105 protein-coding genes, 5 tRNA genes, 1 other RNA gene and 1 pseudogene (1 of these 112 running past the window's edge) are annotated in these 115,343 nt (G+C 54.8%); 47 read left to right on the forward strand and 65 right to left on the reverse strand.

The features are described from left to right. Positions 1 to 40: 40 nt before the first annotated feature. Complete coding sequence (locus tag F384_RS14550; protein WP_046485538.1) at positions 41 to 1,384, reverse strand: PLP-dependent aminotransferase family protein; 1,344 nt, start codon at positions 1,382 to 1,384, stop codon at positions 41 to 43. A gap of 88 nt (positions 1,385 to 1,472) precedes the next feature. Between F384_RS14550 and F384_RS14555 the strand changes: the two genes are divergently transcribed. The 14 genes from F384_RS14555 (at position 1,473) to emrB (ending at position 15,684) form a co-directional block, all read left to right on the forward strand. Further along, on the forward strand, positions 1,473 to 1,904 hold the full coding sequence (locus F384_RS14555; RefSeq protein WP_046485544.1) for a carboxymuconolactone decarboxylase family protein: 432 nt from the start codon (positions 1,473 to 1,475) through the stop codon (positions 1,902 to 1,904). Between the two features lie 190 nt (positions 1,905 to 2,094). After that, positions 2,095 to 2,340: a glutaredoxin-like protein NrdH gene (nrdH, locus tag F384_RS14560; RefSeq protein WP_046485547.1), complete on the forward strand. Its 246-nt coding sequence runs from the start codon at positions 2,095 to 2,097 to the stop codon at positions 2,338 to 2,340. Next, positions 2,337 to 2,747 carry a class Ib ribonucleoside-diphosphate reductase assembly flavoprotein NrdI gene (nrdI, locus tag F384_RS14565; RefSeq protein ID WP_046485550.1) on the forward strand — a complete coding sequence of 137 codons (411 nt, stop codon included), beginning with the start codon at positions 2,337 to 2,339 and terminating at the stop codon, positions 2,745 to 2,747. Before nrdH ends, nrdI begins: the two co-directional genes overlap by 4 nt. Next, complete coding sequence (nrdE, locus tag F384_RS14570; RefSeq protein WP_046485553.1) at positions 2,720 to 4,864, forward strand: class 1b ribonucleoside-diphosphate reductase subunit alpha; 2,145 nt, start codon at positions 2,720 to 2,722, stop codon at positions 4,862 to 4,864. The genes nrdI and nrdE overlap by 28 nt, the downstream gene beginning before the upstream one ends. 10 nt (positions 4,865 to 4,874) lie before the next feature. Continuing rightward, positions 4,875 to 5,834: a class 1b ribonucleoside-diphosphate reductase subunit beta gene (gene nrdF / locus F384_RS14575; RefSeq protein WP_046485556.1), complete on the forward strand. Its 960-nt coding sequence runs from the start codon at positions 4,875 to 4,877 to the stop codon at positions 5,832 to 5,834. A gap of 354 nt (positions 5,835 to 6,188) precedes the next feature. Next, on the forward strand, positions 6,189 to 7,391 hold the full coding sequence (proV, locus tag F384_RS14580) for a glycine betaine/L-proline ABC transporter ATP-binding protein ProV (protein ID WP_046485559.1): 1,203 nt from the start codon (positions 6,189 to 6,191) through the stop codon (positions 7,389 to 7,391). Beyond that, positions 7,384 to 8,448 carry a glycine betaine/L-proline ABC transporter permease ProW gene (gene proW / locus F384_RS14585; RefSeq protein ID WP_046485562.1) on the forward strand — a complete coding sequence of 355 codons (1,065 nt, stop codon included), beginning with the start codon at positions 7,384 to 7,386 and terminating at the stop codon, positions 8,446 to 8,448. The genes proV and proW overlap by 8 nt, the downstream gene beginning before the upstream one ends. Before the next feature lie 188 nt (positions 8,449 to 8,636). Continuing rightward, entirely contained in the window at positions 8,637 to 9,632 is a 996-nt protein-coding gene (gene proX / locus F384_RS14590; RefSeq protein WP_046485565.1) for a glycine betaine/L-proline ABC transporter substrate-binding protein ProX, read from the forward strand. A gap of 208 nt (positions 9,633 to 9,840) precedes the next feature. Then, positions 9,841 to 11,025 (forward strand): MFS transporter, encoded by a 1,185-nt coding sequence (locus tag F384_RS14595; RefSeq protein ID WP_046485568.1) that lies wholly within the window; start codon positions 9,841 to 9,843, stop codon positions 11,023 to 11,025. A 124-nt stretch (positions 11,026 to 11,149) separates the two neighbouring features. After that, the gene (locus F384_RS14600; RefSeq protein WP_046498200.1) at positions 11,150 to 11,887 is read left to right on the forward strand and encodes an AzlC family ABC transporter permease; all 738 of its coding nucleotides are present in this window, start codon (positions 11,150 to 11,152) and stop codon (positions 11,885 to 11,887) included. After that, positions 11,877 to 12,212 (forward strand): L-valine transporter subunit YgaH, encoded by a 336-nt coding sequence (gene ygaH / locus F384_RS14605; protein ID WP_046485571.1) that lies wholly within the window; start codon positions 11,877 to 11,879, stop codon positions 12,210 to 12,212. The genes F384_RS14600 and ygaH overlap by 11 nt, the downstream gene beginning before the upstream one ends. A 90-nt stretch (positions 12,213 to 12,302) precedes the next feature. Next, positions 12,303 to 12,833: a transcriptional repressor MprA gene (gene mprA, locus F384_RS14610; RefSeq protein WP_046485576.1), complete on the forward strand. Its 531-nt coding sequence runs from the start codon at positions 12,303 to 12,305 to the stop codon at positions 12,831 to 12,833. Positions 12,834 to 12,957: 124 nt separating this feature from the next. Next, positions 12,958 to 14,130, forward strand: a complete 1,173-nt coding sequence (gene emrA / locus F384_RS14615) for a multidrug efflux MFS transporter periplasmic adaptor subunit EmrA (RefSeq protein WP_046485579.1) — start codon at positions 12,958 to 12,960, stop codon at positions 14,128 to 14,130. 15 nt (positions 14,131 to 14,145) lie between these two features. Next, complete coding sequence (gene emrB / locus F384_RS14620) at positions 14,146 to 15,684, forward strand: multidrug efflux MFS transporter permease subunit EmrB (RefSeq protein ID WP_046485582.1); 1,539 nt, start codon at positions 14,146 to 14,148, stop codon at positions 15,682 to 15,684. 64 nt (positions 15,685 to 15,748) lie between these two features. Here emrB and luxS read toward each other — a convergent pair whose 3' ends face one another. The 16 genes from luxS to mltB form a co-directional block, all read right to left on the reverse strand. Continuing rightward, positions 15,749 to 16,264: an S-ribosylhomocysteine lyase gene (gene luxS / locus F384_RS14625; protein ID WP_016154160.1), complete on the reverse strand. Its 516-nt coding sequence runs from the start codon at positions 16,262 to 16,264 to the stop codon at positions 15,749 to 15,751. 148 nt (positions 16,265 to 16,412) lie between these two features. Next, positions 16,413 to 17,969 (reverse strand): glutamate--cysteine ligase, encoded by a 1,557-nt coding sequence (gene gshA, locus F384_RS14630; RefSeq protein WP_046485590.1) that lies wholly within the window; start codon positions 17,967 to 17,969, stop codon positions 16,413 to 16,415. A 78-nt stretch (positions 17,970 to 18,047) separates the two neighbouring features. After that, positions 18,048 to 18,476, reverse strand: a complete 429-nt coding sequence (locus F384_RS14635) for a YqaA family protein (protein ID WP_042999619.1) — start codon at positions 18,474 to 18,476, stop codon at positions 18,048 to 18,050. Further along, on the reverse strand, positions 18,473 to 19,039 hold the full coding sequence (gene yqaB, locus F384_RS14640; RefSeq protein WP_046485594.1) for a fructose-1-phosphate/6-phosphogluconate phosphatase: 567 nt from the start codon (positions 19,037 to 19,039) through the stop codon (positions 18,473 to 18,475). Before yqaB ends, F384_RS14635 begins: the two co-directional genes overlap by 4 nt. Positions 19,040 to 19,311: 272 nt before the next feature. Continuing rightward, positions 19,312 to 19,388, reverse strand: a tRNA-Arg gene (locus F384_RS14645). 29 nt (positions 19,389 to 19,417) lie between these two features. Continuing rightward, positions 19,418 to 19,549: non-coding RNA, RtT sRNA (locus F384_RS28265), on the reverse strand. 2 nt (positions 19,550 to 19,551) lie between these two features. Beyond that, positions 19,552 to 19,628: transfer RNA gene (locus F384_RS14650), tRNA-Arg, on the reverse strand. A 62-nt stretch (positions 19,629 to 19,690) separates the two neighbouring features. Then, positions 19,691 to 19,767: transfer RNA gene (locus tag F384_RS14655), tRNA-Arg, on the reverse strand. A gap of 63 nt (positions 19,768 to 19,830) precedes the next feature. Then, positions 19,831 to 19,907 (reverse strand) — tRNA-Arg (locus F384_RS14660). 3 nt (positions 19,908 to 19,910) lie between these two features. Continuing rightward, positions 19,911 to 20,003: transfer RNA gene (locus tag F384_RS14665), tRNA-Ser, on the reverse strand. A 327-nt stretch (positions 20,004 to 20,330) separates the two neighbouring features. Beyond that, a complete protein-coding gene (gene csrA / locus F384_RS14670; protein WP_000906486.1) occupies positions 20,331 to 20,516 on the reverse strand; it encodes a carbon storage regulator CsrA in 186 nt (61 codons plus the stop codon). Positions 20,517 to 20,878: 362 nt separating this feature from the next. Continuing rightward, a complete protein-coding gene (alaS, locus tag F384_RS14675) occupies positions 20,879 to 23,506 on the reverse strand; it encodes an alanine--tRNA ligase (RefSeq protein WP_046486362.1) in 2,628 nt (875 codons plus the stop codon). 254 nt (positions 23,507 to 23,760) lie between these two features. Continuing rightward, positions 23,761 to 24,261 carry a recombination regulator RecX gene (recX, locus tag F384_RS14680; protein WP_046486364.1) on the reverse strand — a complete coding sequence of 167 codons (501 nt, stop codon included), beginning with the start codon at positions 24,259 to 24,261 and terminating at the stop codon, positions 23,761 to 23,763. A gap of 114 nt (positions 24,262 to 24,375) precedes the next feature. Further along, positions 24,376 to 25,437 (reverse strand): recombinase RecA, encoded by a 1,062-nt coding sequence (gene recA, locus F384_RS14685; RefSeq protein ID WP_046486366.1) that lies wholly within the window; start codon positions 25,435 to 25,437, stop codon positions 24,376 to 24,378. Between the two features lie 81 nt (positions 25,438 to 25,518). Next, positions 25,519 to 26,016, reverse strand: coding sequence for a nicotinamide-nucleotide amidase (gene pncC / locus F384_RS14690; protein WP_046486367.1), 498 nt, complete (start codon positions 26,014 to 26,016; stop codon positions 25,519 to 25,521). 144 nt (positions 26,017 to 26,160) lie between these two features. Then, the gene (mltB, locus tag F384_RS14695; RefSeq protein ID WP_046486369.1) at positions 26,161 to 27,240 is read right to left on the reverse strand and encodes a lytic murein transglycosylase B; all 1,080 of its coding nucleotides are present in this window, start codon (positions 27,238 to 27,240) and stop codon (positions 26,161 to 26,163) included. A gap of 270 nt (positions 27,241 to 27,510) precedes the next feature. Between mltB and srlA the strand changes: the two genes are divergently transcribed. From srlA to gutQ, 7 genes are all read left to right on the forward strand, one after another. Further along, complete coding sequence (gene srlA / locus F384_RS14700) at positions 27,511 to 28,074, forward strand: PTS glucitol/sorbitol transporter subunit IIC (RefSeq protein WP_046486371.1); 564 nt, start codon at positions 27,511 to 27,513, stop codon at positions 28,072 to 28,074. Next, positions 28,071 to 29,060 (forward strand): PTS glucitol/sorbitol transporter subunit IIB, encoded by a 990-nt coding sequence (locus F384_RS14705; protein WP_046486373.1) that lies wholly within the window; start codon positions 28,071 to 28,073, stop codon positions 29,058 to 29,060. Before srlA ends, F384_RS14705 begins: the two co-directional genes overlap by 4 nt. Positions 29,061 to 29,071: 11 nt before the next feature. Continuing rightward, positions 29,072 to 29,434: a PTS glucitol/sorbitol transporter subunit IIA gene (srlB, locus tag F384_RS14710; protein WP_046486374.1), complete on the forward strand. Its 363-nt coding sequence runs from the start codon at positions 29,072 to 29,074 to the stop codon at positions 29,432 to 29,434. A 10-nt stretch (positions 29,435 to 29,444) separates the two neighbouring features. Further along, on the forward strand, positions 29,445 to 30,224 hold the full coding sequence (gene srlD / locus F384_RS14715; protein ID WP_046486376.1) for a sorbitol-6-phosphate dehydrogenase: 780 nt from the start codon (positions 29,445 to 29,447) through the stop codon (positions 30,222 to 30,224). Positions 30,225 to 30,315: 91 nt separating this feature from the next. Continuing rightward, the gene (gutM, locus tag F384_RS14720; RefSeq protein ID WP_046486377.1) at positions 30,316 to 30,675 is read left to right on the forward strand and encodes a transcriptional regulator GutM; all 360 of its coding nucleotides are present in this window, start codon (positions 30,316 to 30,318) and stop codon (positions 30,673 to 30,675) included. 68 nt (positions 30,676 to 30,743) lie between these two features. Next, on the forward strand, positions 30,744 to 31,517 hold the full coding sequence (gene srlR / locus F384_RS14725; RefSeq protein WP_046486378.1) for a glucitol operon DNA-binding transcriptional repressor SrlR: 774 nt from the start codon (positions 30,744 to 30,746) through the stop codon (positions 31,515 to 31,517). Then, entirely contained in the window at positions 31,510 to 32,475 is a 966-nt protein-coding gene (gutQ, locus tag F384_RS14730; RefSeq protein WP_046486380.1) for an arabinose-5-phosphate isomerase GutQ, read from the forward strand. The genes srlR and gutQ overlap by 8 nt, the downstream gene beginning before the upstream one ends. Here gutQ and norR read toward each other — a convergent pair. Further along, positions 32,472 to 33,989 carry a nitric oxide reductase transcriptional regulator NorR gene (norR, locus tag F384_RS14735; RefSeq protein WP_046486381.1) on the reverse strand — a complete coding sequence of 506 codons (1,518 nt, stop codon included), beginning with the start codon at positions 33,987 to 33,989 and terminating at the stop codon, positions 32,472 to 32,474. The genes gutQ and norR overlap by 4 nt on opposite strands. 188 nt (positions 33,990 to 34,177) lie before the next feature. On the opposite strand from norR, the gene norV reads away from it, so the two are divergent. Further along, positions 34,178 to 35,626, forward strand: coding sequence for an anaerobic nitric oxide reductase flavorubredoxin (gene norV, locus F384_RS14740; RefSeq protein ID WP_046486383.1), 1,449 nt, complete (start codon positions 34,178 to 34,180; stop codon positions 35,624 to 35,626). Next, entirely contained in the window at positions 35,623 to 36,756 is a 1,134-nt protein-coding gene (gene norW, locus F384_RS14745; protein ID WP_046486384.1) for an NADH:flavorubredoxin reductase NorW, read from the forward strand. The genes norV and norW overlap by 4 nt, the downstream gene beginning before the upstream one ends. A gap of 74 nt (positions 36,757 to 36,830) precedes the next feature. Here norW and hypF read toward each other — a convergent pair whose 3' ends face one another. From hypF to F384_RS14760, 3 genes are all read right to left on the reverse strand, one after another. Beyond that, a complete protein-coding gene (gene hypF / locus F384_RS14750) occupies positions 36,831 to 39,092 on the reverse strand; it encodes a carbamoyltransferase HypF (protein WP_046486385.1) in 2,262 nt (753 codons plus the stop codon). 128 nt (positions 39,093 to 39,220) lie between these two features. Then, positions 39,221 to 39,766 (reverse strand): electron transport protein HydN, encoded by a 546-nt coding sequence (gene hydN, locus F384_RS14755; protein ID WP_042322661.1) that lies wholly within the window; start codon positions 39,764 to 39,766, stop codon positions 39,221 to 39,223. A 146-nt stretch (positions 39,767 to 39,912) separates the two neighbouring features. Continuing rightward, a complete protein-coding gene (locus tag F384_RS14760; protein ID WP_046486388.1) occupies positions 39,913 to 40,926 on the reverse strand; it encodes a LacI family DNA-binding transcriptional regulator in 1,014 nt (337 codons plus the stop codon). Positions 40,927 to 41,190: 264 nt separating this feature from the next. On the opposite strand from F384_RS14760, the gene ascF reads away from it, so the two are divergent. The 3 genes from ascF (at position 41,191) to F384_RS14775 (ending at position 44,522) form a co-directional block, all read left to right on the forward strand. Continuing rightward, positions 41,191 to 42,645, forward strand: a complete 1,455-nt coding sequence (gene ascF / locus F384_RS14765; RefSeq protein WP_046486390.1) for a PTS cellobiose/arbutin/salicin transporter subunit IIBC — start codon at positions 41,191 to 41,193, stop codon at positions 42,643 to 42,645. A 22-nt stretch (positions 42,646 to 42,667) separates the two neighbouring features. Beyond that, positions 42,668 to 44,092, forward strand: coding sequence for a 6-phospho-beta-glucosidase (locus F384_RS14770; RefSeq protein WP_046486392.1), 1,425 nt, complete (start codon positions 42,668 to 42,670; stop codon positions 44,090 to 44,092). Between the two features lie 178 nt (positions 44,093 to 44,270). Next, on the forward strand, positions 44,271 to 44,522 hold the full coding sequence (locus F384_RS14775) for a SymE family type I addiction module toxin (protein WP_046486394.1): 252 nt from the start codon (positions 44,271 to 44,273) through the stop codon (positions 44,520 to 44,522). Between the two features lie 26 nt (positions 44,523 to 44,548). Here the strand turns inward: F384_RS14775 and hycI are convergent, their stop codons facing one another. The 9 genes from hycI to hycA form a co-directional block, all read right to left on the reverse strand. Next, positions 44,549 to 45,013 carry a hydrogenase maturation peptidase HycI gene (gene hycI / locus F384_RS14780; protein WP_046486396.1) on the reverse strand — a complete coding sequence of 155 codons (465 nt, stop codon included), beginning with the start codon at positions 45,011 to 45,013 and terminating at the stop codon, positions 44,549 to 44,551. Beyond that, the gene (locus F384_RS14785) at positions 45,006 to 45,416 is read right to left on the reverse strand and encodes a formate hydrogenlyase maturation HycH family protein (protein WP_046486398.1); all 411 of its coding nucleotides are present in this window, start codon (positions 45,414 to 45,416) and stop codon (positions 45,006 to 45,008) included. The genes hycI and F384_RS14785 overlap by 8 nt, the downstream gene beginning before the upstream one ends. Continuing rightward, the gene (hycG, locus tag F384_RS14790) at positions 45,413 to 46,180 is read right to left on the reverse strand and encodes a formate hydrogenlyase subunit HycG (protein ID WP_046486400.1); all 768 of its coding nucleotides are present in this window, start codon (positions 46,178 to 46,180) and stop codon (positions 45,413 to 45,415) included. The genes F384_RS14785 and hycG overlap by 4 nt, the downstream gene beginning before the upstream one ends. Then, positions 46,180 to 46,722 carry a formate hydrogenlyase complex iron-sulfur subunit gene (locus F384_RS14795; protein ID WP_046486402.1) on the reverse strand — a complete coding sequence of 181 codons (543 nt, stop codon included), beginning with the start codon at positions 46,720 to 46,722 and terminating at the stop codon, positions 46,180 to 46,182. Before F384_RS14795 ends, hycG begins: the two co-directional genes overlap by 1 nt. Before the next feature lie 9 nt (positions 46,723 to 46,731). Continuing rightward, a complete protein-coding gene (gene hycE / locus F384_RS14800) occupies positions 46,732 to 48,441 on the reverse strand; it encodes a formate hydrogenlyase subunit HycE (RefSeq protein ID WP_046486403.1) in 1,710 nt (569 codons plus the stop codon). A 17-nt stretch (positions 48,442 to 48,458) separates the two neighbouring features. Continuing rightward, positions 48,459 to 49,382, reverse strand: a complete 924-nt coding sequence (locus tag F384_RS14805) for a respiratory chain complex I subunit 1 family protein (protein WP_046486405.1) — start codon at positions 49,380 to 49,382, stop codon at positions 48,459 to 48,461. Between the two features lie 2 nt (positions 49,383 to 49,384). Continuing rightward, on the reverse strand, positions 49,385 to 51,211 hold the full coding sequence (gene hycC / locus F384_RS14810) for a formate hydrogenlyase subunit 3 (protein WP_046486407.1): 1,827 nt from the start codon (positions 51,209 to 51,211) through the stop codon (positions 49,385 to 49,387). Continuing rightward, entirely contained in the window at positions 51,208 to 51,819 is a 612-nt protein-coding gene (gene hycB / locus F384_RS14815) for a formate hydrogenlyase subunit HycB (RefSeq protein ID WP_046486410.1), read from the reverse strand. Before hycB ends, hycC begins: the two co-directional genes overlap by 4 nt. A gap of 136 nt (positions 51,820 to 51,955) precedes the next feature. Then, entirely contained in the window at positions 51,956 to 52,417 is a 462-nt protein-coding gene (gene hycA, locus F384_RS14820; protein WP_046486413.1) for a formate hydrogenlyase regulator HycA, read from the reverse strand. A 210-nt stretch (positions 52,418 to 52,627) separates the two neighbouring features. On the opposite strand from hycA, the gene hypA reads away from it, so the two are divergent. The 7 genes from hypA (at position 52,628) to F384_RS14855 (ending at position 58,966) form a co-directional block, all read left to right on the forward strand. Beyond that, positions 52,628 to 52,978: a hydrogenase maturation nickel metallochaperone HypA gene (gene hypA / locus F384_RS14825; protein WP_042322631.1), complete on the forward strand. Its 351-nt coding sequence runs from the start codon at positions 52,628 to 52,630 to the stop codon at positions 52,976 to 52,978. A gap of 3 nt (positions 52,979 to 52,981) precedes the next feature. Beyond that, a complete protein-coding gene (gene hypB, locus F384_RS14830; RefSeq protein WP_042999585.1) occupies positions 52,982 to 53,854 on the forward strand; it encodes a hydrogenase nickel incorporation protein HypB in 873 nt (290 codons plus the stop codon). Continuing rightward, complete coding sequence (hypC, locus tag F384_RS14835) at positions 53,845 to 54,117, forward strand: hydrogenase 3 maturation protein HypC (RefSeq protein WP_046486415.1); 273 nt, start codon at positions 53,845 to 53,847, stop codon at positions 54,115 to 54,117. The genes hypB and hypC overlap by 10 nt, the downstream gene beginning before the upstream one ends. After that, positions 54,117 to 55,238 carry a hydrogenase formation protein HypD gene (hypD, locus tag F384_RS14840; protein WP_046486418.1) on the forward strand — a complete coding sequence of 374 codons (1,122 nt, stop codon included), beginning with the start codon at positions 54,117 to 54,119 and terminating at the stop codon, positions 55,236 to 55,238. The genes hypC and hypD overlap by 1 nt, the downstream gene beginning before the upstream one ends. Then, positions 55,235 to 56,245, forward strand: coding sequence for a hydrogenase maturation carbamoyl dehydratase HypE (hypE, locus tag F384_RS14845; RefSeq protein ID WP_046486421.1), 1,011 nt, complete (start codon positions 55,235 to 55,237; stop codon positions 56,243 to 56,245). Before hypD ends, hypE begins: the two co-directional genes overlap by 4 nt. A 168-nt stretch (positions 56,246 to 56,413) precedes the next feature. Further along, positions 56,414 to 58,492 carry a formate hydrogenlyase transcriptional activator FlhA gene (flhA, locus tag F384_RS14850; RefSeq protein ID WP_046486424.1) on the forward strand — a complete coding sequence of 693 codons (2,079 nt, stop codon included), beginning with the start codon at positions 56,414 to 56,416 and terminating at the stop codon, positions 58,490 to 58,492. Positions 58,493 to 58,537: 45 nt separating this feature from the next. Next, a complete protein-coding gene (locus F384_RS14855) occupies positions 58,538 to 58,966 on the forward strand; it encodes a TOBE domain-containing protein (protein WP_046486426.1) in 429 nt (142 codons plus the stop codon). A gap of 43 nt (positions 58,967 to 59,009) precedes the next feature. On the opposite strand, the gene F384_RS14860 is transcribed toward F384_RS14855, so the two are convergent. Then, entirely contained in the window at positions 59,010 to 59,354 is a 345-nt protein-coding gene (locus F384_RS14860; protein WP_046486428.1) for a nitrous oxide-stimulated promoter family protein, read from the reverse strand. A gap of 200 nt (positions 59,355 to 59,554) precedes the next feature. Between F384_RS14860 and F384_RS14865 the strand changes: the two genes are divergently transcribed. From F384_RS14865 to sitD, 4 genes are read left to right on the forward strand one after another with little or no spacing between them, the layout of a single operon-like run. After that, positions 59,555 to 60,472, forward strand: a complete 918-nt coding sequence (locus tag F384_RS14865; RefSeq protein ID WP_046486430.1) for a metal ABC transporter substrate-binding protein — start codon at positions 59,555 to 59,557, stop codon at positions 60,470 to 60,472. Then, on the forward strand, positions 60,469 to 61,290 hold the full coding sequence (gene sitB / locus F384_RS14870; protein WP_046486432.1) for an iron/manganese ABC transporter ATP-binding protein SitB: 822 nt from the start codon (positions 60,469 to 60,471) through the stop codon (positions 61,288 to 61,290). Before F384_RS14865 ends, sitB begins: the two co-directional genes overlap by 4 nt. Then, entirely contained in the window at positions 61,287 to 62,144 is an 858-nt protein-coding gene (gene sitC / locus F384_RS14875; RefSeq protein ID WP_046486433.1) for an iron/manganese ABC transporter permease subunit SitC, read from the forward strand. Before sitB ends, sitC begins: the two co-directional genes overlap by 4 nt. Then, positions 62,135 to 62,983 (forward strand): iron/manganese ABC transporter permease subunit SitD, encoded by an 849-nt coding sequence (sitD, locus tag F384_RS14880; protein WP_046486436.1) that lies wholly within the window; start codon positions 62,135 to 62,137, stop codon positions 62,981 to 62,983. Before sitC ends, sitD begins: the two co-directional genes overlap by 10 nt. Positions 62,984 to 63,076: 93 nt before the next feature. Here sitD and F384_RS14885 read toward each other — a convergent pair whose 3' ends face one another. From F384_RS14885 to sinH, 3 genes are all read right to left on the reverse strand, one after another. After that, on the reverse strand, positions 63,077 to 68,620 hold the full coding sequence (locus F384_RS14885; protein WP_080949954.1) for an adhesion domain-containing protein: 5,544 nt from the start codon (positions 68,618 to 68,620) through the stop codon (positions 63,077 to 63,079). Between the two features lie 117 nt (positions 68,621 to 68,737). Beyond that, positions 68,738 to 69,718, reverse strand: coding sequence for a SinI family autotransporter-associated protein (locus F384_RS14890; RefSeq protein ID WP_046486438.1), 981 nt, complete (start codon positions 69,716 to 69,718; stop codon positions 68,738 to 68,740). A gap of 62 nt (positions 69,719 to 69,780) precedes the next feature. Then, entirely contained in the window at positions 69,781 to 71,991 is a 2,211-nt protein-coding gene (sinH, locus tag F384_RS14895) for an intimin-like inverse autotransporter SinH (protein ID WP_046486440.1), read from the reverse strand. A 977-nt stretch (positions 71,992 to 72,968) separates the two neighbouring features. On the opposite strand from sinH, the gene mutS reads away from it, so the two are divergent. Further along, positions 72,969 to 75,536 (forward strand): DNA mismatch repair protein MutS, encoded by a 2,568-nt coding sequence (gene mutS / locus F384_RS14900; RefSeq protein WP_046486442.1) that lies wholly within the window; start codon positions 72,969 to 72,971, stop codon positions 75,534 to 75,536. A 98-nt stretch (positions 75,537 to 75,634) separates the two neighbouring features. Here the strand turns inward: mutS and F384_RS14905 are convergent, their stop codons facing one another. The 3 genes from F384_RS14905 to F384_RS14915 are packed head-to-tail and all read right to left on the reverse strand — an operon-like array spanning position 75,635 to position 77,902. Beyond that, on the reverse strand, positions 75,635 to 75,871 hold the full coding sequence (locus F384_RS14905) for a non-oxidative hydroxyarylic acid decarboxylases subunit D (protein ID WP_046486443.1): 237 nt from the start codon (positions 75,869 to 75,871) through the stop codon (positions 75,635 to 75,637). A gap of 10 nt (positions 75,872 to 75,881) precedes the next feature. Further along, on the reverse strand, positions 75,882 to 77,309 hold the full coding sequence (locus F384_RS14910; RefSeq protein ID WP_046486445.1) for a non-oxidative hydroxyarylic acid decarboxylases subunit C: 1,428 nt from the start codon (positions 77,307 to 77,309) through the stop codon (positions 75,882 to 75,884). Beyond that, positions 77,309 to 77,902: a non-oxidative hydroxyarylic acid decarboxylases subunit B gene (locus F384_RS14915; RefSeq protein WP_046486446.1), complete on the reverse strand. Its 594-nt coding sequence runs from the start codon at positions 77,900 to 77,902 to the stop codon at positions 77,309 to 77,311. The genes F384_RS14910 and F384_RS14915 overlap by 1 nt, the downstream gene beginning before the upstream one ends. A gap of 172 nt (positions 77,903 to 78,074) precedes the next feature. Between F384_RS14915 and F384_RS14920 the strand changes: the two genes are divergently transcribed. Then, positions 78,075 to 78,482, forward strand: a complete 408-nt coding sequence (locus F384_RS14920; protein ID WP_046486448.1) for a MarR family winged helix-turn-helix transcriptional regulator — start codon at positions 78,075 to 78,077, stop codon at positions 78,480 to 78,482. A 117-nt stretch (positions 78,483 to 78,599) separates the two neighbouring features. Here F384_RS14920 and rpoS read toward each other — a convergent pair whose 3' ends face one another. From rpoS to cysD, 12 genes are all read right to left on the reverse strand, one after another. After that, a complete protein-coding gene (rpoS, locus tag F384_RS14925) occupies positions 78,600 to 79,592 on the reverse strand; it encodes an RNA polymerase sigma factor RpoS (RefSeq protein ID WP_000081550.1) in 993 nt (330 codons plus the stop codon). 62 nt (positions 79,593 to 79,654) lie between these two features. Continuing rightward, the gene (gene nlpD / locus F384_RS14930; protein WP_319424433.1) at positions 79,655 to 80,731 is read right to left on the reverse strand and encodes a murein hydrolase activator NlpD; all 1,077 of its coding nucleotides are present in this window, start codon (positions 80,729 to 80,731) and stop codon (positions 79,655 to 79,657) included. 189 nt (positions 80,732 to 80,920) lie between these two features. Then, complete coding sequence (gene pcm / locus F384_RS14935) at positions 80,921 to 81,547, reverse strand: protein-L-isoaspartate O-methyltransferase (protein ID WP_042322593.1); 627 nt, start codon at positions 81,545 to 81,547, stop codon at positions 80,921 to 80,923. Next, positions 81,541 to 82,302 (reverse strand): 5'/3'-nucleotidase SurE, encoded by a 762-nt coding sequence (gene surE / locus F384_RS14940; protein ID WP_046486497.1) that lies wholly within the window; start codon positions 82,300 to 82,302, stop codon positions 81,541 to 81,543. Before surE ends, pcm begins: the two co-directional genes overlap by 7 nt. Then, positions 82,283 to 83,332: a tRNA pseudouridine(13) synthase TruD gene (gene truD / locus F384_RS14945; protein WP_046486498.1), complete on the reverse strand. Its 1,050-nt coding sequence runs from the start codon at positions 83,330 to 83,332 to the stop codon at positions 82,283 to 82,285. Before truD ends, surE begins: the two co-directional genes overlap by 20 nt. After that, the gene (ispF, locus tag F384_RS14950) at positions 83,329 to 83,808 is read right to left on the reverse strand and encodes a 2-C-methyl-D-erythritol 2,4-cyclodiphosphate synthase (RefSeq protein WP_021572927.1); all 480 of its coding nucleotides are present in this window, start codon (positions 83,806 to 83,808) and stop codon (positions 83,329 to 83,331) included. The genes truD and ispF overlap by 4 nt, the downstream gene beginning before the upstream one ends. Continuing rightward, complete coding sequence (ispD, locus tag F384_RS14955; protein ID WP_046486499.1) at positions 83,808 to 84,518, reverse strand: 2-C-methyl-D-erythritol 4-phosphate cytidylyltransferase; 711 nt, start codon at positions 84,516 to 84,518, stop codon at positions 83,808 to 83,810. The genes ispF and ispD overlap by 1 nt, the downstream gene beginning before the upstream one ends. Before the next feature lie 18 nt (positions 84,519 to 84,536). Then, positions 84,537 to 84,848, reverse strand: coding sequence for a cell division protein FtsB (ftsB, locus tag F384_RS14960; RefSeq protein WP_046486500.1), 312 nt, complete (start codon positions 84,846 to 84,848; stop codon positions 84,537 to 84,539). Between the two features lie 183 nt (positions 84,849 to 85,031). Continuing rightward, positions 85,032 to 85,355, reverse strand: coding sequence for a DUF3561 family protein (locus F384_RS14965; protein WP_046486501.1), 324 nt, complete (start codon positions 85,353 to 85,355; stop codon positions 85,032 to 85,034). 46 nt (positions 85,356 to 85,401) lie between these two features. Next, positions 85,402 to 86,007, reverse strand: coding sequence for an adenylyl-sulfate kinase (cysC, locus tag F384_RS14970; protein ID WP_046486502.1), 606 nt, complete (start codon positions 86,005 to 86,007; stop codon positions 85,402 to 85,404). Beyond that, positions 86,007 to 87,434: a sulfate adenylyltransferase subunit CysN gene (gene cysN / locus F384_RS14975; RefSeq protein ID WP_046486503.1), complete on the reverse strand. Its 1,428-nt coding sequence runs from the start codon at positions 87,432 to 87,434 to the stop codon at positions 86,007 to 86,009. Before cysN ends, cysC begins: the two co-directional genes overlap by 1 nt. Before the next feature lie 9 nt (positions 87,435 to 87,443). Continuing rightward, positions 87,444 to 88,352 carry a sulfate adenylyltransferase subunit CysD gene (cysD, locus tag F384_RS14980; protein ID WP_042322572.1) on the reverse strand — a complete coding sequence of 303 codons (909 nt, stop codon included), beginning with the start codon at positions 88,350 to 88,352 and terminating at the stop codon, positions 87,444 to 87,446. Between the two features lie 274 nt (positions 88,353 to 88,626). Here cysD and F384_RS14985 point away from each other — a divergent pair, with 274 nt between their 5' ends. Next, entirely contained in the window at positions 88,627 to 89,664 is a 1,038-nt protein-coding gene (locus F384_RS14985; protein WP_046486504.1) for an aminopeptidase, read from the forward strand. 113 nt (positions 89,665 to 89,777) lie between these two features. Here F384_RS14985 and F384_RS14990 read toward each other — a convergent pair whose 3' ends face one another. The 4 genes from F384_RS14990 to cysJ form a co-directional block, all read right to left on the reverse strand. Continuing rightward, positions 89,778 to 90,059 (reverse strand): DUF5339 domain-containing protein, encoded by a 282-nt coding sequence (locus tag F384_RS14990; RefSeq protein ID WP_052746936.1) that lies wholly within the window; start codon positions 90,057 to 90,059, stop codon positions 89,778 to 89,780. Between the two features lie 113 nt (positions 90,060 to 90,172). Beyond that, the gene (cysH, locus tag F384_RS14995) at positions 90,173 to 90,907 is read right to left on the reverse strand and encodes a phosphoadenosine phosphosulfate reductase (RefSeq protein WP_046486505.1); all 735 of its coding nucleotides are present in this window, start codon (positions 90,905 to 90,907) and stop codon (positions 90,173 to 90,175) included. Between the two features lie 121 nt (positions 90,908 to 91,028). Next, positions 91,029 to 92,741, reverse strand: a complete 1,713-nt coding sequence (gene cysI, locus F384_RS15000; protein ID WP_046486506.1) for an assimilatory sulfite reductase (NADPH) hemoprotein subunit — start codon at positions 92,739 to 92,741, stop codon at positions 91,029 to 91,031. Beyond that, positions 92,741 to 94,540 (reverse strand): NADPH-dependent assimilatory sulfite reductase flavoprotein subunit, encoded by a 1,800-nt coding sequence (gene cysJ, locus F384_RS15005; RefSeq protein ID WP_046486507.1) that lies wholly within the window; start codon positions 94,538 to 94,540, stop codon positions 92,741 to 92,743. The genes cysI and cysJ overlap by 1 nt, the downstream gene beginning before the upstream one ends. Positions 94,541 to 94,845: 305 nt before the next feature. Here cysJ and queD point away from each other — a divergent pair, with 305 nt between their 5' ends. The 4 genes from queD to F384_RS15025 all read left to right on the forward strand — a co-directional run bounded on the left by queD (position 94,846) and on the right by F384_RS15025 (position 97,404). Further along, on the forward strand, positions 94,846 to 95,208 hold the full coding sequence (gene queD / locus F384_RS15010; protein WP_046486508.1) for a 6-carboxytetrahydropterin synthase QueD: 363 nt from the start codon (positions 94,846 to 94,848) through the stop codon (positions 95,206 to 95,208). An 81-nt stretch (positions 95,209 to 95,289) separates the two neighbouring features. Next, entirely contained in the window at positions 95,290 to 96,561 is a 1,272-nt protein-coding gene (locus F384_RS15015) for an FAD-dependent oxidoreductase (protein WP_046486509.1), read from the forward strand. Then, positions 96,552 to 96,812 carry a ferredoxin gene (locus F384_RS15020; RefSeq protein ID WP_046486510.1) on the forward strand — a complete coding sequence of 87 codons (261 nt, stop codon included), beginning with the start codon at positions 96,552 to 96,554 and terminating at the stop codon, positions 96,810 to 96,812. Before F384_RS15015 ends, F384_RS15020 begins: the two co-directional genes overlap by 10 nt. Before the next feature lie 16 nt (positions 96,813 to 96,828). Further along, positions 96,829 to 97,404 carry a glycerol-3-phosphate responsive antiterminator gene (locus F384_RS15025; RefSeq protein WP_046486511.1) on the forward strand — a complete coding sequence of 192 codons (576 nt, stop codon included), beginning with the start codon at positions 96,829 to 96,831 and terminating at the stop codon, positions 97,402 to 97,404. On the opposite strand, the gene F384_RS29940 is transcribed toward F384_RS15025, so the two are convergent. The 6 genes and pseudogenes from F384_RS29940 to F384_RS15050 all read right to left on the reverse strand — a co-directional run bounded on the left by F384_RS29940 (position 97,384) and on the right by F384_RS15050 (position 103,447). After that, on the reverse strand, positions 97,384 to 97,830 hold the full coding sequence (locus F384_RS29940; protein WP_162200246.1) for a hypothetical protein: 447 nt from the start codon (positions 97,828 to 97,830) through the stop codon (positions 97,384 to 97,386). The two genes, F384_RS15025 and F384_RS29940, sit on opposite strands and share 21 nt — an antisense overlap. 304 nt (positions 97,831 to 98,134) lie before the next feature. Then, complete coding sequence (locus F384_RS15030; protein WP_046486512.1) at positions 98,135 to 98,992, reverse strand: electron transfer flavoprotein subunit alpha/FixB family protein; 858 nt, start codon at positions 98,990 to 98,992, stop codon at positions 98,135 to 98,137. Continuing rightward, a complete protein-coding gene (locus tag F384_RS15035; RefSeq protein ID WP_046486513.1) occupies positions 98,989 to 99,771 on the reverse strand; it encodes an electron transfer flavoprotein subunit beta/FixA family protein in 783 nt (260 codons plus the stop codon). Before F384_RS15035 ends, F384_RS15030 begins: the two co-directional genes overlap by 4 nt. Next, positions 99,749 to 101,169 (reverse strand): annotated as a pseudogene (locus F384_RS15040) (MFS transporter). Before F384_RS15040 ends, F384_RS15035 begins: the two are co-directional and overlap by 23 nt. Then, on the reverse strand, positions 101,159 to 102,613 hold the full coding sequence (locus F384_RS15045) for an FAD-binding oxidoreductase (RefSeq protein WP_046486515.1): 1,455 nt from the start codon (positions 102,611 to 102,613) through the stop codon (positions 101,159 to 101,161). Before F384_RS15045 ends, F384_RS15040 begins: the two are co-directional and overlap by 11 nt. Before the next feature lie 48 nt (positions 102,614 to 102,661). Continuing rightward, on the reverse strand, positions 102,662 to 103,447 hold the full coding sequence (locus F384_RS15050) for an SDR family oxidoreductase (protein ID WP_046486516.1): 786 nt from the start codon (positions 103,445 to 103,447) through the stop codon (positions 102,662 to 102,664). Positions 103,448 to 103,767: 320 nt separating this feature from the next. On the opposite strand from F384_RS15050, the gene F384_RS15055 reads away from it, so the two are divergent. Then, positions 103,768 to 105,066 (forward strand): MFS transporter, encoded by a 1,299-nt coding sequence (locus F384_RS15055; protein WP_046486517.1) that lies wholly within the window; start codon positions 103,768 to 103,770, stop codon positions 105,064 to 105,066. 27 nt (positions 105,067 to 105,093) lie between these two features. Continuing rightward, a complete protein-coding gene (locus F384_RS15060) occupies positions 105,094 to 106,572 on the forward strand; it encodes an FGGY-family carbohydrate kinase (protein ID WP_046486518.1) in 1,479 nt (492 codons plus the stop codon). A gap of 39 nt (positions 106,573 to 106,611) precedes the next feature. On the opposite strand, the gene queE is transcribed toward F384_RS15060, so the two are convergent. The 6 genes from queE to rlmD form a co-directional block, all read right to left on the reverse strand. Next, complete coding sequence (gene queE / locus F384_RS15065) at positions 106,612 to 107,283, reverse strand: 7-carboxy-7-deazaguanine synthase QueE (protein WP_046486519.1); 672 nt, start codon at positions 107,281 to 107,283, stop codon at positions 106,612 to 106,614. Positions 107,284 to 107,420: 137 nt separating this feature from the next. Then, entirely contained in the window at positions 107,421 to 108,716 is a 1,296-nt protein-coding gene (gene eno / locus F384_RS15070) for a phosphopyruvate hydratase (protein WP_046486520.1), read from the reverse strand. Between the two features lie 87 nt (positions 108,717 to 108,803). Then, positions 108,804 to 110,441, reverse strand: a complete 1,638-nt coding sequence (gene pyrG, locus F384_RS15075) for a glutamine hydrolyzing CTP synthase (protein ID WP_046486521.1) — start codon at positions 110,439 to 110,441, stop codon at positions 108,804 to 108,806. Positions 110,442 to 110,665: 224 nt separating this feature from the next. Beyond that, the gene (gene mazG, locus F384_RS15080) at positions 110,666 to 111,457 is read right to left on the reverse strand and encodes a nucleoside triphosphate pyrophosphohydrolase (protein ID WP_046486522.1); all 792 of its coding nucleotides are present in this window, start codon (positions 111,455 to 111,457) and stop codon (positions 110,666 to 110,668) included. 97 nt (positions 111,458 to 111,554) lie between these two features. Then, entirely contained in the window at positions 111,555 to 113,789 is a 2,235-nt protein-coding gene (gene relA / locus F384_RS15085) for a GTP diphosphokinase (protein WP_046486523.1), read from the reverse strand. Between the two features lie 51 nt (positions 113,790 to 113,840). Continuing rightward, positions 113,841 to 115,139, reverse strand: a complete 1,299-nt coding sequence (rlmD, locus tag F384_RS15090; protein WP_046486524.1) for a 23S rRNA (uracil(1939)-C(5))-methyltransferase RlmD — start codon at positions 115,137 to 115,139, stop codon at positions 113,841 to 113,843. 57 nt (positions 115,140 to 115,196) lie between these two features. Here rlmD and barA point away from each other — a divergent pair, with 57 nt between their 5' ends. Then, positions 115,197 to 115,343, forward strand: partial view of a two-component sensor histidine kinase BarA gene (gene barA, locus F384_RS15095; RefSeq protein WP_046486525.1) — the start only. Its footprint extends 2,610 nt past the window's final position; 147 of the gene's 2,757 nt are visible here — the first part of the coding sequence; its start codon is at positions 115,197 to 115,199; its stop codon lies off the right edge, out of view.

The raw sequence follows: 115,343 nt of genomic DNA on the forward strand, positions 1-115,343 counted from the left end.
CCGGATGGCGTTCATGCTTATCCGGCACACCGAGCCCCGTTTAAAGCCCTGCCTGAACCGCTCGCCGTAACCGCGTTGCTACCTGACTCGCCATTTCCGGAGACGCGATGTTGGTGAACGACAGTAGCATCCCTCCCTGCCCGGCTGATGTTACCCGCCAGCGGCTTAAAGCCTGAACCGCCAGTCCCGCCTCATTGGCTTTGCGCACTAGCGCGACATCATCACCGTCAACTGCAATCACCAGTTGTATCCCGCCCTGTTGGGGGACAACCTGAAATCCCTGTTCGCCGAGCGCCTTTTCAATCCATTGTCTTCGCTGCGTATAATGCTGACGCATTTTTTTCAGGTGCCGCCAGAAATGACCATCGCGGATAAAATCCGCCAGCGTTTGCTGCCAGAGTAGCGGCACGCTACAGGCCATCCGTGTCGCCTGCTGGCGAAAGCGTCCCACCTGGTTTATCGGCACCACCAGCCACGCACAGCGCAAGGCGGGGAACAGCGACTTACTGAACGTACCGGCGTAAATCACCCGCTGTGGCGCATCAAGACTTTTCAGCGGCGGCAGCGGTTTGCCGTGATAGCGAAACTCGCTGTCGTAATCATCCTCAATGATCCACGCCTGAGACTGTGATGCCCACTCAAGGAGTTGATGACGCCGGGATAACGACAGCGCGACGCCGAGCGGACTTTGATGGGCTGGAGTGAGCAGCGCAAAGCGTGCATCCGGATAATCGCGGATCCCGACCGCCACATTCAGCCCGTCGTCATCGACCGGAACCGGCAGCAGCGCGACGTTTTCCTGTTCAATGACCGGACGGATCAGCGGGAAGCCGGGATCTTCAATCCACATGCCATCGCCCGGCGCGGCCAGCGCACGCAGGATGAGGGTCATCGAAGCCGCATAACCAGAAGTGATGAAAATCTGCTCGGGCAGACATTCAATACTGCGCGACACGCGCAGATAGTCCACGATCGCCTGGCGCAACGCGGCTTCACCGCACACGTCACCAAGTGCCAGATCAAAACGCGTCTGCGTGCGCAGTCGTCGCCCCATTACCCGCGCCCAGATGTCTCGCGGAAAGAGATCCAGCGCGGGAAGCCCCATCTGAAAAGGCTGCGGGATCGTACTTTCCCCGGCAAAAACCACCGGTTCACTGAGCGCCTGTTCCGGCTGCAACTGTGCGCTGACAAACGTTCCCGCCTGCCCTCGCCGCTCCAGCCAGCCCTGCGCCACCAGCTCTGCATAGGCGTTTTCCACCGTCGAGCGCGAAATACCCAGTTCCTGCGACCAGGTACGACTGGATGGCAGTCTGGCGCCGGGCTTGAGTTCCCCGTGTTCAATGGCGATTTTTAACTGACGGGCGATTTGCTGATAGCGCGGCATATGGTCTGCTTTTTTCGTAAAAATATGGCTCTCTTATGCAGTCCATTATAGTGCTACATTGCCGGCCATCAACACGAGGAGATACACAATGACGACGTTACGCCAGCCCTACTATGAACTCAGCCCTGAAGTCTATAACGCCCTGGTACAGGCGAAAACGGCACTGGAAAACAGCGCACTGGATACCACGCTGATGGAATTGATTTACCTGCGGATTTCGCAGATCAACGGCTGCGCGTTTTGTCTGGAGATGCACAGCAAGGCGCTGCGTAAATCGGGCGTCGCGCAAAGTAAACTGGACGCGCTGGCCGGCTGGCGGGTAAGTCATCATTTCAGCGAGCAGGAGCAAGCCGCTCTGGCGTGGGCGGAATCGGTGACCGATATCGCCAGAACCCATGCCGAAGATGACGTTTATTTGCCGCTGCTCGCGCATTTCAGCGCGCGCGAAATCAGCGACCTGACCTTTGCGATCGGCCTGATGAACTGCTTTAACCGCCTGGCCGTGAGCATGCGGATGTAAACCGGCGATTTTTCTTCATAAATCCCCGCTCCCCGCCGTGCGCATCGGTGGGGAGTCATTAATCGAAAATTCCCATATCTTGTATGGTTGAAACTTATTTCAACTACATCTAGTATTCCCTCTATCAGTACACACCCAAACCGACGCGTCTTATCGCGCCGTTCTTTCATTTTAAATGGAAATACGAATCATGCGCATTACTATTTACACTCGAAATGACTGTGTTCAGTGCCACGCCACTAAACGGGCGATGGAAAGCCGTGGATTTGAATTTGAGATGGTGAACGTCGATCTGGTGCCCGACGCGGCAGAAACCCTGCGTGCGCAAGGTTTTCGCCAGTTGCCGGTCGTCATTGCCGGTGAGACCAGTTGGTCCGGGTTCCGTCCGGATATGATCAACCGTCTGCATCCTGAACCTCGGGTAGCCAGCGCGTGAACCCGCTCGTCTACTTCTCCAGCAGCTCTGAAAATACGCACCGCTTTATGCAGCGTCTGGGGCTGCCCGCCATTCGCATTCCGCTGAATGAACGCGAACGGATCCGGGTAGACGCCCCCTACATACTGGTGGTGCCCTCTTATGGAGGCGGCGGCACGGCTGGCGCGGTTCCGCGACAGGTGATCCGCTTTTTAAATGATCCCCATAACCGGGCGTTAATTCGTGGCGTTATTGCCTCTGGCAATCGTAACTTCGGCGAGGCGTACGGTCGCGCAGGAGACGTGATCGCCCAAAAATGCGCCGTGCCCTGGCTCTATCGTTTTGAGCTGATGGGAACACCCGCCGATATCGACAACGTTCGAAAAGGAGTAAGCGAATTTTGGCAACGACAACCGCAGAACGCGTAATACAGGAATCGCTGGATTACCATGCGCTGAACGCCATGCTGAATCTGTACGATAAAGCAGGCCGTATTCAGTTTGATAAAGACAGGCAGGCGGTCGAGGCCTTTTTTACCGCGCACGTTCACCCTCACTCCGTCACGTTTGCCAGCCAGGAAGAACGGCTGCAAACGTTGGTTCGCGAAGGGTATTACGACGAAAGCGTTCTGACTCGCTACGATCGCGCTTTCGTGGTGACGCTGTTTGCCCGCGCCCACGCCAGCGGTTTTCGTTTCCAGACCTTCCTTGGCGCCTGGAAGTTTTACACCAGCTACACGCTGAAAACCTTCGACGGCAAACGCTACCTGGAACACTTTGAAGACCGGGTGGTGATGGTGGCGCTGACGCTCGCGCAGGGCGATGAAGTGCTGGCGTCACAGCTTACCGATGAGATGCTCTCCGGGCGTTTCCAGCCCGCTACGCCCACCTTCTTAAACTGCGGAAAACAGCAGCGCGGCGAACTTGTCTCCTGTTTTCTGCTGCGTATTGAAGACAATATGGAATCGATTGGTCGGGCGGTGAACTCCGCGCTTCAGCTTTCCAAACGCGGCGGCGGCGTGGCGTTTTTACTCTCTAACCTGCGCGAAGCGGGCGCGCCGATCAAGCGCATCGAAAACCAGTCCTCCGGGGTGATCCCGGTGATGAAGGTGCTGGAAGATGCCTTTTCCTATGCTAACCAGCTCGGCGCGCGTCAGGGCGCGGGGGCGGTCTATTTGCACGCGCACCATCCGGATATTCTGCGTTTTCTCGATACCAAACGCGAAAACGCCGACGAAAAGATCCGCATCAAGACGCTCTCCCTGGGCGTGGTGATCCCGGACGTCACGTTCCGTCTGGCCAAAGAGAATGCGCAGATGGCGCTGTTTTCGCCCTATGACGTCGAGCGTCTTTACGGTAAGCCCTTTGGCGATATCGCGATAAGCGAACGGTACGACGAACTGGTTGCCGACGAGCGGGTGCGCAAAAAATACATTAACGCCCGCGACTTTTTCCAGACCCTGGCTGAAATTCAGTTCGAATCCGGCTATCCCTACATCATGTATGAGGACACGGTGAATCGCGCCAATCCGATTGCAGGCCGCATCAATATGAGCAACCTGTGTTCGGAAATTTTGCAGGTCAACAGCGCCTCCACCCTGGATGAGAACCTTGACTACGCGCAGACCGGGCATGACATCTCCTGTAATCTCGGCTCGCTGAATATTGCCCACACCATGGATTCCCCGGACTTTGGCCGGACGGTGGAAACGGCGGTTCGGGGGCTGACGGCGGTGTCGGACATGAGCCATATTCGCAGCGTCCCGTCGATTGCCGCCGGCAATGCCGCCTCCCATGCCATCGGGCTGGGACAGATGAACCTGCACGGTTATCTGGCGCGTGAAGGCATCGCTTATGGTTCGCCAGAAGGGCTGGATTTCACCAATCTCTACTTTTACACCATCACCTGGCATGCGCTGCATACGTCGATGCTGTTGGCGCGCGAGCGTGGGCAAACCTTCGGCGGATTTACGCAGTCGCGTTACGCCAACGGCGAGTTCTTCACGCAGTATCTGGAGCAGCGCTGGGAGCCGAAAACCGAGAAAGTCCGCTCGTTATTTGCCCGTAGCGGCATCACGCTCCCGACGCGCGAAATGTGGCTTTACCTGCGCGACGAGGTGATGCGCTATGGCATCTACAACCAGAATTTACAGGCGGTGCCGCCGACCGGTTCAATCTCTTATATCAACCACGCGACATCGAGCATTCACCCGATTGTCTCGAAAGTGGAGATCCGCAAAGAGGGCAAGACCGGGCGCGTCTATTACCCGGCCCCGTTCATGACCAATGAGAATCTGGACATGTACCAGGACGCTTATGAAATCGGCGCGGAGAAAATCATTGATACCTACGCCGAAGCCACTAAACACGTCGATCAGGGCCTGTCGCTGACGCTGTTTTTCCCCGATACCGCCACCACCCGCGATATCAACAAAGCGCAGATCTACGCCTGGCGAAAAGGTATTAAGTCGCTGTATTACATCCGGTTGCGCCAACTGGCGCTGGAAGGTACTGAAATTGAAGGCTGCGTCTCGTGCGCACTGTAAGGAGAGCGGAATGACATTATCACGCGTGAGCGCCATCAACTGGAATAAGATTCAGGACGATAAGGATCTGGAAGTGTGGAATCGTCTGACCAGCAACTTCTGGCTGCCGGAAAAAGTGCCGTTGTCTAACGATATTCCGGCGTGGCAAAGCCTGAGCGCCGCCGAGCAGCAGCTTACCATCCGCGTCTTTACCGGGCTGACGCTGCTCGACACCATCCAGAACATCGCCGGAGCCCCGTCTCTGATGCCGGATTCCCTGACGCCGCACGAGGAAGCGGTGCTGTCGAATATCAGTTTTATGGAAGCGGTGCACGCCCGCTCCTACAGTTCCATCTTCTCTACGCTGTGCCAGACCAAAGATGTTGACGCCGCCTACGCCTGGAGTGAAGAAAATGTGCCGTTACAGCAGAAGGCGCAAATTATCCTCGCCCATTACGCCAGCGACGATCCCTTAAAGAAGAAGATTGCCAGCGTGTTTCTGGAATCCTTCCTGTTCTATTCCGGCTTCTGGCTGCCAATGTATTTATCCAGCCGTGGCAAGCTCACCAATACCGCCGATCTGATCCGGCTTATCATTCGTGACGAAGCGGTTCATGGCTTTTACATTGGCTATAAGTACCAGAAAGGGCTGGAAACACTGTCTCAATCCAGGCGTGATGAGCTGAAGGATTTCGCCCTCAACCTGCTGATGGAACTGTACGATAACGAAGTCCGTTATACCGAAGAACTGTATGCCGACACCACCTGGGCTGAGGATGTCAACGCGTTCCTCTGTTACAACGCCAACAAGGCGTTAATGAACCTGGGTTATGAGGCGCTGTTCCCGGCGGAAATGGCGGATGTAAACCCGGCGATCCTTGCCGCGCTGTCGCCCAACGCCGACGAAAACCACGACTTTTTCTCCGGTTCAGGGTCATCATATGTAATGGGTAAAGCCGTCGAAACGGAAGATGAAGACTGGAATTTTTAACGCAAATTAATATGAGGAATATCACTAAAATAATGATGTTAATATTTTAAGCAGATCACGTTTTTATCACCCAACTATTTCAGGGTGATCTACACTCAATAGCGGTTGTCATATTCGCCTGAATTTTCGAAATTCAGGCGCCTTTTCAGTGGTCCTTACAAAAATATTTACCGCCCGCAGTTTGCTCTCAGCCCTTATATCATGGGAAGTCACGGCAATTTGCCTTCCACCCTATTTTGCCTCATTTCACATTCAGGGTTGTCTCAGATTCTCAGTATGTTAGGGTAGAAAAAGGTGACTATTTCTATCAGGTAACATATCGATATATATAAATAACAGGAATCTTTCTATTGCATGGCAATTAAATTAGAAGTTAAAAATCTATATAAAGTATTTGGAGAGCATCCACAACGCGCCTTCAAATATATTGAAAAAGGACTTTCAAAAGAACACATTCTGGAAAAAACAGGGCTATCGCTTGGCGTTAAAGACGCCAGTCTGGCCATTGAAGAAGGCGAGATATTTGTCATCATGGGATTATCCGGTTCGGGTAAATCCACAATGGTACGCCTTCTCAATCGCCTGATTGAACCCACCCGCGGACAGGTACTGATTGACGGCGTCGATATCGCCAAAATATCGGATGCCGAACTCCGCGAGGTGCGCAGAAAAAAGATTGCGATGGTCTTCCAGTCATTTGCGCTCATGCCGCACATGACCGTTCTGGACAATACCGCATTCGGCATGGAATTAGCCGGTGTGAGTGCTGAGGAACGTCGCGAAAAAGCGCTGGACGCCCTGCGTCAGGTGGGACTTGAGAATTACGCCCACGGCTATCCGGATGAACTTTCCGGCGGGATGCGTCAGCGTGTCGGTCTTGCCCGGGCATTAGCCATTAACCCTGACATCTTATTAATGGATGAAGCCTTCTCCGCGCTTGATCCCTTAATTCGTACCGAGATGCAGGATGAACTGGTGAAACTGCAGGCGAAACATCAGCGTACCGTGGTCTTTATTTCCCACGATCTCGATGAAGCAATGCGTATTGGTGACCGAATTGCCATTATGCAAAATGGCGAAGTGGTTCAGGTCGGTACCCCGGATGAAATTCTGAATAATCCGGCGAACGATTATGTCCGCACCTTCTTCCGTGGCGTCGATATTAGCCAGGTCTTTAGCGCAAAAGATATTGCCCGCCGTAGTCCGGTCGGACTGATTCGTAAAACGCCAGGCTTTGGCCCCCGTTCTGCCCTGAAATTATTGCAGGATGAAGACCGTGAATATGGTTACGTCATCGAACGCGGCAATAAGTTTGTTGGCGTGGTCTCCATCGACTCATTAAAAGCGGCATTAGGCCAGTCCCAGAACATTGATGGGGCGCTGCTCGACGAGCCATTGGCCGTGGATGCGCAAACCCCGCTTAGCGAGTTGCTCTCTCATGTCGGACAGGCGCCGTGCGCGGTGCCGGTTATTGATGAGGAACAACAGTATGTCGGCATTATTTCAAAACGCATGCTGCTACAGGCTTTAGATCGCGAGGGGACAAACAATGGCTGATCAATCCAATCCGTGGGATACCGCACCAGCGACCGATAGCGCCGCACAATCCGCTGACGCCTGGGGCACGCCGTCAGGAACGCCTGCCGACAGCGGCAGCGCAGACTGGCTGACCAGCGCGCCTGCGCCAGCACCAGAGCATTTCAATATTATGGATCCGTTCCATAAAACGCTGATCCCGCTCGACAGTTGGGTGACCGATGGGATCGACTGGGTAGTCACCCATTTTCGCCCCCTCTTCCAGGGCATTCGTGTTCCGGTGGATTACATCCTTAACGGTTTTCAGCAACTGCTGCTGGGGATGCCCGCACCGGTGGCGATTATTATTTTCGCGCTGATCGCCTGGCAGATTTCCGGCGTCGGGATGGGCGTGGCGACGCTGATTTCCCTGATTGCGATCGGTGCCATCGGTGCCTGGTCGCAGGCGATGATTACGCTGGCGTTGGTGCTGACCGCCCTGTTGTTCTGTGTGGTGATCGGTCTGCCGATGGGGATCTGGCTGGCGCGCAGTCCACGGGCGGCGAAGATCGTTCGTCCGCTGCTCGACGCTATGCAGACAACGCCGGCATTCGTTTATCTGGTGCCAATTGTGATGCTGTTCGGCATCGGTAACGTGCCGGGAGTGGTGGTGACGATCATCTTTGCGCTGCCGCCCATTGTGCGTCTGACGATCCTCGGGATTAACCAGGTTCCAGCCGATCTGATCGAAGCGTCACGCTCGTTCGGGGCCAGCCCGCGTCAGATGCTGTTCAAAGTTCAGCTACCGCTGGCGATGCCCACCATTATGGCGGGGGTCAACCAGACGCTCATGCTCGCCCTTTCGATGGTCGTGATCGCCTCCATGATTGCCGTCGGCGGCCTGGGTCAGATGGTATTGCGCGGTATCGGTCGTCTCGATATGGGACTGGCTACCGTCGGCGGGGTCGGCATTGTGATCCTCGCCATCATTCTGGACCGTCTGACTCAGGCTGTGGGCCGCGACTCCCGGAGTCGGGGTAATCGCCGCTGGTACACCACAGGTCCCGTTGGGCTCATCACGCGCCCTTTCACTAAGTAATTCACCTGTTGCCCGGTGGCGCGATGCTTACCGGGCCTACACTCATAAACTTACACAAAATCATTCAGGTTGCATCGAGGCGGCAAACGAAGGTATCCCCAGGAGCGTACACGCAGTACGTGACTGGGGTGCATGAGTGCAGCCAACAAAGAGGCAACCTGAAGGATGAAGTGTAATAAGGAACAACGATGCGACAGAAGATGATTATTGCCACAGCGTTTGCCACCCTTGTCTCTACCAGCGCTTTCGCTGCCGACCTACCAGGCAAAGGCATTACCGTCCAACCGGTACAGAGCACCATCACCGAAGAAACGTTCCAGACGCTGCTGGTGAGCCGCGCGCTGGAGAAACTGGGTTACACCGTCAACAAAACGAGCGAAGTCGACTATAACGTGGGCTACACCTCTATCGCCTCCGGCGATGCCACCTTTACCGCCGTCAACTGGCAACCGCTGCACGATGATATGTATTCCGCGGCAGGCGGGGACAAAAAGTTCTGGCGTGAAGGCACGTTTGTCACCGGTGCCGCACAGGGTTATCTGATCGATAAGAAAACCGCAGAGCAATACAAAATCACCAATATCGCCCAGTTGAAAGACCCTAAAATCGCCAAAATTTTTGACACCAACGGCGACGGTAAAGCGGACATGATGGGCTGCTCGCCGGGCTGGGGGTGTGAAGCGGTCATTAACCACCAGAACAAAGCGTTTGATCTGGAAAAAACTGTCGACGTCAGCCACGGTAACTACGCGGCGATGATGGCCGATACCATCACTCGCTTTAAAGAAGGGAAACCTGTCTTGTATTACACATGGACGCCTTACTGGGTGAGCGACGTGATGAAGCCGGGCAAAGATGTGGTCTGGTTGCAGGTGCCGTTCTCCTCGCTGCCGGGCGAGCAGAAAGATATCGATACCAAACTGCCGAACGGCGCGAACTATGGCTTCCCGGTCAATACCATGCACATCGTTGCCAACAAAGCCTGGGCAGAGAAAAACCCGGCGGCGGCGAAACTGTTTGCCATCATGAAACTGCCGCTGGCGGACATCAACGCGCAGAACGCCATGATGCATGACGGTAAAGCGTCGGAAGCTGACGTTCAGGGTCACGTTGACGGCTGGATCAAAGCCCACCAGCAGCAGTTCGACGGCTGGATAAACGACGCGCTGGCTGCGCAGAAGTAATCCCACTCGTAGGCCTGATAGGCGTAGCGCCATCAGGCACAGTAACCACACCAAGGCCGGATGGCGCGCGATGCGCTTATCCGGCCTACACGCTTTCTCTTCTCCTCTGACCGCACAATCCGGCACGCAACAAATCCCCTACATTCATAAATGTCCGCTATGATTGATTCCCTAAGAAATCATCACCTGACTCACGATTGCGAACATAATGACAAAAAACTCCCACGGGCTGAGCCCGGCACTGATCGTTCTCATGTCTGTGGCAACCGGTCTGGCTGTCGCCAGCAACTACTATGCACAGCCGCTGCTCGATACCATCGCGCGCAACTTCTCGCTTTCCGCCAGTTCAGCCGGGTTTATTGTCACCGCCGCCCAACTGGGTTACGCCGCCGGTTTGCTGTTTCTGGTTCCGCTTGGCGATATGTTTGAACGCCGGACGCTGATCGTCACCATGACGCTGCTGGCGGCGGGCGGAATGCTCATTACCGCCAGCAGTCAGTCGCTGGCGATGATGATCCTCGGTACGGCGCTGACCGGGCTCTTTTCCGTGGTCGCACAGATTCTGGTGCCGTTGGCGGCGACGCTTGCCACACCGGATAAACGCGGCAAAGTAGTCGGGACCATCATGAGCGGCCTGCTGCTGGGTATTTTACTGGCGCGTACCGTGGCGGGCCTGCTGGCGAATCTCGGCGGCTGGCGTACCGTCTTCTGGGTCGCCTCCGTATTGATGGCGCTGATGGCTATCGCCCTGTGGCGCGGCTTGCCGAAGGTGAAGTCCGACACCCACCTGAACTACCCGCAACTGCTGGGGTCGGTATTCAGTTTGTTTACTCGCGATAAACTGCTGCGCACCCGTGCGCTGCTGGGCTGCCTGACCTTCGCCAACTTCAGCATTCTCTGGACCTCAATGGCCTTTTTACTGGCGGCCCCGCCGTTTAACTATTCCGAAGGGATGATTGGCCTGTTTGGGCTGGCGGGTGCCGCTGGCGCGCTCGGCGCACGTCCGGCAGGCGGTTTTGCGGATAAAGGGCATTCTCATCTCACCACGACCTGGGGCTTGCTGTTACTGCTGCTCTCCTGGCTCGCTATCTGGCTGGGACACGCCTCGGTACTGGCGCTGATTGTGGGGATCCTGGTACTGGACCTCACCGTTCAGGGGGTTCACATTACCAACCAGACGGTGATTTATCGTCTTTATCCGCAGGCGCGAAACCGCCTGACTGCCGGGTATATGACCAGCTATTTTATCGGCGGTGCCGCAGGGTCGTTAATCTCCGCCTCGGCCTGGCAGCATGCCGGATGGCTGGGCGTTTGTCTGGCGGGGACGACCGTTGCCATACTGAACCTGCTGGTCTGGTGGCGAGGATTTCACCGACAAGAAGCCGCTATTTAAGCGCTCAGCAAGCGTTTGCGTTCGTTTGGGCTCCTGAGGGTGTTAAGGAGCCCCCCAGTCTGTTAAGGTGATAGGGATTATTAACCCTGATAATTTTAACATTGGTGATAACGCGCATAATTATATGGAAAGGCCCGTTTCTCTGCCCAATACTCCTCCGGCGACCTGCGCGGAAGGATTCAAAGACAGCTTACCCATCGTCATTAGCTACATTCCTGTTGCCTTTGCATTTGGTCTCAATGCGACCCGCCTCGGGTTTAGCCCTGTTGAGAGCGTGTTCTTCTCCTGCATTATTTATGCTGGCGCCAGCCAGTTCGTTATCACGACCATGCTCGCCGCAGGCAGCACATTGTGGGTTGCCGCCCTGACCGTCATGGCGATGGATGTACGCCATGTTTTATACGGCCCTTCTCTGCGCAGTCGTATCGCTCTGAAACTCAGTAAACCGAAAACCGCCCTGTGGGCTTTTGGCCTCACCGACGAAGTTTTTGCCGCTGCCACCGCGAAGCTGGTGCGGGATAATCGTCGCTGGAGCGAGAACTGGATGATCGGCATTGCATTTTGCTCCTGGGCCTCATGGGTGCTGGGAACGGTAATCGGCGCCTTTTCCGGCAGCGGTTTATTGAAAGGATTCCCGGCGGTCGAAGCGGCGCTCGGGTTTATGCTGCCCGCGCTGTTTATGAGTTTTCTGCTGGCGTCATTCCAGCGCAAACAGTCCCTGTGCGTGACCGCCGCACTCGCTGGCGCACTGGCGGGCGTGACGCTGTTTTCCATCCCCGCCGCAATTCTTGCGGGGATTGTGTGCGGCTGTCTGACCGCGCTGATTCAGGCTTTCTGGCAAGGGGTTCCCGATGCGCTATGAGGTACTGCTACTCGGGTTGCTGGTCGGCTGTGTGAATTATGGGTTTCGCTATTTACCGCTGCGCCTGAAGATGGGAAACACTCGTCCGGGCAAGCGTGGCGCAACCGGCGTACTACTCGACACCATCGGCATAGCATCAATTTGCGCCCTGCTGGTTGTGTCAACGGCCCCTGAGGTGATGCACGACGCCAGTCGCTTCGTGCCGACGCTCGTGGGTTTTGCTGTATTGGGTGCAAGTTTTTATAAAACGCGCAGCATCATTGTTCCCACGCTATTAAGTGCTCTGGCCTATGGACTAGCGTGGAAAATGTTGGCGGTTTTATAGGATACAAGAATCATTTTAATTTAATAATACATTTACTTTATTTGTCACTGTCGTTACTATATCGGCTGAAATTAATGAGGTCATGCCCAAATGGATAGTTCGTTTACGCCCATTGAACAAATGCTAAAATTTCGCGCCAGCCGCCACGAGGATTTTCCTTATCAGGAAATTCTGCTGACTCGTCTTTGCATGCATATGCAAGGAAAGCTGCTGGATAATCGCAATAAAATGCTGAAAGCTCAAGGGATTAACGAGACGTTGTTTATGGCGTTGATTACGCTGGAGTCTCAGGAAAACCACAGCATTCAGCCTTCTGAACTGAGCTGTGCCCTGGGGTCATCGCGTACTAACGCGACACGTATCGCTGATGAGCTGGAAAAGCGCGGTTGGATCGAGCGCCGTGAAAGCGACAACGATCGTCGTTGCCTGCATCTACAGTTAACCGATAAGGGTCATGCTTTTTTGCGCGAGGTATTACCACCGCAACATAACTGCCTGCATCAACTTTGGTCTGCACTGAGTACTGCAGAGAAAGACCAGCTTGAGCACATCACCCGTAAGCTTCTGACGCGTCTCGATCAGATGGACCAGGATGGTGCTATCCTTGAGGCGCTGAGCTAACGCGTCGACTCGCTCAATAATCCAGATTAAGAAAGAAAACTGACTGGCCAGCACCTGAACGTGCTGGCCTTTCTGGTAAACAGCTCGGCCCAGCCGACGAAAAAATAAGATCGTGGAGAACAACATGAGCGCAAATGCGGAGACTCAAACCCCGCAGCAACCGGTTAAGAAGAAAAGCAAACGTAAAAGCATGCTACTCCTCCTGACCTTGCTCTTTATCATTATTGCTGTGGCATATGGGATTTATTGGTTTTTGGTACTGCGTCATGTCGAAGAGACCGATGATGCATACGTGGCAGGGAACCAGGTTCAAATCATGGCACAGGTATCCGGCAGTGTGACGAAAGTCTGGGCGGATAACACTGACTTTGTTAAACAGGGTGACGTTCTCGTCACGCTCGATCAAACGGATGCCAGACAGGCATTTGAAAAAGCGAAGACCGCGCTGGCCTCCAGCGTTCGTCAGACGCATCAGTTAATGATCAACAGCAAGCAGTTGCAGGCGAGCATTGAGGTGCAGAGAACCGCCCTCGCCCAGGCGCAAAGCGATTTTAACCGTCGCGTACCGCTCGGTAACGCCAACCTGATCGGCCGCGAAGAGCTGCAACACGCGCGTGATGCCGTGGCCAGCGCGCAGGCGCAGCTTGATGTTGCCATTCAGCAATACAATGCGAATCAGGCGATGATTCTGGACAGCAAGCTGGAAGATCAGCCCGCCGTCCAGCAGGCCGCCACCGAAGTGCGTAACGCCTGGCTGGCGCTGGAACGAACCAAAATCGTCAGCCCGATGACCGGCTACGTTTCTCGTCGCGCCGTGCAGCCTGGCGCACAAATTAGCCCTACGACGCCGCTGATGGCCGTGGTTCCGGCTACCAATCTGTGGGTTGACGCTAACTTCAAAGAGACGCAGCTTGCCCATATGCGTATCGGTCAACCGGCAACGGTCATCAGCGATATCTACGGCGATGACGTTAAATACACCGGTAAAGTGGTGGGTCTTGATATGGGGACCGGCAGCGCCTTCTCTCTGCTGCCAGCACAGAACGCGACCGGTAACTGGATCAAAGTGGTTCAGCGACTGCCCGTGCGTATCGAACTGGACGCACAGCAGTTGGCGCAGCATCCGTTGCGGATTGGTTTATCGACGCTCGTCACCGTCGATACCGCGAATCGCGACGGTCAGGTGCTGGCCAGCCAGGTTCGCACTACGCCGGTGTCTGAGAGTAACGCCCGTGAAATCAGCCTTGCCCCGGTCAACAAGCTGATCGAAGAGATTGTGCAGGCCAACGCAGGCTAATCTGAGGTGCGTGTGATGCAACAGCAAAAACCGCTGGAGGGCGCGCAGCTCGTCATTATGACGATTGCGCTGTCGCTGGCGACATTCATGCAGGTGCTGGACTCCACCATTGCTAACGTGGCGATCCCCACTATCGCCGGGAACCTGGGCTCATCGCTGAGCCAGGGGACGTGGGTGATCACCTCCTTCGGGGTGGCGAACGCCATCTCGATTCCCATCACCGGCTGGCTGGCAAAGCGCGTCGGGGAAGTGAAGCTGTTCATGTGGTCAACGGTGGCGTTTGCCATTGCCTCATGGGCGTGCGGCGTCTCCAACAGCCTGAACATGCTGATCTTCTTCCGCGTTGTTCAGGGGGTCGTTGCCGGGCCGCTGATCCCGCTTTCGCAAAGTCTGCTGCTTAATAACTATCCTCCCGCGAAGCGCTCTATCGCGCTGGCGCTGTGGTCGATGACGGTGATCGTCGCGCCGATTTGCGGCCCGATTCTGGGCGGCTATATCAGCGATAACTATCACTGGGGCTGGATCTTCTTTATCAACGTGCCAATCGGTATTGTGGTGGTTCTGATGACGCTGCAAACCCTGCGCGGTCGCGAAACGCGTACCGAGCAGCGGCGGATTGATGCCATCGGGCTGGCGCTGCTGGTGGTTGGTATCGGTAGCTTGCAGATTATGCTCGACCGGGGGAAAGAGCTGGACTGGTTCGCCTCGCAGGAAATCGTCATTCTGACCGTGGTGGCGGTGGTCGCCATTAGCTTCCTGATTGTCTGGGAGCTCACCGACGACAACCCCATTGTCGATCTCTCGCTCTTTAAGTCGCGAAACTTTACCATCGGCTGTTTGTGTATCAGTCTGGCCTATATGTTGTACTTCGGGGCGATTGTTCTGCTGCCGCAGCTCTTGCAGGAGGTCTACGGTTATACCGCGACGTGGGCAGGTCTGGCGTCCGCGCCGGTGGGGATCATTCCGGTGATCCTGTCGCCGATTATTGGCCGCTTTGCCCATAAGCTGGATATGCGCAGGCTGGTGACGTTCAGCTTTATTATGTACGCCGTCTGCTTCTACTGGCGTGCGTGGACGTTTGAACCGGGAATGGACTTCGGTGCCTCCGCCTGGCCGCAGTTTATTCAGGGCTTCGCGGTCGCGTGCTTCTTTATGCCGCTGACGACCATCACGCTGTCTGGCCTACCGCCGGAGCGCCTGGCGGCAGCATCGAGTTTGTCTAACTTTACGCGAACGCTGGCGGGGTCAATCGGAACATCGATTACCACCACCATGTGGACCAACCGGGAGTCGATGCACCACGCGCAGCTAACCGAGTCGGTGAATCCGTATAATCCGAACGCGCAGGCAATGTACGATCAGCTACAGGGACTGGGCATGACGCAGCAGCAGGCGTCAGGCTGGATAGCCCAGCAGATCACCAATCAGGGGCTGATTATTTCGGCTAACGAGATCTTCTGGATGTCGGCGGGGATCTTCCTCGTATTGCTCGGCCTGGTCTGGTTCGCTAAACCCCCGTTTGGTGCGGGCGGTGGCGGCGGTGGCGCGCACTAGCTGACCGCGATAAAAAAGCCCGTTCAGTTGAACGGGCTTTTTTTGGTCGGTAATCACACAACGACTAAATGTGCAGTTCCTGCAACTTCTCTTTCGGCAGCGCCAGCTCTTCGTTGCTGTTGACGCGAACGTCGTGTTCCAGGATATGACGCGCGATGTCCTGTGCTTCGCTCAGTGAGTGCATCTGATACGTGCCGCACTGGTAGACGTTCAGTTCCGGGATCTGATTCTGATCCTGAACTTTTAGCACATCAGCCATTGCCGCTTTCCAGGCATCGGCTACGCGCTGCTCGTCAGGCGTCCCAATCAGGCTCATATAGAAACCGGTACGGCAGCCCATCGGGGAGATATCGATAATCTCGACACCATTGCCGTTGAGGTGATTACGCATAAAGCCTGCGAACAGATGCTCCAGCGTGTGAATCCCTTTCTCCGGCATCACCTCTTTGTTTGGAATGCAGAAACGCAGATCAAACACGGTAATGGCGTCGCCATGCGGGGTGTTCATCGTTTTCGCCACGCGGACTGCAGGTGCTTCCATCCGGGTATGATCGACAGTGAAGCTATCTAACAACGGCATTTAGCCACCTCCGATAATTTTTTTAAAATAAACTGAACTCTTCGTTCCGGTGCGAGTCTGAGTATATGAAAGACGCGCATTTGTTATCATCATCCCTGTTTTCAGAGATGAAATTTTGGCCACTCCCGAGTGGCCTTTTTCTTTTCTGTCAGGCCTGTTTTTCCAGCCAGGTGTCAAACGGCTCGGTATCTGCCGCTTCAACCTCACGCTGACGACGTATTGAAGCGTCACGTTCAGTCACAAAGTCGTCTTCCTGCAACAGTTCCAGCGGCTCTTCACGCAACAGATTGCGATAAGCTTCGCCCAGCGCCTTGCCCGTGCCGCCAATGCCTGTATCCAGCATAGACCGCAGAATACGTGCAGAGAACGTCAATTCCGGATTATCAAAGCAGGCGACCAGTTCGTCACAGACTTTCTGATAATCCTCTCCGCCGTGGATGCTGTCCAGCGTTTGCGCCACGCGTTTCAGATCGCGGAACAAATCTTTGCCCACTTCAGGCAGCGGGAACTGCGCGGTTTCACAACCAATACCTAACGTCAGACCCGGTTTACGCCCTTCCAGAATCACCCGATTCCAGTTGGTCCGCGTACATAATAGCTCACTGCTGCTCATTTCCGGCGCATCGGCCAGCACGCACCAGACCATAAACAGGTCAAGGAAACGCACCTGCTGCTCGTCCACGCCGATTGGCGAGAACGGGTTGATATCCAGCGAGCGGACTTCGATGTACTCGATACCGCCGCGCAGAAGCGCATCTGAAGGCGATTCACCGCTACGCGTAACGCGTTTCGGACGAATGGGCGCATACAGCTCATTTTCAATCTGCAGCACGTTGCTGTTGATTTGCAAACGCTTACCGTCTTTTTCCAGCCCGACCGCCGCATACTCTTCAGAAGGCGTTTTTATCGCCCGCTTCAATCCTGCCACATATTCGTAGAGATCGTTAAACGTAATACCGAGATTGCTTTGTGATTTATTGGTATAACCCAGATCGCTCAGACGCAACGAGGTCGCGTACGGCAGGTAGTACATCCCACAGTCGGTTTTCTCAAATGGCAGCGTGGTCGGTTTGCCTTGCAGGAAGGAAGAACAAATCGCCGGGGACGCGCCAAACAGATAAGGAATGACCCAACCGAAGCGGTAATAGTTGCGGATCAGGCGGAAATAGCCGGCAGAGATTTTCTCTTTTGCCTCTTCGCCTTCCACAATGCCGCACTTCGCCTGCCAGAATGCCATCGGCAGCGAGAAGTTGTAGTGCACACCGGAGATGGTTTGCATCAGCGCACCGTAACGGTTTTTCAACCCTTCACGGTACAGCGTTTTCATGCGACCAATATTCGAGGTGCCGTATTGCGCCAGTTCAATGTCCTGACCTTCTGCAATGTAGCAAGGCATACTCAGCGGCCACATACGCTCATCGCCCATATTTCTGGCGGTATAACGATGCAGGTCACGCATGAAGGTCAGCATATGCTGGATATCGCCGTCTACTGGTGTAATAAACTCCAGCAGCGCTTCGGCGAAATCGGTGGTTATCCATTTATGCGTCAGCGCTGAGCCTAACGCTTCAGGATGTCCCGTTGTCGCCAACGTGCCATCCGCATTTACGCGCAATGTTTCGCGCTCCAGCCCGCGCTGAATCCCCTGTAGTGCCTGAGGATGTTTTTCCAGCCAGGCCAGAGCCTGTGATACGTCCGGGATCAAATCGACCTCCCGCCTGTCAAAATCGTATTAATTAGCATAATTGTAGTGGTTACCCTAAAGGCGAATCCCCAGGCACAATTAGTGCCACCAGGTAATGCCCTGAACGGTAGCAGCCGCGACGACAATATAGCGCAGCGCTTTGCCAAGGCATAAAAAAAAGAGTACCGGCCCCCACGAGAGGCGCATCCATCCCGCTAACAGGCACAATAAATCACCCACAACCGGCATCCAGCTTAATAATAGTGTGACCGCGCCATAGCGTTTAAGCCAGCCGGTGGCTTTCTCCTGCCAGCGCGATGTCTTGCGCAGCGGGAAGAAACGCCCAAGGATAACGTTAGTTAACCCTCCAAGGCTATTACCCATTGTTGCTGTTAACACTAAGACCCAGGGATGACTGAGTCCGGCCAGTAACATGGCAATCAGAACGACTTCCGAGTTGCCGGGCAACAGCGTAGCGCTGAGAAAACTGCTGGCGAACAATGAAAGGAGCGACAGTCCGTCACTCACAAGTGTCGAACGTCCACAGCATCCATTCCAGCGGCGCGTGCCGCCTGGATACCAAAATCAGCATCTTCGAATACCACGCACTGCGCCGGGGGCACGCCCATACGTTCGGCACAGAGCAGGAAAGTATCTGGCGCAGGTTTATGGTGCTGAACATGATCGGCGGCAACAACAGCATCAAAATAGCGACGCAACCCCAGATGGGCCAGCAGTGCTTCCGCGATCGCGCTTTCGCTGCCAGTTCCGACGGACATCGGGCGGCGGCCATGCCACGCTTTCACCACCTCAATCAGCGGCAGCGGCTCGACGCTGTCGAGGAGCATGATTTTTACCGCGTCGGTTTTTTCACGGGCTAACGCGTGGGGATCGAGATCCGCATGATTCAGCTCAATGATGGACTGCGCAATGCGCCATGTGGCTGAGCCGTTAAGGGCGATCATCGCCTGGAGATCAAAGTGCATACCGTAACGACCTAATACCTCAACCCACGCCTTACGGTGCGTCGGTTCAGTATCCAGAAGGGTACCATCCATATCGAAAATCAGACCCGCATAACGTTCGTACATAGCACTCTCACCCAGCAAATAAACAGACGTTACTTTATCGTAATTGCTGGATTTTGTCGCTGACGACGATGCTGAGGATTGTTCAGGGTCTCAATGCAGAGGGGGAATAAAGAGAGAAGATGGTGTATCTAAGAGAAGATAGTGCATCCGGGAGGATGACTCGGCTGCGCCTCGCCCTTCGGGCCGTTGCTGAAGCAACGTTATCTCTCCCTGGTATTTGCGAGAATCTCGCAGACCATGAAACAACAAACTTGCTGTTATTCTGGAGAAGATGGTGCATCCGGGAGGATTCGAACCTCCGACCGCTCGGTTCGTAGCCGAGTACTCTATCCAGCTGAGCTACGGATGCATCGGGACTTACTGTTATTCTGGAGAAGATGGTGCATCCGGGAGGATGACTCGGCTGCGCCTCGCCCTTCGGGCCGTTGCTGAAGCAACGTTATCTCTCCCTGGTACTTGCGAGAATCTCGCAGACCATGAAACAACAAACCTGCTGTTATCCTGGAGAAATATGGTGCATCCGGGAGGATTCGAACCTCCGACCGCTCGGTTCGTAGCCGAGTACTCTATCCAGCTGAGCTACGGATGCAATCGGAAAACGTATTTTACTGCCGATATTGATACTGCATAAAAGCGGTATCAAGTAAGAGATGGTGCATCCGGGAGGATTCGAACCTCCGACCGCTCGGTTCGTAGCCGAGTACTCTATCCAGCTGAGCTACGGATGCAATCGGGAAACTTACTTTACTGCAGATTTTGATACTGCTACTAAAGCCATATCAAGTAAGAGATGGTGCATCCGGGAGGATTCGAACCTCCGACCGCTCGGTTCGTAGCCGAGTACTCTATCCAGCTGAGCTACGGATGCAAATGGCGGTGAGGCGGGGATTCGAACCCCGGATGCAGCTTTTGACCGCATACTCCCTTAGCAGGGGAGCGCCTTCAGCCTCTCGGCCACCTCACCAACACGCCTCTTACGAGTGCTTCGAGTTTCTCGTTAAGAGCTTCTCGTCGCTGCGTGGCGCACATATTACTTTCTGGGACTTATAAGTCAAACAATTTTTCCTGAGCTTTTATCGTTTGCACACTTCACGTTCAATTAGTCTGCAAAAACGGCAAAAGGAGTGTTTTATCAACAGATAAATCGGTCTCTGGGGCTGCAATAGAAAAGCGCTACGGCGCCAGGAGAGCGTTACGCGAAACAGGATAAGAGTCACAACATGACGAAAAAGAGAGGGATTTACGAAGACATCAGGTTGCGCCTCACCCGAGCAGGTGAGACGCGGAAACCTTAGTAACTGGACTGCTGGGATTTTTCAGCCTGGATACGCTGGTAGATCTCTTCACGATGGACAGAAACTTCTTTCGGGGCGTTTACGCCGATGCGTACCTGGTTGCCCTTCACCCCTAAAACTGTCACGGTGACCTCATCTCCAATCATGAGGGTCTCACCAACTCGACGAGTCAGAATCAGCATTCTTTGCTCCTTGAAAGATTAAAAGAGTCGGGTCTCTCTGTATCCCGGCATTATCCATCATATAACGCCAAAAAGTAAGCGATGACAAACACATTACATGTAAGCAGTCACGGCATCACATTCTGTTAAACCTAAGTTTAGCCGATATACACAACTTCAACCTGACTTTATCGTTGTCGACAACGTTGATGCAAACGCCGCAGAATACTTATCCACGGCATCGGCTAACGCTTATACACTTCATCTTTCAGGCTGCCTCAACGTTGACTGCGCGCGTTCCCCGGTCACTAACTGCCTGTTCGCTTCCGGGGACTAATCCGCTTGCCGCCTTGATGCAGCTCGAATGATTTTGTGTAACTATTTTATAGTTTTGCGCTGACCCAGGCTTGCACACTGGCTAACGCCGCAGGCAGAGCAGACGCATCCGTACCACCGGCTTGCGCCATGTCCGGACGACCACCACCCTTACCGCCCACCTGCTGAGCGACCATACCGACCAATTCCCCTGCTTTGACACGATCGGTCACGTCCTTAGACACACCTGCAATCAGAGAAACCTTACCTTCAGCTGCCGTTGCCAGCACGATAATTGTCGACCCCAGTTGATTTTTCAGATCATCAACCATGGTACGTAACATTTTCGGCTCAACACCCGCAAGCTCACTCACCAACAGCTTAACGCCATTGATATCAACCGCTTTGCTGGAAAGATTTGCACTTTCCTGCGCCGCAGCTTGTTCTTTCAACTGCTGAAGCTCTTTCTCGAGCTGACGGGTCCGTTCCAGTACTGAACGGACTTTGTCGCCCAGGTTCTGGCTGTCGCCCTTCAACAGATGTGCGATATCGGTTAAGCGATCGCTTTCTGCATGCACGGTCGCAATGGCGCCCTCACCTGTTACCGCTTCAATACGACGAACCCCTGCCGCGGTCCCGGACTCGGAGACGATACGGAACAGACCAATATCACCCGTACGGCTGGCGTGAGTCCCGCCACACAGTTCGGTAGAGAAATCGCCCATGCTCAGTACGCGAACGCGTTCGTCGTATTTCTCGCCGAACAGCGCCATTGCGCCTTTTGCTTTCGCCGCTTCCAGATCCATCACATTGGTTTCAACCGGCAGGTTACGACGAATCTGCGCGTTCACCAGGTCTTCAACCGCGCGGATTTCCGCAGGTTTCATCGCTTCGTTATGCGAGAAGTCGAAACGCAGTACTTTATCGTTGACCAGCGAGCCTTTCTGCGCCACGTGCGTACCCAGAATCTGGCGCAGCGCCGCGTGCATCAGGTGCGTGGCGGAGTGGTTCAGTCGAATACGCGCACGACGCGTTTCATCTACGTCAGCCTGAACCGCGTCACCCACTTTCAGAGAGCCCACAGACAGTTTGCCGAGGTGACCAATCGCCTGGCCATATTTTTGCGTATCGCTTACGGCAAAGGTAAAGCCCGCGCCTTTCAGTTCACCTTTATCACCAACCTGACCACCGGATTCCGCATAGAACGGGGTCTGATCCAGTACGACAACGGCTTCCTGACCGGCACTAATTGCATCCACCGCTTTACCATCGACGAACAGCGCGGTCACTTTGCCATTCAGTTCCAGATGGTCATAACCTTTAAATTCAGAGGCGCTATCGACGCGGATCATCGCGTTATAGTCCGCCCCAAAACCGCTGGCTTCGCGAGCGCGACGGCGCTGCTCTTCCATGGCGGCTTCAAAACCGGCTTCATCCACTTTGATGTTGCGTTCACGGCAAACGTCAGCCGTCAGGTCAACCGGGAAACCGTAGGTATCGTACAGACGGAATGCCGTTTCGCCGTCCAGCGTATCGCCGGACAGTTTCGCCAGTTCTTCATCCAGCAGCGCCAGTCCACGCTCCAGCGTACGGGCGAACTGTTCTTCTTCGGTTTTCAGAACTTGCTCAACCTGAGCCTGCTGACGCTTCAGTTCTTCACCCGCCGATCCCATGACGTCAACCAGTGGGCCCACCAGTTTGTAGAAGAAGGTCTCTTTCGCGCCCAGCATGTTGCCATGACGTACCGCGCGACGAATGATACGACGCAGGACATAGCCCCGGTTTTCGTTCGACGGAACCACGCCATCGGCAATCAGGAACGCACAGGAACGAATGTGGTCCGCAATGACCCGCAGCGACTTGTTGCTCAGATCGGTCGCACCGGTCACTTTCGCTACCGCTTCAATCAGCGTGCGGAACAGGTCAATTTCGTAGTTGGAGTTGACGTGTTGCAGCACAGCCGCAATACGCTCCAGACCCATACCGGTATCGACGGAAGGCTTCGGCAGCGGTTCCATCGTACCGTCAGCCTGACGGTTGAACTGCATAAAGACGATGTTCCAGATCTCAATGTAACGATCGCCGTCTTCTTCCGGACTTCCCGGAGGGCCACCCCAGATGTGATCGCCATGATCGTAGAAAATCTCGGTGCACGGACCGCATGGACCGGTATCGCCCATCTGCCAGAAGTTGTCCGACGCATAGGCCGCGCCTTTGTTATCACCAATGCGGATAATACGTTCGCGAGGGATACCGACTTCTTTTTCCCAGATTTCATAGGCTTCATCGTCTGTTTCGTAGACGGTCACCCACAGACGCTCTTTCGGCAGGGCAAACCAGTTCTCACCGGTCAGCAGTTCCCACGCATATTGGATGGCGTCATGTTTGAAATAGTCGCCGAAGCTGAAGTTGCCCAGCATTTCGAAGAAGGTATGGTGACGTGCAGTGTAACCGACGTTTTCCAGATCGTTGTGCTTACCACCCGCGCGCACGCAGCGCTGGGACGTGGTAGCGCGGGAATAATTACGCTTGTCAAGGCCAAGGAAAACGTCCTTGAACTGGTTCATCCCGGCGTTGGTAAACAACAAAGTGGGGTCATTGTTCGGCACCAGGGAGCTGCTGGCAACTACCTGATGTCCCTTACTATGGAAAAAGTCGAGAAACGCCTGACGGATCTCAGCGGTGCTCTTGCTCATAATTATCCTGAAATCAAGCTACACTTCATCCTTCAAACTGCCTCTGCGTTGGCTGCGTTCGTTCACCCCAGTCACTGACTCCAGTAAGCTCCCGGGGATTCACTCACTTACCGCCTTGATGCAGCCTGAATGATGTTGTGTATTTAAGGAATATTCGTTTCAGACGCAGATCGTCATATGACAACCATCACCCGAACGGAAAAAGTGGGAATAAGATAAGTTTTCTTTACGGGGAAGTAAAATCCCGTATGCGTTCAATCGTCAAAATTTCGCCATATTTCCTGAATATCCTCCATCAGATACCCGCGATAAAGCAAAAATCGCTGTATCTTAACCTTTTCCGAAAAAGCGCCAGGCAGCGGTTCACCGTACTTGCGAGTCGCCTGGTCGCGCGCGAGGGCACACCAGTCAATCTCACATTCCCGCATCGCTTTTTCAGTCGATTCACGGGCAATGCCCTTTTGATTCAACTCCTGACGGATACGCGCCGGACCGTACCCTTTACGGCTGCGGCTGGCGATAAAGCGGGCGATGAACCGTTCGTCATCGAGATAGTGATGCTCGTAGCACCAGGCAATCACCCGATCATAATCATCTGCCGTGGCATCAATCTCTTCCGGCCCATTCTTCCCCATCACCGGGGCGGCAAGTTTGCGTCGTAACTCGTGTTCGCTGTGGTCACGAACCGCGAGGATACGTACTGCGCGATCTAACAGCCGGGGATACGCGGGTCGGCGCGGTGTGGGTTCACTCATAACAACCTTCAAAATCAGAAATGCAAAAGGGCTGCATCAATGCAGCCCTTGAGTGTAATTCAACTTTTTGCCGGATGGCAGTTCTGCGTTATCCGGATGGGGGACACCTGACGATTAAAAATCTTCGTTGGTTTCCGCAACGCCTTCACCATCATCAACGGTGAAAGCGGGTTTGTCATCCTGGTTATTGAGCAGCATTTCGCGGACTTTCTTCTCAATTTCCTTCGCGGTCGTCGGGTTGTCTTTCAGCCAGGCTGTTGCATTCGCTTTACCCTGACCAATTTTCTCGCCGTTGTAGCTGTACCATGCGCCGGCTTTCTCGATCAGCTTCTCTTTCACGCCCAGGTCAACCAGTTCACCATAGAAGTTGATGCCTTCGCCGTAAAGGATCTGGAATTCAGCCTGTTTAAACGGTGCCGCGATTTTGTTTTTCACCACCTTCACGCGGGTTTCGCTGCCCACCACGTTATCGCCCTCTTTCACCGCGCCGATACGACGGATGTCCAGACGAACAGACGCGTAGAATTTCAGTGCGTTACCCCCGGTGGTGGTTTCCGGGTTACCGAACATCACGCCAATTTTCATACGGATCTGGTTGATGAAGATAAGCAACGTGTTGGACTGCTTCAGGTTACCGGCCAGTTTACGCATCGCCTGACTCATCATACGTGCTGCGAGGCCCATGTGAGAGTCACCGATTTCGCCTTCGATTTCCGCTTTCGGCGTCAACGCCGCCACGGAGTCGACAACGATAACGTCAACGGCACCAGAACGTGCCAGCGCGTCACAGATTTCCAGCGCCTGTTCACCGGTGTCCGGCTGAGAACAGAGCAGATTGTCGATATCAACGCCCAGCTTACGCGCATAGACTGGATCCAACGCGTGTTCTGCGTCGATAAACGCACAGGTTTTGCCTTCGCGCTGCGCAGCGGCAATCACCTGTAGCGTCAGCGTGGTTTTACCGGAAGACTCCGGCCCGTAGATTTCGACGATACGGCCCATCGGCAGGCCGCCTGCGCCCAGCGCAATATCCAGTGAAAGCGAACCGGTGGAGATCGTTTCCACGTCCATAGAACGGTCTTCACCCAGACGCATGATGGAGCCTTTACCGAATTGCTTTTCGATCTGGCCCAGCGCTGCCGCCAACGCTTTCTGTTTGTTTTCGTCGATAGCCATTAATTACTCCTGTCATGCCAGCTGAAGCCGGATAGTGAATTCTATACTGTTGTCGCAATTATACTGTATGGTCATACAGTATCAAGTGTTTTGTAGAAATTGTTGCCACAGGGTTTGCAACGCATAAACCGTGGCTTGTCGACGCACCGCATCACGGTCGCCGCTAAAGCATTCCCGACGGGTAATCCCTTCTCCGCGCACGCTAGCGAAGGCGAACCAGACGGTGCCAACCGGTTTCTCTTCGCTACCGCCATCGGGTCCGGCAATCCCGCTGATGGAGACAGCAAAATCGGCGCGTGCCGCTTTCAGCGCGCCAATCGCCATCTCAACCACCACCGGCTCACTGACCGCGCCATGCTGCGCCAGCGTCTCTTCGCGCACGCCAATCATCTGTGATTTCGCTTCGTTACTGTAGGTGACAAAACCGCGCTCGAACCAGGCGGAGCTGCCGGCAATATCGGTAATGGCTTTCGCCACCCAACCACCGGTGCAGGACTCTGCGGTGGTCACGGTCGCACCGCGCGCCTTCAGCGCCAGCCCAACCTGTTCACTTAACTGCATCAGTTCACTGTCAGTCATATCAGCCTCTGTCAGTTAAAAAAATATGCCGGACAAGATAGCACTTTCCCGACAGAGATGGGGATGAGGTGACAATTTTACGAGGGGGATTCCGAAAAAACGAGTGAAGCCCAGGGAAGCTGAAACTCCCCTGGGTAAAAATCGTTACTGCACGCGCGCCAGTGCCACCGCCTGACCCAACTGCCATACCGCCATTGCATAATGGGTGCTGTGGTTGTAGCGGGTAATGGCATAGAAGTTCGGCAGGCCGTACCAGTACTGATAACCGGTGCCGATATCCAGTCGCAACAGGCTCACCTGCTGATGGTTGCCCAGCGGTTGTTGCGGCGTTAATCCGGCAGCCGCCAGTTGGGAAGGGCTGTACTGTGTTTTAAAGCCATTCGCCAGTCCCGGTGCCTGACCGTTCGCCATCACCGCCACTGTGTCGCCTTTCACCCAACCGTGCGCTTTGAAGTAATTCGCCACGCTGCCGATGGCATCGACCGGATCCCACAGGTTGATGTGGCCGTCGCCATTGAAATCCACCGCGTACTCTTTATAGGACGACGGCATGAATTGTCCGTACCCCATCGCGCCAGCAAAGGAACCTTTCAGATCTAACGGATCATCCTGTTCGTTACGCGCCATCAGCAGGAACGTCTCCAGTTCGCCAGAGAAGTACTCCGCACGACGTGGATAGTTAAACGACAGCGTCGCCAGCGCATCCAGAATGCGCGTTTTTCCCATCACGCGGCCCCAGCGGGTTTCCACGCCAATAATGCCCACGACGATCTCCGGCGGGACACCATAAACCTGCCAGGCGCGGTTCAGCGCGTCTTCATACTGATTCCAGAACGCCACGCCGTTTTGCACGTTATCCGGAGTAATGAACTGTTTGCGGTAGCGCAGCCATGCGCCGTTAGGCCCGGCTGGCGGCTGCGTGGTGGGCGCCTGCCTGTCCATCAGACGTAAAACGTAATCCAGACGTTTCGCCTGAGACAGAATCTCCTGCAACTGCTGACGATTAAAACCGTGCTTGTTCACCATCTTATCGATGAACTGCTGCGCGTTTGGGTTGTTGGCAAAATCGCCGCCCATCTGCATAACGTTGTGCTGGGGCTCAAGCAGGAAACCGCCGGAAGGCGTCCCCGTTGTCGTTTGAGGCTCTTGGGGTTTCGGTTTGCTACTACAGGCAGCAAGTAACACAAACAGGGGAAGTAATGCTACATAACGACGCTTGAACATGAGACATCCATTAAACAGATTCAGCCAGAGAAGGAGTATGGTAAAGCATCCCCCGCCATACAAGGAAGCGCCAGACGCGCGGCGTCACACAATTTACGTATCACTTCCCCTCATTTGATCGTCAGCACATTCTTTCCTTTCCACAAAAACTTTCAACTTAAAATATTTTACTTTCATTTTGAGATCAAAATAACACTTTTATATCTTTCAATCTGATTAAAATAAGTCACCCATTCGCAAGATAACTAAAAATCCCTACAGGAGAGAACAATGATCGAAACCATTACACATGGAGCAGAGTGGTTCATCGGGCTGTTCCAGAAAGGTGGAGAGGTGTTTACCGGCATGGTCACCGGTATTCTTCCACTGCTGATCAGCCTGCTGGTCATCATGAATGCGCTGATCAACTTTATCGGCCAGCAGCGAATCGAACGCTTCGCTCAGCGCTGTGCCGGGAACCCATTATCCCGTTACCTGATTCTGCCCTTTATTGGCACGTTTGTGTTTTGTAACCCCATGACCCTGAGTCTGGGCCGCTTTATGCCAGAGAAATACAAGCCCAGCTACTACGCGGCAGCCTCTTACAGCTGTCACTCGATGAACGGCCTGTTCCCGCATATCAACCCCGGCGAACTGTTCGTTTATCTCGGTATTGCCAGCGGCCTGACCACGCTAGGTCTCCCGCTCGGCCCGCTGGCCGTGAGCTATTTGCTGGTCGGTCTGGTCACCAACTTCTTTCGTGGCTGGGTCACGGACCTCACAACCTCCATCTTTGAGAAAAAGATGGGTATCCAACTTGAGCAGAAAGTCCACCTTGCAGGAGCAACATCATGACGCGTATTCGTATTGAACGAGGAACTGGCGGCTGGGGTGGCCCGTTAGAGCTGGACGTGACCGACGGCAAGAAAATTGTCTATATCACCGCAGGCACGCGCCCGGCGATTGTCGACAAGCTGGCGCAGTTAACCGGCTGGCAGGCTGTCGACGGCTTTAAAGAGGGTGAGCCGCCGGAAGATGAAATTGGCGTCGCCATCATCGACTGCGGCGGGACGCTGCGCTGCGGGATCTATCCCAAACGCCGTATCCCGACCGTGAACATTCACTCAACCGGGAAATCCGGCCCGCTGGCCCAGTACATCGTCGAAGACATCTATGTCTCTGGCGTCAGGGAAGACAACATTACCGTGGTGGGCGACGCCTCTACTGCAGCACAGCCGCAGCCGCAGCAACAACCGGCAAGTACCACCGCCGGACGCGATTACGACGCCAGTAAAAAGATCACGGAACAGAGCGATGGCCTGCTGGCGAAAGTCGGGATGGGGATGGGGTCGGCGGTGGCCGTGCTGTTCCAGTCGGGTCGCGACACCATTGATACGGTACTGAAAACGATTCTTCCGTTCATGGCATTCGTCTCGGCGCTGATCGGCATCATCATGGCCTCGGGTCTTGGCGACTGGATCGCCCACGGCCTGGCGCCGCTTGCCAGCCATCCGTTGGGTCTGGTGACGCTGGCGCTGATCTGTTCGTTCCCGCTGCTGTCGCCGTTCCTCGGCCCTGGCGCGGTGATTGCGCAGGTTATCGGCGTCCTGATCGGCGTGCAAATTGGTCTGGGCAACATCCCGCCACACCTGGCGCTGCCCGCGCTGTTTGCCATCAACGCCCAGGCGGCCTGCGACTTTATCCCGGTCGGTCTGTCACTGGCAGAAGCGCGTCAGGACACGGTTCGCGTCGGTGTACCGTCGGTACTGGTGAGCCGCTTCCTGACCGGTGCGCCTACTGTTCTCATCGCCTGGTTTGTTTCCGGCTTTATTTATCAATAAGAGGTTTCGACATGACCGTTATTTATCAGACCACCATCACCCGTATCGGACAGAGCGCACCGGATGCCCTCTGCGACCAGATGCTGATTACCTTTCGTGAAGGCGCGCCTGCGGATATCGAGGAGTTTTGCTTTATCCATTGTCATGGCGAACTGAACGGCCCGCTGCAACCCGGTGCGCAGTTCGAACTGGGTCAGCATCATTATCCGGTCACCGCCGTCGGCAGCGTGGCCGAACAGAATTTACGTGAACTGGGGCATATCACCCTGCGCTTCGACGGACAGAGCGAAGCGGAATTTCCCGGCACCGTGCACGTTGCGGGGCCAGTACCGGACGACATCGCGCCGGGCTGTATTTTGAAGTTTGTCGCTTAAGGAGAGAAAAATGAATCAGGTTGCCGTTGTCATTGGTGGAGGACAGACCCTGGGGGCATTCCTTTGCCGTGGGCTTGCAGCAGAAGGGTATCGCGTTGCGGTTGTGGACATTCAGAGTGATAAAGCCGCGAACGTCGCACAGGAGATTAACGCAGAATTTGGCGAAGGCATGGCCTACGGTTTTGGCGCCGACGCCACCAGCGAACAGAGCGTGCTCGCGCTCTCTCGCGGCGTGGATGAAATTTTTGGCCGCGTGGATCTGCTGGTTTACAGCGCGGGTATCGCCAAAGCGGCATTTATCAGTGACTTCCAGCTCGGCGATTTTGACCGCTCGCTGCAGGTGAACCTGGTGGGCTACTTCCTCTGCGCACGTGAATTCTCTCGTCTGATGATCCGCGATGGTATTCAGGGACGCATTATTCAGATCAACTCCAAATCCGGAAAAGTGGGTAGCAAACACAACTCCGGCTACAGCGCAGCGAAGTTTGGCGGCGTGGGATTAACGCAGTCGCTGGCGCTGGATCTGGCGGAATATGGCATTACCGTGCATTCGCTGATGCTTGGCAACCTGCTGAAGTCACCGATGTTCCAGTCGCTGCTGCCGCAGTACGCCACCAAGCTGGGTATTGAACCTGACGAAGTGGAGCAGTATTACATTGATAAGGTTCCGCTGAAGCGCGGCTGCGACTATCAGGATGTGCTGAATATGCTGTTATTCTATGCCAGCCAGAAAGCGTCGTACTGCACCGGACAGTCAATCAACGTAACCGGTGGGCAGGTGATGTTTTAATGGGTGCAGCCCGGTGACGCTATGCTTACCGGGCTTACCCGTAGGCCGGATAAGGTGAAACCGCCATCCGGCAAAATAAAAGGAGCACAATATGGTATCCGCACTCGTTACCGTCGCCGTCATTGCCTGGTGCGCGCAACTGGCGCTGGGGTACTGGCAAATATCGCGCTTTAACAAAGCGTTTGACCAACTTTGCCTACAGGGACGTGTCGGCGTGGGGCGTTCGGGAGGACGTTTTAAACCGCGCGTCGTTGTCGCGGTCGCACTCGATGACGATCGTCGGGTCACCGATACGTTGTTTATGAAAGGTCTCACCGTATTCGCCAGACCAGGCAAAATCGCCGCCATTCAGGGCAAACATTTGAATGAATTACAGCCTGATGTGATCTTTCCCCATGATCCGTTATCGCAGAATGCACTATCATTGGCGCTTAGTCTGAAACATGGGTAATTTCGTTGTGAATGCTAATAGCTTGCGAAATTATCATTTCGCAAATTTAATTCAGGGTAATTACACCAATGAAACCTCGTCAGCGTCAGGCCGCTATTCTTGAGCATCTGCAAAAGCAGGGGAAATGCTCAGTGGAAGAACTGGCCCAGTACTTTGACACCACGGGCACAACCATTCGCAAAGACCTTGTCGTTCTGGAAAATGCCGAAACCGTCATTCGTACCTATGGCGGCGTGATGTTAAATAAAGAGGAGTCCGATCCGCCTATCGATCACAAAACGCTGATCAATACGCTCAAGAAAGAACGTATTGCTGAAGCAGCCGTCCACTTTATCCACGATGGCGACTCCATCATTCTGGATGCCGGGAGCACCGTGCTACAGATGGTGCCGATGCTTACCCGCTTTAGCAATATCACCGTCATGACCAACAGCCTGCATATTGTCAACGCGCTGTCCGAGTTAGACAACGAACAAACCATCCTGATGCCCGGCGGAACATTCCGTAAAAAATCGGCCTCCTTTCACGGACAACTCGCGGAAAACGCCTTTGAGCAGTTCAGTTTTGATAAACTCTTCATGGGCACTGACGGCATTGACCTCAGTGCGGGCGTGACCACCTTTAATGAGGTTTACACCGTCAGTAAAGCGATGTGCAATGCCGCTCGAGAAGTCATTCTGATGGCTGACTCATCAAAGTTTGGTCGCAAGAGTCCGAATGTTGTATGCAGTCTGGAAAGCGTCGACAAACTGATTACCGACGCGGGCATTGATCCCGCATTTCGTCAGGCGCTGGAAGAAAAGGGGATTGAAGTGATCATAACCGGAGAAACCAATGAGTGATGCACTACTGAACGCGGGACGTCAGACGTTAATGCTGGAATTACAGGAAGCAAGCCGTCTGCCGGAACGTCTGGGCGATGACTTTATCCGCGCCGCCAATATCATTATCCATTGCGAAGGCAAAGTGATTGTCTCGGGTATCGGCAAGTCGGGTCATATTGGTAAGAAAATCGCCGCGACGCTCGCCAGTACCGGCACTCCGGCCTTTTTTGTGCATCCTGCCGAAGCGCTGCATGGCGATCTGGGGATGATCGAAAGCCGCGACGTGATGTTGTTCATCTCCTATTCCGGCGGCGCAAAAGAGCTGGATCTCATCATCCCTCGCCTGGAAGATAAGTCCATCGCCCTGCTGGCCATGACCGGCAAACCCCATTCACCGCTGGGCCTGGCGGCGAAAGCCGTGCTGGATATTTCCGTTGAGCGCGAAGCCTGCCCGATGCACCTGGCACCGACGTCCAGCACCGTCAATACCCTGATGATGGGCGACGCGCTGGCGATGGCGGTCATGCAGGCACGCGGTTTCAATGAAGAAGATTTTGCCCGCTCGCATCCGGCCGGTGCGCTGGGCGCGCGTTTGCTCAATAAAGTGCATCACCTGATGCGCCGCGACGATGCCGTCCCGCAGGTTCAACTCGCCACAAGCGTGATGGACGCGATGCTGGAGTTAAGCCGTACCGGTCTGGGGCTGGTCGCCGTTTGCGACGAGCAGATGCAGGTGAAAGGCGTCTTTACCGACGGTGACCTGCGTCGCTGGCTGGTTGGCGGCGGCGCGCTCACCACCCCGGTCAGTGAAGCGATGACCCACAATGGCATCACCTTGCAGTCAGAAAGCCGGGCGATTGATGCCAAAGAGATCCTGATGAAGCGCAAAATCACCGCCGCACCGGTGGTGGATGAAACCGGTAAACTCACCGGCGCCATCAACCTGCAGGATTTCTACCAGGCCGGGATTATCTAATCCTTCAGCCCAAGACGCTTCGCCAGCCGGTGCAGGTTGGCGACGTCCGTTTCAAGCGCCCGCGCGCTGGCCGCCCAGTTGTGATTATTTTGCGCCAGCGCCTGGCGAATCACTTCCCGCTGGAAAGCCTCCGTCGCGTCACGCAGATTGTGATTGCGCGGGATATCCGCCGCCACTTCCGGCAGCGACGTCATCGCCTCCTCCTGTAACGCGAAATGCGACACGTCCAGGACGACGTCGTCTTTGGCCCGGGTCGCCCGCGCCAGCACCACCGCCCGATGAATGGCATGTTCCAGTTCACGCACATTACCCGGCCAGCCGTAATTCAACAGATGGCTGCGCGCGCCCGGACTGAGCACCACGCGGGAAAGCCCCAGCCGCAGTCGGCACTGCTCGCAAAAATAGCCCGCCAGCAGCACCACATCCTCACCGCGCTCTCGCAGCGGAGGGACAGAAAGCGGAAACACGCTCAGGCGATGAAACAGATCGGCACGAAAACGTCCCGCCAGCACCTCTTCGCGCAGATCGCGGTTGGTCGCCGCCAGCACACGCACATCCACGCGCAGACTGCGGTCATCGCCGACACGCTGAATATCGCCGTACTGCAACACGCGAAGCAGTTTCGCCTGTAGCGCCAGCGACAGTTCCCCAATTTCGTCAAGAAACAGCGTGCCGTTATCGGCCATTTCAAACTTGCCGCTGCGGTTGCTGATGGCCCCGGTAAACGCGCCTTTTACATGACCAAACAGTTCACTTTCCGCCACGCTTTCCGGCAGCGCGGCGCAGTTCAGATAAACCAGCGGGTTGACCGCACGAGGCGAACCTTCGTGAATCGCCTTCGCCACCAGCTCTTTCCCGGTGCCGGTTTCGCCGCTGATTAACACGTTGAGATCGGAGCCGGCTACAATCTCGATCTCTTTTTTCAGTTGCATCATGTTCGGCGAGAGGCCAATCATCTGCGTCTCTTTGACCTGTTCGAAATCGGTGCCCGAACCCGGCAGCATATTCTGGCTTTCCAGTTGTTCAATCAGCAGCGCATTGTTGAGCGCACCAGCGGCCAGCGCGGCGATCAGTCGTAACTCCTCATCACTGAAAACATCAAACTGGTCTGGCGCCATACCGTCGAGGGTCAGCGCACCGATCAGGTTCTGCCCGGCAAAAAGCGGCAACCCAATGCAGGCGTGCACTTTCAGGCTCTCCTGCCCCGGGATCAGCCCGTCATACGGATCGGGCAGGGAACTGTCCGCCGGAAAGCGCACCACATCTCCGGCGCGGGCGATGGCCTCCAGTCGGGGATGCCCTTCCAGCGTAAAACGCCTGCCGAGCACATCGCGAGCAAGACCGTCAATCGCCAGCGGGATAAACTGGCGCGCCTCATAACGCAGCAGCGCAGAGGCGTCACACTCCAGCACCTGACGCAGCGTGGTAATCAGACGTTGAAACCGGTCCTGATGACCCACTCCGCGCTGTAATTCAATGGCGATACCCGCCAGCACATCAACGGAAAAACTCATGGTGTCCTCACTGTCATTTTGACAATTCATGGTGTCATATTGACTGTGTCAGGGGTAGTCTTTTTGACTACCATTAAGTGAGTATAGGAACAACATTTTATTGTAAATCAATAAATTAAAAAGTTGGCATGCGACCTGCAATAAGCAAAACAACTAATTTGAACAACGCTGAATTAATTGAGGTTGCTATGTCTATTCTGGTTAAAAATAACATTCATTGGGTTGGCCAACGTGACTGGGAAGTGCGTGATTTCCACGGAACTGAATACAAAACGCTGCGCGGCAGCAGCTACAACAGCTATCTCATCCGTGAGGAAAAAAATGTCCTGATCGATACCGTCGATCATAAATTCAGCCGCGAATTTGTGCAGAACCTGCGTAATGAAATCGACCTCGCAGACATCGATTACATCATTATCAACCATGCGGAAGAAGATCACGCCGGGGCGCTGACCGAACTGATGATGCAGATCCCGGATACGCCCATCTACTGCACCGCCAACGCGATTGACTCGATTACCGGCCACCACCACCATCCTGAGTGGAACTTTAACGTCGTGAAAACCGGCGACACGCTGGATATCGGCAACGGCAAGCAGTTGATCTTCGTGGAAACCCCAATGCTGCACTGGCCGGACAGCATGATGACCTATATGACCGGCGATGCCGTCCTGTTCAGTAACGACGCTTTCGGCCAGCACTACTGTGACGAACGCCTGTTTAACGATGAAGTGGATCAGACCGAACTGTTCGAGCAGTGCCAGCGCTATTACGCCAATATCCTGACCCCGTTCAGTCGTCTGGTGACGCCCAAAATTACCGAAATCCTCGGCTTCAACCTGCCGGTGGATATGATTGCCACCTCTCACGGCGTGGTCTGGCGCGATAATCCGACCCAGATTGTTGAGTTGTATCTGAAATGGGCGGCGGATTATCAGGAAGACAGGATCACGATTTTCTACGACACCATGTCCAATAACACCCGCATGATGGCAGATGCAATAGCTCAGGGGATTAACGAAGTCGACCCCAACGTGGCGGTGAAAATCTTTAACGTCGCCCGCAGCGATAAAAATGAAATCCTGACCAACGTCTTCCGCTCGAAAGGCGTGCTGGTCGGCACCTCCACCATGAACAACGTGATGATGCCGAAAATCGCCGGTCTGGTGGAAGAGATGACAGGGCTGCGTTTTCGTAACAAACGCGCCAGCGCCTTTGGATCCCACGGCTGGAGCGGCGGTGCGGTCGACCGCTTATCCACCCGTTTACAGGATGCCGGTTTTGACATGTCCCTGAGCCTGAAAGCTAAATGGCGTCCGGACATCGACGCGCTGGAACTGTGCCGCCAGCACGGTCGCGACATCGCGCGTCAGTGGGCGCTCACGCCGCTGCCGGAAGCGACAGTGAAAGCGACGACCAAAGAAGAAGCGTGCGCCTGCGCCGCCGCAACGGCAGCCGACCTCGGTCCGAGCATGCAGTGCAGTGTGTGCCAGTGGATTTACGATCCGGCAAAAGGTGAACCGTTGCAGGACGTCGCGCCGGGTACGCCGTGGAGCGATGTGCCAGACAACTTCCTGTGCCCAGAATGTTCATTAGGCAAAGACGTCTTCGACGTGTTGGCAACGGAGGCAAAATGAGTCGGGGAATCGTCATCATTGGTTCGGGCTTCGCCGCCCGCCAGTTAGTTAAAAACATTCGCAAGCAGGACGCCGATGTTCCGTTAACCCTGATTGCCGCTGACAGCATGGATGAGTACAACAAACCCGATCTCAGCCATGTGATAAGCCAGGCGCAGCACGCCGACGATCTCACTCGCCAGTCGGCGGGGGAATTTGCCGAACAATTTACGCTGCGTCTCTTTCCGCACACCTGGGTCACCGACATTGATGCCGATGCCCACGTGGTAAAAAGCCAGGATAAGCAGTGGCAATATGACAAGCTGGTGCTGGCCACGGGCGCTTCAGCCTTTGTCCCGCCGGTGCCAGGACGTGAGTTAATGCTCACATTGAACAGTCAGCAGGAGTACCGCGCCGGTGAAACGCAGTTGCGCGACGCTCAACGGGTGCTGATTGTCGGCGGCGGATTGATTGGTACCGAACTGGCGATGGATTTCTGCCGTGCGGGTAAAGCGGTCACGCTGATTGATAATGCCGCCAGCCTTCTCGCCTCGCTGATGCCGCCAGAAGTGAGCAGTCGCTTACAGCATCGTCTTACCGATATGGGCGTGCACCTGCTGCTGAAATCAGAGTTGCAGGGGCTGGAGAAAACCGCATCCGGTATTCGCGCAACGTTCGATCGTGGACGCTGCATTGACGTCGATGTGGTGATTGCCGCCACCGGCCTGCGTCCGGAAACGGCGCTGGCGCGTCGTGCCGGTCTAACGCTCAATCGCGGCGTTTGTGTCGACAGTTTCCTGCAAACCAGCAACCCGGATATTTACGCCCTCGGCGACTGCGCGGAGATCAACGGTCAGGTATTGCCCTTCCTGCAGCCGATTCAGCTCAGCGCCATGTACCTGGCGAAAAACCTGCTCGGCGGCAACGCGCCGCTGAAGTTGCCCGCCATGTTGGTCAAAATCAAAACGCCGGAACTGCCGCTGCACCTGGCAGGGGAAACCCAGCGTCGCGATCTGAACTGGCACATTGCCGCAGAATCTGACGGGATGGTTGCCAGAGGGATGAACGCTGAAGGGCAACTCTGCGCCTTCGTGGTGAGCGAAGACAGGATGAAGGAGGCTTTCGCCCTGTTGAAAACGCTGCCCATGTAAATGACGTGGTGCCGGATGGCGGCTACGCCTTATCCGGCCTACGGCATGTGGCGCATTGTAGGCCGGATAAGACGCTACGCGTCGCCATCCGGCATATCGCGCTGGTTCAGCCAGCGCGCCGCGGCAATCACCCCCTGCCCCAGCGACAATCCGCCATCACCCGCCGGTAACTGCTGCGGGAACAGCAGCGTGAAATCCGCCAGATAATACGCCAGACGCGCCGACAGTAACCGGTTGTGCATCACCCCACCGCTGAACACCAGCGTGTCGATGCCACGCGCGACGGCCTGTTCGCGCAGCATTGCCGCAAACCCTTGCGCCAGCGCGTCGTGGAAGGCCCACGCGCGTTCGACGGGCGTTGCCTGCCAGTTCAACCACTGCGACCAGAAGATTGCCAGATCCAGTTGATTACCCGCCAGCGGCAACGTCACCGGGTGTTTAACGCCCGCGCATTGCGACGCCAGCGCCTCCAGCGTGCAGGCGGCCTCACCTTCATAGCTGAGCGATTCTGGCGCGCAGTTCAGCGCTGCGGCAACCGCATCAAACAGACGCCCACAGGACGAGGCCAGCGGCGCGTTAATCCCACGCTCAATCGCCCGCGCCAGCACGCTCCAGTTCTGCCGCTGCACGACGGCAGTTTCTGGATAGCGCTGCCAGTCCGGCACAAAACGCAGACACTGCGCTAGCAGGTTACGCCAGGGCTGCTTCGCGGCGAGATCGCCACCGGCAAGCGCCACGGCGGGCAGTCCGCCAAGATGTTCGCACTCACGGTAGTTCACCCGCAGACACTCTGCGCCCCACAGCGCGCCGTTTTCGCCCATTCCGATTCCGTCCAGCGTCAGGGCGATGACATCGCCGCCGTCCAGCGGCCAGCCGTGCTCGGCAAGACAAGCCGTAGCATGGGCATGATGATGCAACACACGCTCTGTCGGCAGGTTCATCTCGCTGGCCCACTGGCTGGAGACGTACCCCGGATGGGTATCGCGAACAATGCGCTGCGGCGTGAAGTCATAGATGTTCTGGATTAACCGCAGCGCGTCACGCCACTGATGCTGGATCCCGTCGTCGCTGAGATCGCCAAGATGCTGACTTAGCACCGCCTGCTCACCGCGCACCAGGCAGAAGGTGTTTTTCAGATCCGCCCCCAGGCAGAGCATCGGCGGCACGTCGCGAAAGCCCGGCGGCAGCGCCAGCGCGTCCGGAACATATCCCCGCGAGCGCCGCAGCATTTCGCCGCTTTCACGCACCACGGAGTCGTCCATTCGCTGCACGATGTCGCGATTGTGCAGCAGGAAACCTTCGGCAATGTCCTGTAAATCGTCAAGCGCCTGTTCGTTGCTGATGGCCGGAGGTTTGCCACTGAGATTGCCGGAGGTCATCACCAGCGGACCGTTCAGCTCCTGGAGCAGCAGATGCTGCAACGGATTGGCAGGCAGCATCACGCCAACTTCCGCAAGCCCCGGGGCAATGCCGTCACACATCGAGGCGACGTGCTGTTTATCCACCAGCACAATCGGCGCGGCGGGTGTTTTCAGCAGCCGGCTGGCCGCATCCGGCAAGCCGTTATCATCGGGCAGCATCACCGCCAGCGGTTTTGTCGGACGGCGCTTACGCGCGCGAAGGGTTGCCACCGCATCGCCGTTTCGCGCATCGCAGGCCAGATGAAATCCGCCGATGCCCTTAACCGCGACAATGCCCCCCGCCTTCAGCATCTCAACCGCAGCCTGCAATGCCGCGTCCTTTTCCGCCTGCCGTTCGCCGCTCAGCCAGCTCAGATGCGGACCACACGCCGGGCAAGCCACCGGCTGGGCGTGAAAACGTCGGTCACCGGGATCGCGATACTCCTTGTCACATTGCGGACAGAGCGGAAAAGACGCCATCACGGTAAATGGACGGTCGTAGGGCATCGCCCGGATAATGGTAAAACGCGGGCCACAGTGGGTGCAGTTGATAAACGGATAGCGATAACGCCGCTCACCGGGCGTGTTCATTTCGACAAGACATTCCGGGCAGGTGGCGGCATCGGGCACAATCTGGGTGTTCATCGCACCGCCCGCACTCTGGCGGATGCTGAACTCCGCGGGCTGCTGCCCCCAGTGAAATGGCTCACTCTCCACGCTGTCGATACGCGCAAGCGGCGGACAGTGACTATGCAGTTCGCTAATAAACGGCGCGGGATCTTCCAGCAATCGTACCACCACGCCGTCGCCGTCATTACAGACGTCGCCATGCAACTGAAGCTGCTGCGCCAGTTGCCAGACAAAGGGACGAAAGCCGACGCCCTGGACTTTGCCGCGAATACGTAGCTGTACGCCGGAGTGATTGTTTAATGTCATTAAGCCGTTCCCGCAGTCATCTATCCCGGTTTGCCGGATGGCGCTACGGGGATGCGAACAGTAGGCCGGATAAGGCGAAGCCGCCATCCGGCATAAGTACGACCGTATTTTACGCGGATTTTCAGATATCAGAACAGCAAAGATGCAGAAGAATCCAGCGCCGCGCGACGACGTTTTTCGGCGCTGAGTTGCTCAAGCTTGTTGCGATCCACACAAATCAGTGCGTGCGTCGGACAGGCTTCCATACAGGCCGGACCGGCGTCACGATGATGACAGAGATCGCACTTGTTGGCTTCCGCTTTTTCCGCCCGCACGTTCAGGCCCGCGCCGCTGTTACGCACGACCGGACGCACCACCACCTCCATTGCCCCATACGGACAAGCCACCACGCAGGTTTTACAGCCAATGCAACGTTCCTGCATGACATGGACAAAGCCTTTATCACGGCTGATGGCACCGTTCGGACAAACGTTCGCACATGGCGCGTCCTCACACTGGCGGCACAATGTCGCCGTCGAGACATTGACGCCTTTGATCACATGGATACGGGGTAAAAAGGTTTCAGGGGTCAGTGACGCGCAGTCCTGGTTTTCCTGATGGGAGACCACGCAGGCCACCTCACAGGTACGGCAACCAATGCACTTATTGGCGTCTGCAATGATGAAACGGTTCATCAAACTCTCCAGCAATGACAGATAATGTGCCGAAACATTCACAAATCATGCCAGTTTTTTATCTTGCTGTAATTTAACGATATTTAAATACGGAGGGCGACCATTGCGGTGTCATCGTCACGAATGACGATGACGGGTGACAATTTTTATCGCGCCGCGACAGGCGCAACAGAATCGCGGCAGATCAGCGTGCCGGTGAAGCTTTTCGGTGGCGTAAACGCCCCGCCGTCCAGCATGAAGATGAGTCGACCGATGGTCTCCTGAATCATCTCCGTCACCGGAATTTTGACGCTGGAGAGTGCCGGTATGGTGTAGGGCGCCATCGCGATATCGTCAAAACCGATCACCGACACCCGAGACGGCACGGCCAGCCCTTTGTCATGCAACTGTTTGATGGCCCCAATCGCCATGTCGTCGTTGCTGGCTACCAGCGCACTGAACGTCACGTTGCGCGAAAGCAGCGCGTCCACTCCCGCCGCGCCGCAGGCAGGCGTCCATTTCCCCTTAACGATCAGCTCGTCATTGACGGCGATACCGTGTCGGGTCAGCGCCTCTTTGTACCCCGACAGGCGTTCAACCCCGGTCGGCGAGTCCATCGAGCCGGTAATAAAGGCAATCTGCTGATGGCCTGCGGCAATCAGTTCCGCCACGGCGTTAAAACTGGTTTGCTTTTGATCGCACCAGACGCAGTGGCTGCTGTTTTTTCGTAACCGGCGGTTAAGAACCATAATCGGCTGCGAGTGGCTGTCGATAATTTTATCGATCTCATCCACGCTGAGAAAACGCGGGTAGATCATAATGGCGTCGCAGCGCAAATCCAGCAGATACTGGATCGCCTGACGCTCTTCCTCGGCGCTGTGCTTACCATCCGCAAGCAGCAACTGGCGGCCTTTGTCTTCCGCCATCCGCGCGGTGTGAAACAGTAACTCGCTGAAATAGACGCCGTGGTAGAGGGTGTTGGTCACCACCAGTCCCAGCGTCTGACTGGTTTTCGCCGCAAGGCTACGCGCCAGCAGGTTTGGCCGATAACCGCTCTCTTCAATCGCCTGAAAGACGCGATCCTTCGTTTCCTGGCTGACGTAGCCATTCCCTGAAAGCACCCTGGAGACCGTCGCCTTCGACACCCCGGCCCGCTGCGCTACCTCCAGCATCGTCGTCATAAGTTTTCTTCCTTTTCTCGCAATGGGATGCAGTGTACTTCACCTCCGCGTAGTTGTCCCAGATGCTAAATCACGCCAGGAAATATCGAGTGACTCAAATCACAATTCAGACAAATAAACAAAATTAAACATTGCCTGATAATTACAAATTATTCATGATTTTGTGGAACCGGTTTCTCACCAGCGTTTCATCACCGACGATCGTTCAGACGAACGCACGGCAAAATAAAACGTACCCTACTGATAAAACAGGATAAAAATCCTATGTCCAAGAATTATGCAGCGCTGGCGCGCTCCGTGGTGACGGCTCTGGGCGGCGTCGACAACATCACCGCAGTGACACACTGCATGACGCGTCTGCGTTTCGTCGTGAAAGATGACGCGCGGGTCGACAGCGCCACGCTCAAAACCCTCAGCGGCGTACTCGGCGTGGTTCGCAGCGACAACCAGTGTCAGGTCATCATCGGTAATACCGTCTCCCAGGCGTATCGGGAAGTCGTCAGCCTGCTGCCCGGCGATATGCAACCTGCCGAACCCGTCGGTAAACCGAAGCTGACGCTCAGACGCATTGGCGCAGGGATCCTGGATGCGCTGATCGGCACCATGTCGCCGCTGATCCCGGCGATTATCGGCGGATCGATGCTCAAACTGTTGGCGATGATCCTTGAAATGACCGGCGTGCTGGAAAAAGGCTCTTCCACGTTAACGATCCTGACCGTGATCGGCGATGGCGCCTTCTTCTTCCTGCCGTTAATGGTGGCGGCATCAGCGGCAATTAAATTCAAAACTAACATGTCGCTGGCGATCGCCATTGCCGGGGTGCTGGTGCATCCGAGCTTTATCGATCTGATGGCGAAAGCGGCGCAGGGCGAACACGTTGAATTCGCGCTGATCCCGGTCACGGCGGTGAAATATACCTATACGGTGATCCCGGCGCTGGTCATGACCTGGTGCCTGTCGTATATCGAACGCTGGGTGGATCGCATTACCCCCGCGGTCACCAAAAACTTCCTGAAACCCATGCTGATCGTGCTGATCGCCGCACCGCTTGCCATCGTCCTGATCGGGCCAATTGGCATCTGGATCGGTAGCGCCATTTCAGCGCTGGTCTATACCATTCACGGCTATCTCGGCTGGCTGTCTGTCGCCATTATGGGCGCACTGTGGCCGCTGCTGGTGATGACCGGGATGCACCGCGTCTTTACGCCGACCATCATCCAGACCATCGCCGAAACGGGCAAAGAAGGAATGGTAATGCCGTCCGAAATTGGTGCCAACCTGTCGCTTGGCGGCTCCTCGCTGGCGGTTGCCTGGAAAACGAAAAACCCGGAACTGCGCCAGACCGCGCTGGCCGCCGCCGCTTCCGCCATTATGGCCGGGATTTCGGAACCGGCCCTCTACGGGGTGGCGGTACGTCTGAAACGTCCGCTGATTGCGAGTCTTATCAGCGGCTTCATTTGTGGTGCGGTTGCCGGGATGGCCGGACTCGCCAGCCACTCGATGGCGGCACCGGGCCTGTTTACCAGCGTTCAGTTCTTCGATCCGGCTAATCCCATGACCATCGTCTGGGTGTTCGGCGTCATGGCGCTGGCGGTCGTGTTGTCGTTTGTCCTGACGCTGCTGCTGGGCTTTGAGGATATCCCCGTCGAGGATGCAGCCGCACAGGCACGAAAAAACCAGGCTGCGCAACCGTCCGCGGTAAAAAGCGCCAGCGTCTGACTGTTATTCACTGAGGTTTATTATGGCTGTATTTCCGCAAGGATTTTTATGGGGCGGCGCACTGGCCGCCAACCAGTCTGAAGGGGCATACCGGGAGGGCGGCAAAGGGCTGACCACCGTCGATATGATCCCGCACGGCGAGCATCGCATGCCGGTCAAACTGGGACTGGAGAAACGCTTTCAACTGCGGAATGACGAATTTTATCCAAGCCACGAGGCAATCGATTTTTATCATCGCTATAAAGACGATATCGCCCTGATGGCGGAAATGGGCTTCACCGTCTTTCGTACCTCGATTGCCTGGAGCCGTATTTATCCCAACGGCGACGAACTGACGCCAAACGAGGAAGGTATTGCGTTCTATCGCGCGGTGTTTGCCGAGTGCAAAAAATACGGTATTGAACCGCTGGTGACGCTGTGTCACTTCGATGTACCGATGCATCTGGTCACCGAATACGGCTCCTGGCGTAACCGCAAGATGGTGGATTTTTTCACTCGCTATGCGCGCACCTGTTTTGAAGCCTTCGACGGTCTGGTGAAATACTGGCTGACCTTCAATGAAATCAACATCATGCTGCACAGCCCGTTCTCCGGCGCCGGGCTGGTGTTTGAAGAGGGGGAAAATCAGGATCAGGTGAAATATCAGGCCGCGCACCATGAGCTGATCGCCAGCGCCCTGGCGACGAAAATCGCTCATGAGGTAAACCCGCAAAACCAGGTCGGCTGTATGTTGGCGGGCGGGAACTTTTACCCGTACTCCTGTAAGCCGGAAGATGTCTGGACGGCGCTGGAAAAAGACCGCGAAAACCTGTTCTTTATTGATGTGCAGGCGCGCGGGGCGTATCCCGCCTATTCCGCTCGCGTGTTCCGCGAGAAAGGCGTGGTGATAGAGAAAGCCCCGGAAGATGATGCGATCCTGAAAAATACCGTCGATTTTGTCTCTTTCAGTTATTACGCATCACGCTGTGCGTCGGCTGAGATGAACACCAGGAACACCAGTGCCGCGAACGTGGTGAAGTCACTTCGCAACCCGTACCTTCAGGTGAGCGACTGGGGTTGGGGAATAGACCCGCTTGGCCTGCGCATCACCATGAACATGATGTACGACCGCTATCAGAAACCGCTGTTTCTGGTGGAAAACGGTCTTGGGGCAAAAGATGAAATCGATGCCGACGGCAACATTAATGACGATTACCGCATCAGCTATCTGCGCGAACATATCCGGGCCATGGCTGACGCCATTGAGGATGGTGTGCCGCTGATGGGTTACACCACCTGGGGCTGTATCGATCTGGTGGCCGCGTCGACGGGGGAGATGAGCAAACGGTATGGATTTGTCTATGTCGACCGTGATGATGCCGGGAACGGTACGCTTGCGCGAACCCGTAAAAAATCGTTCTGGTGGTATAAAAAAGTGATCGCCAGCAACGGGCAGGATCTGGCGTAAACAGGTTGCCGGATGGCGCTCGCGCTGTCCGGTCTTTTCCGCCTCCCTCCCTTTCCCATTACATCTTTTGCATTCTGTTTCCGTTATCTTCCTTCCAGTTTCCAGTTTGCCCCTTCCCTTTTATACTGGTATTTTATACAGGTATTTTCATCTACTCGTGGGCAACAAGGAATCGTTTATGACTATTGAGACTGGCAGTCCTGAAGTCGCTATCAGCAGGCCGTTTCGTCGTTTAAAGGTGAGCTATGTCAGAAAGCGCCATGAAGATCCGAAAACCGGCAATACGCGCCGCTATAGCCGGCATGCGTCGTTAACCATTAATGGCGACTGGCTGGAACAGGCGGGGTTCCCGACCGGCACCATCGTCAATGTGGCCGTGATGCAGGGGAAATTAGTGATTGAGCAGGTGAGAGAAGAACAGGCCGGATGAGGTCAGACCGTCATCCGGCGTGAACATCACGACGCGTCTAAAGCCGCGAAACCGCCGTGGCCTTCCCAACCGTCAAGACGCTGGTAAACGGTGTCGACGGCGTCCTTAATCGGCTGGGTCATGGGGTAATAAAATCCGACGATATCGGGTTGAATACCGAGGAAGATCACCTCACCGACGTCTTCTTTGAGCTGATCGACCAGATAGTTCAGCGGCATATTGTGGGTGGTCATCATGAACATCTCGGCGATATCGTCAGGATCAATAATGCGGATCTCGCCGGGATTCAGCCCCATATCGGTGGCATCCACGATCAGCAGACGATCCGGTCGTAGTTCGCGGATGGCCACAATATCGTTTTCCGGCGCACTGCCGCCGTCGATGACCACCCAATGGCCCTTCGCCTGCGCCGCACATTTTTCTGCCAACAGCGGACCCGCGCCGTCATCCCCCATCATGCTGTTGCCAACACACAATAAAACGTCAGTCACGGTGTCTCCTCACCATCAGGTAAATGGCGCTCTCCTGATGAATATCATGCAGCATGCTGAGCATCTGTTTACTCCATGCTTGCTGTTCCGGGGTCTGTACGGCAAGCGCACGATCGAACGCGTGCGCCAGCATTTGCACATGATTAAAATCGATGACAATCTCGCCGTACTTCGGCACCCCTTCCATCTTCCGGCGGGCCTCGCTCCCCTCTTCCAGCGTGGCAATCCACGCCAGATACGCCTCCCACGGGCAGGTCAGCGCCGCTTCCAGACAGTCGATGATCCCAAGATGGTGACCAATCGCCAGGCTGTAATAGACAACCTGCTGCGCCTCTGCGGGCGTCGCATCGTTCTCATCAATAAACTTACGGCTCAGTTGACTGAACACCACCGTTTCACTCATCGGATACGCGCCTCTTCAACAACCTGATTCAGATGCGTGACGATCTCGGTCAGGCGTGGGTCGCTTTCCGCTTCCAGCCAGCGCGCCACCTGATGTTCACCCTGACCGAGCTGGCGCAGGTAGTCATCAGCAATCTGCCGCCCATAGCGATAGCCCGCCAGTCGACGCGCTTCGCGATCGACCTTCACACGCAGCGGCTGCACCATGTCCGGATGCAGAATTTCCGCTGGCTGTTCATCCAGTTCGCCTGGTGCGCGAGCATGAATTTTCTGCTCCAGCAGGCCCAGCGCCATCGCGAATCCGTACAGCGTAGCCGCAGGCGTCGGCGGGCATCCCGGAATATACACATCCACCGGCACAATTTTGTCGGTGCCGCCCCAGACGCAGTACAGGTCGTGGAAGATGCCACCGCTGTTGCCGCAGGCGCCGTAAGAGATACAGATTTTAGGATCGGGCGCGGACTGCCAGGCACGCAGCGCCGGAGAGCGCATCGCGCGGGTGACCGCGCCGGTGAACAACAGAATGTCCGCATGACGCGGTGACGGTACGACTTTGATACCGAAGCGCTCGGCATCGAACAGCGGTGACAGAGTGGCAAAAATTTCAATTTCACAGCCGTTGCAGCCGCCGCAGTCCACGCGATAAACATACGCTGAACGCTTGATGTTTTTCAGCAAGGACGCCTTCATGCTGGCGATGGACTCATCCACCGTCATCGGTACCGGAATACCGTTCGCGTCACGCGGGCCTAATAAATTGCTCATCAGCTGGCCTCTTTCATATGGCGAGTCAGTTCAATACGGTCGGACGGCACCAGGCACTTCTGGCGCTTGCAGTCCGGGCAGGTCTCAAAGCTTTCGCGGTGATGCTCCGCGCGGCTGTCGCCGTTGTGCCTGAGCAGCGCAATGGCGTAATCAATCTCTTTCTGCACAGCGAAAGGACGCTGACACACGCGGCAGTTGCACAGCGCAAAACGAGACTGCTGGAGGAAATCCTCTTTCTTCCACACCGCCAGCTCGTACTCCTGCGAAAGCTTGATCGCCGCCGTCGGGCACACTTCTTCGCAGCGGGCGCAGAAAATGCAGCGCCCGAGATTGAACTGCCAGGCCAGTTCGCCGCTGGCCAGATCGGTTTCCACCGTCAGCGCATTCGACGGACAGGCATTCACGCAGGCCGCGCAGCCAATACACTGCTGCGGATTATGCTCCGGCTTACCGCGGAAGTTTTTATCAACCGCAATCGGCTCCAGCGGGTAAGACGAAGTCGGCGCGCCGGTTTTGATGACTTTTTTGATAAAGGTAAACATGGCGATTCCTTATTTCAGCGGCGAGTTTTTACGCTCAATGCTGTAGCGCTCAAGTTCTTTGTACGGCACGACTTTGCTCTTCTTCTTACGCACATCCACCACGGTCATACGGTCAGTACAGGAATAGCAAGGGTCAAGGCTACCGATAATCAGCGGTGCATCAGAAACGGTGTTGCCACGTAGCATGTAGCGCAGAGTTGGCCAGTTGGCGTAAGTCGCCGCACGACAGCGCCAGCGGTACAGCTTCTGGTTATCGCCGGTCATGCTCCAGTGGATATCATCACCGCGCGGCGCTTCGGAGAAGCCCAGCGCAAAGCGATGCGGAATGTAGGTAAAGCCTTCCACCATCAGCGGTCCGCCAGGCAGGTTGTCCAGACCGAAGTCGATCATATTCAGCGCGGTGTACACTTCGTTAATGCGCACCTTCAGGCGTGAGATCACATCACAGCCCTGTTCGCTGTGAACCGTCATCGGCAGCAGGCCGTAACCAACAAACGGGTGATCGGCGCGGGTGTCGCGGGCGTGACCGCTGGCGCGAACCATCGGCCCGACGTTACTGAAATCACGCGCGATTTCCGGATCCAGACGACCAATACCCACAGTGCGCTGTTCCATGTTCGGCGTACTGAGCAGCATCTCCACCAGATCCTGCACGTCGCGACGCATCTGCTGCGCTAGTTGGCGAGTCTGGATCATGTCCTCTTTCAGCAGATCGCGACGAATCCCGCCGATCAGGTTCAGACCGTAAGTTTTCCGCGCCCCGGTCAGGATCTCCGCCATCTTCATGGAGGTTTCGCGTACGCGGAAGAACTGCATAAAACCGGAGTCGAACCCGGTGAAGTGACAGGCCAGGCCGAGGTTCAGCAGATGGGAGTGCAGACGCTCCACCTCCAGCAGAATGGCGCGGATCATCTGTGCGCGTTCCGGCACCACGATGCCCATCGCGTTTTCAACCGACGTGGTATACGCGGTGCTGTGGGCAAAACCGCAGATCCCGCAGACACGATCCGACAGGAAGGTGACTTCGTTATAGCCCATCCGGGTTTCCGCCAGTTTCTCCATGCCGCGATGGACATAGAACAGGCGGTAATCGGCGTCGATAATATTTTCACCGTCAACGAACAGGCGGAAATGACCCGGTTCATCCGACGTGACGTGCAGCGGGCCAATCGGCACCACGTTGTTTTTCTTGTCGCCCAGTTCGTTGATGAACTGATACGTCTCCGCATCGGTGGTCGGCGCCGGGCGCTGACGGTAATCCATGCTGTCTTTACGCAGCGGATACAGTTCATCCGGCCAGTCATCCGGCAACACCAGACGGCGTTCATCCGGCAGACCAACCGGGATCAGACCGTACATATCGCGCACTTCGCGTTCGCCCCACACCGCCGCAGGCACGCGCGGCGTAACGGACGGGTATTCCGGCTTGTCCGGGCTGACCTCAACACGCACCGTTATCCAGCATTTGGTGCCCTGCTCCATCGACAGCACGTAATACACGGCGTAGTGACCACACAACTGGCGTTCGTCGTTGCCAAACAGCACAGAGAGCCACCCGCCCTGCTTGTAGTACAGGAATTCGACCACTTCCGGCAGATAATTGACCTTCACAGTGATCGTCAGTTGATCCCTGGTCTGCCAGGCTTCGTCCAGCACCACGCCAGGAAACGCCTGGTGCAGTGCGGCAAGGTATTGTTGACCTGGTTTTTCTTCGTTCATATATAAACTCTCTTAAATCACGCCACCAGCAAGGAGACGAACGCTAAAAACGCAAACCCAAAACCGGCCCAGGTCACGCGTGAAGTGACGCAAAAACGCAGACGCGCCATGCTGTTTTCGAACAGGGCAATCACCAGCACGCCGACCAGCAGCTTGACGATGGCAATCACCAGCGCCAGCAGCAGTCCACCTGCGCTGAATGTCTCCATCTGTCCCCACGGCAGGAACACGCCGACAAACATTTGCAGTACCACCAACTGTTTCAGGCTAATGCCCCACTTCAGTACCGCAAAGCCGCTGCCGCTGTATTCAGTCAGCGGCCCTTCCTGTAACTCCTGCTCCGCTTCCGCCAGATCGAACGGCAGTTTGCCCATCTCAATAAAGGTGGCAAACGCACAGGCGCACAGCGCCAGAATCAGCGGAATACTGCGGGCGGCAGGCCAGTGATAAATCGTATCGGCGATATTGCTGATGTGCGTGGAACCGGCCACCTGCGCCGCAACCCACAGGCCCAGCAGCAGGATCGGCTCTACCAGTACGCCAAGCATCGCTTCACGGCTGGCGCCAATCGCGGTGAACGGGCTACCGGTATCCAGACCGGCAATGGAAAAGAAGAAACGGGCAATGGCGAAGAGGTAAATCAGGGTTACCAAATCGCCCAGTGGCGGCAGCGGCGAACCGACGGTCACCACCGGCAGCGCGGTCGCGATAGTCAGCATCACGCCCACCATCACAAACGGCGTCAGACGGAAAACCCAGCCAGCGTCCGCTGGCGCGACGCTCTGACGGCCCAGCAGTTTGATAATGTCACGATACTCCTGCAACACGCCCGGACCGCGGCGATTGTGCAAACGAGCGCGCGCCACGCGGGTCACGCCGGATAGCAGCGGCGCGGCGGCAAACAACACCAGCGCCTGAATTAACGGATATAAAACACTCATTCTCAGGCTCCTCGCGAAACTACAATCACCACCAGCACCGCCAGTTCAATCAGCGCCAGACGACGGAACAGAACCGGTACAGCCGCGCTCTGCCAGCCCGGAACCCACGCTACCGGGTTAAGCCACTTGCGCAATTTGAGGACCGGAGCAAAGGCTTCTTTCACCGGCATCGCGAAACCGTGTGCGGTAATGACCATCGACTGCTCGTGATCGTAGCCGCAAACCCATGCCGTACCGCGTGAACGCGACGGCAGACGGTTGCCTTTGAACATCGCCATGATGATGAACGGCAGTAGCGGACAGGCTACCAGCAGCAGCGTGATCATCGGCTGCGAAACGGTGGTATTGGCGGTTTCCAGCGGCAGAGGGACGGCGGTCGCCAGCAGCGGCAGCAGCCACGGCGCGGCAACACCGCCCAGCACACAGCAAATCGCCAGCGCCACGACGCTGACACCCATCAGGAGCGGCGCGCAGCAGGCGTTTTCCGCCTCTTTCGTGCGCGGCGCGCCGAGGAAGGTGACGCCATACACTTTCGCCATACACATCACGGCCAGCGCACCGGTAATCGCCAGTCCAACCGCCAGTAATGGCCCCAGCAGACGACCGATAAACGCGCCGCTATTGCCCAGTTTGAAGAAGGACTGATAGATAACCCACTCGCCAGCAAAGCCGTTCAGCGGCGGCAGTGCGGCCATCGCCATCAGCCCAACCAGCATCGCAATGGAAATGACCGGCATGCGTTTGCCGATGCCGCCCAGCTTTTCGATATCGCGATGGCCAGTACGAAACCAGATGCTGCCCGCACCGAGGAACAGTACGCTTTTGAACAGGCTGTGGTTCACCAGGTGGTAGAGACCACCGGTCAGGCCAAGGGCAATCAGCGCCGGTTGATTGAGAGCAATCCCGGTCACGCCTGCGCCCAGGCCGAGCAGAATAATGCCGATGTTTTCCAGGGTGTGATACGCCAGCAGACGCTGAATATTGTGCTCCATCAGCGCATACAGACCGCCGACAAACGCGGTGATCATGCCGAGTATCAGCAGCAGCACGCCCCACCACAGCGGCGCATTACCGCCAATCAGCGACAAAGAGAGAATGCCCAGCAGACCGACCTTCATCACCACGGTGGAGAACAGAGCCGCCGCCGGTGCGCTGGCGTTTGCGTGTGCCTGTGGCACCCATCCGTGCAGTGGAATAATCCCCGCCAGCAAACCAAAGCCCGCCACGCCGAGCAGCCAGATATCAGAGCCCAGCGGCAGTTCCTGCGTGCGCAGATCGAGCAGGCGCCACTCCAGGGTGCCATAGCGCTGCCACACCAGCCAGCAGGCGAGCGCCAGCAGCAGCGTGCCGAGACGTCCCAGCGCAAACCACAGCTTGCCTTCTTTGCTACAACCGGTCAGAAACACGGCGCACAGCGCCATGATTTCCGCCATCACCACCAGCGTGCCAAGATTGCTGGCAGTAACCGCGCACACTGCCGCCGCCATCAGCAGATTCACCAGCAGGCCGTTCGCGTTGACCTGCGGATGGCGATGCCAGTCGATGTTGTACAGGCTGACGAACAGCCCGCACAGCCCCAGCGTAATCAGCCAGATGGCATTCAGCGGGGTGATTTGTACGCCATGACCGATAAACGGCATCACGCCGCTCACGGCAACGGCGTGGAGCAGTACGGTGAAACCCGCCGCGGCGGTGCACAGACTGCCAACCGCGCCGCCCACGCCAGCGACCCAGCCGCTCAGCGCTTTATGAAAAGAGAACAGAAATGCCAGGACAGCGGCGGCGGCAAACCAGGCCACGCCGCTTACGATCAGTGAAATTGCGCTCATTTTGCATCTCCACTCTGAGCCTGCTGAAACAAGGAGAGATCGCCGAAGTCGGTATTGAACGTCAGCTCACGTTTGCGTTTGCTGGCGCGGGCGATATCCGTGTTGTTCACCAGATGCAGGGCTTTGGTGGGACACATCCGCACGCAGGCCGGGCCTTGTTCATCAAAGCTGCACAGGTCACATTTCACCGCAATGGCGCGCACGCCCGGAACCCAGTCCAGCAGCGTGCTGACGCGGGCCGGTGCCGGTGGCGCAGGCGGGGCCTTCGGGGTATTGGCGTTGGCCGGGATATGCAGCGGACGGCTGCCAGAAAATTCGATCGCGCCAAACGGACAGGCGATGCCGCACAGTTTGCAGCTCACGCACAAGCTTTCATTAAGCTGCACAGCGCCATCCACCCGGTTAATGGCGTTGACCGGACATACGCTGGCGCAGGGGGCATCTTCACAGTGGTGGCAAAGTTGCGGCGCAGATTCTTTTTCATTCAGCATCACTTTCAGGCGCGGCATAGACTGCAGGCCGTGCTGGCGATGCGTCTCTGAACAGGCGGCCTCACAGGTGTGGCAGCCGATACAGAGCGTGGAGTCAGCAATTACAAAACGATTCACCAGGCATTCCTCAGGTGATAGTCATTTTTGACGAAAACATGCCGATGAAATGTCAGTATCGACACTTATCGACACGTCTGTCCCTCAAATCGTCGTGACAACCGATGACACGACGTCACGACGCAAAACGCCGCGTTCAGGCCGCCGGGTTTTGTCCCGCCACCAGTTGGCTCAGATTGATCGGCGAGCCGCTCTCAACGGCGGTATACAGTCGGTCATAGACGCTGGCGATTTTATTGAGATAGTGTTCCAGAACCTGCTCGCGCTCACGGTTGCTGACCTGCTCGTCCACTTTGCCGTCGATGCTCAACTGCGCCTGTGCAATCAGCTGTTTATCTTCGCCATCTTTTGTTTCGACGTAATACTCAATGGTGTGGCTGTTGAAGCCATCCGCCATCGTGACGGTGATACGAAAGTGTTCGAACAGAACGAAGCAGAGATCTTTATCCGGCGCGCAGCTCATCGCATGATGCAGACGCGCTTTCGACAGGGTGATCCCCTGAACCAGCGAGTTGCAGTAAATATGCCACTGGTCCTGTAGGCGACGATGCCGCTGCGCGATGTAATCGGCTTTTTCGCTTATTTCCCAAATAGTCATGTCAGGTTACCCGTTTAACAGAGATAGCCTGCCATAAGCATTTTTCATGCCAGTTTTTAACTGTTTGTTTTTACATGAATTTAAAAATAAATGACGGATGTCGACGACCTGATGACATGTCATTTCGTCATCATCGTCATCGGCACGCACACGCAATTTTCAGGCTGGCATAGTTATTGCTTAACCCTGCCCATAACATCGGGAGGCGATATGCACGAAATTACCCTTTGCCAGCGGGCACTGGAATTGATCGAACAACAGGCCGTCGCGCACGGCGCAAAACGGATAACTGGGGTCTGGCTCAAAATTGGCGCATTTTCTTGCGTAGAAACCAGTGCTCTCTCCTTTTGTTTTGATCTGGTATGCCGTGGCACCGTTGCGGAAGGTTGTAAACTGCACCTCGAGGAACAAGAAGCCGAATGCTGGTGTGAATCCTGTCAGCAGTACGTCACCTTACTCACCCAGCGCGTACGCCGTTGTCCACAATGCAATAGCGACACGCTGCAAATCGTGGCCGATGACGGATTACAGATTCGACGAATAGAAATAGATCAGGAGTGAGCGATGTGTACAACATGCGGTTGCGCTGAAGGCAACCTTTATATAGAGGGTGATGAGCATAACCCTCATTCCGCGTTTCGCAGCGCGCCTTTTGCCCCGGCAGCTCGCCCGGCGCTGAATATTACCGGCATCAAAACGTCCGAATTCACCCCGAGCCAGACTGAAGAAGGCGATCTGCACTACGGTCACGGTGAAGCCGGAACCCACGCGCCGGGCATGAGCCAGCGCCGGATGCTGGAAGTGGAAATCGACGTGCTGGATAAGAACAACCGGCTGGCTGAGCGCAACCGCGCCCGCTTCGCCGCGCGCCAGCAACTGGTGCTCAACCTCGTCTCCAGCCCAGGATCCGGTAAAACGACCCTGCTCACTGAAACGCTGATGAAGCTCAAAGACAGTGTGCCGTGTGCCGTTATTGAAGGCGACCAGCAGACGGTCAACGATGCGGCGCGCATTCGTGCCACCGGCACGCCCGCAATCCAGGTCAACACCGGCAAAGGCTGCCACCTCGACGCGCAGATGATTGCCGATGCCGCGCCGCGTCTGCCGTTGGAAGACCACGGAATTTTGTTTATCGAAAACGTCGGCAACCTCGTCTGCCCGGCGAGCTTTGATCTCGGCGAACGCCATAAAGTGGCGGTGCTTTCTGTCACTGAAGGCGAAGACAAGCCGCTGAAATACCCGCATATGTTCGCCGCCGCCTCGCTGATGCTGCTCAACAAAGTCGACCTGCTGCCGTACCTGAATTTCGACGTTGAGAAGTGCATTGCCAGCGCCCGGGAAGTCAACCCGGACATCGAGATCATCCTGATTTCCGCCACCAGCGGCGAAGGGATGGATCAGTGGCTGAACTGGCTGGAGGCACAGCGATGTGCATAGGCGTTCCCGGCCAAATCCGCAGCATTGACGGTAACCTGGCGAAAGTCGACGTTTGCGGCATTCAGCGCGACGTCGATCTGACGCTGGTCGGCAGTTGCGATGAGCACGGTGAACCCCGTCTGGGCCAGTGGGTTCTGGTTCATGTTGGTTTTGCCATGAGCGTGATTAACGAAGCCGAAGCGCGCGACACGCTCGATGCGCTCCAGAATATGTTTGATGTTGAGCCTGACGTCGGCGCTCTGCTGTATGGCGAGGAAAAATAATGCGTTTTGTTGATGAATACCGCGCGCCGGAACAGGTGATGCAACTGATTGAGCACCTGCGTGAACGCGCTGCGCATCTGCCGTACACCGCCGAACGTCCGCTGCGCATTATGGAAGTCTGCGGCGGCCATACGCACGCTATCTTCAAATTTGGTCTCGACCAGTTGCTTCCCGAAAACGTGGAGTTTATCCATGGTCCGGGCTGTCCGGTCTGCGTGTTGCCGATGGGGCGTATCGACAGTTGCGTGGAGATAGCCAGCCATCCGGAGGTGATTTTCTGTACCTTTGGCGACGCCATGCGCGTGCCGGGGAAACAAAGCTCGCTGTTGCAGGCGAAAGCGCGCGGCGCGGACATTCGCATCGTCTACTCGCCGATGGATGCGCTCAAACTGGCGCAGGAAAACCCGACGCGCAAAGTCGTTTTCTTCGGTCTCGGCTTTGAAACCACCATGCCGACGACGGCCATTACCCTGCAACAGGCGAAACTGCGCGACGTGCAGAACTTTTACTTCTTCTGCCAGCACATCACGCTCATTCCTACCCTGCGCAGTCTGCTGGAACAGCCCGACAACGGCATCGATGCGTTCCTCGCGCCAGGCCATGTCAGCATGGTTATCGGTACTGAGGCCTATCATTTTATTGCCAGTGAATTTCATCGTCCGCTGGTGGTCGCCGGATTCGAACCCCTTGATCTACTGCAAGGCGTCCTGATGTTGGTTGAGCAGAAAATAGCGGCCCACAGTCAGGTCGAAAATCAGTACCGCCGCGTGGTGCCCGATGCCGGTAATCTGTTGGCGCAACAGGCCATTGCCGAAGTATTTTGCGTTACCGGCGACAGCGAGTGGCGCGGCCTGGGGGTGATTGAATCGTCCGGTGTACATTTGACGCCCGACTATCAGCGTTTTGATGCCGAAGCGCATTTTCGCCCGGCCCCCCAGCAGGTTTACGACGATCCGCGCGCCCGTTGCGGCGAAGTGCTGACCGGGAAATGTAAACCGCACCAGTGCCCGCTGTTTGGCAAGACCTGTAATCCAGAGACCGCCTTCGGCGCTCTGATGGTCTCTTCAGAAGGCGCATGCGCCGCCTGGTATCAGTATCGTCAGCAGGAGTGTGAAGCATGAACAGCGTACAACTCGCCCACGGCAGCGGCGGTCAGGCTATGCAGCAGCTAATTAATAGCCTGTTTATGGAAGCCTTTGCCAATCCGTGGCTGGCGGAACAAGAAGATCAGGCGCGGCTTGAACTGGCGCAACTGGTCGCTGAAGGCGATCGGTTAGCCTTCTCCACCGACAGCTATGTCATTGATCCGCTGTTTTTCCCCGGCGGTAACATCGGCAAGCTGGCGATCTGCGGCACCGCCAATGACGTCGCCGTCAGCGGCGCGATCCCACGCTATCTCTCCTGCGGTTTTATCCTTGAAGAAGGACTGCCGATGGAGACGCTGAAAAGCGTGGTGAGCAGCATGGCCGCCACCGCGCGTGAGGCCAACATCGCCATCGTCACCGGCGATACCAAAGTCGTTCAGCGCGGCGCGGCAGACAAACTGTTCATCAACACCGCGGGCATGGGGGCTATTCCTGCGAATATTCACTGGGGCGCACAAACCCTGAGCGCAGGCGATGTGCTGCTGGTTAGCGGGACGCTGGGCGATCACGGGGCAACCATTCTTAATCTGCGTGAACAGCTGGGGCTGGATGGTGAACTGGTCAGCGATTGCGCGGTGTTGACGCCGCTGATTCAGTCGCTGCGCGATATCCCCGGCGTGAAAGCCCTGCGCGATGCCACCCGTGGCGGCGTTAACGCCGTCGCCCATGAGTTTGCCGCCGCCTGCGGTTGTGGGATTGAACTGTCCGAATCCGCACTTCCCGTGAAGCCCGCCGTTCGTGGAGTCTGTGAACTGTTGGGGCTTGATGCGCTTAACTTCGCTAACGAAGGCAAGCTGGTGATTGCGGTTGAACGTCAGGCGGCCGGGCAGGTGCTGGCTGCATTGCATGCCCATCCGCTGGGGCGCGATGCGGCACTGATTGGCGAAGTCGTCGAACGTAAAGGCGTGCGTCTGGCCGGTCTTTACGGCGTGAAGCGCACGCTGGATTTACCGCACGCCGAACCACTGCCGCGTATTTGTTAATTCTGTAATTATGCCGGATGGCGGCTTCGCCTTATCCGGCCTACACACGCTTTTGAACCGTAGGCCGGATAAGGCTATTTTGCCGCCATCCGGCGGAAGTCGAGTATATCTATCTATAATTTAGTTTCTTTTTCGCACCGCACTGCGGTACTTTCCTGGAAAAGCAATATGTCGTATACACCGATGAGCGATCTCGGGCAGCAAGGATTGTTCGACATCACTCGCACATTGTTACAGCAGGCCGACCTGCAATCGCTGAGTGAGGCGCTCTCGCAACTGGTAAAGCGCTCAGCGCTTGCCGACAGCGCGGCAATTATACTGTGGCAAGCGCAAACGCAGCGCGCGTCGTATTACGCTACGCGCGATAACGGCAAACCCGTCGTCTACGAAGACGAAACCGTGCTGGCCCACGGCCCGGTCCGCCGTATTCTCTCTCGCCCCGATGCCCTGCACTGCAATTATCACGAATTTACGGAAACCTGGCCGCAACTGGCCAGCGGCGGGCTTTACACGCCCTTTGGTCACTACTGCCTGCTGCCGCTGGCGGCGGATGGGCGCATTTTCGGCGGCTGTGAGTTCATCCGCAATGAAGACCGCCCCTGGAGCGAAAAAGAGTACGAGCGTCTGCAAACCTTCACGCAGATCGTTGGCGTGGTGGCGGAGCAAATTCAGTGCCGGGTCACGAACAACGTCGATTACGATCTCTTGTGCCGCGAACGCGACAACTTTCGCATTCTGGTCGCCATCACCAACGCCGTGCTCTCCCGACTCGACATGGATGAACTGGTCAGCGAAGTCGCCAAAGAGATCCACCACTATTTCAACATCGACGACATCAGCATTGTCCTGCGCAGCCGCCGTAAAAATAAGCTCAGCATCTACTCCACCCACTACCTCGATGAAAGCCATCCGGCGCACGAACAGAGCGAAGTGGATGAAGCCGGCACCCTGACGGAGCGGGTGTTTAAAAGCAAAGAGATGCTGCTGATTAACCTGAACGAACGGGATGCGCTGGCCCCGTATGAACGCATGCTGTTCGATACATGGGGCAACCAGATCCAGACGCTGTGCCTGCTGCCGCTGATGTCGGGCAACACCATGCTCGGCGTGCTCAAGCTGGCGCAGTGTGAAGAAAAAGTGTTCACCACCGCCAACCTGAACCTGCTGCGCCAGATTGCCGGGCGCATCGCCATCGCCGTGGATAACGCCCTCGCCTATCAGGAAATCCATCGACTGAAAGAACGACTGGTGGATGAAAACCTGGCGCTCACCGAACAGCTCAATAATGTCGATAGCGAGTTTGGCGAAATCATCGGGCGCAGCGAGGCGATGTACAGCGTACTCAAGCAGGTCGAGATGGTGGCGCAGAGCGACAGTACCGTGCTGATCCTTGGGGAAACCGGCACGGGGAAAGAGCTTATTGCCCGCGCGATCCACAATCTGAGCGGGCGTAACGCGCGCCGGATGGTGAAGATGAACTGTGCCGCCATGCCCGCCGGACTGCTGGAAAGCGATCTGTTCGGCCACGAGCGCGGCGCCTTCACCGGTGCCAGCGCGCAGCGCATTGGCCGCTTTGAACTGGCGGATAAAAGTTCATTATTCCTGGATGAAGTGGGTGACATGCCGCTGGAACTACAGCCGAAGCTTCTGCGCGTCTTACAGGAACAGGAATTTGAGCGTTTGGGCAGCAACAAGCTGATCCAGACCGACGTGCGTCTGATCGCCGCCACCAACCGCGATCTGAAAAAAATGGTTGAGGATCGCGAATTTCGCAGCGATCTCTACTATCGCCTTAACGTCTTTCCGATCCAGCTTCCGCCGCTGCGCGAACGCCCGGAGGATATCCCTCTGCTGGTGAAAGCGTTCACCTTTAAAATCGCCCGACGGCTGGGACGTAACATCGACAGTATCCCGGCGGAAACCCTGCGCATCCTCAGCAATATGGAGTGGCCTGGCAACGTGCGTGAACTGGAAAACGTGGTTGAGCGCGCCGTTTTGCTGACGCGGGGAAGCGTACTGCAACTCTCGCTGCCGGATGTCGGCATGCTCTCGCCTGACGTACCGCCTGTCGCGACGGAAGTCGCACAGGAAGGCGAGGACGAGTATCAGCTCATCATGCGGGTGCTGAAAGAGACCAACGGCGTGGTCGCGGGTCCGAAAGGGGCGGCTCAGCGTCTCGGACTCAAGCGCACAACGCTGCTGTCACGCATGAAGCGCTTAGGTATTGATAAGGATGCATTAGTGTAAGCCGTTCAGGCTATACTCTGTGGAACATAAACAAAAGGAGGCAACATGGCGGTATCAGCACGTAATCAATTAACGGGTACGGTTAGCGCAGTCGCAACAGGAGCAGTGAATGACGAAGTGGAGCTGACGCTGGCTGGCGGTGCGAAACTGGTCGCCATCGTCACCCACAGCAGCCAGCAGGCGCTGGGGCTGGTGAAAGGCAAAGATGCCATTGCGCTGATCAAAGCGCCGTGGGTTACCCTGGCAACAGAAGACTGTGGTCTGAAATTTTCAGCCCGCAACCAGTTCGCTGGTAGCGTTTCTCAGGTCACCGAGGGCGCGGTCAATGCCACTGTCCACATCAAAACCGACGCCGGATTTGAGATTGTGGCCGTCGTCACCAATGAAAGTCAGCAAGAGATGAAACTGAGCCAGGGCAGCCGCGTGATCGCGCTGATTAAAGCCTCAGCGATTCTGATTGCCACCAAAGCGTAATTCAGGTGCCCGATGGCGTCATGCTGTCGGGCTTACCCACGCCCTACTTCTTGCGCTGATATTTTTCCGGTAATTCCGGCACGGGACGTTTATCGTCGATGAGATGACGAACGGTCAGGATCGGATGACGCCAGAGCATTCTCGGCCCCGCCCAGCGCATGATCTGCTTCATCTCTTCACGTTTCGCAGGCTGATAACAGTGCACCGGACACTGTTTACAGGCTGGTTTCTCTTCGCCAAAGACGCACTTATCCAGACGCTTTTGCGCATAAGCGAACAGCGCGTCGTAGTGTTCTGGCTCATCAGATGCCTGTGGACACTGGCTCTCGTACAGCGCGATCATCTTTTTAATCGTCAGTTTTTCGCGAGCGATACGCTTGCCGGACATGATGCGCCCTCCACAACATTAAGGTGCATTTATTCTACAACTTAAATTCTCGCGACACTATCACCCGAAGGTGACATCCCCACCACACCCAAATAAGAATTATTTTCATTTAACACTATCTTTATATATGCCTTGTGCTATATAACATAGCAAAGGCTATATTCGATGAATAATTAACCACTTTTTTTATGAGGGATACTATGTCACATCTCCCCCGTCTGACGTCGTCTCTGCTGGCTGCTGTACTGGTCATCTTCGCGCTGTCACCGGCTTACGCCAAAGAGAAACTCAATGTCGTTACTACCTTCACGATCATTGCCGATATGGCGCAAAACGTGGCGGGCGAGGCGGCAAATGTCAGTTCGATAACCAAACCCGGTGCGGAAATTCATGAGTATCAACCCACTCCGGGCGACATTAAGCGGGCACAGGGGGCGCAACTGATCCTCTCTAACGGCCTGAATCTGGAACTGTGGTTTGCCCGCTTCTATCAGAATTTGTCGGGCGTACCGGACGTGACGGTGTCTGACGGGGTAAAACCGATGGGGATCAGTGAAGGCCCGTATAACGGAAAACCTAACCCTCACGCCTGGATGTCGGCAGAAAACGCGATGATTTACGTCGACAATATTCGCGACGCGCTGGCGAAATACGATCCGGATAACGCCGCGATTTACCAGAAAAATGCCGAACGTTATAAAGCACAAATTCGCCAGACGCTGGCCCCCCTCCAGGCCGCGCTGGCAAAAATCCCTGCCGATAAACGCTGGCTGGTGACCAGTGAAGGGGCGTTCTCCTACCTTACCCGCGATAACGATCTGCAAGAGCTGTACCTCTGGCCGATCAATGCCGATCAGCAGGGAACGCCGAGACAGGTACGCAAAGTGATCGATGCGATAAGACAACATCAGATCCCCACCGTGTTCAGCGAAAGCACCGTGTCCGACAAACCGGCCCGTCAGGTCGCCCGGGAGTCCGGCGCCCATTACGGCGGCGTGCTGTATGTCGACTCGCTGAGCGCCGCCGATGGCCCCGTGCCCACCTATCTCGACCTGTTGCGGGTCACCACCGAGACCATCGTCAGCGGCATTAACGACGGTCTGAGGAACCAGAAATGAGTCAATCGGCGATTACCGTAAATCAGGTGACGGTGACGTATCGCAATGGCCATACCGCGCTACGCGATGCCACCTTTCAGGTGCCCGGCGGCTCTATTGCCGCGCTGGTAGGGGTTAACGGATCGGGAAAATCGACGTTGTTCAAGGCGTTAATGGGCTTTGTCCGTCTGGCGGAGGGCGAAATTTCCATCCTGCAACAGCCGGTGAATAACGCGCTGAAGCAGAATCTGATTGCTTACGTGCCGCAGTCAGAAGAGGTCGACTGGTCATTTCCGGTGCTGGTAGAAGATGTGGTGATGATGGGTCGCTACGGGCATATGGGCTGGTTGCGTCGCCCGAAGGCAGCGGACAGAGCAAGCGTCGACGCTGCGCTGGCGCGGGTGGACATGCTGGAATACCGTCACCGCCAGATTGGCGAGCTTTCCGGCGGGCAGAAAAAACGCGTCTTTCTTGCCAGAGCCATCGCCCAGAACGGCCAGGTGATTCTGCTGGATGAGCCCTTTACCGGTGTCGACGTCAAAACTGAAGCCCGCATTATTGCGCTGTTACGCGAGTTACGCGATGAGGGGCGCACCATGCTGGTTTCCACCCACAATCTCGGGTCAGTCACCGAATTCTGTGATTATACGGTGATGATCAAAGGCACCGTGCTGGCAAGCGGCCCAACCGATACGACCTTTACCGCCGAAAACCTTGAGCTGGCGTTCAGCGGCGTATTGCGCCACGTCGCGCTCAGCGGCGGCGAAGAACACATCATTACCGACGACGAACGTCCGTTTATCTCCCGGCGTACGGCAGGCGGCGGAGAGCCATCATGAACTGGCTGACGGAACCCTTTGGCTATCAGTACATGCTCAACGCGATGTGGGTGTCAGCGATGGTTGGCGGCCTGTGCGCCTTTCTCTCCTGCTATTTGATGCTCAAAGGCTGGTCGCTGATTGGCGATGCGCTGTCGCATTCCATCGTGCCGGGCGTTGCCGGTGCCTACATGCTCGGCTTACCCTTTTCGCTCGGGGCCTTCCTCTCCGGCGGTCTGGCGGCGGGCAGCATGCTGTTTCTGAACCAGCGCTCGCGGCTGAAAGAAGATGCCATTATTGGCCTGATCTTCTCGTCATTCTTTGGCATCGGGCTGTTTATGGTGTCGCTCAACCCGATGTCGGTGAATATTCAGACCATCATTCTCGGCAACGTGCTGGCCATCGCGCCGGAAGACATTGTGCAACTGGCGATTATCGGCGTGGTTTCCCTGCTCATCCTGCTGCTGAAGTGGAAGGATCTGATGGTGACTTTTTTTGATGAGAACCACGCCCGCTCGATTGGCCTGAATCCGGGTCGTCTGAAGCTACTGTTTTTCACCCTGTTGTCAGTGTCCACCGTGGCCGCGCTACAAACTGTGGGCGCATTTCTGGTGATCTGCCTGGTCGTGACGCCCGGTGCCACCGCCTGGCTGCTGACCGATCGCTTTCCGCGCCTTCTTATCATTGCCGTTGCCATCGGCAGTGTGACCAGTTTCTTCGGTGCCTGGCTCAGCTACTGGCTGGACGGCGCGACCGGCGGGATCATCGTGGTGCTGCAAACGCTGCTGTTCCTGTTGGCGTTCGTTTTCGCCCCCAAACACGGCCTGTTGGCGAACCGTCGTCGGGCACGCCGTAAGGAGCCGTCATGTTCCTGACCACCCTGCTGGAACCTTTTCAGTTCGACTTTATGGTGAATGCGCTTTCCGTTTCCACCATTGTCGCGGTTCCCTGTGCGCTACTGTCGGTATTTCTGGTGCTGAAAGGCTGGGCACTGATGGGCGATGCCATGAGCCATGCAGTTTTTCCGGGGATTGTGCTGGCGTATATCGTCGGTATTCCGCTGGCGATTGGCGCGTTTATCGCCGGTCTGTTCTGTGCTGTCGCGACGGGATATCTCGATGACAACAGCCGCATCAAACGCGACACCATTATGGGGATCGTCTTCTCAGGGATGTTTGGTGCCGGACTGGTGCTGTACGTTTCTATTCAGTCAGAGGTCCATCTTGACCATATCTTATTTGGCGACATGCTGGGCGTTTCGCTTACCGATATTGCACAAACGGCACTGATTGCGCTGGGAATTGCGCTGATTATCAGTCTGAAATGGAAAGATTTATTGCTTCATGCTTTTGATCCGAATCAGGCCAGAGCCAGCGGCCTGAACACCACGTTGCTGCACTACGGACTGCTGTGCATGATTGCGCTGACCATCGTCGCCACGCTGAAATCGGTGGGGATCATTTTGTCGATCTCTTTATTGATTGCCCCTGGCGCCATTGCCATTTTACTCACCCGACGCTTTGCCCACGCACTGCTGCTGGCAACGGGGCTGTCGGTAGTCACTTCATTTCTGGGCGTTTACCTGTCGTTTTTTATCGACAGCGCCCCTGCCCCCACTATCGTGGTGCTGTTTACGATTATTTTTATTATTGCGTTTGTTTACACCGCCTTGCGCGATCGACGTCAATTCAGGAAGCTGGGAACAACATCATGAACAGGCGGCCGTTGAAGGCCGCCTTTAAGCATTACTTCACCGGACAGCGGTTGTTCGGAGATGTCCGTTACAGCCACCGTCACAGCCGCTTTTTCATTCAGACCTACCACCGTTGCCTGTTTTTCCGCGTGGTTTCGTCAGACATACCTGCGTGTTCGCCATTGTGGTTGAAGCTGTCGATCCCACCACACCTGTCCTCATGTTCACATATTGATCGTTCAGTTGCGAAGCACCCACCACTTTCTGATCTCCTGCCCACCAGGCATAAACTGTTGGCCAACCTAAAGTTGTCGTGATACTGCCCCCAGAGTGATCGACATACAACGCCTGAAGATCGCTCAGCAACGGCATTTGATTCCGGGTACAGGCACCCGAATCCATTGTGGCCGGCGTCGCCAACGGCCATTTTTCTCCCGCCGTAGTATAGCTACTCACCCCCACAGAGACCGGGTATTCGTCATACAACAGCGGACGCTGATATTCCACACCATTACTGGCGGTAAAGGTTTCCGGCATGTGCCCCCAGTATTGCGCTTTGTCGCTGTCCGGGCTGGTGATGACAGTAAAAATCACTGGCATGTCCTGCACCACCGTATTGTCGTGATCAAGCATGGCCACCAGCGGGGTTTTTAACCCAACCGTGTTGTCCTGGGCAATCTCCAGCTGTAGATGGCCGCTATTGTCCGTGACGAAGTAAAATCTACTCGATGACGTCATCAATTGGGTTTGCCCGCCAGAGGGGGTGACGTAGAGATTAGATGCCGTTGACGTATTTGTCGCCCCCACACGATTGGTGCTGATATTATGCGCCAAACTAAAGGCCGTATTGGGTACCGGATTCCCCTGTTCGTCATTGGTCGTCACCAGCATCGTAATTTTGCTGCCTTGTACTGCTTTGGCGGCGCTGAGCGTGTCAACATACTGCGCTGATGACAGTACCAGTTGGCCGGCAAAAATCCTTTTCTGGCTCTGGCAGGTCAGCATTAACGTCTGCGTGGCCGGCGTTTTGCTGCTGGCGTCGGTGCTCATATTCACCCCCTGGTAATTACGCGTGTTCCCGGCCGTACTATCAGCGGTACTACTCCAGTAGGTCGCAACTGTCGGCCATCCCTGATCACTGGTGATGGCGCCATTGGGCCAGACGCTATAGAGAGAATCCAGGTTACTCTGCTCGGGAATATAGTCATCGCCGCATCCGCCCGCGTTGGCATCCTGAGCCTGCGCATATTTGAACGTCACCCACTTTTCACCGCCTGTTGATACACTCGCGAAACCGCTGGTTTGCGGTAATTCATCGAACAGTCTTGGGCGTTTAAAGACCATGCCGTTCGCTGCCGTCAGGGTTTCCGGCATGTGGCCCCAGAATTGCGCTTTGGCGGAGTCCGGACTGGTGATGACGCTAAAAATGACCGGCATCGACGTCTTCACGGCAGTGTTATCATCCTGCGTCGCGGTCAACGTGGTTTTCAGACCAGGGGAGTTATCCTGAGAAACATCCAGTTGCGCCTGGCCGTTATTATCGGTCACCCCGAAGAATTTATTGGCAGTTGACTGCATTGATGTACTTTGTCCACCTGTGTAGCCAACCATTAAGTAAGAGGCCGAACCCGTATTAGGGGTGCCAGCACGAATCGCGCTGGTATCGCGAGTCAGGGTAAAGGCCGTATTAGGTACCGGATTCCCCTGCGCATCTTTGCTGGTCACCTGTAGCGTAATTTTGCTACCTTTTGGCGCTCTGGTCGCAGCCAGGGCGTCGATATATTGGGCGGACGATATATCTATCTGGCTGGCTTTGGCGCTGGGCTGGCTCCGACAGGTAAGCAGTCGCGACTGAGAGACCACTTCACCAATGCTGGCATCGGTTTTCAAATTTACCGATTTATAATAACGACTGCCCTGCTGATTATCATCCGCAGTACTACTCCAGTAGTTCCTGCCTGTCGGCCACCCCTGAATACTGCTGATAGCGCCGCCCGAATTGGCATTATAAAGCGAATCCAGCGCGGCCTGGAGGGGAGTGTAGGTATCACCACACCCGCCGGCGCTGCTGTTTTGCGCCTGAGTCCAGTTAAATAGCGCCCACGTTTCGTTATTTTCCAGGTTGCTGAGAATACCGCTCTTTTGCGACAGCTCATCCAACAACAACGGCCGCTTGAATACTGTGCCATCCGTAGCCGTGAGTGTTTCAGGCATATGACCCCAGTATACCGCTTTCGCGGAGTCCGGGCTGGTCACGACGGTAAAAATAGTATCCATACTGGCCGTGACGCTGGTGTTAGCAAACAGCTTTGCAACGATCGCCGCTTTCGTTCCTGCAGTATTTTCGCGCGTCACCGTCAACATCAGAGTACCGTCCGCACCGGTTACTCCATTCAGCACAGACGATGTGCTGGACAATGTTTGACCATTAATTACCATCGGTGAAGGGGTACTCAGTCTGGCATTCTGACGGTTGTAATCGTCGCCGCGAGAGATAACAACAGGTGTGCTCGGTACGGGAGTTCCGGCAGCATCTTTGGTAGTGATTTTTAATTGCAGCGTGTCGCCTTTTTGCGCCTTTGCCGCCTTAAGCGAGTCAAACCATTGCGCCTCATCCAGCGTCTGAATAGTTAATTGCGTCGGCGTAAGGTTAGGGTTTTTCAGGCAGCTAAAATAACCTGCGTAAGTAGCAGGCACCACACTCACCGTCCCATTGTTCATAGCAACCGTGTTCCAGGATGTAGAGGTTCCCGTTCCCTTCGTCGATGACAGATAACCATAGTTGACCGGCCAGCCGTGTACGCTATTCATTGTCCCGCTTTTATTAGCGTTATAGAGCGAAGAGAGCTGGTCGGAAGTCGGTAAGTGGTCGGTATCACACCCACCGACCGCTTTATTATTGATTTTGGAGTAATCCAGTCGGCCCCAGGTTTCGTTGGCTTCCTCATTGGATACGGTGGGAGCAGAGGGAAATTCGTCTTTCAGCTTCGGGCGATAAAAAGTATCGTTACCTACCGTAATAACCTCATCCATGTGTCCCCACATGTGGGCGCTGTCGCTGTCCGGGCTGGTGGGAACGGTAAAAATCACGTCGTAGTTGATGGCGCTGGCCACCCGTGAGTCCACCGGTTTGATGGTCAGCGGCGTTTTCAGCCCCGTCCCATTTGGTTGCTCAATCACCAGTTGCGCCTGTCCCTGGTCATCTGTAACGCCCTGATACGTTCCGGTCGTGATGCCAGTGGTACCCAATGACTGCCCGTTGACGATCAGCGGGCCGCCCGCTGAAAAACCAGTGGCGCTGCCCTGACGGTTTGTGGGCGCTGAAGACGCCACCGTGAACGCCACATTAGGCGCTGGCAGGCCGTTGACTGCGTTGGTGGTCTGCACCATTAAGATGACGGTTTCGCCCACTTTCGCTTTCGCCAGCCGTTGAGTGGCGTCGCCGTTGGTTGTCACCTGAAGTTGCGCCACCAGATCCGTGGCTGCACAGCTCAGATAGTTTGGCGCGCTGCCGGTAAAATTACCCTGATCGCCGTTTTTCAGGCTGACGTTGTGGTAAGTGGTGCCGTCCGTATCTGCCGCCAGATAGCTGTAGCCCTCCGTTGGCCAACCCAGATCCGTCACTATCTGGTTTGAACTGTGTCCGGCATACAGTTTTTCCAGCGAACTCGCAGACGGTAACTGCCCGTCACCACACTGGGTTACCGCCTGATTGAATTGAGCAAATGTCGCCCAATCCTCGTTGTTTTCCCGATAATTACCCGTTTCGTTGCTGGACTCCTCCGACAGCAGCGGGCGAATAAACAGATTCCCATCTGCCGTGGCCCCCTCTTTCATATGGCCCCACATCCGGGCTTTATCACTATCCGGGCTGGTGATGACGGTAAAAATCACATCTTTGCTGTCTTCGGTGGTGTACCCCTCACGCATTCCGGCGGTGACGGTAGTGCGAACACCCTCCCCCTGCGGTTGGGTCAGTACGACGGAGGCTTCGCCATTGGCATCCGTGACCCCCTCATAAAAGTGTGAATCGCTGGCCTGAATGTGTTCACCCGTAATCACTACCGGCGAATTTTCCCACGCCGCGCTGGTTTCTTTGGCGCGGTTTTGCGCCGCACCTAACTGCAGGGTGTAGTAGGTATACGGTAGCGGCTCTCCGGTCGCACTGTCGGTTATCGCCACCGTCATGGTGATTGATTCGCTGGTCATCACTTTCGAGGCACCCAGGTCGGTGTCGAAATGATCCGCCGTAAGGGTCAATTTGGGTATAGCCTCTGGCATAGCATGATCCACACAACTTACCAGATAGTGCTCGCTGTCACTGCTGGTGGTACTATCCTCACCATGCATATCCACCGCGAAGTGCAGGCCAGGATCCCCGGCTGAACTCGACCAGTAATAATCCCCTTGTATCGGCCAGCCCAGCGTATCCTGAACGGTTTGCGTACCCTGAAATGCATCCAGCGCAACCAGTCGCTTAAGATCTGGCAACAGGGTGTTGCAGTGGCTATTAGCACTGTTCCAGTCAAACAGCGCCCACACTTCGTTATGGTCGGTCACCGTGCCGTTCGTGCCGGAGGTTTCCCCCAACAGCTTAGGTCGGCTATAGGTAAAATCGCCGACCGTGGTACTCTCCGCCATATGGCCCCACATCGCGGCCTTATCGCTGTCCGGGCTGGTGAGGGTAGTGAAAATCACATTCACGTCCTCTTCCAGCGTGCTGTATTCCGAAGGTTTGACCTTCAGCGTGGTTTTCACCCCTGGCCCGTTGTTCTGTGTAACGGTAACTGTCGCCGTTCCGCTGGCGTCAGTGACACCATGATATGCGGTGTCGGTGGTAGTCAGTTCCGTACTGCCGACCTGTACCGGTGCGCTGTTGTTTACGTCTCCCTGCCGTCCTATAGCATCACTTCGGGTAATCACAAAAGCCACATTACCCTGCGCATTTCCGGCACAGTCATGCGTGGTGATGGTGAGGGTAATCGTCTCTCCCACTTTAACTTTTGCCGCTTTCAGCGTGCCGTCATACTGACTGGCGCTGACCGCCAGTGGATCGTTTTCCGCAGGGGCGATATCTATCGCCACCCGTTTATCCTGCAACGTTACTGTACCCGTGGTGGGCGTACCGGTGAGGGTGGAGAGATACAGCGGCGGCGCTGTGGACGAAACCACCTGCGGCCATACCACTAAATGACGTCCGGCCAGGTTCTGAGCGCAAAATGATTTATCGACCACCGGCTGTGGGTCAAGTGGCGTATCCGGCGTAGCAATATCGGCCCATACCAGCTCTGCACCGGGGACCTGCTGGTTCTCCCACTGCAACTCCGGCGGTGCGGCAAATAGGTCGCCTTCGGTATCTGTGGGATTGGTCAGGATCAGGCGGTCAGGAGCAGCATCCGCACTGAAATCACCGGGCGTTGCGCTGTACGGAATCGTGTGCGTTTTGGCAGGATCCAGCTGTACGCTGCCCTGATAAACCGCGATTGTCGCGCTGTCAGCCTGTGGGCTAGTGCCTTCCACTTCGCCCGTAGACGTTTGCGTTACCTGCCAGGCCCCGCTTGTTGGCGCGCCCTGGGCGGAAAACACTGGTATGCCGGAAGCGACTGCCAGCAATGACAGCAGCGCCACTATCTTTCTCACTTTCCGGTATCTACACATAGATAATTCCCGCTTTACCACCTGCTTGCGTTATTTTTGCTCAACCCTTCCGTTGAGCAAAAACAGCGCCTACAAAAAATGCCATTCCCCGTAGGGAATGGCATGTGAAGAGAAAAATTATTTACGTTTGTATTTAACGGCCAGGGTGTTGCCCTGTACGCCATCTACGCCTGCCGTTGACAGAACATTGGCTTTTGCCTCTGCGTTGGTTACCGGGATCACCAGATCCTGGTTCTGTACGCTGGAATCGCCAGAAGTGCTAGCCGTCGCGCTCGCTCCGGTGAACACCCACATGTAGTCATAATAGCTGGTAACATCGGTATCCACACCATCATCATACGTGCCGTTACCGTTCTTATCGCGCCACAGTTTAACCTTATAGGTATGGCCGGTATGCAATTTCGCGTCGGCGTTTTTGAGCAGGTTAATGCTGGTGTCATCCTTGTCGTAAATCGTGACGATCACCTCATTATCGACAACCGGCCCTTCAGGAATGTCATCACTATCGCTACCACCGCCTGCCGCAGTGGACAGGTCTGCCATATCGACCAGCACACCCTTGCGAGGATCGCCTGTTATTGTTTCCGGGGTTATCTGTAAACCGATATAACAGTTCTCATCTTCAGCTTTGATGGTATAAGAATCCGAGCCATCGTTATCAATTGTGTGCCCTACGGTTTTGCTCTGATCTTTGTAACACATCCACTTGATGCTTCCCTTAGTTTTAGGGGTGGTTGCATCATCAGTATCACCTTCTGTATCGTTGATATCCCAGGAGACAGTCACTTTATCGCCGACGTGGAACTGTTTATCGCCATCAGTCGATGCCGTACGGCTACCGCGATCAATAGCGACCTTGACGTGCAGACCATCGTCGGTTGCTTCCGCACCCGGCAGTTTAATTTTAGGAACGGTACCAATAATACTGCCCGTGTTGCCAGACGTCTGCCAGCAGTTGCCCGATTGCAGGCTGCCCACTTTACTCACCTGGCTCAGTCGGCTTGTTTTATTTGCAGCCAGGACCGGTGCGGAGCAATATCCGGCGATAGTTAGCGCTAACGCAATTTTGGTCAGGCGCTGTATTGTTACTTTTTTCATTAATATCCTCTTGTTTCGAATCTCAGCGACTGGCCTTTGTTAACCATCACGCTAATGTCTCTTTACTTTTTGCGATACGCGACACGTATCCCATACCCCTGGACACCGCTTTTTTCGCTGGCGCCAAATTTTTGCTTTGCTTCGCGGTTCGTTGCGGGAAGCACCAAATCCTGATTCTCGGTATTGGCCTGCGCGCCCGTATCACCGCTGACGCTTTGGCCGAAAAACTCCCATTTGTAGTCGTACTGCGCCATTTCCTCTGCGCTGAGCTGCTCTGACATCTGAAAAACGCCATCTTTGTTTTTATCGCGCCATAACATAAATCGATACGCACTACTCAAAGGCAGATGCTCGTCCTTTTTCCCAATTAAATTCACTGGGTTACCGGTGCGTGTCTGATAAACGATGGCGTTGGCGTCATCGATTTTTTCACCCAGAAAAGTGATATCCACATAGTTGCTGTCGTCGTAGGCATCTGCTTTCGCCTTCCAGCGGAAAGTGCCCGGCTGCGTACTGGAGAGCGTGATGGTTCCGGCCTGTTTATCGCGACTGGCGATAAACACACAGGGTGTTTCGTTAGTGCAGGGTTTTGTCGAGAGTGCGACCTTTTTGTCGTTGCTGTCGTACAACTCCGGGGCCATGGCAACATCCACCAGCGTATTGCCTTTACTGTCGGTATCGTCGCCGTACGCATCTGTTAGCAGTAGCGCCATGACCACACCATCGACACCATCCGCCTGCGCACTGGCTTCATGTTTATGCTTGCTGAGATCGGCGTCAGTTAACGTATCAACAACCAGTTCGATTGTTCGGTTCGGTTGCACGGTCAACTCTACAATGCCGGAGTTTTGCTTATTACCTTCTTCATCCTCCAGCGTGATTCGCACTTTCCAGGTATTCAACGCGATACGTTCGGCCTCTGTCGCTGCGTTTTCCCACGTAGGTAATACCAGGTTCCAGCTGTTGTTATTGCCATCCGTCAGCGTGTTCGCCTTAACCACAGGCATGACCAATACACGATTGGCGTTATTCTTCGCCTGCCATGAGGCGGTCGCGATTTTGTAGTGGTGATTAATCAGCGCGTTGATCGTCCACTTACATTTTTCCAGGCCAACCCCGGCTTCTGGCGTATCGAGAACCACGCATTCGGGATGCTCATTGGTCATATCGGCTTTTAGCCACAGCGTAACGTCAAGCGGATCTTTTTCGCGGTATTCAAGAACGATAAAATTATTGCGGTCGACGAAATCATGGCGACTGCCTTCCAGTGTGCGCTGGACTTTGACATTATCCGGATCGAGCTGGGCTTTAAGCGGCGTACCAAACTGATAATTCAGCGTGGCGGCTACGTTGACATCCGTGTTGTCTCCCGTACCCGCTTTATAATCCGTACTGAAAGTGACTAACGGTACCGGGGTGTAGTTCAGCTCGAGCGTGACCGCCTGTGGATTCTTCTCCAGATTATCCTTACCAAAAAGCGCAACCTCATCACCATAGTACTGTTCATAAACCAGCTTCCCGCCTAACTGCGGGTAGAAGGGTAACCATGACTCTATGCGTGCGTCCCATCCGCGAGCTGGTCGCTCTTCATAAAAATCAAAATCCGGCGAATTTTTCCAGTCAGAGAGCGGGTGATAATAGTTCCCGGAGAATCGCAGGAAGTCGGTCCAGGACTCCACGCCCAGTCCCAACCGACGATGACCGCGGGTAAAATCGTAATCATAAAAAGTATTGGCGCCGAGCAGCCAGCGTCCCACATTGTGACGAACCCCTATCCCAACGTTGCTGATAGTTCGATCTTCTTTACGCTGGGTTGAAAGCTGACTGAACAGAACAGTCTCCTGGTCGTCATATAATGGAACGAAGTAGTCCAGAGAACTCCCTTCCAGAGAACCTTCCTGATCAATGGATAAATTGGTGCGCACGGTGCCATAAGGCGACATCAACCCTTCGATATAGGATTGTGTTGAAGAGGTGATTTTATTTTGTAAATAACTTTTAGCCTGTGACTCCAGCGCCTCCGGCGTCAGGTTTTCAAATCCCTGAGTAGCCGAATTTGTTAAATAATTTGTTGATTGTTCTTTAAAAGAGTTGCCACTTTCTTCTTTTTCACTCTTTTCAGTAGCAGCACTGCCTAAATCAGGAAGTTCTGCTGATGAGGCAGACGATATTTTTCCTTCGTAGGACGTCTTATTTTCTGTATATTGATCTGCAGCCAGCGATGTCCCTGGAATTATTGCCATGATCAATAAAAAAAACACAACGCGAACCATTCAGGACCTACCAGAATTGAATGAAGTACACTAACAACCATCAATTTATCAAACAGATAAGATAAAAAGTGAAGATAAAGCAACATTCATAGAAGAATACAACACACCACAATAGCCTTAAAATCTTAAATATTATATCTAGGATCGAAAGATATAATATAATAACCGATACAGGCAGAGCAGTGCAGAATTAGACTGTCCATTATTGGACAACAATAAGCTTGTTCAAAATTGGATGATTTAGATTCGTGACTGACTCTTTCGAAATACAATGTGGAAGTGTTTTTCAGGTATATGTCATTCAGATTCAGCATGTAAATCGAACAACTCAGACTGAAATCATTATGATTAGCGATTCGGGTAGCCTCATGAAGTGTACTGAACGACACAAGGGACGTCGAGCCTGCATGACAAAAATGATGCCATACACCATCTCAACACAATGAACAGACAGTAACCCACTCATTCATCAGAAATTTATACTGAATAAACTCTCCGGCCTCCAGAGGACACTTCATACCTCACCGAATTGCGAGTGGCCCCGCGTACCTGATCAATGCTGGCAAAATCTGCGACATTATCGACCAGAGATCTGATAACCTCTTGCGGTGTTTTACCCCATATCGCCGGTTGCTTTTCTGTTCATGACACGAGTCGTGTGGACAACGTCGGTTTTAAGCGACACAGATTTTGACGCCAAAACCGACGGGTGAATCCCGGCGGTTGTCAGTGATAAGATAGGGTTTTCGGTCAGGGTTGGATAAGTAGACGACTCACCATGCTGGCTGAGACCAGGTTTCACGTCGATAGATAACTTATTGATTATAATCGACTGAGTAGGTGCCATTTTATAAATGTATACCGGCAAGCCCAAATGGCTGCCCGGTACTACCCGGTCTACTTCTGGTAGACACATTTACCGATTTATATGGGGTCACCGCAGACCCAAAGAGACTTAAAAAACGAGTAAAATCAAAATGCAAGAGTCTATCGACAAGGATCTTTCAGACCACACTCCCATGATGCAGCAGTATCTCAAGCTGAAGGCTCAGCATCCGGAGATCCTGCTGTTTTACCGCATGGGTGACTTCTATGAGCTGTTTTATGACGATGCAAAACGTGCATCACTACTGCTCGACATTTCGCTGACTAAACGCGGCGCATCCGCTGGCGAACCTATCCCGATGGCGGGTATCCCTTATCATGCGGTCGAAAACTATCTCGCTAAGCTGGTGAATCAGGGGGAGTCCGTCGCTATTTGCGAACAAATTGGCGATCCGGCCACCAGCAAAGGGCCCGTTGAACGTAAAGTTGTCCGTATTGTTACGCCAGGCACCATCAGCGATGAAGCGCTGTTACAGGAGCGCCAGGACAACCTGCTTGCCGCCATCTGGCAGGACAGTAAAGGTTACGGTTACGCCACGCTGGACATTAGCTCCGGTCGTTTTCGCCTGAGCGAACCCACCGATCGCGAGACGATGGCCGCCGAATTGCAGCGCACCAACCCGGCGGAACTGCTGTACGCCGAAGACTTCGCTGAGATGGCGCTGATTGAAGGCCGTCGCGGATTACGCCGTCGCCCGCTGTGGGAATTTGAAATTGATACCGCCCGTCAGCAGTTAAATTTGCAGTTTGGTACTCGCGATTTGACTGGCTTTGGCGTTGAAAACGCGCCGCGCGGGCTTTGCGCTGCCGGGTGTCTGCTGCAATACGTCAAGGACACGCAGCGCACGTCCCTGCCGCATATTCGCTCTATCACCATGGAACGCCAGCAGGACAGCATCATCATGGATGCTGCGACGCGCCGCAATCTGGAGATTACCCAGAACCTGGCGGGCGGCGTAGAGAACACGCTGGCTTCCGTGCTCGACTGTACCGTAACGCCGATGGGCAGTCGTATGCTCAAGCGCTGGTTGCATATGCCGGTACGCGACACGAAAATCCTGACTGAACGCCAGCAGACCATCGGATCGTTACAGGATGCGACCAACGAGCTACAGCCGGTGTTGCGCCAGGTGGGCGATCTGGAACGTATTCTCGCGCGTCTGGCACTGCGCACCGCCCGTCCGCGCGATCTCGCCCGTATGCGTCACGCCTTCCAGCAGTTGCCGGAACTGCGTGCGCAGCTGGAATCGGTGGAAAGCGCCCCCGTACAGATGCTGCGCGAGAAAATGGGCGAATTCACCGAACTGCGGGAACTGCTGGAACGCGCGGTCATTGACGCGCCGCCGGTACTGGTCCGTGACGGCGGTGTTATCGCCCCCGGCTACAACGAAGAACTCGATGAGTGGCGCGCGCTGGCAGACGGCGCGACCGACTATCTCGACAGGCTGGAAATCCGTGAACGTGAGCGTACCGGACTGGACACGCTGAAAGTCGGCTTTAACGCTGTACACGGTTATTACATCCAGATTAGCCGTGGGCAGAGTCACCTCGCGCCGATCAACTACGTCCGTCGACAGACGCTGAAAAACGCCGAACGCTACATCATCCCTGAACTCAAAGAGTACGAAGATAAAGTTCTGACGTCTAAGGGTAAAGCGCTGGCGCTGGAGAAACAGCTCTATGACGAACTGTTCGATCTGCTGCTGCCGCACCTAGCGGATCTGCAACAGAGCGCCAGTGCGCTGGCGGAACTCGACGTACTGGTGAACCTGGCCGAGCGCGCGTATACGCTGAATTACACCTGCCCGACCTTTAGCGATAAACCGGGTATTCGTATTACCGAAGGCCGCCATCCGGTCGTGGAACAGGTACTGAATGAGCCGTTTATCGCCAACCCGCTGGACCTCTCGCCGCAGCGCAGAATGCTGATCATTACCGGGCCAAATATGGGCGGTAAAAGTACCTATATGCGCCAGACCGCGCTGATTGCCCTGCTGGCCTATATCGGCAGCTACGTGCCGGCACAGAAAGTGGAAATTGGTCCTATCGATCGCATCTTTACCCGTGTGGGTGCAGCGGACGATCTGGCTTCCGGGCGCTCCACCTTCATGGTAGAGATGACCGAAACGGCCAACATTCTGCACAACGCCACCGAGAACAGTCTGGTATTGATGGATGAAATTGGCCGCGGGACGTCCACTTACGATGGCCTGTCGCTGGCGTGGGCATGCGCGGAAAACCTGGCGAATAAGATCAAAGCGCTGACGCTGTTCGCAACGCACTATTTCGAGCTGACACAACTGCCGGAGAAAATGGAAGGCGTAGCCAACGTGCATCTGGACGCGCTGGAGCACGGCGATACCATCGCCTTTATGCACAGCGTTCAGGACGGCGCGGCCAGTAAGAGCTACGGCCTGGCGGTCGCGGCGCTGGCGGGCGTTCCGAAAGAGGTGATCAAACGCGCGCGGCAGAAACTGCGCGAGCTGGAAAGCCTTTCGCCGAACGCGGCGGCAACGCAGGTGGATGGCACGCAAATGTCGCTGCTGTCCGTCCCGGAAGAGACCTCTCCCGCAGTTGAAGCCCTGGAAAACCTCGATCCGGATTCCCTGTCGCCCCGTCAGGCGCTGGAGTGGATCTATCGGTTGAAGAGTCTGGTGTAATAAAAATGCCCGATGACGCTTTGCGTATCGGGCTTACACACTAACGGTACTGTACTTTCGTAGGCCGGATAAGGCGTCAGCCGACATCCGGCACTCCGTTAGCGCTTATCTTCCGCCAGCAGCGGCGGAATACTCGGCACCATCGGCGCGTCATCGATATCTTTCTGTGTCATCCGAAACGCCTGCGGATAATGTTCTCGACTGGTGCGACGTAGCGGTTCCGTATCACGCCAGGTGTAGAGGCAATGTTGGCACTGATACACCGTCCAGATCCCTTTCACTGGCGAGGTCGCCATGATTTCAATATGTTCATCGGCACAACGTGGGCAAATCATCTTCTTCTCCTTATTTGCGTGCGGCCAGCATGGCGGTCAGTTTTTCAGCCCAGGCTTTGGTTTCCGGTAAATCCACCACCGGCTGGCTATAGTGGCCGCGGTTATCCGGCGCAACCGGCGTGGTGGCATCGATAATCAACTTATCGGTGATCCCCGCCGGACTTGAGCCCGGATCCAGTTCCAGCACCGACATATTCGGCAACTGCACCAGGTCGCCCGCCGGGTTAACCTTCGACGACAACGCCCACATCACCTGCGGCAGGTTGAACGGATCGACATCTTCGTCCACCATGATCACCATCTTCACGTAACCTAGCCCGTGCGGTGTGGTCATCGCGCGCAGCCCCACCGCGCGAGCAAAACCGCCGTAGCGCTTTTTGGTTGAGATAATCGCCAGCAGACCGTGGGTATACATAGCGTTAACCGCCTGCACTTCCGGGAATTCAGCCTTCAGTTGCTGATACAGCGGCACGCAGGTGGCCGGCCCCATCAGATAGTCGATTTCCGTCCACGGCATACCGAGATAAAGCGATTCAAAAATCGGTTTGCTGCGATACGAAACCTTATCGATACGCACCACCGTCATATTGCGACCACCGGAATAGTGACCGGTAAACTCGCCAAACGGCCCTTCGATTTCGCGTTTGCGACTTTCAATCACCCCTTCCAGGATCACCTCCGATCCCCACGGCACATCAAACCCGGTCAACGGCGCGGTGGCGATGGGATACGGGCTTCCACGCAGCGCACCCGCCATCTCATATTCGGACTGATCGTATTTCAGCGGCGTCGCGCCCATCAGCGTGATGATCGGATCGTTGCCCAGCGTGATGGCAATCGGCAGGTCCTCGCCGCGCTCTTCTGCCTTATGCAGATGCAGCGCGATATCGTGCATCGGTACCGGCTGCAGGCCTAGCTTCCGCTTACCCTTCACTTCCATCCGATAGATACCCACGTTCTGCTTGCCGAAGTGGTCCGGGTCGAGCGGATCGCGGGAAACCACACAGGCTTTATCCAGGTAAAACCCACCATCGCCATCGTTCAGGCGAAACAGCGGCAGAATGTCGAACAGATTGATCTCTTCGCCCTCGACGCTGTTTTCCGCCCATGCCGGATTCGCGCGACGCTCCGGGGCCACCGGGAACTTATCCCAGCGACGGATAAACTCATCGATCTGCTTTTTCACCGGCGTATTCGGTGGTAAGCCCAATGAAATGGCATGATTTTGCCAGGAACCGATGGTGTTCATCGCCACGCGCGCATCGGTGAAACCGCGGATATTGTCGAACCATAGCGCCGGCGCACCGTCGCCAATACGGCCAGTGGCGTTGGCTGCCGCCGCCAGATCCGGCTCCGCGTTCACCTCTTCACTGATTTTCAGCAGTTGTCCCTGGTCGTCGAGCGCCTGCAAAAAGCTGCGCAAATCATCAAATGCCATTATTCATTCTCCTGTGAAAAATTCTGTGCCTGTGGTAACCCCTGCCAGCGACGCGCGTAGGGATGTTCCAGCGCAAACTGGTCCAGAACGCGGGCCACGATGTGTTGTGTAATATCATCAACGGTTTGGGGATGGTTGTAGAAAGCGGGCATCGGCGGCACCATCGCCACGCCCATGCGGGAAAGCGCGAGCATGTTTTCGAGATGAACCGTGCTGAGCGGCATTTCACGCGGCACCAGCACCAGTTTGCGCCCTTCTTTCAGCACCACGTCGGCGGCGCGTCCCACCAGGCCGTCGGCGTAACCGGCGCGAATCCCCGCCAACGTTTTCATGCTACAGGGGACAACGATCATGCCGTCGGTGCGAAACGAACCTGACGAGATTGTCGCCGCCTGATCCGCCGGGCTGTGGCAAAAATCCGCCAGTCCGGCGACATCGCGCGCGCGGTATGGCGTTTCCAGTTCAATGGTGGTTTTAGCCCACTTCGACATCACCAGATGCGTCTCCACATCCGGCATTTTCCGCAATGCCTGCAACAGCGCTACGCCCAGCGGCGCCCCCGTTGCCCCGGTCATCCCCACAATCAATCTCATCCATCACTCCATAAATTGTTCGTATACGAACATTTTGTTTAAATTACCCCTGTGAAACCGCGACGACAAGATCATCCGTTTTTTTTTCGCACGTATCGCTTAAGATTTCCTCATTAAAAAACGCGGCGTTACCCGTTATGATAAGAAATGCGATTTTTAGCCTGGAGTTTCCATGGAGTTACGGAATAAAGCGTTTCACTTGTTACGCCAGTTGTTTCAGCAACATACGTCGCGTTGGCAGCACGCGTTAGCGGATCTCACTAAACCGCAATACGCGGTAATGTGTGCCATTGCGGAACGTCCCGGCATTGAACAGGTTAATCTGATGGAGGCCGCCGTCAGTACCAAAGCGACGCTGGCGGAAATGCTAAGCCGGATGGAAAAACGCGGGCTGGTGAGACGTGAGAACGATCCGCTGGATAAACGTCGCCGCTTCGTTTATCTGACCACAGAGGGCGAAGCATTGCTGAAAGTATGCATGCCGTTGGGAAACCAGGTGGATGAGGAGTTTCTGGGACGGTTGAATGACGAGGAACGTGCGCAATTCGCCATGCTAATCAAGAAAATGATGCCTGATTAACAAACCTGAGTACGTATGAAAATGCTCCCGTCTGCCTTCGCCCGCGAAACCACAGCAAAAAACCAGAAAGAAAAAGGCCAGCCTCAAAGAGACTGGCCTTTCTTGTTAGAACAGTACTTACTCGCGGAACAGCGCTTCGATATTCAGCCCCTGAGTCTGCAGGATTTCACGCAGACGACGCAGACCTTCAACCTGAATCTGACGAACACGTTCACGAGTCAGACCGATTTCACGGCCTACATCTTCCAGTGTCGCCGCTTCATAACCCAGCAGACCGAAACGACGTGCCAGCACTTCACGCTGTTTGGCGTTCAGTTCGAACAGCCATTTGACGATGCTCTGTTTCATATCGTCATCTTGCGTGGTGTCTTCCGGACCGTTCTCTTTCTCATCGGCCAGGATGTCCAGCAACGCTTTTTCGGAATCGCCACCCAACGGGGTGTCTACCGAGGTAATGCGCTCGTTAAGACGAAGCATACGGCTAACGTCATCAACCGGTTTATCCAGTTGCTCTGCAATTTCTTCCGCGCTGGGTTCGTGGTCCAGTTTATGGGACAACTCACGCGCGGTACGCAGATAGACGTTCAGCTCTTTAACAATATGAATCGGCAGTCGAATGGTACGGGTTTGGTTCATGATAGCCCGTTCAATCGTCTGGCGAATCCACCAGGTTGCGTATGTTGAGAAGCGGAACCCGCGTTCCGGGTCAAACTTCTCGACGGCACGGATAAGCCCCAGATTGCCCTCTTCAATCAGATCCAGCAGTGCCAGACCTCGATTGCCATAACGGCGGGCAATTTTCACCACCAGACGCAGGTTACTTTCAATCATCCGACGGCGAGAGGCGACATCTCCACGCAGTGCGCGACGCGCAAAATACACTTCTTCTTCGGCCGTTAACAGTGGTGAATAACCAATCTCACCAAGGTAAAGCTGAGTCGCGTCCAACACACGCTGTGTGGCCCCCTGCGATAACAGCTCTTCTTCAGCCAAATCGTTATCACTGGGTTCCTCTTCAACTAAGGCTTTTTCGTCAAAAACCTCAACTCCGTTCTCATCAAACTCCGCATCTTCATTTAAATCATGAACTTTCAGCGTATTCTGACTCATAAGGTGGCTCCTACCCGTGATCCCTTGACGGAACTAGCAAGTGTCAGCCTGGTTCCGCCGCTTTATCGCTGCGGTAAATAACGCAGCGGGTTTACGGATTTCCCCTTGTAACGAATTTCAAAATGCAAACGTGTAGAACTGGTTCCGGTGCTACCCATCGTCGCTATTTTTTGTCCTGCCTTCACTTCTTGTTGTTCCCGGACCAGCATTGTATCGTTATGAGCGTAGGCACTCAGGTAATCATCGTTGTGTTTGATGATAATAAGATTACCGTAACCGCGCAGTGCGTTACCGGCATAGACCACGCGCCCATCGGCGGTCGCGATAATAGCCTGTCCCTTACTGCCTGCAATGTCGATCCCTTTATTGCCCCCTTCGGAAGCCCCAAAGTTTTCGATCACTTTGCCGTCAGTCGGCCAGCGCCATGCGGAGATTGGCGAACTGGTAGACGAACTGCTTGCTGTCGATTCGGTTGCGCTAACTGCCGGAGCCGTTACAGGCGCTGTGACAACTGTCCCAGCAGGCTTGTTGTTCGGCAACATTTTGTTAGCACTTTGTTCACCTGAATCCTCAGAATACGTAATTGTCGGTTTCGACGCAACAGCGGCGACGGAATTTTGTGCAGGTTTGGTCACAACTCCTTGCTCTGCTGCATCGGCCTGAGTAATCGCATTACCGCCGGTAATTGGCGCGCCAGATGCATTGCCCACCTGCAGCGTTTGTCCGACGTTCAGGCCATACGGCGCCTGGACATTATTGCGCTGCGCCAGGTCACGGAAATCGTTCCCGGTTATCCAGGCGATGTAAAAAAGCGTGTCGCCTTTTTTAACGGTGTAGGTGCTGCCACCGTTGTAGCTGCCTTTCGGAATGTTCCCATACTGGCGGTTGTAGACAATACGTCCGTTTTCCATCTGCACAGGTTGCTCGGCTACCGGCTGAACGTGCGTCGGTTGCGTCGTTGGACGCTGCACCGGTTGAATTTGCGGTGTCTGCGGGGCGGACGACGACGTCCCCATCTTCGGTGGCGGCGTGATCAGCATACCGGAACTGGTATTCGCCGGGGCATTACCATTGACTGAGCTTACCGGCGCAGGCGGATTCGATGAATTTGAACAACCCGCCAGCCATAGCGAAACCAGTGAAAGTGCCGCAATGCGGCTAACGGTGAATTTTGGGCTTCCCGCGCTCATTTATCCCCCAGGAAAAATTGGTTAACAACCAGTGACGTATAATCGTGCAGACAGCAAATGGGCACTGGAAAATGTGACCACGATACGCTGACCCGTTCCAAAAACTCCAGGAAAACTCCAGGTATTCGGAACCGCTTCTTACGCGAGCTCCCCTTTAACTAAGGGAACGAAACGTACCGCCTCCACGGTGTCGATTATAAATTCGCCGCCCCGACGACGCACCCGTTTCAGAAACTGATGCTCATCACCCACGGGCAAGACGAGAATTCCGCCTTCATCCAGTTGCGTCATCAACGCGGTCGGAATTTCCGGCGGAGCTGCCGTCACAATAATAGCGTCAAATGGCGCGCGTGCCTGCCAGCCTTGCCATCCATCACCGTGACGGGTTGAAACATTATGTAAATCGAGCTGCTTCAGACGGCGACGCGCCTGCCATTGCAGCCCTTTAATGCGTTCGACTGAACAAACCTGCTGTACCAGGTGCGCCAGTATCGCCGTCTGATACCCGGAACCGGTGCCAATTTCCAGCACCCGCGACTGCGGGGTCAGTTCGAGCAGTTCGGTCATTCGCGCCACCATATACGGCTGCGAAATCGTCTGTCCCTGACCTATCGGCAACGCGATATTGTCCCAGGCCTTATGTTCAAACGCTTCGTCAATAAATTTCTCACGCGGCACCGCGGCCAGGGCATTAAGCACCTGTTCATCGCGGATCCCCTGCGCGCGCAGTTGTTCAAGAAGCGTCTGTACGCGTCTGCTTACCATTGCGTGCCAACTCCCACGCTCTCTAACCAGTCGGAAACCACATCATGCGCGCTGTGTGCGGTTAAATCCACATGCAACGGCGTAATGGACACGTAACCTTCGTCCACTGCCGCAAAATCGGTATCAGGCCCGGCGTCGCATTTGTCGCCCGGTGGACCAATCCAGTACAGCGTGTTACCGCGAGGATCTTCCTGCGGGATCACTTTGTCCGCTGGATGACGACTGCCGCAGCGCGTCACGCGGATGCCTTTGATCTGCTCCAGCGGTAAATCGGGCACGTTGATGTTGAGGATCCGCCCGGTACGCAGCGGTTCCCGACGCAGTGCGCGTAAGATTCGACAGGTGATGACCGCCGCGGTCTCGTAATGCTGATGCCCGTCTAACGATACGGCGAGCGCAGGAAAGCCGAGATGACGCCCTTCCATCGCCGCCGCGACGGTACCGGAATAGATAACGTCGTCCCCCAGGTTGGGGCCGGCGTTAATTCCTGAGACCACAATGTCCGGACGCGGGCGCATGAGCGCATTAACGCCCAGATAAACACAGTCGGTGGGCGTCCCCATCTGCACGGCAATATCGCCGTTCTCAAAGGTAAACGTCCGGAGAGAAGATTCAAGCGTCAGCGAGTTTGACGCGCCACTGCGGTTGCGATCCGGGGCGACGACCTGTACGTCAGCAAACTCCCGCAGGGCTTTCGCCAGCGTTTGTATACCGGGCGCGTGGACCCCATCATCGTTACTCAGCAATATGCGCATAATCACCCATTGTGTTGATCAGTTCCCTCACAACGCTGGTGGCGAAGCTCCCCGCGGGCAGCCAAAAACGTAACTCAACGGTGACATCATCCCACCAGTTCCAGCTTAATTGCTGCGGATAGAGCAGCATCGCTCTTCGCGAGGCCTCGACTTTTTCGCGCAGCAACAGTGATTGCAACGCGTGCTCTTCGGCAATCGCGGACTGTTCAAACGCCAGCGCATCCCGCTGGGTTCCCCACTCGCCGCTGCCGGGAAGCGAAGCCGTCACCATCAGTTCTTTTTCATCGACACGACGCTGTAATTCCGCCAGTTCTTCTTGTGTGGCGACAAACCAGCTTCCGCGTCCCGCTAATTGTAGCGCATCGCCGTCAACAACTTGATTAAAGTCTGTTTTTTTCAGACGCTCGCTGACAATTTGATTAAACAACGCACTGCGGGCCGCCGACAACCAAAAACTGCGTTTATTGCGATCCCGCACAGGCGTATCGCTTTGCGCCCAGCGCAGCGCGCCTTGCAGATTGCTGCCGCCAATACCAAAACGCTGCGCGCCAAAATAGTTCGGTACGCCGCCGGTGTTTATCGCCTGTAGACGGGATTCTACCTCATCACGTTGGCTGACTTCGCGCAGCACCAGCGTGAACGCATTGCCCTTCAGCGCGCCTAAACGTAGCTTACGTTTGTGACGCGCATATTCCAGCACCTTGCAGCCTTCAAGCTGGAAGGCGCTCAGATCGGGCATTTCTTTGCCCGGTACGCGCGCGCACAGCCACTGTTCAGTGACCGCATGCTTATCCTTTTGCCCGGCAAAGCTCACCTCACGGGCATGTATTTTCAGAAATTTCGCCAGCGCGTCGGCGACAAAACGGGTGTTGCAGCCGTTTTTGAGAATACGCACCAGAATGTGTTCACCTTCGCCATCCGGTTCGAAACCTAAATCTTCGACCACCACAAAATCTTCCGGACTGGCTTTCAGCAACCCGGCGCTTTGCGGTTTTCCGTGGAGATAGGTGAGATTTTCAAACTCTGTCATTTCGCGGCCTTAATGAGTAACGCCACCGCTTCGCAGGCAATCCCTTCCCCACGCCCGGTAAAACCGAGTTTTTCCGTGGTGGTTGCTTTCACGTTCACATCGTCCATGTGACAACCGAGGTCTTCAGCAATAAACACGCGCATTTGCGGGATGTGCGGCAGCATCTTCGGCGCCTGCGCAATAATGGTCACGTCGACATTGCCCAGAGTGTAGCCTTTGGCCTGGATCCGACGCCAGGCTTCACGCAGCAACTCGCGACTGTCCGCGCCTTTAAACGCCGGGTCGGTATCCGGAAACAGCTTGCCAATGTCACCCAGCGCCGCCGCGCCAAGCAGCGCGTCGGTGAGCGCATGCAGCGCAACATCACCATCAGAATGCGCCAGCAGCCCCTTTTCATACGGGATGCGCACACCACCAATGATAATTGGGCCTTCACCGCCAAAGGCGTGTACATCAAAACCGTGTCCAATTCGCATTATGCATCCTCCAGATGGATTGTTCGGGTCAGATAAAATTCAGCCAGCGCTAAATCTTCCGGACGGGTCACTTTGATGTTATCAGCTCGTCCTTCAACAAGCTGTGGATGGAAGCCGCAATATTCCAGCGCCGACGCTTCATCGGTGATGGTCGCGCCTTCATTCAGCGCACGCGTCAGACAGTCATGCAGCAGTTCACGAGGGAAAAATTGCGGCGTCAGTGCGTGCCATAAATCGTTACGTTCAACCGTATGGGCGATGGCCGTTTTGCCCGGCTCCGCGCGTTTCATGGTATCGCGCACCGGTGCGGCGAGGATCCCGCCGGTGCGACTGGTTTCGCTAAGCGCCAGCAGGCGCGCTAAATCATCCTGATGCAGGCAGGGACGCGCCGCATCATGCACCAGCACCCATTGGGCATTTCCGGCGGCCTGTAATCCGGCCAGCACAGAGTCTGCCCGCTCATTTCCCCCGTCCACGACGGTAATTTGCGGATGCTGCGCCAGAGGAAGTTGAGCAAAGCGGCTGTCGCCAGGGCTGATCGCGATGATCACGCGGGTCACCCGGGGATGCGCCAGTAGCGCAGAGACCGAGTGTTCGAGAATGGTTTTATTGCCGACTGAGAGGTATTGCTTCGGACATTCCGTTTGCATACGGCGGCCAAATCCGGCCGCCGGCACCACGGCGCAAACATCCAAAAAAGTGGCTGCCATGTGATTTCCTGGGCTGGTTTAACGAGTATTTTGCCCCGCAGTTTGCGCGCGTTTAGACGCGTCGGGCACCAGACGATAAAACGTTTCGCCCGGCTTAGTCATGCTGAGTTCGTTGCGTGCACGCTCCTCGATAGCCTCCTGACCGCCATTGAGATCGTCAATTTCGGCAAAGAGCTGATCGTTACGTGCTTTAAGTTTGGCGTTTGTCGCCTGCTGCGCCATCACGTCATCATTGACGCGACTGTAATCATGTATGCCGTTCTTACCGAACCACAGCGAATACTGTAGCCAGACCAGTAAAGCCAGCAACAGCAGCGTTAGTTTACCCATCCTGCCCCCTGAAAAACGGCATCATCCTCCCATACTTCCACAAACGACACGACGTTTGCGGACGGGAAAGCCGCAACAACGCGGGCAAATGTACCACAATTGCCCTTTATAACGTATACCCAGAACCCTGAGAACATCATCTCATTGTTAGTTACGGTTTGAATTATGGACAGCGGTCGCGCTTTAGCCCAGCAGCCACATAAACAGCGCGCCGAACATCGCGCAAACGGTCAGCAGGGTTGCGACAATGCTGTAGCGCAATTTTCCCTTGAGCAGGGAATGCAGCGCGATACCCACGACAACGGCAACGGGCATCAACGCCAGGAAGAAAGGCCAGGTGTAAATGAAGAAAAACAATGTGTTAGGGCCATACACCAGAAAGGGGATCCCCAACGCCAGCAGCCATGATACGAAACCCACCACGGCGCCCGGCAGCGACCAGGTGGTTTCGTCATCAGTAGCAAACGCGTCTGTCGTTGTGAGTGTGATGTTCTGGCTATCGCGCATATTGAATCCTGTAACCTTGACTGACTGTACACACAAGTCAGGTGTCTCAGGATCTGATAATATCGCTCTGTCTGAGCAGGTCTAATAATTGGGCGACCAAATTTGTTACTAATTGTTCGCCATGAAGATGAACTTCAGGCGATTCAGGCGCTTCGTATACAGAATCAATTCCGGTGAAATTGCGCAACTCGCCGGCGCGCGCTTTTTTGTATAACCCTTTTGGATCGCGGGCTTCGCAGATTTCCAGCGGTGTATCCACGAACACTTCAATGAAGCGTCCCTCACCGACGCGCTCACGCACTATCTGCCGCTCCGCGCGGTACGGAGAAATAAACGCCGTCAGTACCACCAGCCCGGCATCCGCCATCAGGTTTGCCACTTCGCCCACGCGACGAATGTTCTCTTTACGATCGACGTCGCTAAACCCCAGATCGCTGCACAGGCCGTGGCGAACATTATCGCCATCCAGCAAGTAGGTACTGACGCCCACTTGATGCAACGCCTCTTCCAGCGCTCCGGCAATCGACGATTTACCGGACCCCGACAGCCCGGTAAACCACAGCACAGCACCACGATGACCGTGATGTTGCTCGCGCTGTTGCGGCGTGACGGGATGAGCATGCCAGACGACGTTTTCGTCATGCAGCGCCATTATTTTCCTCCCAGCAGATCGCGAGCGCCCCAGAGCGGGAAGTGGCGGCGCACCAGCGCATTCAGCTCCAGCTCAAAGGCGCTGAATTCTGACGGCGCAGCGGTCTCCTGCACAATCGGTTCGCGGACCATACCGGCCCCCACGGTGACGTTACTCAGACGGTCGATGAAAATCAGCCCGCCGGTCACCGGGTTTTGCTGATAGGTATCCAGCACCAGCGGCTCATCAAAGGTCAGATTGACCAGACCGATGCCGTTCAGCGGCAGATTGTCCACCTCACGCTGCGTCAGATTGTTGATATCCACCTGATACTGAACGTTATCAACGCGCGCACGGGTCTTTTTACCCGCGATTTTGATTTCGTAGCTCTGTCCCGGCGCCAGCGGCTGTTCCGCCATCCAGACCACGTCAACAGCGGCATGCTGTACGGCAGGCAGATTTTCGTCTGCCGCCAGCAGCAGATCGCCTCGGCTGATATCAATCTCATCTTTCAGGACGAGGGTTATGGCTTCACCGGCAAAGGCATCGTCCAGATCGCCATCAAAGGTGACGATCCGCGCCACGCTGGACTCCACGCCGGACGGCAGCACCTTTACACGCTGTCCCACCTTAACGCGACCAGAAGCCAACGTGCCGGAATAGCCCCGGAAATCGAGGTTCGGACGGTTTACATACTGCACCGGGAAGCGCATTGGCTGGCTGTCAACCACGCGCTGGATCTCAACCGTCTCCAGCACTTCAAGTAAGGTCGGGCCGCTGTACCACGGCATGCTGGCGCTCTGGGAGGCCACGTTGTCACCTTCCAGTGCAGAGAGTGGTACAAAGCGAATATCCAGATTGCCCGGCAACTGTTCAGCAAAGGTCAAATAATCTTCGCGAATACGTTCAAAGATCTCTTCGCTGTAGTCGACCAGATCCATTTTGTTGATCGCCACCACCAGGTGTTTGATCCCCAGCAGCGTTGAAATGAAGCTGTGACGACGAGTCTGATCCAGTACGCCTTTACGGGCGTCAATCAGCAGGATCGCCAGATCGCAGGTTGATGCGCCGGTCGCCATATTGCGGGTGTATTGCTCGTGCCCTGGGGTGTCGGCAATGATAAATTTACGCTTCTCGGTGGAGAAATAGCGATACGCCACGTCAATGGTAATCCCCTGCTCGCGCTCGGCCTGCAGGCCATCCACCAGCAGTGCCAGATCCAGTTTCTCACCCTGTGTACCGTGGCGTTTGCTGTCGTTATGCAACGACGACAGCTGATCTTCATAAATCTGCCGCGTGTCGTGTAACAGACGACCGATCAGGGTGCTTTTGCCATCATCCACGCTGCCGCAGGTTAAAAAGCGCAGCAGACTTTTATGTTGTTGGGCGACCATCCAGGCTTCGACGCCGCCTTCATTGGCGATTTGTTGTGCAAGTGTGGTGTTCATGGCGGCTCCTTAGAAATACCCCTGACGTTTCTTAAGCTCCATAGAGCCCGCCTGGTCGCGGTCAATCACGCGGCCCTGACGCTCGCTGGTGGTCGAGACCAGCATCTCTTCAATAATTTCCGGCAATGTTTGTGCGTTTGACTCCACGGCGCCGGTCAGCGGCCAGCAGCCGAGGGTACGGAAACGAACCATCCGTTTTTTGATCATCTCGCCAGGCTGCAGGTCGATGCGATCGTCATCGATCATCATCAACATGCCGTCACGCTCCAGCACCGGGCGCTCTGCCGCCAGATACAGCGGGACGATCTCAATATTTTCCAGCCAGATGTACTGCCAGATATCCTGTTCGGTCCAGTTGGAGAGCGGGAAAACGCGGATGCTTTCGCCTTTGTTAATCTGCCCGTTGTAGTTGTGCCACAGCTCAGGACGCTGGTTTTTGGGGTCCCAGCGATGAAAGCGGTCACGGAAGGAGTAGATGCGCTCTTTCGCCCGCGACTTTTCTTCATCGCGGCGCGCGCCGCCAAATGCGGCGTCAAAACCGTATTTGTTCAGCGCCTGCTTCAGCCCTTCGGTTTTCATAATGTCGGTGTGCTTGGCGCTGCCGTGGACAAACGGGTTGATGCCCATCGCCACCCCTTCCGGGTTCTTATGCACCAGCAATTCGCAGCCGTACGCTTTGGCAGTACGATCGCGAAATTCATACATCTCGCGGAACTTCCAGCCGGTATCGACATGCAGCAACGGGAACGGCAACGACCCCGGATAGAATGCCTTACGGGCAAGATGCAGCATAACGCTGGAATCCTTGCCGATGGAGTACAGCATTACCGGGTTCGAAAATTCAGCCGCCACCTCGCGAATAATGTGGATGCTTTCGGCCTCCAGCTGTCGCAGGTGGGTGAGTCGTTTTTGGTCCATAACCGTTCCTTTACAATACCGCTAATGTCGAGCGCGTCAGATAACCCGACTATAGGGAGCGCAGGAGAACGAATGAAATTACGAATTGGAATGAGTAGTTCCTCAAAGGAATAACGATCTGGCAAAGCAAATATCAAAAAGTGCTTAACCCGCCGGAATTCGGGCATTTAAGAGCAAATGAAATTGTCTTAGCGAGGTCACCGTTTCATACTAGATGGCGTAAAATTTTTGCTTTGTATTCAGGGCTTCCCCTGCTGGCTATTAAGGATTCACTATGTTTTCCGCAACGCGCCGTCTTTCCGCTCTCCTGGCGCTCGGCGTATGCTTTATTGTCCCCGCTCAGGCGTCATCCCCAAAACCGGGCGATTTTGCGACAACGCAGACCCGTCATATTGCGACCGTTTTCCCGGGAAGGATGACCGGTTCTCCGGCGGAAATGTTGTCTGCCGACTATTTACGCCAGCAGTTTGAACAGATGGGTTATCGCAGTGATATCCGCACATTCAACAGTCGCTACATTTATACCGCTAAAAATAACCGCAAAAACTGGCACAACGTGACCGGCAGTACCGTTATTGCCGCTCATGAAGGCAAAGCCCCGCAGCAGATTATTATCATGGCGCATCTGGACACCTATGCCCCGCAAAGTGACTCCGACACCGACGCGAACCTCGGCGGTCTGACACTGCAAGGTGTGGATGATAACGCCGCCGGACTGGGCGTTATGCTCGAACTGGCAGAACGCCTGAAAGATGTGCCTACCGAATACGGTATTCGCTTTATTGCCACCAGCGGCGAGGAAGAAGGAAAACTGGGGGCCGAAAACCTGCTCAAGCGCATGAGTGCGGTCGAGAAGAAAAACACGCTGTTGGTGATTAATCTCGATAACCTGATCGTCGGTGACAAATTGTATTTTAATAGCGGGCAAAATACCCCGGAAGCCGTGCGCAAATTAACCCGCGACCGGGCATTAGCACTCGCGCGCAGTCATGGTATTGTCGCCACCAGTAATCCTGGCCTGAATAAGGATTATCCAAAAGGCACCGGTTGCTGCAACGACGCAGAGGTCTTCGATAAAGCGGGAATTTCGGTGCTTTCCGTCGAGGCGACGAACTGGAATCTCGGCAAGAAAGATGGTTACCAGCAGCGCGCCAAAACCGCCTCTTTCCCGGCTGGAAATAGCTGGCATGACGTCCGTCTGGATAATCAACAGCACATTGATAAAGCCCTGCCTGGACGCATTGAACATCGCAATCGCGACGTCATGCGCATTATGCTGCCGCTGGTGAAAGAATTAGCAAAAGCGAGCTAATCATACGGCCGGATAAAGCGATACCGCTATCCGGCAAAAGACGCGAAGAGTGACACTATTCTGAGCGTCGTTTTTTCAATTACGCTCTTTTGTAATAACTTATTTGTAATAACTTATTGAATGCCCATGGACTGCTTCATTTGCACCAGTGCGGCAGCGCCTTGTTTACAGCCAGCATCCTGATTTTCAGCCGGTAATGCTGCAAGTTGCTTTTTAGCCTCTTCCAGTTGAGGTTTCATTGCTTCCATTTGCTGTTTAGCCTGATCGCTGGTTTTTGACGCCTGAACAATCAACGCATCAACATCATCAAAATATTGCTGGCAAGTATCTGTAATTGCTGCAAAAGAAGAACCAGACACCAGAGTCAGCACTGCAACAAATAACATTTTCTTCATTTATTTAATCCCTCAGTTTTAAATTGACGTCACTGCCTCCGGCAATAACGTCAGCAAGGGTAAAACAAAGAAATTAATAAAACAGCACGGGAAAACATTTTCAGATTTTTATTTTACCCTTCGTGCAGCCCGCACTCGCGTTTTAGCCCAAAGAAACGCGTCTCTTCTTCTGCCATTCCCGGTTCCCATTTACGGGTAGTATGTGTGTCGCCCACCGATAAGTAGCCCTGATCCCACAGCGGGTGATACTTCAGCCCGTGTTTTTGCAGGTACTGATAAACCGTGCGGTTATCCCAGTCGATAATTGGCAGCACTTTAAAGACCCCGCGCTGGATGGCCAGCACGGGCAGATGCGCACGGCTGCCGGACTGTTCGCGGCGCAGCCCCGCAAACCAGGTTTGTGCGTTGAGTTCCTGCAACGCCCGGTTCATCGGTTCGACTTTGTTGATCTCATTGTATTTCTCAATGCCTTCCACGCCCTGCTCCCACAGTTTACCGTAACGCGCCTCCTGCCAGGCGGCGCTTTCGGGAGCGCGATATACCTTCAGATTCAGCTTGAGTTTGTCCGTTAACTCATCAATAAACTGGTAGGTTTCCGGGAACAGATAACCGGTGTCGGTCAGGATCACCGGGATATCCGGGCGGATCTGATTGACCAGATGCAAACTCACCGCCGCCTGAATGCCGAAGCTGGAAGAGAGTACATATTCGCCAGGCAGATTCTCCAGCGCCCATGCCACGCGCCCTTCAGCGTCAAGTTTTTCCAGTTGGCTGTTGGTTTCAGCCAGCGCCAGGACGCGATCCACTTTTGGTAGATCGTTCAGGGCGTTTAGATCGAGTCTGGACATAGGTTCCTCACTGTTTGACTGCCTGATGGCGCTTCGCTTATCAGGCCTACAACGGCCACAGGGCGTCTACAAAATCCGTAGGCCGGATAAGGCGTTCACGCCGCCATCCGGCAATAAGACGTTATTCCCAGAAATCCCGGGCGGGATCGAGCACCGGGCGAATAATGCCCGCACGCACCGTAAAGTCACCGAAGCCTTCACCCGCTTCGCGCTCTTTCGCCCAGCGCCCAATCAGTTCGTCCAGCGAGTCGAGAATTTCCGGTTCGGTGATGTTCTCTTTGAACATCCGCGGGATACGCGTGCCGATTCGGTTACCGCCAAGATGCAGGTTGTAGCGCCCCGGCGCTTTCCCGACCAGCCCGACTTCTGCCAGCATCGCGCGACCGCAACCGTTCGGGCAGCCCGTCACACGCATCACGATATGCTCGTCACTGACATGATGTTTCGCCATCAGACCATCAATCTTATCGATAAACGTCGGCAGGAAACGCTCGGCCTCCGCCATTGCCAGCGGACAGGTTGGGAACGACACGCAAGCCATGGAGTTTTCACGCTGCGGCGTCACCGTGCTCACCAGGCCGCTCTCTTGCGCGATCTTCTCAATCTTCGCCTTCTGGCTTTCCGGCACACCAGCGATAATCAGATTCTGATTCGCAGTAATGCGGAACTCGCCTTTATGGATTTTCGAAATCTCCAGCAGGCCTGTTTTCAGCGGACGCCCCGGATAATCGAGGATTCGGCCATTTTCAATAAACAGCGTCAGGTGCCATTTATTGTCGATGCCCTTCACCCAGCCAATGCGGTCGCCGCGGCCGGTAAATTCGTACGGACGGATCGGTTCGAATTTGATCCCCGCGCGGCGTTCCACTTCCGCTTTAAACGTCTCGACGCCAACGCGCTCCAGCGTATATTTGGTTTTCGCATTTTTACGGTCGGTACGGTTACCCCAGTCACGCTGCGTGGTGACAACGGCTTCCGCCACGGCCAGCGTGTGTTCCAGCGGCAGATAGCCAAATTCGCTCGCCGTACGGGCGTAAGTTTTCTTGTTACCGTGTTCAATCGACAGACCACCGCCCACCAGCAGGTTAAAGCCCACCAGCTTGCCGTTTTCCGCAACCGCGACAAAGTTCATGTCGTTAGCATGCAGATCGATATCGTTCTGCGGCGGGATCACCACCGTAGTTTTGAACTTACGCGGCAGATAGGTCTGACCGAGGATCGGCTCCTCGTCAGTGGTCGCGACTTTTTCCTGATCGAGCCAAATTTCAGCATAGGCGCGGGTGCGCGGCAGCAGATGCTCAGAAATCTTTTTCGCCCACTCGTAGGCTTCAGCATGTAGTTCAGATTCGTACGGGTTCGAGGTGCACAGCACGTTACGGTTCATGTCGTTGGCGGTTGCCAGCGCGTCCAGGCCAACGGAGTGCAGCATCTGGTGCACCGGTTTCACGTTCTTCTTCAGAATCCCGTGGAACTGGAACGTCTGCCGGTTGGTCAGACGAATACTGCCGTAAATGGTGTTGTCATGGGCAAACTTATCAATCGCCTGCCACTGTTTGGTGGTGATGACGCCCCCCGGCAGACGACAGCGAAGCAGCATCGCGTGACGCGGCTCCAGCTTCTGTTCTGCACGCTCGGCGCGGATATCACGGTCATCCTGCTGATACATACCGTGAAAACGGATCAGCAGGAAGTTATCACCGTTAAAACCGCCGGTGAGACCGTCATTCAGATCCTCAGCAATGGTGCCGCGCAGATAGTTGCTTTCCAGCTTCATGCGCTCGGCGTCCGTCAGTTTACCTTCGACCACCAGGGGCCCTGGATGTTTTTCGCTCATTAGTAGACATCTCGCTGATAACGGCGCTCAACGCGCAGCTCACTTAAAAATTCATCTGCTGATTCCGCGTCCATCGCGCCGAATTCAGCAATCACTTCCAGCAATGCCTGCTCAACGTCTTTCGCCATGCGATTAGCGTCGCCGCAGACATAAATGTGGGCACCATCATTAATCCAGCGCCACAGTTCTGCGCCCTGTTCGCGCAGTTTGTCTTGTACGTAAACTTTTTCTTTTTGATCCCGTGACCAGGCGAGATCGATACGGCTCAGCACGCCTTCTTTGACGTAACGCTGCCATTCCACCTGGTAGAGGAAATCTTCGGTAAAGTGGGGATTGCCAAAGAACAGCCAGTTTTTACCCGACGCGTCATCAGCGGCGCGCTGCTGCATGAAGGCGCGGAACGGCGCGATACCCGTCCCCGGACCAATCATAATCACCGGCGTTTCCGGGTTCGTCGGCAGACGGAAGTTATCGTTATGTTCGATGAACACACGCACTTCGCCCTCTTCTTCGACGCGATCGGCGAGGAAGCTGGATGCGCCACCGGCGCGCGCGCGGCCTTCCACGTCATACCGCACCGCACCCACAGTGATGTGCACTTCGTTCTCCACTTCCGCCTGAGAGGACGCAATGGAGTAAAGACGCGGCGTCAACGGACGCAACAGGTCGACTAACGCCTGGGCATCCAGCTGTGCTGGCGAAAAACGCAGCATATCGACAACTGGCGTCGTGGTCGCATAATGCTGCAACTGCGCCTTATCACCGACCAGCGGCAACAACGATTCACTGCGCGTTAAGGTGGCATAATTTTCAACGATATTGGCAGTATTGACGGTCAGTTCGACATGCCACTGTAGCGCGTCGGACAGCGGGAGAGACTGGCCATTGACCGTAACGGGCTCATCACCTTTCAGCCAGACCAGTTCCACCATCTCTTTCACCAGCTCAGGATCGTTCTGATACCAGACACCCAGCGCGTCACCAGGCTGGTAGCGCAGACCCGACTCACCGAGATCGATTTCAATATGGCGAACATCTTTCTCTGAATCACGGCCGGTGATTTTTTGATTCACGGACAACGCCGCGCTCAGCGGCGCTTCTTTGGTATACGGGCTGGAGTGGATCTCATTTACCGCCCCGCTGACAACTGACTGAGTCTGTGTCGCCACCGGCGCGCGTGATTTCAACACCTCGACCACACGGGCACGCCACTCGGCGGCGGCGGCCTGGTATTCCACATCGGCGTCAACGCGATCCAACAGACGCTCACCGCCAAGTTCCGCCAGTTTGCTGTCAAAATCTTTGCCTGACTGGCAGAAAAACTCGTATGACGTGTCACCCAGACCCAAAATCGCAAATGCGGTGTTTTCGAGCTTCGGTGCTTTTTTAGAGAACAGGAACTTATGCAGCGCGACGGCTTCTTCCGGCGGTTCGCCTTCACCCTGGGTGGACGTGACGACAACCAGCAGTTTCTCATTGGCGATTTGTTTGAATTTGTAGTCGCCTGCGTTCACCAGCGTGACGCTGAGCTTTGCCGCCAACAGGTCGTCACGCAGCGCTTCCGCCACACGACGCGCGTTGCCTGTTTGTGACGCGGAGATCAGCGTGATGCCCGGCATTTCAGCTACAGGAGCGGGCGTCGCAACGGTCGCGCCGGGTTGCTGATTCAGCGTGCCCCAGAAATAGCCAGAAACCCATGCAAGCTGCATGGGCGTGAGATCGGTCGTGGCCGCCTGTAGGCGAGCCAGCTGCTCCGGGTTCAGCGGAAGCAAAGCGGAAGGTGGGGCCTGTGTCGTCATGCGTCGTTATGTTCCAGTAAGCAAAGCGGATTTAAGCAATAAAACCCAAACTGAAGATAAGGGTAACGGCGGGGATAATAACAATTAAAGAAGGGTTGGAAATAACAAATAACCAAATGGACTAACCTGTTTTAGTTATAGTTATTAACAACAAAAACGATTAAATAACCGCATGAAATATATAGAGTTACCTCCCATAGAAGCAATGAATGGCGTAATCTGCGACGGAAAGCCGTTTTAGTTAATGATAAAAAATGTACTTTCCGGTACCCTACGGCGGTTTTTTGCCTGACTGAGAATTTAAGATGACCACCACCCTGTTTAAAGATTTCACCTTCGAAGCCGCTCACCATCTGCCACATGTTCCTGAAGGGCATAAATGTGGCCGTCTGCACGGACACTCTTTTATGGTGCGTCTGGAAGTCACCGGTGAAGTCTGTCCACATACCGGGTGGATTATCGATTTCGCCGAATTAAAAGCCGCGTTCAAACCAACTTACGACAGGCTCGATCATTACTACCTGAACGATATTCCTGGTCTCGAAAATCCGACCAGCGAAGTGCTGGCACAATGGATTTGGGATCAGGTTAAACCGTCAGTCCCCTTGTTGAGTGCGGTAATGGTGAAAGAAACCTGTACGGCGGGCTGCGTCTATCGCGGCGAGTGATTTAAGCGGATGTGTCGGCGGTCAATTTTCCTTAACTAACATTCTGTTAGGGTTGTGTGCTCTGGATATCTGGAGCACAACATGGCTGACGATTTCGATATTATCATCATCGGTGCGGGGATAGCTGGCACCGCTTGTGCTTTACGCTGCGCACGTGCAGGATTGTCTGTTCTGCTTCTTGAGCGTGGCGAACTTCCCGGCAGTAAAAATCTTTCCGGCGGACGTCTGTACTCTCATGCGCTTGCCGAACTCCTCCCCCATTTCCAGCAATCTGCCCCGCTTGAACGCCGTATTAATCAGGAGAATCTGACACTATTAACGCGTGATGGCGCAACGACCTGGTCCAGCCTGCAACCCGGCGGGGATTCATGGAGTCTGCTGCGTGCCCGCTTCGATCCGTGGTTTGTCGCTCAGGCTGAGGCTGAAGGCGTGCAGTTCATTAGCGGTGTTACCGTTGACGCGCTCCATATTGAAGATGGCAGAGTCTGCGGCGTAGTTGCCGATGATGAAACGCTTCGCGGCCGCTATGTGGTTCTCGCGGAAGGGGCAAATAGCGTTCTGGCCGAACGTTATGGTTTTCAGCCGCGTCCTTCGACAGCTGCAATGGCGCTGGGAATTAAAGAGACGCTGGCGCTGGATCAACAGGTCATTGAAGAACGTTTCCGGTTATCCGCAGAGGAAGGCGCCGCGATGCTGTTCAGTGGAGAGGTTTGCGGCGCGCTGCCCAGCGGTGCGTTTCTGTACACCAATAAAGAAACGCTCTCTTTTGGCGTCGTTTGTCCGCTCTCTACGCTTGCTCAAAGCGATATCCCTGCAGTCGAACTGCTGGAACGACTCAAAACACATCCCGCGCTGTATCCGCTACTCAGAGGATGCGAAACCCTGGAGTATGGCGCGCATCTGGTGCCGGAAGGCGGATTACACAGCCTGCCCGTGCAGTACGCGGGAGAAGGCTGGCTGTTAGTGGGGGATGCGCTGCGCAGCTGCGTCAATACGGGTTTCTCCGTTCGAGGCATGGATATGGCGCTCATCGGCGCTCAGGCGGCCGCCCAAACGCTGATTTCGGCCTGCCAGAAATCCGAACCGCAAAATCTGTTTCCGGCTTACCATCAGGATATACAGCACAGTCTGTTGTGGCAGGTCCTGCAGCGCTACAAAGATATTCCCGCCTTGCTTCAACGCCCGGGATGGTATCGCCAGTGGCCTACTCTGATGGAGGATATTTCCCGCGAGATCTGGCATCAGGGCAACCATCCCGTTCCTCCTCTGCGCCAGATTGTCTGGCGCCAGTTGCGTCGTCACGGTCTGCGTCATGTTGCAGGCGATATAATCAGGAGTTTACGATGTCTGTAGCCCGTAACGTCTGGCGTCCCGCACAGGTTTCACATCTCGTTATTGCGACTACAGTCGACAGTAATACGGTGGATCTACTGATAAAATCCTGTCCCGCCGGGCTGTTTTCCCGCACATCAGCAGGTGAGCTGCACGTCGACTTTCGTGGCTGTCTGGAATGCGGAACCTGCCGGCTGCTTTGCGATGAAAAAACATTGCAAGGGTGGCACTACCCCGCATCGGGATTTGGCATCACTTACCGCTTTGGCTAATTGATAAGGATAAACTATGCCCCTGTTACACCTGCTCCGCCAGAATCCGGTGATTGCCGCGGTTAAAGACAATGCCAGTTTGCAGTTAGCCATCGATTCTGAATGCCAGTTCATCTCGGTGTTGTACGGTAATATCTGCACCATCAGTCAGATCGTGAAGAAAATAAAAAATGCCGGGAAATACGCATTCATTCATGTTGATCTACTGGAAGGGGCATCCAACAAAGAGGTGGTGATTCAGTTTCTGAAACTGGTCACCGAAGCGGATGGCATTATCAGTACCAAAGCGCCGATGCTGAAGGCGGCGCGGGCAGAAGGTTTTTTCTGCATTCATCGCCTGTTCATCGTCGACTCTATCTCTTTTCACAATATCGATAAGCAAGTGGCGCAGTCGAACCCGGACTGTATTGAGATCCTGCCAGGTTGCATGCCGAAAGTGCTGGGATGGGTGACGGAAAAAATACGTCAGCCACTGATTGCCGGTGGCCTGGTGTGTGACGAAGAAGACGCCCGCAATGCGATGAAAGCCGGTGTCGCTGCGCTTTCCACGACAAACACCGACGTCTGGACGTTAGCTAAAAAGTTGAATTAAGCAGAGCAGCATCTGGCCTACGACAGGTTTGTAGGCCCGATAAGCTTGCGCCTTCGGGCATGACATCAGCATCATTGCCGGATGGCGGCGTAAACGCCTTATCCGGCCTACGACAGGTTTGTAGGCCCGATAAGCTTGCGCCATCGGGCATGACATCAGCACCATTGCCGGATGGCGACGTAAGCGCCTTATCCGGCCTACGACAGGTTTGTAGGCCCGATAAGCTTGCGCCTTCGGGCATGACATCAGCACCATTGCCGGATGGCGGCGTGAACGCCTTATCCGGCCTACGACAGGTTTGTAGGCCCGATAAGCTTGCGCTATCGGGCATGGCAGCAGCACCATTGCCGGATGGCGGCGTGAACGCCTTATCCGGCCTACGGCAGGTTTGTAGGCCCGATAAGCTTGCGCCATCGGGCATGACATCGGCACCATTGCCGGATGGCGTCATCCGGTCTACGACAGGTTTGTAGGCCCGATAAGCTTGCGCCATCGGGCATGACATCACCACCATTGCCGGATGGCGGCGTGAACGCCTTATCCGGCCTACGATAAGTTTGTAATCCCGATAAGCTTGCGCCATCGGACATGACATCAGCACCATTGCCGGATGGCGTCATCCGGTCTACGACAGGTTTGTAGGCCCGATAAGCTTGCGCCATCGGGCATGGCAACAGCACCATTGCCGGATGGCGGCGTAAGCGCCTTATCCGGCCTACAGGGTGTAGCATCATCCGGCATCATGGCAGTGACAAAGCGCTTCCAGTACCGGTAACCAGTCATCCACAATACCCACATCGGCCTGCGAGAAAACAGGCGCGCGGGCATCGTTATTTATCGCCACCACAAACCGGCTCTGACGAACCCCGGCCATCAACGCCGCCGCACCGGATGCGCCTGCCACAATACACACATCAGGTGAGAGTAAATGCCCCGATATGCCAATCACGCGCCCGGCGTCAAAACCACCGTTCATCACCCGTGCGCGACTGTATCCCACCTCGGCGTGTAGTTCGCGGGCAAGAGCTGTGATTTTTTCCGCATCCGCTTCACTGCCGCCCTGTCCGACAACCAGCACACAGTTAGCCTGCAACAGAGGATGCACATCGACGTGGGTGATGTTTTCCACGTCATCCAGCCAGTCGGGCGCGGTCATGGGCACAATCCGATACGTCTTCATTGCAGGCAAAGAGTGACTCAACGAACTTATCTCAGTCTGCCGCGCCAGCGATAAACACACGGGATGCGCAGCAATTTTTAACGTTGCCAGCAGCGCGTTCCCCCAGTGCGATTTCGTCACCACACCTTGCTGTCCATCCAACGTCAGTACCTGACAAACGCTGCCGCCATGCAGACGCCAGGCCAATCTTGTCGCGAGTTCATCGCCAAGTGGACCCGCCGGAAAAATCAGGATATCGGCTGGCGTCAGCAACCACTGCGCCACCAGCGCCTCCAGCACCTGTTCCGCCACCGCCGGCAAAGGGTCGAGGATCCAGCGTGTCAGTTCTGTGGCACCAGAACTGTTCTCGGCAATCCAGCCCGCCATCGCTCTGCACTCACCCGCTTCCGTGATAATCGCTATCTTCATGAGGGGATCCTCTGGCGCAAGTATGTCTTCCACAGCGTCAGTGCTTTTTCCTGCGCCGTCGCACCATCAATAATGATGGCATTGCGTCGCTGCTCTGGTCGCGTCAGTGCCTGACATTGAACGTTCAGCGTCTTACCGCCAGAAACAGGCTGGCGGACTATTTCGGCTTTTGCTGCTGCCAGACGCTGGCGCATTCCCGGCACAGGAAGTGCGACCTCACCACACTGTCTGACGGCAATCACCGCCGGAAGCCGTACCCGGCAGCGACGAATCCCGGTAATCATGCGTTGTTCGATGACGATAAAAGGCGGTTCGAGCGTGAAACGTTCTACCTGAGTAAAACAGGGCCATGCCAGCATTTCAGCCACCAGGAACGCCGTCTGCCCGTTCTGCCCCTCGCTACTCTGACAACCGGTAACAATCAAATTTTCTGCGTGCATTCGCTGCCACTCAACAATCTGCCGGGCGATAAGTTCTGGGGTAAAACGCAGATCTGCCGCGCTTTCCAGCCACACCGAATGGTCAAAACCTAACGCAGAAAAATAGCGCAACCAGTGAAGCAAACGTTCGTCGCCAATACTTAACGCCGTCAACGTCATCGGACAACCGTTGCGGCGTTGAGCCAGTAATAATGCCGCTGCCGCCTGTTCGTCTGCGCCAGGGGAACTGCGTAGTAATACGGTATCGGGCCCACTGGTTCCGGTGGTCGCCGCCAGCCAGTCTTTTTCCGCCAGCATGCCGGCGTCCGGTTCCGCCTTAAACGCGAACAGAATGTTCATTCACCCCTCCCTGTTTTTTGTCCACACTCCCGGCTGCCACCAGCGGCAATGCCTTCGTTTCTGGCGCCCACAGCCAGGTCACGACAAAACCAATCAGTAATACGCCAGCCAGCAACAGTAACGTGACCTGCATGCCCCATTGCGCCAGCGTCCAGGGCAACAGCCCCGTGCTGATTGCCGCGCCAAGTCGGCTCATCGCAGTTGCAAAGCCAACGCCAAGCGAGCGGATATCCGTCGGGAAACTTTCAGCAGGCAAGATCCCCACCAGGTTACTGACGGCAGAAATCGTGGTGCTGAACAAGACAAAAAGCAGCAGCGTCAGAGAGCTACCGGACGGTAAGAAAGCCATCACTAACAATGCCGCCGCAAGCAGCAGAAAACTCCCGAGCAAAAAACAGCGATGTGTCAGCAGATGCGTCAATACCAGCCCCAACAATGCGCCGACAATTAACAGCGAGTTCAGCAACAGGCTGGCAGTGAGCGCATCCTCCAGACCGATCTTCAGGGCAATAGTGGGCAGCCAGGTGTAAATCACAAACCACGGGATAACCAGGCAAACAAAGAACACGCTGTTAAAAACGGTTCGTCGCCAGTAATAAGCGGAAAACAGCGTTTTAATATGCTTACAGGATGCCGTTGCGATTTCATCACTGAGCAATACATGTGGACCAAAACAACGACGTACTACCGCGTGCGCCTCAGCGAAACGTCCCTGGCGCAGCAACCAGCGTGGGGACTCTGGCGTTCCCCAGCGCAACAGAGTAATCAACAATGCAGGCAGCGCTGCGGAAGCGAGCAGCCAGCGCCAGGCATCAGGACTTTCAGCAATAAAATGGTGCCCCACCAGGCTTGCCAGCACATAACCAATGGTCCACACCACGCTAAACGCCCCCAGTAATACCCCACGATGGCGACGTGGTGAGAATTCGGCCAGCAAGGTATGCCCGACGGAATAATCACCGCCCAACCCAATACCGATCAGTATGCGTAACGTAATAAGCTGTTCCGGCGAGGTGACAAAAAACTGTAAAAAAGAGGCGATGGTGATCAGCACAAAGCTGAAAGTGAAAATCTTCTGCCGACCAATGTGGTCGGAAACCCAACCCAACACGAGGCTCCCCAGAAAAAGCCCGAGCAACGCCGAACCGCCAATCATTCCAGCCATAAATGGCGTTAACTGCATTGCAGGCGATAACTGGATAATGGCGTAACCGACAACCCCCAGAACATAGCCGTCGGTCAGGTGAGCGCCAAAGGTCAACGCAGCGATACGACAGTGAAAGCCGTTCAGCGGTAAATCGTCCATTCGCACCGGTGAAGTGTTCATATCTACCCCTTCATTGTCCGGTAAAGTAACGGCTTCCCGGTTGAGAAGCCGTTTGACTCTTTAGTGCTCAATCGGGTAGATCGTTCCCGTGTTCATAATACCGTTCGGATCAAACTGACGTTTGAGGCCTTCCAGCAGCGGCCATGCGCTGCCGTGTTCCAGTTTGCTCCAGTGGACACGATGTTTACCGATGCCGTGGTGATGCACCATTGAACCGCCAAGTCGAATCGTCTCTTCACAGATGATTTTGTTAAGCGGATTATGGTACTTGTCGATCTCCTCTTCCGGTTTGCAGTCCACCACGTTGTAGTCATAAACAAAGTACATATTGGTGCCGTTGATATAACTGTGGGAAGAGTGGCCCCCCAACATCGTGATGTCATCCACATGCGGGAACTCAGCGCGAATACGCGCGATCACATTTTCATAGATCTGATGAATGCAGCTCCAGCAGCCGGAGACTTCCGTTGTAAAGCCCATATTTCCGGTTTTCAGGATCTGTACGCGTTCAGCAGCGACTTTTTCCGGCCCCCAGTTCAGATGGTTAAACCAGTTCTCGATAAGTTTGCTGTCCACACGTTTACACTGCGGATAACGCGCGACGATCTCCGCGATGCCGTCACCCGTCGCTTGCGCCAGCCGCGGATTACCTTCCGCCATAAAGATCAGTACGCATTTTCCGTCAGCAAAATGGGTGAAGTGCTGAGTGCCATCTTCGGCATCGTACAGACGTGCAATGGAAGGACGATAGCCTTCCACCATCACTTCCCGCAGGATGTCGAAACCGATTTTCATGTCGTCCAGAATGTAGCCGTAAAAGAGGTTGTTTTCCGGCGTAAATTTGAAGATTTTCACTGTCACTTCTGTGATGTAGCCCAGCGCCCCTTCGTTACCGATGATGATATGGCGAATATCCGGTCCGGCAGCCCGACGCGGTACATTTTTAATGCGAGTCACCGTTCCGTCCGCCAGCACGGTTTCCAGACCGACCACCATGTCTTCAATCGCACCATACAGCGTGGAGAACTGCCCGATGCTGCGGGTCGCCACCAGACCGCCCATCTGTGCCAGCGGTTTAGACTGTGGCGAGTGCCCGGTGGTGTAGCCTTTTTCACGCAGCGCGTTTTCCAGAATTTCAAGCGGTACGCCACACTGAGCAGTTGCCTGCATATTCTCAATATCAATACTCAGGATCTGGTTCATCCCGGAACCGTCCAGCACAACAGAATCTTTGACGACGGTTTCCAGACCGCCTTCTGTCGCTGATGCTCCGGTACGCGGTACTCCGTTGATTTTATGCTGATTCATAAAGGCCAGAACGCGAGAAACCTGCTCCGTTGAACCCAGTTTGACCACTGCCGCCGGAATGGGCAGCGTGTAGACGCCATGAATATCAGCATATTTACGAAAACGGTCAATACTGTTTTTCTTTAATACGGTTTCATCGGTAATTACGCGTTCAGATCCAACAATTTCTTTTAACTGGTCAACAATTGTCTGGCGAGATAAAGACATAGCTATTCCTTTCTGATAATAAACAAGACAGAAACCACCTGGTAGGTTTTAGCGAACTAAATAACCGCCATCGACAACCAGCAAATGACCGTTAACATAATTAGAGGCCTGACTGGCAAGAAATATCGCCGCCCCCATTAAATCCTGAGTGTCACCCCAACGATTGGCTGGAATATGATCCAGTACACGCTGATTAGTTTCTGGATTGCTGCGGGTCGCCAGCGTAATGTCGGTAGCATAATAACCCGGCGCGATGCCATTAACCTGAATATTATATTGTCCAAGTTCATCGCAATATGCCTTGGTAAATCCGGCGAGCGCATGCTTGGTTGCCGAATAAGCCGGTGACCATTGCCCCCCAAGATAAGAGAATAAGGAGCAAATATTAATGATTTTACCGCTATTTTGCGGAATCATAATTTTTGCCGCTTCATAGCTCAGTTCAAACGCCGCCGTCAGGTTGACATCAATCATCGGATCCCAGTCTGCACGACCGAAATCCAGTACCTTATTCAGCTTACAAATCCCGGCGTTGTTCACCAGAATATCTACGGTGCCAAAGCGCTCACAGCAGGCTGCAATGATCTTCTGCGGTGCGCCTTTCCCGGTGATATCCACCTGCATGAACTCAACTTCAACACCCTGTTTCTCAATAATCTCCCGGGTTTCACCGTTATCTTTTACAAAACTGGGTATAAATAAGTTCGCCCCGGCTTTCGCCAGAGCCATCGCGAAAGCCTGGCCCAGACCGCTATTGCCGCCCGTCACGATCGCCGTTTTCCCTTTCAGGGAGAAAAAATTCATTGAAAATGCGTTGAGAGATTCGATCGACATAGTTAGCTCCAAATTCCTTTAGGCAAAAAAAAAGAAAGGTAACTTCCCCCGCAAAAGGGAAGTTACCTTTCTCATTATCTCTGGTAACTGGAGAAAATTTTTAGCACAACGCTGATATATCTAATGTGATCGTAATCACAGTTACCTCTTTCATATTGCGAGAATGGTAAAAAACAAGAACCGTGATTATTCTCACAATACAAAAATCGACCCCATGCTATTTCTAAACACAATTACTAGAGACCTGAGAAAAGTAATCCCCCTGTAAAAAGGCGGTTTGCTTTTCTCTTTTTTTTGTCTACAAGAAATGGGAATTCGGTATGCAACACAACTCATATCGTCGTTGGATAACACTCGCCATTATTAGTTTTAGTGGCGGTGTCAGTTTTGATCTGGCTTATTTACGTTATATATATCAAATTCCCATGGCCAAATTCATGGGATTTAGCAATACCGAAATTGGGCTCATAATGAGTACCTTTGGTATTGCCGCGATTATTCTTTATGCTCCCAGCGGGGTTATCGCCGATAAATTCTCTCATCGTAAAATGATTACTTCGGCAATGATTATCACCGGATTACTTGGTCTGCTGATGATGACCTATCCACCGCTGTGGGTCATGCTCTGTATTCAGGTTGCCTTTGCCATTACCACCATTTTGATGCTGTGGTCTGTATCCATTAAAGCTGCTTCATTATTGGGTGACCACAGCGAGCAAGGGAAAATCATGGGCTGGATGGAAGGCCTCCGCGGTGTGGGTGTCATGTCACTGGCGGTATTTACCATGTGGGTCTTCTCACGCTTTGCACCGGACGACAGCAACAGTCTGAAAGCCGTGATCCTGATTTACAGCGTGGTTTACATCCTGTTAGGCATTTTATGTTGGTTCTTTGTGAGTGATGGCATACGTCACGGTGACAATACGAAAGAAGAAAAACAATCGTTCCAGCTCAGCGATATTCTGGCAGTGTTACGCATCAGCACCACCTGGTACTGCAGTATGGTGATTTTTGGCGTTTTTACGATCTATGCCATCCTCAGTTACTCCACTAACTATCTGACCGAAATGTACGGTATGTCGCTGGTGGCGGCGAGCTACATGGGTATTGTCATTAACAAGATTTTCCGCGCTATCTGTGGTCCGTTGGGCGGCATCATCACGGCGTACAGCAAAATTAAGTCCCCGACACGCGTCATTCAATTGCTGTCAATTGTCGGTGCCATCGCGCTGATAGCGTTACTGGTGACGAACTCAAATCCGCAGTCTGTGGTGATGGGGATCGGTCTGATCCTGCTGCTGGGCTTCACCTGTTACGCCTCACGTGGACTTTACTGGGCCTGCCCCGGTGAGGCCAGAACACCGTCCTACATCATGGGCACCACGGTGGGCATCTGCTCGGTTATCGGTTTCCTGCCTGACGTGTTTGTGTATCCGATTATCGGCCACTGGCAGGACACGCTCCCGGCGGCAGAAGCCTATCGCAATATGTGGCTGATGGGGCTGACGGCGCTGTGTATGGTGATCCTCTTTACCTTTTTGTTATCTCGCAAGATACGCGCCACCGATTTCTCACAGAACAAGATGACATCACTCACCGCAGAAACCTCCGGCGAGTGAAGAGAAAAAATTAAAGGAGAATGACAAATGTCGAATAAATACATCATTGGAATTGATGGTGGAAGTCAGAGTACTAAGGTCGTGATGTATGACCTGGAGGGCAATGTGGTCTGTGAGGGAAAAGGACTCCTGCAACCGATGTTTACCCCCGATGCAGATACCGCAGAGCATCCGGACGACGATTTGTGGACCTCGCTATGTTGTGCTGGCAAGGAGTTAATGAGCCAGTTCGCTGGCGACAAAAATGACATTGTAGGAATTGGACTGGGCTCCATTCGCTGTTGTCGCGCTTTACTTAAAGCCGATGGCACACCAGCAGCGCCACTAATTAGCTGGCAGGATGCGCGCGTGACGCGTCCCTACGAGCACACGAATCCTGATGTCGCTTACGTGACGTCCTTTTCGGGTTATCTGTCGCATCGTTTAACCGGAGAATTTAAAGACAACATTGCAAACTACTTTGGTCAGTGGCCCGTGGATTACAAAACCTGGACGTGGAGTGATGATGATGACGTGATGACGAAGTTCAACATTCCGCGCAAGATGCTGTTTGATGTACAGATGCCGGGAACCCTCCTCGGTCATTTGACAGCAAAAGCCGCGAAAGCGACGGGTTTTCCGCCTGGATTACCCGTCATCTGTACTACCAGTGACAAACCCGTTGAAGCGCTGGGGGCTGGACTACTGGATGATAAAACGGCTGTTATTTCATTGGGTACCTATATCGCACTGATGATGAATGGCAAAGCGTTGCCAAAAGATCCTGTTGCGTACTGGCCGATAATGTCTTCTATCCCGGAAACCTTGCTGTATGAAGGTTACGGCATCCGCAAAGGCATGTGGACGGTCAGTTGGTTGCGGGATATGTTGGGTGAATCGCTGATTCAGGATGCAAAGACGCAGGACTTATCGCCTGAGGATTTACTCAACAAGAAAGCCTCCTCAGTTCCGCCGGGTTGCAATGGATTAATGACGGTCCTGGACTGGCTGACTAACCCCTGGGAACCGTTCAAACGCGGGATCATGATTGGTTTTGATTCCAGCATGGATTACGCCTGGATTTACCGTTCTATTCTGGAAAGCGTTACCCTGACGCTAAAGAACAATTATGACAATATGTGCAATGAAATGAACCATTTTGCTAAACACGTGATCATCACTGGCGGTGGCTCAAACAGCGACCTGTTTATGCAAATCTTCGCCGATGTGTTCAATCTTCCGGCAAGACGAAATGCGATTAACGGTTGTGCGAGCCTGGGTGCGGCAATTAACACGGCTGTCGGACTGGGTTTGTATCCGAACTATGAAATAGCGATTGAAAAAATGGTGCGGGTGAAAGATGTATTCATGCCGATCGAGAGCAATGCCAGACGCTATGAAGCGCTGAACAAAGGGATCTTCCGGGATTTAACCGCACACACGGATGTGATTCTGAAAAAATCGTATGAAGTGCTGCATGGCAACCTGGATAACGTCAATTCCATTCAAAGCTGGTCAAACGCGTAACGCGCACGCCGGATGAAGGTCATCCATCCGGCGCGATTTCTACGCAATATTCAGGTATTTGTGCGTCTGCATCGACAGACGCCAGTTGCGCGCGATGCAGGTTTCGATGCACAGGCGTGTGGCATCGTCTTTCTGGCTAATGGGTTGCAGCGCAATCACTCGCGGTTTGTCGTCGCTCAGCGTGGCGAGCAGTTCGTCCAGCGCTTCAATATCGCGAACCCGTCCGACCGGATGCTTGATTTCATTCGCGCGTTCCAGCGCCTGTGAGAGAACGTCATAACCACCACGCATGTTCACCTTTGGAGAAACAGTCACCCAGGTATTGGGTGTGCAGCGCACTTCATGCGTACCGCTGGTCTCTATCTGGCAGCTAAACCCATTTTTTTCCAGCAAATCAGTGAGCGGCGTCAGGTCATGGATGCAGGGCTCACCGCCGGTAATCACCACATGACGCGCGGTGTACCCTTGTCGGCCAATCACCGCCAGCAGATCTTCGCTGCTCGCCGCGCCCCATTTATCACTCTCTTTGGTTTTCGCCAGGATGCTGTACAGGGAAACTTCCCGATCCTCAAGCTTATCCCAGGTGTGTTTGGTATCGCACCAGGCACAGCCGACCGGGCATCCCTGTAAACGAATAAAAGTGGCGGGGACGCCGGTAAAGTAACCCTCACCTTGCAGGGTCTGGAACATCTCGTTAATCGGGTACTGCATAGCGTTCTCTGTTAAAGGGATAATCTGTAATTATCGCAGATTTCGTCTTCCTGGTCATGTGCAGCGGCTGCGCTAACCGCAGGCATAAAAAAACCCGCCGAAGCGGGTTTTTCAGAGCGTAAAGCGACAGTAATAAATTACTGACCTTTGATCTCTTTACGACCGTTGTACGGTGCTTTTTCACCCAGCGCTTCTTCGATACGAATCAGCTGGTTGTATTTAGCAACGCGGTCAGAACGGCTCATAGAACCAGTTTTGATCTGGCCTGCAGCGGTACCCACAGCCAGGTCAGCGATGGTCGCATCTTCAGTTTCACCAGAACGGTGAGAGATAACAGCCGTGTAGCCAGCGTCTTTCGCCATCTTGATTGCAGCCAACGTTTCGGTCAGAGAACCGATCTGGTTGAATTTGATCAGGATGGAGTTAACGATGCCTTTCTCGATACCTTCTTTCAGGATCTTGGTGTTGGTTACGAACAGATCGTCACCAACCAGCTGGATTTTGTCGCCCAGTACTTTGGTCTGGTAAGCAAAACCGTCCCAGTCAGACTCGTCCAGACCGTCTTCGATAGAAACGATCGGGTACTGTTTGGTCAGGTCTTCCAGGAAGTGAGTGAATTCTTCAGAGGTGAACGCTTTGTTGCCTTCGCCAGCCAGAACGTATTTACCGTCTTTGTAGAATTCAGAGGCGGCACAGTCCATCGCCAGAGTGATGTCTTTACCCAGCTCGTAACCCGCAGCTTTAACCGCTTCAGCAATAACAGCCAGCGCTTCTGCGTTAGAACCCAGGTTCGGCGCGTAGCCACCTTCGTCACCCACAGCCGTGTTCATGCCTTTCGCTTTCAGCACTTTAGCCAGGTTGTGGAACACTTCAGAACCCATACGTACGGCTTCTTTCAGGGATTTCGCGCCAACTGGCTGAATCATGAATTCCTGGATGTCGACGTTGTTGTCAGCGTGCTCACCACCGTTGATGATGTTCATCATCGGAACCGGCATGGAGTATTTGCCCGGAGTACCGTTCAGCTCAGCGATGTGCTCGTACAGCGGCATGCCTTTAGCGGCAGCAGCAGCTTTGGCGTTTGCCAGAGACACAGCCAGGATGGCGTTCGCACCGAAGTTGGATTTATTTTCAGTACCGTCCAGATCGATCATGATCTTGTCGATGCCAGCCTGATCTTTGGCATCTTTGCCAAGGATAGCCTGAGCAATCGGGCCGTTAACCGCGCCAACAGCTTTCAGTACGCCTTTACCCATGAAGCGGGATTTGTCGCCATCGCGCAGTTCCAGCGCTTCGCGGGAACCCGTAGAAGCACCTGACGGAGCTGCTGCCATACCGACGAAACCACCTTCCAGGTGTACTTCGGCTTCAACAGTCGGGTTACCACGGGAGTCGATGATTTCACGACCGATGACTTTAACGATTTTGGACATTAGGTTTTCCTCAGTACAAGTTAAACTAAAACTCCAGACAAACAACGCGTACCTTTGGTACGCGTTGCCGTTCTAACTTTTTTACCCTTACTTCGCCTGACGCTTCTGATGCTCGCTGGCGGCTTTCACAAAGCCAGCAAACAACGGATGTCCATCACGTGGCGTGGAAGTAAATTCCGGATGGAACTGACAGGCCACGAACCACGGATGATTCGGTACCTCAATGATCTCGACCAACTGATCATCACCGGAACGGCCTGCAACACGCAGACCCGCAGCTTCAATCTGTTTCAACAGCATATTGTTGACTTCGTAACGATGGCGATGACGCTCAACAATGGTCGGTGCGCCGTACAACTGACGAACCAGACTATCGTCGCCAAGCTGGCACTGCTGCGCGCCCAGGCGCATCGTGCCGCCGAGATCGCTCTTCTCAGTACGAACCTCAACATTGCCTTCTTCGTCACGCCATTCGGTAATCAGCGCCACAACCGGGTACTTACAGTCTGGCACAAATTCCGTCGAGTTGGCGTTGTCCATACCGGCGACATTACGCGCAAACTCAATCAACGCAACCTGCATACCCAGGCAAATGCCCAGATAAGGAATATTGTTCTCACGCGCATAGCGTGCAGTGGCGATCTTCCCTTCCACACCACGGTAGCCAAAACCGCCAGGGATCAGGATAGCGTCCAAATCTTTCAGGATTTCGACACCACGCGTTTCAACATCTTGCGAATCGATAAGCTTAATGTTGACGGTCACGCGATTTTTCAAACCGCCGTGTTTCAGCGCTTCAATCACTGACTTATAGGCATCCGGCAGTTCGATGTACTTGCCGACCATACCGATAGTCACTTCGCCTGCCGGGTTCGCTTCTTCATAAATAACCTGTTCCCATTCAGACAGGTTAGCTTCCGGACAGTTCAAGCTGAATCGTTTACAAATATAATCGTCCAGGCCCTGCGATTTCAACAGGCCTGGAATTTTATAAATGGAATCGACATCTTTCATTGAAATAACGGCTTTTTCCGGCACGTTACAGAACAATGCAATTTTTGCGCGTTCATTCGCCGGAACGGTACGATCGGAACGACAAATCAGGACATCAGGCTGAATACCGATAGACAGCAGTTCTTTCACAGAGTGCTGGGTCGGTTTGGTTTTGACTTCACCCGCGGCGGCCAGGTAAGGCACCAGGGTCAGGTGCATGAACAGAGTGTGTTCACGACCGATATCAACTGCCAGTTGACGAATCGCTTCAAGGAACGGCAGAGATTCGATATCACCGACGGTGCCGCCGATTTCGACCAGGACAACGTCATGGCCTTCGCCGCCTTCCAGCACGCGTTCTTTGATGGCGTTGGTGATGTGCGGGATAACCTGTACGGTCGCGCCCAGATAGTCACCACGACGCTCTTTGCGCAGTACGTCAGAGTAGATACGACCCGTGGTGAAGTTGTTGCGGCGGCTCATTTTGGTGCGAATGAAACGCTCGTAGTGACCCAGGTCCAGGTCGGTTTCAGCGCCGTCTTCAGTAACGAACACTTCCCCGTGTTGGATTGGGCTCATGGTACCCGGATCGACGTTGATATACGGATCCAGTTTCATGATGGTCACGTTGAGGCCACGGGCTTCAAGAATGGCTGCGAGGGAGGCTGCGGCAATGCCTTTACCCAGAGAGGATACGACCCCGCCGGTCACAAAAATATAGTTCGTTGTCATGCTGAACCTGAGAAGTTAGGGTGAAACGATGGAATAACCAGGACGGGAAAGTAGTATACCCGAACATGACGTACGCCACAAACTTTCATTATTCCTCCTCTTCGTCAGCTCACATTTAACATCGGGAGTGAGAAAATAGCCCCTTTGGGGTAAATGTTTTTGACGCAAATCAAGAGCTTGTTATTTAAAAAATCACACAAAACGCCCTTGACCGCTCAAACTCCTTAGAGATCAATTTCCTGTCGTTTTACCTGCTGCCAGACTTCTTCCATCGTTTCCAGATCAACGCCGGTCATTTCCAGGCCCCGTGCCGCCACAATCCGCTCAACCTCACGAAAACGCCGCTCGAACTTTTCGTTGGCTTTTTGCAGGGCGGTTTCCGCTTTGGTGCCTAAGTGACGGGCCATATTGACAGTGGCAAACAGTAAATCACCCATTTCCTCTTCCAGTTTAGCCTGGTCGACAACGACCTGCCGGGCCTCGTGCATGACCTCGTCAATCTCTTCGTACACCTTATCGACCACCGGTCCCAGCGTCGTCCAGTCAAAGCCCACGTTCGAACAACGCTTCTGTATTTTCTGCGCCCGCATTAACGCCGGTAAACTACGCGGAATATCATCAAGGGCAGAATGCTGCGCTTTTTCCGCCCGTTCGCCTGTTTTGATCTGCTCCCAACGGGCCAGCACTTCGCTGCTGTCACGAGCCTTTGCATCGGCAAAAACGTGCGGATGGCGCCGCTCCAGTTTGTCACTGATAGCGGCACAAATATCGTTGAAATCAAAGCGCCCTTCTTCCTGGGCTATTTGCGCGTAAAACACCACCTGGAACAACAGATCGCCCAGTTCACCGCGCAGATCGTCAAAATCTTCACGCGAAATCGCATCAAGCACTTCGTAGGTTTCTTCAAGGGTGTAGGGGGCAAGCGTAGCGAAAGTCTGTTCGTTATCCCACGGACAGCCGGTTTCCGGGTCTCGCAGGCGTTGCATGATGCCAAGCAGGCGGTCAATTTGAGTCATTGGAACATCCTGAAAATACAGGCCCGATAAGCGAAGCGTCATCGGGCATTGTGATATTGCCGGATGACGGCTAACGCCTTATCCGGCCTACAAATAATTAATTGCCGTGCAAGCGACGCGCGTCAATCACATCGGGTACCTGATTCAGCTTGCTGAGCACACGTCCCAGTACCTGCAGGTTATAGATTTCAATCGTCATGTCGATGGTGGCAAGCTGCTGTTTGGTATCGCTACGGCTGGCGACGCCAAGCACGTTGACCTTCTCGTTCGCCAGAATCGTCGTGATATCACGCAGTAAGCCGCTGCGATCGTTGGCCTGTACACGCACCACCAGCGAGTATCCCGCCGAGTAGCTTTCGCCCCAGACGGCCTCTACAAGGCGCTCCGGCGCATGCGCTCGCAGCTCGACCAACTGCTCACAGTCCGCGCGATGGACAGAAATCCCACGCCCCTGGGTGATAAACCCGACAATCTCATCGCCCGGAATCGGCTGGCAGCAGCGAGCAATGTGATGCATCAGGTTGCCGACCCCTTCCACAACCACGCGACCATCATCTTTACGTCGGTTCTGTGGGGTATGCGTTTTCTGCTGAAGCTGCTTCAGCGCAGCGGCATCTTCTTCGGCTGCGCTCGGTTTGTTGAACTGCGATTGCAGGAAATTCACCATCTGATTCAGACGGATATCTCCGCCACCAATCGCCGCCAGCAACTCCTCCAGTTCGTTAAAGTTGTAGCGCGGCAGCAGGTGCTTTTCCGCTTCTTTCAGGCTGATCCCCAAATGCGACAGCTCATCATCCAGAATCTGCCGTCCTGCAAGGATATTCTTGTCCCGATCCTGTTTACGGAACCAGGCGTGGATTTTCGAGCGCCCGCGACTGGTCGTTACGTAGCCCAGATTCGGGTTCAGCCAGTCACGGCTGGGGTTTGGCTGTTTCTGAGTGATAATTTCAATCTGATCGCCCATCTGCAACTGATAGGTGAACGGCACAATGCGCCCACCGATTTTCGCCCCAATGCAACGGTGCCCTACATCACTGTGAATGTGATATGCAAAATCGAGCGGCGTAGAGCCGGCTGGCAGATCCACCACATCGCCTTTCGGCGTAAAGACGTAAACCCGGTCGTCAAAAACCTGACTGCGTACTTCATCAAGCATCTCGCCGGAGTCTGCCATCTCTTCCTGCCAGGCGATCAGCTTACGCAGCCAGGCAATGCGGTCCTCATGACCTGAACGCACCCCGCCTGCGACTGCGCCTTCTTTGTATTTCCAGTGTGCGGCAACGCCCAACTCGGCGTCCTCGTGCATCTGTCTGGTACGAATCTGGATTTCAATCGTTTTGCCGCCCGGCCCCAATACCACGGTATGAATCGACTGGTAGCCATTCGGTTTCGGGTTGGCGACGTAGTCGTCAAATTCATCCGGCAGATGGCGATAGTGGGTGTGCACAATCCCCAGCGCGGCGTAGCAGTCCTGCAAACGTTCAGCAACGATACGCACGGCGCGGACATCAAACAGCTCATCAAACGCCAGATGCTTTTTCTGCATTTTTCGCCAGATGCTGTAGATGTGTTTCGGGCGTCCGTACACTTCCGCCTTCACGCCTTCCGTTTTCATTTCTGAGCGCAGATGACCGACAAATTCTTCGATGTAGTGCTCCCTGTCGATACGTCGTTCGTGCAGCAGTTTGGCAATGCGTTTGTACTCGGCAGGATGCAGATAGCGGAAGCAATAATCTTCCAGTTCCCACTTCAACTGGCCGATACCTAATCGGTTCGCCAGCGGGGCATAGATGTTGGTGCACTCTTTCGCCGCCAGTACGCGTTCATCTTCCGGCGCGTCTTTCACCTCGCGCAGATGGGCAATGCGTTCGGCGAGTTTAATGACCACGCAGCGGAAGTCGTCGACCATCGCCAGCAGCATCCGCCGCACGTTATCGACCTGCTCTGAGGAGACGGAATCGGTATGGGTCGCTTTCAGTTGGCGAATGGCCGCCATGTCACGCACACCGTGAATCAGGTTGACGATAGACTTACCTACGCTTTCCTGCAGGGTATCTTCGCTAACGACATTGGCATCTGCCAGAGGGAACAGCAGCGCAGCCCGCAGCGTGTCGATATCCATACTCAGCGTTGTGAGGATTTCCACCATCTCCACGCCACGCCACAGCAGCAGTTCCGCATCCGGATGCCCCTGCGTCTGTTGCAGGCAATACGCCCAGGTTTCGGCTAAGCGTTCACATGACTGCTGGCTGGTGATCCCAAGACTTTCGATCCATTTTTTCGGGTCAAATTCCCCAGCTTTATTTAGATGTGCACTTCTTACCGCAACCATTGTCCTCTCCTTAAGGGACGTGACCTGTCGAAGTCGACAAGTCGTGATTCATTATGAATGCTCAAACAACACCATCGATTCCAGGTGTCCCGTGTGGGGGAACATGTCGAGCATCGCCAGCCGCTTAATCTGGTATCCTGCGCGTAATAACGCCTCACTATCACGCGCCAGCGTGGCAGGATTACAGGATACATAAACAATGCGGCCAGGCTGCAATTTTATAATATGTTGCATCACGCCTGCAGCCCCTGCGCGCGCAGGGTCGAGCAGGACTTTATCAAAACCGTTTTTGGCCCACGGTTGTCGGGTAACATCCTCTTCAAGATTTTCATGAAAGAATGTCACATTGTGTAACTCATTTTGTAGCGCGTTTTCGCGCCCTTTTTCCACCAGCGCAGGCACACCTTCTACCCCAACGACGCTTGCCGCCCGTGCCGCCAGCGGGAGCGTGAAATTGCCCATCCCGCAGAAGAGATCCAACACACGATCGCCAGGCTGTACGTCCAGCCACGCCAGCGCGCTGGCCACCATTTTCTGGTTCACCCCTTCATTAACCTGAATAAAATCACGCGGACTAAAGTTTAAGCGTAGTCCGTTTGACTCATACCAGGGCGTCTGACCAGATACCGTTTCCAGTATCTCGCTTTGCGGTGCCAGATACAGAGACAGACCCTTTGAATGCGAAAAGCGTTCCAGTTTTTCGTTATCCGCGCGACTTAATGGCGCGGTATGGCGCAGAATCATCAGCGTACCGCTGCCGGCCTGCACCAGTTCAACGTGTCCCAGATGGCGTATTCCCTGCAGGGTGCTGAGGCATGCCCTGAGATCGGGCAGCAATGCTTCAAGTTGGGGCACCAGGATGGGGCACTGTCTGACATCGACGATGTCGCTGGACGCCGCCTTGCGAAACCCCATCCGGAACTGCTGGGTTTTCGGTTGATAATGGAGACTTAACCGCGCGCGACGGCGATAGCCCCACGGCGCATTGGCGATCACCTCAGTGACATCATGGTTCATCAGGCGTGACAGCGCGGCGCTTTTACTGCGCTGTTGCAATTCGATACTGGCGTGCTGTTGCTGGCAACCACCGCAAATGCCAAAGTGCGGACAGCGCGGTGTTACGCGATCCGGGCTATCATTCAACCGGCGCTTAACCTGCGCTTTCGCGTACTGTTTTTTATCTTCGGTCATCGCCACGTCCGCACTTTCCTGCGGCAGCAATCCGGGGATAAACAGCGTCTTTCCGTTGTGTCGCGCAACACCCTGACCAAAAGAGTCGAGGTCATTGACGGTAACGGTTATGATCTGGCGCGTCGTCACGCGCCGTTTTGCAGAGTAGAATTGCGCCATCGACGAGGTTATTCTCAAATTAACAGTGTGACCCTAATTGTCCCATAACGGAACTCCATGACCAACTACAGCCTGCGCGCTCGCATGATGATTCTGATCCTGGCCCCTACCGTTCTCATCGGTTTACTGCTCAGTATCTTTTTTGTTGTGCATCGCTACCACGACTTGCAGCGTCAACTGGAAGATGCCGGCGCCAGTATTATT

The sequence above is a fragment of the Citrobacter amalonaticus Y19 genome (assembly GCF_000981805.1).
Lineage (GTDB): Bacteria > Pseudomonadota > Gammaproteobacteria > Enterobacterales > Enterobacteriaceae > Citrobacter_A > Citrobacter_A amalonaticus_C.

What these genes read in the sequence shown, in the direction of transcription:
- F384_RS14550 (WP_046485538.1), bottom strand. Translation starts at nt 1,384, where the DNA reads ATGCCGCGCTATCAGCAAATCGCCCGTCAGTTAAAAATCGCCATTGAA.
- F384_RS14555 (WP_046485544.1), top strand. Translation starts at nt 1,473, where the DNA reads ATGACGACGTTACGCCAGCCCTACTATGAACTCAGCCCTGAAGTCTAT.
- nrdH (WP_046485547.1), top strand. Translation starts at nt 2,095, where the DNA reads ATGCGCATTACTATTTACACTCGAAATGACTGTGTTCAGTGCCACGCC.
- nrdF (WP_046485556.1), top strand. Translation starts at nt 4,875, where the DNA reads ATGACATTATCACGCGTGAGCGCCATCAACTGGAATAAGATTCAGGAC.
- proV (WP_046485559.1), top strand. Translation starts at nt 6,189, where the DNA reads ATGGCAATTAAATTAGAAGTTAAAAATCTATATAAAGTATTTGGAGAG.
- proW (WP_046485562.1), top strand. Translation starts at nt 7,384, where the DNA reads ATGGCTGATCAATCCAATCCGTGGGATACCGCACCAGCGACCGATAGC.
- proX (WP_046485565.1), top strand. Translation starts at nt 8,637, where the DNA reads ATGCGACAGAAGATGATTATTGCCACAGCGTTTGCCACCCTTGTCTCT.
- F384_RS14595 (WP_046485568.1), top strand. Translation starts at nt 9,841, where the DNA reads ATGACAAAAAACTCCCACGGGCTGAGCCCGGCACTGATCGTTCTCATG.
- F384_RS14600 (WP_046498200.1), top strand. Translation starts at nt 11,150, where the DNA reads ATGGAAAGGCCCGTTTCTCTGCCCAATACTCCTCCGGCGACCTGCGCG.
- ygaH (WP_046485571.1), top strand. Translation starts at nt 11,877, where the DNA reads ATGCGCTATGAGGTACTGCTACTCGGGTTGCTGGTCGGCTGTGTGAAT.
- mprA (WP_046485576.1), top strand. Translation starts at nt 12,303, where the DNA reads ATGGATAGTTCGTTTACGCCCATTGAACAAATGCTAAAATTTCGCGCC.
- emrA (WP_046485579.1), top strand. Translation starts at nt 12,958, where the DNA reads ATGAGCGCAAATGCGGAGACTCAAACCCCGCAGCAACCGGTTAAGAAG.
- emrB (WP_046485582.1), top strand. Translation starts at nt 14,146, where the DNA reads ATGCAACAGCAAAAACCGCTGGAGGGCGCGCAGCTCGTCATTATGACG.
- luxS (WP_016154160.1), bottom strand. Translation starts at nt 16,264, where the DNA reads ATGCCGTTGTTAGATAGCTTCACTGTCGATCATACCCGGATGGAAGCA.
- yqaB (WP_046485594.1), bottom strand. Translation starts at nt 19,039, where the DNA reads ATGTACGAACGTTATGCGGGTCTGATTTTCGATATGGATGGTACCCTT.
- csrA (WP_000906486.1), bottom strand. Translation starts at nt 20,516, where the DNA reads ATGCTGATTCTGACTCGTCGAGTTGGTGAGACCCTCATGATTGGAGAT.
- alaS (WP_046486362.1), bottom strand. Translation starts at nt 23,506, where the DNA reads ATGAGCAAGAGCACCGCTGAGATCCGTCAGGCGTTTCTCGACTTTTTC.
- recX (WP_046486364.1), bottom strand. Translation starts at nt 24,261, where the DNA reads ATGAGTGAACCCACACCGCGCCGACCCGCGTATCCCCGGCTGTTAGAT.
- recA (WP_046486366.1), bottom strand. Translation starts at nt 25,437, where the DNA reads ATGGCTATCGACGAAAACAAACAGAAAGCGTTGGCGGCAGCGCTGGGC.
- pncC (WP_046486367.1), bottom strand. Translation starts at nt 26,016, where the DNA reads ATGACTGACAGTGAACTGATGCAGTTAAGTGAACAGGTTGGGCTGGCG.
- mltB (WP_046486369.1), bottom strand. Translation starts at nt 27,240, where the DNA reads ATGTTCAAGCGTCGTTATGTAGCATTACTTCCCCTGTTTGTGTTACTT.
- srlA (WP_046486371.1), top strand. Translation starts at nt 27,511, where the DNA reads ATGATCGAAACCATTACACATGGAGCAGAGTGGTTCATCGGGCTGTTC.
- F384_RS14705 (WP_046486373.1), top strand. Translation starts at nt 28,071, where the DNA reads ATGACGCGTATTCGTATTGAACGAGGAACTGGCGGCTGGGGTGGCCCG.
- srlB (WP_046486374.1), top strand. Translation starts at nt 29,072, where the DNA reads ATGACCGTTATTTATCAGACCACCATCACCCGTATCGGACAGAGCGCA.
- srlD (WP_046486376.1), top strand. Translation starts at nt 29,445, where the DNA reads ATGAATCAGGTTGCCGTTGTCATTGGTGGAGGACAGACCCTGGGGGCA.
- gutM (WP_046486377.1), top strand. Translation starts at nt 30,316, where the DNA reads ATGGTATCCGCACTCGTTACCGTCGCCGTCATTGCCTGGTGCGCGCAA.
- srlR (WP_046486378.1), top strand. Translation starts at nt 30,744, where the DNA reads ATGAAACCTCGTCAGCGTCAGGCCGCTATTCTTGAGCATCTGCAAAAG.
- gutQ (WP_046486380.1), top strand. Translation starts at nt 31,510, where the DNA reads ATGAGTGATGCACTACTGAACGCGGGACGTCAGACGTTAATGCTGGAA.
- norR (WP_046486381.1), bottom strand. Translation starts at nt 33,989, where the DNA reads ATGAGTTTTTCCGTTGATGTGCTGGCGGGTATCGCCATTGAATTACAG.
- norV (WP_046486383.1), top strand. Translation starts at nt 34,178, where the DNA reads ATGTCTATTCTGGTTAAAAATAACATTCATTGGGTTGGCCAACGTGAC.
- norW (WP_046486384.1), top strand. Translation starts at nt 35,623, where the DNA reads ATGAGTCGGGGAATCGTCATCATTGGTTCGGGCTTCGCCGCCCGCCAG.
- hypF (WP_046486385.1), bottom strand. Translation starts at nt 39,092, where the DNA reads ATGACATTAAACAATCACTCCGGCGTACAGCTACGTATTCGCGGCAAA.
- hydN (WP_042322661.1), bottom strand. Translation starts at nt 39,766, where the DNA reads ATGAACCGTTTCATCATTGCAGACGCCAATAAGTGCATTGGTTGCCGT.
- F384_RS14760 (WP_046486388.1), bottom strand. Translation starts at nt 40,926, where the DNA reads ATGACGACGATGCTGGAGGTAGCGCAGCGGGCCGGGGTGTCGAAGGCG.
- ascF (WP_046486390.1), top strand. Translation starts at nt 41,191, where the DNA reads ATGTCCAAGAATTATGCAGCGCTGGCGCGCTCCGTGGTGACGGCTCTG.
- F384_RS14770 (WP_046486392.1), top strand. Translation starts at nt 42,668, where the DNA reads ATGGCTGTATTTCCGCAAGGATTTTTATGGGGCGGCGCACTGGCCGCC.
- F384_RS14775 (WP_046486394.1), top strand. Translation starts at nt 44,271, where the DNA reads ATGACTATTGAGACTGGCAGTCCTGAAGTCGCTATCAGCAGGCCGTTT.
- F384_RS14785 (WP_046486398.1), bottom strand. Translation starts at nt 45,416, where the DNA reads ATGAGTGAAACGGTGGTGTTCAGTCAACTGAGCCGTAAGTTTATTGAT.
- hycG (WP_046486400.1), bottom strand. Translation starts at nt 46,180, where the DNA reads ATGAGCAATTTATTAGGCCCGCGTGACGCGAACGGTATTCCGGTACCG.
- F384_RS14795 (WP_046486402.1), bottom strand. Translation starts at nt 46,722, where the DNA reads ATGTTTACCTTTATCAAAAAAGTCATCAAAACCGGCGCGCCGACTTCG.
- hycE (WP_046486403.1), bottom strand. Translation starts at nt 48,441, where the DNA reads ATGAACGAAGAAAAACCAGGTCAACAATACCTTGCCGCACTGCACCAG.
- F384_RS14805 (WP_046486405.1), bottom strand. Translation starts at nt 49,382, where the DNA reads ATGAGTGTTTTATATCCGTTAATTCAGGCGCTGGTGTTGTTTGCCGCC.
- hycC (WP_046486407.1), bottom strand. Translation starts at nt 51,211, where the DNA reads ATGAGCGCAATTTCACTGATCGTAAGCGGCGTGGCCTGGTTTGCCGCC.
- hycA (WP_046486413.1), bottom strand. Translation starts at nt 52,417, where the DNA reads ATGACTATTTGGGAAATAAGCGAAAAAGCCGATTACATCGCGCAGCGG.
- hypA (WP_042322631.1), top strand. Translation starts at nt 52,628, where the DNA reads ATGCACGAAATTACCCTTTGCCAGCGGGCACTGGAATTGATCGAACAA.
- hypB (WP_042999585.1), top strand. Translation starts at nt 52,982, where the DNA reads ATGTGTACAACATGCGGTTGCGCTGAAGGCAACCTTTATATAGAGGGT.
- hypC (WP_046486415.1), top strand. Translation starts at nt 53,845, where the DNA reads ATGTGCATAGGCGTTCCCGGCCAAATCCGCAGCATTGACGGTAACCTG.
- hypD (WP_046486418.1), top strand. Translation starts at nt 54,117, where the DNA reads ATGCGTTTTGTTGATGAATACCGCGCGCCGGAACAGGTGATGCAACTG.
- hypE (WP_046486421.1), top strand. Translation starts at nt 55,235, where the DNA reads ATGAACAGCGTACAACTCGCCCACGGCAGCGGCGGTCAGGCTATGCAG.
- flhA (WP_046486424.1), top strand. Translation starts at nt 56,414, where the DNA reads ATGTCGTATACACCGATGAGCGATCTCGGGCAGCAAGGATTGTTCGAC.
- F384_RS14855 (WP_046486426.1), top strand. Translation starts at nt 58,538, where the DNA reads ATGGCGGTATCAGCACGTAATCAATTAACGGGTACGGTTAGCGCAGTC.
- F384_RS14860 (WP_046486428.1), bottom strand. Translation starts at nt 59,354, where the DNA reads ATGTCCGGCAAGCGTATCGCTCGCGAAAAACTGACGATTAAAAAGATG.
- F384_RS14865 (WP_046486430.1), top strand. Translation starts at nt 59,555, where the DNA reads ATGTCACATCTCCCCCGTCTGACGTCGTCTCTGCTGGCTGCTGTACTG.
- sitB (WP_046486432.1), top strand. Translation starts at nt 60,469, where the DNA reads ATGAGTCAATCGGCGATTACCGTAAATCAGGTGACGGTGACGTATCGC.
- sitC (WP_046486433.1), top strand. Translation starts at nt 61,287, where the DNA reads ATGAACTGGCTGACGGAACCCTTTGGCTATCAGTACATGCTCAACGCG.
- sitD (WP_046486436.1), top strand. Translation starts at nt 62,135, where the DNA reads ATGTTCCTGACCACCCTGCTGGAACCTTTTCAGTTCGACTTTATGGTG.
- F384_RS14885 (WP_080949954.1), bottom strand. Translation starts at nt 68,620, where the DNA reads ATGTGTAGATACCGGAAAGTGAGAAAGATAGTGGCGCTGCTGTCATTG.
- F384_RS14890 (WP_046486438.1), bottom strand. Translation starts at nt 69,718, where the DNA reads ATGAAAAAAGTAACAATACAGCGCCTGACCAAAATTGCGTTAGCGCTA.
- sinH (WP_046486440.1), bottom strand. Translation starts at nt 71,991, where the DNA reads ATGGTTCGCGTTGTGTTTTTTTTATTGATCATGGCAATAATTCCAGGG.
- mutS (WP_046486442.1), top strand. Translation starts at nt 72,969, where the DNA reads ATGCAAGAGTCTATCGACAAGGATCTTTCAGACCACACTCCCATGATG.
- F384_RS14905 (WP_046486443.1), bottom strand. Translation starts at nt 75,871, where the DNA reads ATGATTTGCCCACGTTGTGCCGATGAACATATTGAAATCATGGCGACC.
- F384_RS14910 (WP_046486445.1), bottom strand. Translation starts at nt 77,309, where the DNA reads ATGGCATTTGATGATTTGCGCAGCTTTTTGCAGGCGCTCGACGACCAG.
- F384_RS14915 (WP_046486446.1), bottom strand. Translation starts at nt 77,902, where the DNA reads ATGAGATTGATTGTGGGGATGACCGGGGCAACGGGGGCGCCGCTGGGC.
- F384_RS14920 (WP_046486448.1), top strand. Translation starts at nt 78,075, where the DNA reads ATGGAGTTACGGAATAAAGCGTTTCACTTGTTACGCCAGTTGTTTCAG.
- rpoS (WP_000081550.1), bottom strand. Translation starts at nt 79,592, where the DNA reads ATGAGTCAGAATACGCTGAAAGTTCATGATTTAAATGAAGATGCGGAG.
- pcm (WP_042322593.1), bottom strand. Translation starts at nt 81,547, where the DNA reads ATGGTAAGCAGACGCGTACAGACGCTTCTTGAACAACTGCGCGCGCAG.
- surE (WP_046486497.1), bottom strand. Translation starts at nt 82,302, where the DNA reads ATGCGCATATTGCTGAGTAACGATGATGGGGTCCACGCGCCCGGTATA.
- truD (WP_046486498.1), bottom strand. Translation starts at nt 83,332, where the DNA reads ATGACAGAGTTTGAAAATCTCACCTATCTCCACGGAAAACCGCAAAGC.
- ispF (WP_021572927.1), bottom strand. Translation starts at nt 83,808, where the DNA reads ATGCGAATTGGACACGGTTTTGATGTACACGCCTTTGGCGGTGAAGGC.
- ispD (WP_046486499.1), bottom strand. Translation starts at nt 84,518, where the DNA reads ATGGCAGCCACTTTTTTGGATGTTTGCGCCGTGGTGCCGGCGGCCGGA.
- ftsB (WP_046486500.1), bottom strand. Translation starts at nt 84,848, where the DNA reads ATGGGTAAACTAACGCTGCTGTTGCTGGCTTTACTGGTCTGGCTACAG.
- F384_RS14965 (WP_046486501.1), bottom strand. Translation starts at nt 85,355, where the DNA reads ATGCGCGATAGCCAGAACATCACACTCACAACGACAGACGCGTTTGCT.
- cysC (WP_046486502.1), bottom strand. Translation starts at nt 86,007, where the DNA reads ATGGCGCTGCATGACGAAAACGTCGTCTGGCATGCTCATCCCGTCACG.
- cysN (WP_046486503.1), bottom strand. Translation starts at nt 87,434, where the DNA reads ATGAACACCACACTTGCACAACAAATCGCCAATGAAGGCGGCGTCGAA.
- cysD (WP_042322572.1), bottom strand. Translation starts at nt 88,352, where the DNA reads ATGGACCAAAAACGACTCACCCACCTGCGACAGCTGGAGGCCGAAAGC.
- F384_RS14985 (WP_046486504.1), top strand. Translation starts at nt 88,627, where the DNA reads ATGTTTTCCGCAACGCGCCGTCTTTCCGCTCTCCTGGCGCTCGGCGTA.
- F384_RS14990 (WP_052746936.1), bottom strand. Translation starts at nt 90,059, where the DNA reads ATGAAGAAAATGTTATTTGTTGCAGTGCTGACTCTGGTGTCTGGTTCT.
- cysH (WP_046486505.1), bottom strand. Translation starts at nt 90,907, where the DNA reads ATGTCCAGACTCGATCTAAACGCCCTGAACGATCTACCAAAAGTGGAT.
- cysI (WP_046486506.1), bottom strand. Translation starts at nt 92,741, where the DNA reads ATGAGCGAAAAACATCCAGGGCCCCTGGTGGTCGAAGGTAAACTGACG.
- cysJ (WP_046486507.1), bottom strand. Translation starts at nt 94,540, where the DNA reads ATGACGACACAGGCCCCACCTTCCGCTTTGCTTCCGCTGAACCCGGAG.
- queD (WP_046486508.1), top strand. Translation starts at nt 94,846, where the DNA reads ATGACCACCACCCTGTTTAAAGATTTCACCTTCGAAGCCGCTCACCAT.
- F384_RS15015 (WP_046486509.1), top strand. Translation starts at nt 95,290, where the DNA reads ATGGCTGACGATTTCGATATTATCATCATCGGTGCGGGGATAGCTGGC.
- F384_RS15020 (WP_046486510.1), top strand. Translation starts at nt 96,552, where the DNA reads ATGTCTGTAGCCCGTAACGTCTGGCGTCCCGCACAGGTTTCACATCTC.
- F384_RS15025 (WP_046486511.1), top strand. Translation starts at nt 96,829, where the DNA reads ATGCCCCTGTTACACCTGCTCCGCCAGAATCCGGTGATTGCCGCGGTT.
- F384_RS29940 (WP_162200246.1), bottom strand. Translation starts at nt 97,830, where the DNA reads ATGTCATGCCCGATGGCGCAAGCTTATCGGGCCTACAAACCTGCCGTA.
- F384_RS15030 (WP_046486512.1), bottom strand. Translation starts at nt 98,992, where the DNA reads ATGAAGATAGCGATTATCACGGAAGCGGGTGAGTGCAGAGCGATGGCG.
- F384_RS15035 (WP_046486513.1), bottom strand. Translation starts at nt 99,771, where the DNA reads ATGAACATTCTGTTCGCGTTTAAGGCGGAACCGGACGCCGGCATGCTG.
- F384_RS15045 (WP_046486515.1), bottom strand. Translation starts at nt 102,613, where the DNA reads ATGTCTTTATCTCGCCAGACAATTGTTGACCAGTTAAAAGAAATTGTT.
- F384_RS15050 (WP_046486516.1), bottom strand. Translation starts at nt 103,447, where the DNA reads ATGTCGATCGAATCTCTCAACGCATTTTCAATGAATTTTTTCTCCCTG.
- F384_RS15055 (WP_046486517.1), top strand. Translation starts at nt 103,768, where the DNA reads ATGCAACACAACTCATATCGTCGTTGGATAACACTCGCCATTATTAGT.
- F384_RS15060 (WP_046486518.1), top strand. Translation starts at nt 105,094, where the DNA reads ATGTCGAATAAATACATCATTGGAATTGATGGTGGAAGTCAGAGTACT.
- queE (WP_046486519.1), bottom strand. Translation starts at nt 107,283, where the DNA reads ATGCAGTACCCGATTAACGAGATGTTCCAGACCCTGCAAGGTGAGGGT.
- eno (WP_046486520.1), bottom strand. Translation starts at nt 108,716, where the DNA reads ATGTCCAAAATCGTTAAAGTCATCGGTCGTGAAATCATCGACTCCCGT.
- pyrG (WP_046486521.1), bottom strand. Translation starts at nt 110,441, where the DNA reads ATGACAACGAACTATATTTTTGTGACCGGCGGGGTCGTATCCTCTCTG.
- mazG (WP_046486522.1), bottom strand. Translation starts at nt 111,457, where the DNA reads ATGACTCAAATTGACCGCCTGCTTGGCATCATGCAACGCCTGCGAGAC.
- relA (WP_046486523.1), bottom strand. Translation starts at nt 113,789, where the DNA reads ATGGTTGCGGTAAGAAGTGCACATCTAAATAAAGCTGGGGAATTTGAC.
- rlmD (WP_046486524.1), bottom strand. Translation starts at nt 115,139, where the DNA reads ATGGCGCAATTCTACTCTGCAAAACGGCGCGTGACGACGCGCCAGATC.